Below are 110285 nucleotides of genomic sequence, written 5' to 3'. Positions count from 1 at the left end.
AAGACCATGACCGGATCTTCCGGGGCCAAAACGCGGATGATCTCGGCGGGGTTGTTCCAGACGGTCTTGGGGCCACGGCCCTCGGTCAGTCCCATCGGCAGATCCTTCCTTTGCGTTCGGGAACGGGGGGTGCCCTCAAGTCTGCGCCTGATTGTTTCCGGTTGATGCAACGAAAAGGGTGGAATTGCGCGCCGGATCGGTTAAATCGACCAAAATGGCGTCAATATGTCAGGTGTTGAATTTGGACGAGCTGGATCGGGGCATTCTGGCCCATCTTGCGCAGGATGCGCGGCAATCGGTGGCGGTACTGGCGCGGCGGCTGAAAGTCGCGCGTTCGACCGTGCAGGCGCGGCTGGAGCGGCTGGAAACCTCGGGGGCGATTGCCGGTTATACGCTGCGGTTGGGGGATGCGGCGCGGGAAAACCGCATCCGTGCCACCTGCCTGCTGACGATCGAGCCGCGCTCGCAGGCGGGTATCCTGACCCGTTTGCGCAGCCTGCCCGAGGTCGAACGCATCCACACGACCAGCGGAAGGGTGGATCTTTTGCTGCAGCTGGCGGCCACATCGACCAGCCAGCTTGACGATGTGCTGGATCAGATCGGCAGTCTGACCGGGGTCAGGTCCAGCGAAAGCCTGATCCACCTGTCGACCAAGCTGGATCGGGCGACCTAAGCCGTCTCGGGGCGCAGCAGGGTGATGACCGTATCGCCATATTTGCGCTGATCGATCCGCTCCAGCCCCGTCACGGCGGGCGGGGCGGAAGATTCCTCCCAGACGATCATCGCGCCGGGGGCGATCCAGCCATTGGCCATGGCCGAGGCGATGGCCTGTTCGCCCAGACCCTTGCCATAGGGCGGGTCCAGAAAGATCAGGTCGAAACCCGGTCCGCGGTTTTCGCCCAGCTTGGTCGCGTCGCGCCGCCAGACATCGGTGACACCCATGGCGCGGGCCTTTTCGATATTCTGGCGCAGCAGTGCGCGGGCTGCGACCCCGTCATCGACAAAGGCCACGCGGCCCGCGCCGCGCGACAGCGCTTCAAGCCCCAGCGCACCGGTGCCCGCGAACAGGTCCAGCACCCGCGCGCCGGGGATCGGATTGCCATGCGTGCCATTGACCAGCAGGTTAAAGATCGACTCGCGCACCCGGTCGGTGGTCGGGCGCAGATGGGCCGCAGTGTCGCCCGCGCCCACATCCGCCAGTTTCAGCCCGCGCAGATTGCCGCCGATGATCCGCATTACATCAGCGCCTTCAGGTCGGTGGCCTCAGCCACGGCCTCGGGCGAAGGCGATTTGCCGCCCTCGATCAACCGCTTGCCGATCATATAGGCGCGGGCGTCGTTCAGCGCATCGACGGCGATCAGGCGGCCGTCACGGTAATACCAGACCGAGCCGCCATGCGTGCCCGCGCCCGGCCGGGTCACGACCTGATCGTAACCGGCATTCAACCCGGCGATCTGCAGTTTCGCGTCAAACTGATCCGACCAGAACCACGGCTTTGGCAGGTAGTCCGCGCCAGCGCCCAGCATGTTCGCGGCAACCGCCTCGGCCATGTCGATGGCATTGCCGACGCTTTCCAGCCGCATCCGCCCATCCGAAGCGGGAAAGCTGGCGCAATCGCCCGCCGCCCAGATCGCCGGGTCCGAACTGCGCCCCTGCGCATCCGTGGCGATGCCGTTATCGACCGCCAGTCCGGCGGCCTCGGCCAGGGCGGTTTCGGGGGCAACGCCGATGCCGCAGATGACCAGATCGGCGGGCAGGTGACGGCCATCCGACAGGGTCACGCCGTCGGCGGCTTCCGTTCCGGTGATACGCTCGATCCCCACGCCTTCGATGATGTCCACGCCATGCGCGCGGTGGAGTGCGCGGATCATGTCGGCGGTCTGGGCCGCGGCGACCCGACCAAGGATACGCGGCGCGGCCTCGACCAGCGTCACATGCAGGCCCAGCTTGCGGGCGACGGCGGCGGCTTCAAGTCCGATATAGCCGCCACCGATCACCACCAGACGGCGGCCCGCCACCAGCGCGGGTTTCGCCGCCGCGATATCGGCCAGATTGCGCACCACATGCACGCCGGGCAGATGGCCACCCATCGTCTGCGGCAGGCGGCGGGGGCTTGCGCCCAGCGTCAGGGCCAGCGCGTCATAGGGATGCTCACCCTTGTCGGTCAGGACGACCCGGCGCGCGCGGTCGATGCCGGTCGCGCGCTCGGCCAGATGCAGGATGATCCCCTGTTCCGTCCACCATTCCGCGCCGCGCAGGGTCAGCCGGTCCAGCCCCATTTCGCCCAGCAGATAGGCTTTCGACAAAGGCGGGCGCTGATAGGGCGGCTCGGCCTCGTCTCCGATCAAGGTGATCGGCCCCTGATGCCCCAGCGCCCGCAATTTCGCCGCCATCGAGGCCGCTGCCTGCCCCGCACCAAGGATCACGATATTCATTCTTTGCCCTTACTGGTCTGCCCAAGGCGCGCAGCCTATAGTCCGCCCCGCATTGATGCAATTCATGGAGAACGCGCATGTCCATTTCGAAAGGCGACAAGCTGCCCGCAGGCAAGCTGTTCAAACTGGGCGAGAATGGCCCCGCCGAGGTCGACACCGCCGAGCTGTCGCAGGGCCGCGTGGCGATTTTCGCCGTGCCCGGCGCCTTCACCCCCACCTGCTCGAACAGCCACATGCCGAGCTTTGTGAAGAATGCCGACAAGTTCCGCGAAAAAGGCGTCTCGCGCGTCGTCTGCGTGACCGTCAACGACCCCTTCGTCGCGGGCGCATGGTCGAAAGCCACCGGCGCGGGTGATGCCGGGATCGAGGTTTTGGCCGATGCCGATGGCAGCTACACCAAGGCGCTTGGCCTGAACATCGAGGGCGCTGGCTGGGTCAATGGCCGCTCCAAGCGCTATGCGATGCTGGTCGACAACGGCACCGTGACCGAAATTCAGGTCGAGGAAGCCGCCGGGGCCTGCACGATTTCCTCGGGCGAGTCGCTGCTGGATCTGGTCTGAGGCGTCACGCTGAAGAAGCTGGTGAACTCCTGCGCGGCGACCGGATCGCCGTGCAGGGCAATGCGCCCCGCTGCCGCCAGGGCGGTGGGCGGGGGGCCATAGACGGCAGCAGCCAAGGCATTGCCGCTGCCCTCAAGCACGAAATCCGCATCCGGCGCGCGCACGGCGCGGACCTGCGGCAGGCCATTCGCGGACAAAACCACCTCGAACCCTTCGGTTCCTGACAGGAAGCCCGCGCGCAGTGGCGATCCCGCCGCCCGCGCCCGATCCACCGTTGCCGAAATGGAAATCATCAGCGCCGAGATGCTGATGAACTTGCGCGGATCATGGCCCGGCAGCAGCAAGGCCCAGCGGCACAACTCGGTCAGCAGCGGGTGCAGCGCCCTGCCCAGATCGGTCAGTGTGTAAATTCCCAGCACCGGATCATGCGCGATGATCGCGGTCTGGGTCAGTTGCCCCAGTCTTTGCGTCAGCACGCTGGCGGTGATCCCGGGCATGCCCGCCCGGATCATCTGGAAACGCTTGGGCGCGAACATCAGTTCACGCACGACCAGCAGCGCCCAGCGGTCGCCGATGAAATTCAGGGCGTGGGCGCCAAGGCAGCCCTCGTCATAGCGGGTTCGCGGGGTTTGGCCGATCTCATTCATGTTTTCATATTAACAGTTGCTTTTTACTACTGCAACTGAGACCCTTCGACTCACCGGCGTTTCTTTCGCCGTCTGAGGAGGACGACAGATGACTTACTATTCCGGTTTTCTTCTGGCTGTACCGACCGAGAACAAGCAGAAATACATCGACCACGCCCGCATGGCCTGGCCCTATTTCAAGAAATGGGGCGCACAGCGCATGGTCGAGAACTGGGGCGTCGATGTGCCCCACGGCAAGGTCACTGATTTCTATATGGCGACCAAGGCCAAGGAGGATGAGACGATCCTGTTTTCCTGGATCGAATGGTCCGACAAGGACACGGCCGATGCCGCCTATGCCAAGATGATGTCCGATCCCGACATGGCCAAGATGGGCGACATGCCCTTTGACGGGATGCGGATGATGTGGGGCGGGTTCGAACCCGTCGTGGACGAAAGCTGAGGGTGGGGCGATGTATCACGGAAAACCATGCTGGTTCGAGCTGTCCACCGCCAAGGGCGCGCTGGACGATGCCGGGGCCTTCTATGACAAGGTCTTTGGCTGGAAGATCAGCGACGCCGGAATGCCCGGCTTTACCTATCATCTGGCGCATTACGATGGCGGCCCGGTTGCCGGGCTGATGGAGCGGCCCGAGGATTGCGCCGATGTCCCGCCCTTCTGGATGATCTATTTCGACGTGGACGATGCCGACGGTGCCGCGGCCAAGGTCAAGGCGCTGGGTGGCAAGGTCTTTCGCGAACCCGCCGACATTCCCGAAACCGGCCGTTTCGCCGTTCTGTCCGATCCGCAAGGCGTCGGTTTCGGCATCCTGCAACCGCTGGGCATGGACCCGAAACCGCCCGCCGATGCCGGGCCGTGGAACCAGCAGAAGGAAAGCCACGGCAACTGGATCGAACTGATGTCGACCGATCCCGGCGCGGCCTTCGATTTCTACGCCGAGCTGTTCGGCTGGACCAAGTCGACGCCGGTCGACATGGGGCCGATGGGGACCTACCAGCTGTTTTCGTGGAACGGCGCGGATATCGGCGGGATGATGGGCTTGGGCAATTCGCCCGTGCCGAACTGGCTGCCCTATTTCGGCGTGAACGGAGTCGATGCCGCGATCGAGCGCATCACCTCGGGCGGGGGCACGCTGCTGCATGGCCCGGTCGAGGTACCCGGCGGTGCCTTCATCGCCTTCTTCCGCGATCCGCAGGGGGCGCATTTCTCGGTCGTCGGACCGAAAGAGAACGCTTCATGATCCGCGCGGCGCTGATTGCGCTGGTTCTCTGCGCCGCCCCCGCGGCGGCGCAGGATTACAAACCCTCGGACGTGCCGCATGGACAGAAAAACTATCACGCGGCGGGTCCGGGCAGCTATGCGCTGGACCCCTATCACAGCGCGGTCATCGCCCGCGTGCTGCATCTTGGCTTTTCCTACAGCGTGTTTCGCTTCGACAAGGTCAGTGGCACGCTGGACTGGAAGCCCGACGATCCGGCAGCCAGCAAGCTGGAGGTCGAGGTCGATGTGACCTCGATTTCCTCCCCGGTCGAGGGCTTTGCCGAGGTCCTGCGGGGCAAGGACTATCTGGATACGGCCGCCAACCCGACCGCCCGCTTCGTGTCCGAAGGCTTTGTCGCCGAAAGCGAGACCAAGGGCAGCGTCAACGGTCAGCTGACCCTGATGGGCAAGACCCATCCCGCGATTTTCGGGGTCGAGCTGATCGGCGCGGGTAAGGGCTTCACCGGCGACGAAAATGGCAATCCGGTCATCCGCGACCTGATCGGGCTGCATGCGCAGACCCAGATCGACCCTCAAGCCTACGGCCTCAACGCATTCTTCACCGAGCCGATCCTGATCTCGATCGACGCGGAGTTCGCTCGAAAGGAATGACCCATGACACTCGTGATCACGACATTTGACTGGGTTCCCGACATCTCCAAGGGCTATGTGCGCGACATCCGTGTCCGCTGGGCCTGCGAGGAAGCAGGCCTGCCCTATCACGTCGAGACGACCAGCGTGCGGGAAAAGACCCTGCCTTACATGCTGCGCCAGCCCTTCGGGCAGGTGCCGATGGTTGATGACGGGGATATCTCGCTGTTCGAAAGCGGCGCGATCCTGCTGTATCTGGGCGACCGGCACGAGGCGCTGATCCCCCGCGATCCTCGCCAGCGGGCCGAGACGCAGCAATGGATGATCGCTGGGTTGAACACGCTGGAGCCGGTGATCATGGCCTATTTCATGGCCAAGATCTCGGACCAAAACGAGACGGCGACCGGCCTGCTGCAACCCCGCCTGCAAGAACGCCTGCGCCAGCTGACCCCGGTTCTGGCCAAGCGCGAATTCATCGCCTCGGGCTGCTTTACCGCCGCCGACATCCTGATCTGCGAGGCGCTGCGGCTGGTCGCCCATATGGATGAGCTGGACCCCCATCCGGTGCTGACGGACTATGTGCAGCGAATGACCGCGCGCCCGGCCTTTCAGCAGGCGCTTGCCGCCCAGCTTGATCATTTTACCGAGGCCGCGTGATGCTGACCATCTATGGGCATCCGCTGTCATCCTATACCCAGAAGGTGCTGGTCGCGCTGTATGAAACCGGCGCGCCCTTCACCTTCCGCCAAATCGATCTGGGCGATCCCGAGGACCGCGCGCTGATGAAGCGGATCGAACCGATGGGCCGCATGCCCGGCCTGCGGGATGAGGCGCGCGGGGTGATCCTGTCGCAATCCTCGGTGATGATCGACTATGTCCAGCTGCACTATCCGGCGACGCGCAAGCTTCTGCCCGCCGACCTCGATGCGGCGTTTCTGGCGCGGCAATGGGACCGGTTCTTTGATTTTCAGGTCAATGGCATCGCCCAGCAGATCGTCGATGCGCGGCTGTTCATGGGCGAGGGGGCCGAGGCCCCGGTCAGCGCCTTTGCGCGCGACAAGCTGGATCTGGCCTATGATGCGCTGGACCACCATCTTCAGAACCGGGAATGGGCGGCTGGCGATTACGGCTTGGCCGATTGCGCAGCCTCTCCGGCGCTGTTCTATGCGGGTATCCTGCAGCCGTTCGGCGACCGTCCGGTGCTGTCGGCCTATTTCGAACGGCTGCTGGCGCGGCCTTCGTTCCACCGCGCCCGGACCGAGGCACTGCCCTGCCTGAAGCTTTTCCCCTTCCCCGAGCTTATTCCGGCAAGGTTCCTGACCTAGCGCCTCTTGGCCTTTTGTCTGTGTTTCGCTATCCCCTTCGCGATCAAAGGGGTGACCAGATGGCCATGGAAAAGAACTTCGACGCGAATACCGCCGAGGCGCGGATCGCGGGTGAATGGGCGGCGAGCGATGCTTTTGCCGCGGGTGCCAACGCGAAACCGGGCGCCGAGAGCTTTTCGGTGGTGATCCCACCCCCGAACGTGACCGGCAGCCTGCATATCGGCCACGCGCTGAACAACACGCTGCAGGACATTCTGGTGCGCTGGCACCGGATGCGCGGCTTTGACACCTTGTGGCAGCCGGGTCAGGACCATGCCGGCATTGCGACCCAGATGGTGGTCGAGCGCCAGATGGCCCAGCGTCAGGAACCCAACCGCCGTGAGATCGGGCGCGAGGCATTCTTGCAGAAGGTCTGGGCGTGGAAACAGGAATCCGGCGACACCATCATCGAGCAGTTGAAGCGCCTTGGCGCCTCCTGCGACTGGTCGCGCAATGCCTTCACCATGTCGGGCGCTCCGGGTGCCCCTGCCGGTGAGGAAGGGAACTTCCACGACGCCGTGATCAAGGTCTTTGTCGAGATGCATGACAAGGGCCTGATCTATCGCGGCAAGCGGCTGGTCAACTGGGACCCCCATTTCGAGACCGCGATCTCGGACCTTGAGGTCGAGAACCGCGAGGTTCCCGGCCATATGTGGCATTTCAAATACCCGCTGGCCGGTGGCGCGACCTATGAATATGTCGAGCGCGACGAGGATGGCAACGTCACCTTGCGCGAGACCCGCGACTATATCAGCATCGCGACGACCCGGCCTGAAACCATGCTGGGCGACGGTGCGGTTGCAGTTCATCCGGACGATGCCCGCTATGCCCCGATTGTCGGCCAGTTGTGCGAGATCCCGGTCGGGCCGAAGCAACATCGCCGTCTGATCCCGATCATCACCGACGAATATCCGGACCCGGATTTCGGCTCGGGCGCGGTCAAGATCACCGGCGCGCATGACTTCAACGACTACGGCGTCGCCATGCGCAACAACATCCCGCTTTACGCGCTGATGGATGGCAAGGGCGCGATGCGTCAGGACGGCCTGTCCTATGAGGAAAGCGCCGAGATCGCGACCCGCGCCGCCAATGGCGAGGATGTCGGCGATGTCTCGAACGTGAACCTCGTCCCCGAGGAGTTGCGCGGACTGGACCGGTTCGAGGCCCGCAAGCTGGTCATCGAGCAGATCAGCGCCGAGGGTCTGGCCGTTACCTATCTGCACAAGGAAATTGAGAAAGAGACCGGCGCCGAGCATCTGGAACGCCGCGCGCTGGTCGAGTCGAAGCCGATCATGCAGCCCTTTGGCGACCGTTCGGGCGTCGTCATCGAGCCGATGCTGACCGACCAATGGTTCGTCGATACCGCCAAGATCGTCGGTCCGGCGCTGGACGCCGTGCGCTCGGGCCAGACCAAGATCCTGCCCGAGCAGCATGAGAAGGTCTATTTCCACTGGCTGGAAAATATCGAGCCTTGGACGATCAGCCGCCAGCTGTGGTGGGGCCACCAGATCCCGGTCTGGTACGGTCTGAACCTGTCGCTGGAAGGTCAGGTCGATGACGACCATGATGGCGCGCTGGACGATGTGGAGATCTTTGCCCTGCTCGAAGAAGGTCTGGTCCATCGCGACGAGATCCACCACGCCGCCTCGGGCTTTGCGGATGTGGCCGAGAAATTCCGCGACAGCATCGCCGGTCTGCCGCAGCCGCTGGAAATCGCCCGCGTGATCGAGGTCGCCAACCGCGAAGCGGCGGTGGATGCCTTTGCCCAGGGGCTGGCCGATTACAACCTGACGCAAGACCCGACCAAGCTGGTCTACCCGGTCTGGCGCGATCCCGACGTGCTGGACACGTGGTTCAGCTCGGGCCTGTGGCCGATCGGGACGCTGGGTTGGCCGGAACAGACCCCGGAGCTGGCGCGCTATTTCCCGACCAGCACGCTGATCACCGGCTTTGACATCATCTTCTTCTGGGTTGCCCGGATGATGATGATGCAGCTGGCCGTCGTCGGCGACGTGCCCTTCCGCACGGTCTATGTCCACGGGCTGGTGCGCGACGAAAAAGGCGCGAAGATGTCGAAGTCGAAAGGCAATGTCATCGACCCGCTGACCCTGATCGATCAGTTCGGAGCCGACGCGCTGCGCTTCACCCTGACCTCGATGGCGGCGATGGGCCGCGATCCGAAACTGGGGCCGAAGCATGTCGAGGCGAACCGCAACTTCGTCACCAAGATCTGGAACGCGACCCGCTTTGCCGAGATGAACGGCGTGCGTGGCGGCGTCGCCCGTCCGGAACCCAAGCATGTGGTGAACCGCTGGATCATCGCCGAACTGGCCCGCATCCGCATGGCAACCGATGAGGCGCTGGAAAGCTACCGCTTCAACGATGCCGCGACCGGGCTTTACGCCTTTGTCTGGGGCAAGGTCTGCGACTGGTATGTCGAATTCTCGAAGCCGCTGTTCGATGGCGAGCATCGCGAGGAAACGCAGGCCACCATGGGCTGGGTGCTGGACCAGTGCTACACCATGCTGCACCCGATCATGCCCTTCGTCACCGAAGAACTATGGGCGCTGACCGGCGATCGGCCCAAGATGCTGGTCCATGGCGACTGGCCGGAGTTTGGCGCGGAACTGATCGACGCCGAGGCCGACCGCCAGATGAACTGGGTGATCGCGCTGATCGAGAACATCCGCTCGGCCCGCGCCCAGATCGGCGTTCCGGCTGGCGCGCGTCCCGACCTGATCGTGACCGAGGCCGATGAGGCCGCCCGCGCGGCGCTGGCCGCGAATGGTCCGCTGATCGAGCGTCTGGCCCGGGTGAACCCGCCCGCTGACGGCGCGATGGGACCGGGGATGATCTCGGTCGCGGCACTTGGCGCGAGCTTTGCCCTGCCGGTTGGCGAGATGATTGACGTGAAGGCGGAATCGGCGCGGCTGGAGAAATCGGTCGCCAAGACCGAGAAGGACGCGCAGGGCCTGCGCGGGCGCTTGTCGAACCCGAAATTCGTCGAGAATGCCGAGGCCGAGGTGATCGAGGAAACCCGCGAGAAGCTGGCCGCGCTGGAGGATGACGTGTCGCGCATCCGTGCCGCGCTGGCGCAGTTGCAGGCGATGTGACCCACGGGCCGCGCCGCTTTTGTGGCGCGGTTGCTGTTTGGGTATTTTAAAAACGGAGAAACCGAGGGGCCGCGCTTTACAGTGCGGCCCTGATCGTTTCGGCGATCATGGCGGGAACCTTGGCGGCCATGCCGACCGGAGGCAGGGTGATGCCGCGAAAACCTGCCTGCGCGAGGGCCTCTGGCAGGTCGTCGGTGACATGCTCGGCCCGCGTCGCGAAAAGCGGCAGGCAGATCGTGTGATCAGGTAGGCCCTTGGCGGCATCGGCGAGGAAGGGGGCCTCCTCGACATAGCCACAGGTTACGCGGAGTGGGAGAAGATCTTGGGCCATTTTCTGCGCGGCCTCGAAAGGCGCGCGTGAGCGGCCGGAGCCATGCGCGGCAAGCAGGATATGGGTGGTTTCCATTGGCCAACCCTGCGCCGCAGTCGCTTGTTCGATGAGGTCGCGGCACAAGGCGGGCAGACCCGGATCGCTGCCGAAAGGGGGCAGGATCCGGGCATTTGGCGCGCCGGACAGGCCAAGGCGGCGGGGCAGTTCGCTGCGGGTGAACCAGCCCTCGGCCATGAACATCGGATAGATCAGCGTGTCGCTATCTGCGACATCAAGCGCGCCGGGCATGGCCAGCGTCGCGCCCCGGACCTGATGGCCCGGCAAAAGCGCAGCGACGCTGGCGGCCAGTGTCTCGACCGCCTGTTGCTGCGGGCCGGGGTCACCGGGCTGACCGTGGGCGACGATCAGGGCCTTAGGCACGGAAGGCGGCTGCGAAGGGCTCGGGGATGGCGAATTCCGTCAGCGCGCGGGCGCGGGCGGTTTCCGACATCTTGCGGGCGGTCTTTTCGACGATGCGTTGCAGTTCGTCTGCATCGCGGCCTTCGGCGAAGGGGCCAAGATACCAGCGGATGAAGGTGAAGCAGGCCGCATCTTCCAGCGCCTGCACGTCGCCGTCGCGCTTGATGCCCTGTTTGGTCAGCATCTTCTCGGCGTGCTGGATGTCGTCATCGGCATATCCCGCCTCGCGCATGATCCCGGCAATACGGGCGGCGTGGCGGCGGCCCTGCTCGGTCCGCCATGCGAGGTAGCCGGGGCGGTCCATGGGGAAATCCTTGCGCGGCAGCAGCCAGCGCTCGACATGCTGGCCGCGGCAGGCGATGCGCAGCGGGTCCGAGGCCTCGGGGTAAAGCGCCTCTTGCTCGGCGCTCATGCGCTGGCCGTAAAGCAGGGCCTCGGGCTGGCCGTCTGTCAGGGTCGGGTCGGCGGAATTGGCCTTGTCGATGGCATCGAAAGCGGTCTGAAGGCGGGTCATGGGCGTCCTCTTTTTTGCCTATCATGGCGCGACCGGGTGCGGCGTCAACGCGGATTGCCGCACGAGAGGGGCGCGGCTAGGGTTTCGGTCATGGAATGGGCAGAATTTTCATTGGCCTTGGCGGCGTTTCTGGTCTCGCATGTGATCCCGGTGCGGTTCCGGGGGGCGCTGATCGCGCGCTTTGGGCGACGGACCTATCTGGTCGGCTACAGCCTGCTGTCGCTGGCGTTGCTATACTGGCTGATCGTGGCCTCGGGGCGGGCGCCCTTTGTCGAGATCTGGCCGCAGGCGGGCTGGATGCGATGGCTGGTGAATATTGCCATGCCGGTCGCGGTGCTGGCGGCCTGTCTGGGAGGCATGGTCGGGTTGATGGCGGGGGTCAGCCTGTGGGCGGGGGCGCATCTGCTGGCCAATGGCGATCTGGCGCATGTGGTGCTGTTCGGGCTGCTTCTGGCCTATGCGCTGTTCGGCTTGGGGATGGGGCTGCGCCGTGGCACCACCGTCAGGCTGGGCTGGAGGCGCATCGTCGCGGGTCTGCTGATCTGGGCCGCGCTGTTCCATCTGCATCCGCTGGTCGTGGGGGTCAGTCCGCTGCCATAGGCGGGCGGAAGCCTTCGGGGATACGGTCGCGGCCCTCAAGGATCAGATCGGCCAGCATTCCGGCGGCGGCCGGGGCCATGGCAAGGCCGATCTTGAAGCCACCATTCGCGACGTAATGGCCGGGCCGTCCCGGCCAAGCGCCGACGATGGGCGCGCGAGACTTGGCGCGGGGGCGGATACCTGCCCAGCGATCCACCACCGGAGCATCGGCGAGAGCTGGGCAATAAAGCCGCGCCTTGGCGACCAATTCGTCCAACTGATGATCCGTCCCAGTATCCGTCGCATCTCGTTCCGAGGTCGAGCCGATCGCCACCGTCCCATCGGAATGCGGCACGATATGCAGCCCATCGGCAAAGACCTGCGGCTGATCGCCCGCGTCGAATGCCAACAGTGCCGACTGGCCCTTGACCCCATTCCCGCCGAACGGCGCAAGGCCTGCGACGCCCGTGGCCCAGATCGCGGGGGCGTCGGGGGCGGGTGTGCCCTCGATGATCTCACCGCCCTTGGCGCGGATGGCAGCGGCCAGCGCTGCCCCGGCGCGTCGCGGGCTGATCCGGGCGGTCAGGCGGTCGATCAGCCACAGGCCCGAGGGCGAGAGCGGCACCAAACCGGCCTGCGGGCTGTCAGTCAGCTCCATCCCCGCCCAATCCGGCCAGTTCACCTTTGAGGCTGCGATCCGTTCGCGCATGCGATCCTCGGCCCCTTCCGCGACCGGCTGAATGCGACCGGTGCGGGCATAGCCGGGATCTGTGCCGCCGACGCGAGCCACCTCGGCCCACCAGTCATGGGCACCGATCAGGGCATCCAGCTGGATCTGCTTTTTCGGATTCCAGTTCTCGGGCGCATGCGGGGCCAGCGCGCCGACATGGCCACCGGATGATCCCGCGCCGATCCGTGCTGCCTCAAAGACCTGCACCGGCTGGCCGCGCCGCAGCAGTTCCCATGCGCAGGCAAGGCCGAACACGCCCGCGCCCGCCACGTTGAGTTTTGCACTTGCCATCCCGCCACCCCATATCGCATCTGCCGTGAAAAAGGAGTTAGCGCTTATGGGCGAACACGACCAGAGCAGCGCCGATCTGGACTGGCGCGACGGGCAGATTCCGGTCTCGCGCCGTTTCGACGACCCTTATTTCAGCCTGAATGGCGGGCTGGAGGAAACGCGGCATGTGTTCCTGTCCGGCAATGACCTGCCACAGCGGTTGCAATCGGGCTTTCACGTCGCAGAACTGGGCTTTGGCACCGGGCTGAACCTGCTGGCATTGGCGCGGATCGCCACTCAGCCCATCCACTTCACCAGTTTCGAGGCCTTTCCGATGAGCCTTGAGGAACTGGCCCGCGCCCATGCCGCCTTTCCCGAGCTGGCCGATCTTTCCGCCCAGCTGCGCGAGGGCTGGCCCAGCCGCCGCTTCGCCGTGGGCATGGTTCAGGCCGAGATCATCGAGGCCGATGCGCGCGACGCGCTACCCGACTGGCAGGGGCGGGCCGATGCGTGGTTTCTGGACGGGTTTTCCCCGGCCAAGAACCCGGAACTTTGGGGCGAGGATCTGATGACGCAGGTTGCCCGCCACACTGCGCCGGGCGGCACATTCGCGACCTATACCGCTGCCGGGCATGTGCGCCGCGCCTTGGCTGCGGCAGGGTTCAGCGTGGAACGTGCCCCCGGTTTCGCAGGCAAGCGGCACATGAGCCGGGGCGTGCTAGCGGCGGACCTCGGGGATGCGTGAGGGCGTATAGACCAGGGGCAGATGCGGCGGACGGCCCTGCGTTATCCGCCAGAAATCCCTGCCACCCAGTCGCAGAAAGACGGGAACGGCAAAGATGATGCCCGCGACGAAGCCCGCCGCATGGGCGATATGGGCCACCCCGTCATCCTGCGCCAGCGCGGTCGAGAACAGTTGCAGCCCGAACCAGGCCAGCAGCAGCACCCAGGCGGGAATGATGAAGCGCTTGATGATGATGATGATGATGGCGATGACCTCGACCCGCGCCTTCGGAAACAGCAGCAGATAGCCGCCCATCACCCCGGCAATGGCGCCGGATGCCCCGACCATCGGGATCGTGCTTTGCGGATCGCCCGCAATCTGGCCGATGGCGGCAGCGACCCCGCAGGCCAGATAGAACAGCAGGAAACCGGCATGGCCCATCTGGTCCTCAAGGTTGTCGCCAAAGACCCACAGGAACAGCATGTTGCCCGCGATATGCAGCAGGCCCGCATGCAGGAACATGTGGGTGACGATCCCCCAGGGCCACTCGCCATGCATGACCGCCGCCGGATACAGCGCCAGCCGGTCCCAGATCCCGGTCATGCCCCCCAGCAGCGGATCGGTCAGCAGGTAAAGCAGCACGTTCAGAAAGATCAGCCCGTTGCGGACATAGGGCGTGCGCTCGGAGGGGTTATGGTCTCGGATCGGGAACATCGTCGCGCCTTTGCTGGTCAGGCCCAAGGTGACGCATGGCGCAGGGCCACGCAAGCGGGCCTATTCGCGGCGCTTTGGCGCATATAGCATCAGGCCCGAATCCATGAGGAGGAGGGACCATGAGCAGCCTGACCGATCGCAAGAATGCCGCCATCTCGCGCGGAGTCGGCATGACGACGCAGATCTATGCCGAGCGCGCCGAGAATGCCGAGATCTGGGACAAGGACGGCAACCGCTATATCGATTTCGCCGCCGGGATCGCGGTGGTGAATACCGGCCACCGCCATCCCCGCGTGATCGAGGCGGTCAAGGCCCAGCTGGACCGCTTTACCCATACCTGCCATCAGGTCGTGCCTTATGAAAACTATGTCGCTCTGGCCGAGCGTCTGAACGATGCGGTGCCGGGCGACGGGCCGAAAAAGACCGCCTTCTACACCACCGGGGCCGAGGCGGTGGAAAATGCCATCAAGATCGCCCGACACTACACGGGCCGCGCGGGGATCGTGGCCTTTGCCGGGGGCTTTCATGGCCGTACCTTCATGGGCATGTCGCTGACCGGCAAGGTCCAGCCCTATAAGGCCGGTTTCGGGCCGATGATGAACGACGTCTGGCACCTGCCTTTCCCGAACCCGCTGCATGGCGTGAGCCCCGAGGATGCGCTGGCGGCGCTGGACCGGCTGTTCAAGGCCGATATCGACCCCGCCCGCGTCGCCGCGATCATTATCGAGCCGGTGCAGGGTGAGGGCGGCTTCTATGAAGTCCCCACCGCCTTCGTGAAACGCCTGCGCGAGATCTGCGACCAGTATTCGATCCTGCTGATCGCCGATGAGGTCCAGACCGGCTTTGCCCGCACCGGCAAGCTGTTCGCGATGGAGCATCACGGCGTCGCAGCCGACCTGACCACTATGGCCAAGGGTCTGGGCGGTGGGTTGCCGATCAGCGCCGTCACTGGCCGGGCCGAGGTCATGGACAGCCCCGCGCCGGGCGGTCTTGGCGGCACCTATGCGGGCAACCCGCTGGCCGTCGCTGCGGCCCATGCCGTGCTGGACGTGATCGCGGATGAGGGTCTGTGCGACCGCGCCACCCGTCTTGGCCAGCGCCTGAAGCAGCGTCTGGCCAGCCTGCGCGACGACGTGCCCGAGATCGTGGATATTCGCGGCCCCGGCTTCATGAACGCGGTCGAGTTCAATATGCCCGGCAGCGACAGCCCCAACCCGGAACTGGCGAACCGCGTCCGCGAACAGGCGCTGTCGCGCAACCTGATCCTGCTGACCTGCGGGGTTTACGGCAATGTCATACGCTTCCTTGCGCCGCTGACCATCCCGGATGCGGTCTTCGACGAGGCGCTGGATATCCTTGAGGAATCGATCCGCGCCGCGCGCTAAAGCTTTTCGCCGGGCAGTTTGCTGGCTTGGGTCACCCAGTCGGCAAACTGCGCCTCATCCAGAGGCTCGGCTTCCGAGACATGCAGATAGCGCACCTTGGGCTGTTTCGAGCCGATCGGGGGCGGCGGCAGCAATTCGGCCCCGTCAAAGAAGCCGATCTTGACGTATTTCGCCATGCAATGCAGGCCAAGGAACCAGCGGCCTTCCTCGACCCCGTAAAGCGGTGAGTTCCATTTCACCGCCTTGCGGATCTCGGGCAGGGTATGCGTGATGACCCTGTCGATCTGCCACCCCACCGCCTGTTTCCAGTCCGGCATGGCACGAATGTAATCCTGAACGGGGGCGTCGCCGTAACCCTTGGCGATCTGGGGATTGCCGCCTGACAGCAGAACTGGCGCGGCTTTCTTGTCGGGCATCGGGAACCTCCGGCTGCGTCATGCCAGGATGACACAGCCGGGGGCGTGGCCCAAGCGGTAGCTCAGGCCAGCGCCTTGGAGCCCATGTTCAGGAATTTCTGGCGGCGATCCTTGATGATCTCGGCAGGTTTCTTGCCCTCGAACTCGGCCAGCATCTCGGCGATGGCATTGCCAACGGCGGTGATCGCCTCGGAGGGCGCACGCTGCGCGCCGCCGACCGGCTCGGGGATGATGCGGTCGATCACGTCCAGCTTCTTCAGGTCCTGCGCGGTCAGCTTCAGCGCATGCGCCGCTTCTCGCATCTTCTCGGCATCCTTCCACAGGATCGAGGCGCAGCCTTCGGGCGAGATCACCGAATAGATCGAATGTTCGAGCATGGCGATGCGGTTGGCGGTGGCAAAGGCCACAGCGCCGCCCGAACCGCCTTCGCCGATGACCACCGACACCAGCGGCACGCCGATTTGCAGGCATTTCTCGGTCGAGCGCGCGATGGCCTCGGATTGGCCGCGTTCCTCGGCCCCTTTGCCCGGATAGGCGCCGGGGGTGTCGACCAGCGAAATCACCGGCAGGCGGAAACGGTCGGCCAGATCCATCAGGCGGATCGCCTTGCGATAGCCCTCGGGGCGGGCCATGCCGAAATTATGGGTCAGGCGCGACTTGGTGTCATTGCCCTTTTCATGGCCGATGACCACGCAGGGCGCATCGCGGAAACGGGCCAGACCGCCCATGACGGCATGGTCTTCCCCAAAGGCACGGTCACCGGCGAGGGGGGTGTATTCCTCGAACAGCTGGGCGATGTAATCGCGGCAATGCGGTCGCTCGGGGTGGCGGGCCACCTGCGTCTTGCGCCAGGGGTCGAGCTGCTTGTACAGGTCGCGCAGCATCTCCTCGGCCTTCTTGTCGAGCGCGGCGGCCTCTTTTTCAAGGTCCACGCCTTCGCCCTTGCGCGCAAGAACGCGCAGTTCCTCGGCCTTGCCTTCCAGATCGGCAAGAGGCTTTTCGAACTCGAGATAGGTCATTCAGGGCTCCGCGTCGTCATCCGGTCGGGTTCGCGCTCTATATGATGGGCAAGTTGCGGGATTGCAACTTGCGCCTTACCAGCGGGACAGGGCGTCTTCGTCCGACTGGATCGCCTCGACCCATTCGCCGGGGCCGTCGGGGGTGATTTCGCGCTTCCAGAAGGGGGCGCGGGACTTCAGCCAGTCCATCAGATATTCCGCACCTTCAAAGGCGGCGGCGCGATGGCGCGAGGCGGTCGCGACCATCATGATCTGTTCGCCGGGCTCAAGGCGGCCATGGCGGTGAATGATCTTCCAGTCACTCAGCCCGAAGCGTTCGGCGGCCTTGTCACCAAAAGCCTGCAGCGCCTTTTCGGTCATGCCGGGGTAATGCTCGATTTCCAGCGCGACCAGCCGGCCATCCTCATCGCGGACCAGCCCGGTAAAGGTCACGACCGCGCCTGCGCCCGTGCCGAAACCGGAAAGCTCGGTTCCAAGGTCAAAGGGGTCAAGCTGGACGCGGGCGGGCATGATCAGCCCCCGGTCATCGGCGGAAAGAAGGCGATTTCGCGTGCGCCAGCAATGGGCGCATCCAGATCGGCCAGTTCCTGATCGACGGCCACGCGCACCGCCGACAGGTCGGAAAGGGCGCTCGCATGCCAGTCATCCATTGCCGAAAGCTGGGCGACAAGTTCGCGCACGGTTGCGGCTTCGGTTTCGACTTTTTCGCGCGGCTGGCCGATGCGTTCTCGCAGCCAGGCGAAGTAAAGCACGTCAACGACCATCGGGATCCCTCAGGAATGGGCGGGCCTTGTCGAAATAGTCCCAGCCGGTGATGGCGGTCAGGATGGCGGCGACCCAGATCAGCAGCAGCCCGAATTGCGTCGCCAGATCCGACCAGTTGTCCGACCAGGGCAGGCGGGTTTCGCCGACCAGAGGCGGATGGCCGACCTCATAATAGTTCAGCCCGGTGCCCAGAAACAGCACCGAGATGGCGGTCATCTGGGCGGTGGTTTTCCATTTGGCCAGCTTGGTGACCTGAAGCAGCTTGGCCTTGTCGCCAAGGAATTCGCGCAGCCCCGAGACGAAGACCTCGCGGAACAGGATCACGGTCGAAGGCAGGATCAGCCAGGGGTTCATCCCCGAATAGCCGGTGATGATCACGACGGCGATGATGACCATGGCCTTGTCGGCGATCGGGTCCATCGCGGCACCGAATCGGCTTTCCTGCCCCCAGAGCCGGGCCAGATAGCCGTCGAACCAGTCGGTGATCGCGGCCACCAGAAACAGCACCAGCGCCGCGAAATCCGCAAAGGGCCGGCTGAGGAACAGAAACATCAGCGGAACCAGCGGGGCGGCCGCCAGACGCAGAACAGTCAGTAGGTTGGGCAAGGTCCAGCGCATGGGCCGCAATCTAGGCACTTGTTGTGGCGGGGGGAAGGGGGCGCAGCTTCGTGGGCGACAATGATCCTGCAGGACTTGTCCGCGGGTCGGTCTTTGGGTAAATCGTGATTCGTGACGTAATAACATTACATTTAATGAAGGGCGAAACATGCGGGACAGGATGAGCAGGCAGCTTGGCGCGGCGATCATGGGGGCATTCATGCTGGGCGGCCTGGCGCAGGTCGCTTATGCCGAGACGACGACGGCGGCGCATTCCCATGACCACGCACATGACCACGATCATGCGCATGAAGCTGACTCGGCCATCGCCAAGGGGCATTTCGCCGATGAGCAGATTCGGCCCCGCGCGCTTTCCGATTGGCAGGGCGACTGGCAATCGGTCTATCCCCATCTGCAGGCTGGCACGCTGGACCCGGTGATGGCGCATAAGGCCGAACATGGCGACAAGACCGCCGCCGAATACCGCGCCTATTACGAAACCGGCTACAAGACCGATATCGGGCGCATCACCATCAACGGCGACGAAGTCACCTTTCATGGCGCGGGCGGTGCGGTCGCGGGCCACTATGCTAGCGACGGGTTCGAGATCCTGACCTACAAGGCTGGAAATCGCGGGGTTCGCTATGTCTTTGAAAAGACTTCGGGTGATCCGTCCGCGCCAAAATTCATCCAGTTCAGCGATCACGCGATCGCTCCGGTCAAGGCGGGGCATTACCACCTGTATTGGGGCGATGATCGCGCCGCGCTGCTGGCCGAGGTGACGAACTGGCCGACCTATTACCCGGCCGCGCTGGACGGTGCGGGCATTCGTGCCGAGATGATGGCGCATTGAACGCAAGGGGGCGGCGAGGGGCCGCCCCTAACCGTTGTGAAAGTGGTCGATGATCTTCTGGGCCAGAGCCTCGCTGATCCCTTCGACCGCGACCAGATCGGCCAGACCGGCGCGGCTGACCGCCTTGGCGCTGCCGAAATGCTGAAGCAGGGCGCGCTTGCGGGCGGCACCGACGCCGGTGATTTCGTCCAGCGGATTGGCCATGGTGGCCTTGGCGCGTTTGGCACGGTGGGTGCCGATGGCCCAGCGATGCGCTTCGTCGCGCAGGCGCTGGATGAAATACAGCACCGGATCGTTCATCCGCAGGGCAAAGGGGCGTGCGCCGGGGCGGTGGAATTCCTCTTTGCCGTGGTCGCGGTCCTCGCCCTTGGCGACGCCGATCATCGGGATGTCCTCGACCCCCATTTCGGCCATGATCCCCTGCACCGCCGAGACCTGCCCTGCACCGCCGTCGATCAGCAGCAGGTCGGGCCAGATATCGGTCTGGCGGTCGGGGTCTTCCTTCAGCAGGCGGGCGAATCGGCGGGTCAGGACCTCTTTCATCATGCCGAAATCGTCGCCCGGCGTGATCTCGGTGCCCTTGATGTTGAACTTGCGATACTGGCTTTTGATCCAGCCCTCGGGGCCGGACACGACCATGCCGCCCACCGCATTCGTGCCCTGAATGTGGCTGTTGTCATAGATCTCGATGCGCTGCGGCGGTCCGGGCAGGTCAAAGGCATCGGCCAGCCCCTCCAGCAGACGCTGCTGGGCCGCGCTTTCCGACATGCGGCGGGCAAGGCTTTCGCGGGCATTGCGCAGGGCGTTTTCGACCAGCTCGGCCTTTTCGCCGCGCTGGGGCACGCCCAAGGTCACCTTGCGCCCGGCTTTTTCCGACAGTGCCTCGGTCATCAGGTCAGGGTCCTCGATGCCATGAGACAGCAGGATCATCCGAGGCGGGATCTTGCCGTCATAGAATTGCACCAGGAACGCCTGCATCACCTCATCGGCCGATTCGACCCCGTTGAGCTTGGGATAGAAGTCGCGATTGCCCCAGCTTTGGTTGCCGCGAATGAAGAAGACCTGCACGCAGGCCTGTCCGCCCTCGATATGCAGGGCGATCACATCCGCCTCGGGGACGCCACGCGGGTTGATCGCCTGCACCGATTGCACGGCGGTCAGCGCCTTGATGCGGTCGCGAAGCGCGGCGGCGCGCTCATATTCCATCGCCTCGGCAGCCTCGGCCATCTCGCGGGCGAGGTCGGCCTGAATCCGCGTGGATTTCCCGCGCAGGAACAGTTCGGCATCGGCGACCAGCTCGTTGTAATCGTCCTGACCGATCCGCCCGGTGCAGGGGGCCGAGCAGCGCTTGATCTGGAACAGCAGGCAGGGCCGCGTCCGGCTGGAAAAGGTCGCGTCAGTGCAGGATCGCAGCAGGAACACCCGCTGCAGCTGGTTCAGCGTCCGGTTCACCGCACCCGCGCTGGCAAAGGGGCCGTAATAGTCGCCCTTTTCCGACTTCGCGCCGCGGTGCTTCTTGATCTGGGCAAAGGGGTGGGACTTGGCGACAAGGATATTGGGGAAGCTTTTGTCATCGCGCAGTAGCACGTTGTAGCGCGGCTTGAGCTGCTTGATCAGGTTCTGTTCAAGCAGAAGCGCCTCGGTCTCGGTGCGCGTGGTCAGGAACATCATCGAGCAGGTTTCGCGGATCATCCGCGCGATGCGGCCCGAATGGCCGGTGCCGCGCGCATAGTTCGAAACCCGCGCTTTCAGATTGCGCGCCTTGCCGACGTAAAGCACCGCGCCTTGCGCATCCAGCATCCGATAGACGCCAGGCGAGCCGTCAAGCGTGCGCAGATAGTCCTGGATCAGGGCCTGCCCGGTCCTGCCGGGCGCGTCGGGAATCGAAGAATCGGTCATGGCCTGTCAAATGAAATGATTCCCCGCCCCCGCTGCAAGTTCACGACGCGAAGATCAAGCTGAATCCTGTCCACGGAATCTGGGGATAAGTCTGTGAGTCTCCTTGGGAGCAATGGGTCATCCATGAGCGTTTGCTGGGGATTCATTGAGTTGCGCAAAAAATACGCAGTTTACTACAGCATTGATTTTCAATGGAATTTTTTATCAACGCAACAATCCCATGAAAACACACGCAGAATCGTCAACATCTTGCGGTCGATCCCGTCAAGGTGGACAACTTGTCGCGCCAAGGCTGAGGTGCGGCGCTATTCGTCAACCAGCGCATCCGGTGTCTGCCAGGCCAGATGCTGCCCGCCGTCCACACAGATCATCTGACCGGTCACTGATCTGGCGTCCAGCAGGTAGCTGAGCGCGGCACAGATATCCGTGGGACTCGCGCCGCGTTGCAGCACGGTAGCGGCGCGTTGCTGGGCGAACGCCTCGGGGTCTTGGCGGCTGCCCTGCAAGGTCGGACCGGGGCCGATGGCATTCACCCGGATCGCCGGAGCCAGCGCCTGTGCCGTGGTCTGTGTCAGCCACCACAGCCCGGCCTTGGCCAGCGAATAGGTGATGAAATCGGGCCGTGGCCTCTGCACGCGCTGGTCGATCATGTTGACGATCAGGGACTGTGCGAGGGGCTCGCCCTCGCTGATCTGCGCAGGGGCGGCCTGTGCGGCGAATTGCTGGGTCAGCATGAAGGGCGCGCGCAGGTTCGAGGTCATGTGCCGGTCCCAGCTACCGCGGCTGGCATCATGGATGCTGTCTTGTTCAAAGACCGAGGCATTGTTGACCAGCAGGCGCAGCGGACCCATCGTTGCGGTAACACGGGGAATCAGCGCCTCGATCTGGTCCAGATCCAGCAGGTCGGCGGCAAAGACCTCGGCCCGGACGCCAAAGGCGCGGGCCTCGGTCGCGGTCCGTTCTGCCTCATCGGTCGAGGCATGGCAGTGGATCGCGACATCATGCCCGCGACGGGCCAGATGCAACACGATCTCGCGCCCGATCCTTTTCGCCCCGCCTGTGACCAGCGCGGTCATTTCAGTCCGTGGCGCGTCGGTCATTTATAGGGAATTCCCAGAATGCGGGCGATGATCCGGCGCACCCCCGGTCCGGCGGCCAGCGCCAGTGCGATGATGATCAGCAGGCACAGCAGGACGGTCTTGATCATCAGCCCCTCGCATCGAAGCGGGCGAAAGCCGCGCGTTCCTCAAGCGTTTCCATCACATCCCCGGCCGACAGGCCGAAGCGCCGCAGCAGAGGCACGCGCTGACCATAGGTCAGGAAACGCACATCCTTGCCGTAAAGCTCGCGCATCTTGGGGACAAGATGCGCGATGCCATCGGCAAGGCCAAGCTGGACGGCCTCGGACCCGACCCAGATATCGCCGGTGAACAGGTCGCGATCCGCAGGCAGCTTGGACCCGCGACGGGACCTGATCTGGGCCTTGAAGGCCTCGTGAATGGGCAGCAGCAGGCTGTTGAGCCGCTCGATATCCTCGGGTTTCTCGGGGCGGAACGGGTCCAGCAGCGATTTCGACTGGCCGGCGGTATGAACGCGCCGCTCGATTCCGTGGCGGGCGATCAGTTCGGAAAAGCCGAAACCGGCCGAGATCACCCCGATCGAACCCAGAACCGAGCTTTCATCCGCCCAGATGAAATCCGCGCTGGAGGCCAGCCAATAGCCGCCCGAGGCTGCGACATCCTCGACAAAGGCATGGACGGGGACGCGGTGTTCCTCGGACAGGCGGCGGATGCGCGCGCCGATCAGGCTGGATTGCACCGGTGAGCCGCCGGGCGAGTTGACGACCAGTGCGACGGCCTTGGGCTTGCGGCGTTTGAAGGCGCGTTCCAGCAGCAGCGCAAGGCCTGCATCGGACAGGCCGTTGCCACGGGTCGACGCACCGATCACGCCCTGCAGACGGATGACGGCGACCGAGGCGGGGCGGTTCAGGAAGGGGATTTTCATGCGTTACCAGATAGGAACGAGGACGGGGTTCGGCAAGGTTCAGTCCCGGCTGCCCAGAAAGGCGATGACCTCGGCACGGTCGGGCATGGCGTCGCCCGCGCCGTGGCGTGTGACCTGAACGGCGGCGGCCGCGGCGGCGTGACGCAACGCAGTCGGGATGTCCTCGCCACGGGCAAGACCCGCCGCAAACCAGCCGGTGAAGCAGTCTCCGGCCCCGGTCGTGTCCAGTGCCTCGACCGGATAGGCGGGCTGGCGGAAGGTCTCGCCGGTCGAAAGGTCGCGGTACTCGGCCCCCGCCGCGCCGCGCGTGACCAGCAGGCCCTGCACCGGCAGATCCTCGCCAAAGGCGGCAAAGGCCTCGGCAGCCTCGACCTCGTTCACCGACAGGATCGAGATATGGGGCAGGACGACGCGCAGCGCCTCTATTTCGAAGGGGGCTGCGGAATAGATCACGGTTGCGCCCGCCGCGCGTGCCTGTGCGGCGGCCTCGGGTTGAAGGTTGGTTTCATTCTGCATCAGCAGGATGTCGCCCGGCCCGATGCCGGTCAGGTGACGGACCAAGGTTTCATCGGGCAGCGACTGGTTCGCGCCGCCATGCAGGATGATCGAGTTCTCGCCGCCGGTCTCGACAAGGATGATCGCATGGCCGGTGACCTGATGGGGCAGACGTGCGATGTGGTCGGTTTCGACCCCGGCTTGGGCCAGGCGGTCCAGAACCCAATCGTCGGCCGTGCCCATCGCGCCCAGATGCACGACCCTTGCCCCCGCGCGCGCTGCGGCGACCGACTGGTTCGCGCCCTTGCCGCCCAGCCCATGCGACAGGTCGCGGGAATGGATGGTCTCGCCCGAGCGGGGCAGGCTCGCCAGCCGATAGACGTGATCGATATTGATCGAGCCGAGGTTATAGATCGTCATCACCGCATCCTTGAGCCGCTGGGTCGGTATCTGAACGGCGATACCCGGATTTGTCCAGCGCCCGGAATGAAGAACGCGCCCCGAAGGGCGCGTTCCGGTGTCACGATGAAGCTTCGATCACTCGGGCTTGCGGCCGTTCTTGATCGGTGCCCACAGCTTCTTGTTGGTCAGATACAGCAGCGAGGCCAGCAGGATCAGGAACAGCACCGAGACCATGCCGACCTGCTTGCGGTCCATCATCTTCGGCTCGGCCGTCCACATCAGGAAGGCCGCGACGTCGCGGGCCATCTGGTCCACGCTTGCCTCGGTCCCGTCCTCATAGGTGACCTGACCTTCGGTCAGCGGCTGCGGCATCTTGATCCAACGGGTCGAGAAAGCCGCGTTGTGATAGAAGGTGCTGCCCGCCTCTTCCTTGGTTTCACCGTCATAGCCGGTCAGGATGGCGTGGATGTATTCCGGCCCGCCGATGCCCCGGAACAGTTGCGAGATGCCGGTGCCGTAAGGGCCATGGAAGCCCGCACGGGCCTTGGCCATCAGCGACAGGTCCGGACCCATGCCTTCGCCCGAAACGGTCGGGAAATGGTCGGTGGGCGTACGGGGGCGATCCTCGCCGGTTTCGGCGTCGGTGATGTCCAGATTGGCCGCATAGGCGCGGACCTGATCTTCGGGCAGGCCGGGGCCGCCACTGTCGCCCAGCGTACGCAGGGGGACATAACGCAGCCCGTGGCAGGCCGAGCAGACCTCGGTATAGACCTGCAAGCCACGCTGCAATTGATGCTGGTCGAAGCTGCCGAAGGGCCCCTCGAAGCTGAACGAGATATCCTCGATATGCGGGGCGGCGTGGGTGTCCTCGGCGGCCTCGGCATGACCGCCCTCGGCGGCGGCATGTTCCGCAGCAGGTGCCTCGGTCGCGGCGGCGGCGGGTGCTTCGGCAGCCGCAGGGGCGGCCTCGGGTTCCGCAGCCGGAGCGTCAGTTGCGGGCTGTTCTGCTGCTGCCGGTGCCTCGGTCGGCGTCGCTGCAGCCGGAACAACCGGTGCCTCGGCCGGAGCGGTTGGCTCGGCGGTAGCCGCAGCATCAGCTGCAGGCTCGGCCGGGGCCGCAGCTTCTGCCGTTGCCTCCGCCGGAGCCGCAGCGGGTGCGGCTTCGGGGGTTGCTGCCGGAGCCGGGGCCGGTTCGGCCGCGGGCGCTTCGACCGGAGCCGGAGTTGCCGCAACTGCGGGTGCCTCGGTCGCGGCAGGTGCCGTAGCCGGGGCGGGGGTGGTTGTGCCGCTGTGATAGCTGGAACCTGCCGGGGCCGTCGTGCCGGGCGCTGTCGAGGCGTCCTGCGCGACCGCAGCCCCGGTCAGGGCAACGGTCAGCGCCGCAACGGCCGTGAGCGTCGTATTTCTCAGGGTCATTGGTGCCTCTCCTTACTCGGCAGGATGGGTTTTGGCGCCGTAATGGGCGTCGAAGTCTTCCTCGATGGTCGAGGGCATCGGGTCAGGCTTCTCGATGATGCCGAGCAGCGGAAGGATCACGAGGAAATAGGCGAACCAATAGGCCGCACCCGCCAGCGCGATATAGGGATAGATCCCCTCGGCCGGCATGGCGCCCACCCACATCAGCACGACGAAATCGACGGCGAGGATCCAGAACCACCATTTGAACAGCGGGCGGAACCGGCCCGAGCGCACACGAGAGGTGTCCAGCCACGGCACCAGCGCCATGACCAGGATCGCGCCGAACATCGCCAGAACACCGAAGAACTTGGCGTCGATGATGCCGAAGGACAGCCAGTTCACCAGCATCACCACCCAGACATCGGCGGTGAAGGCGCGCAGGATCGCGTAGAAGGGCAGGAAATACCATTCCGGCACGATATGGGCGGGCGTGGCCAGCGGGTTCGCCTCGGTATAGTTGTCGGGGTGGCCTAGGTAGTTCGGCATGAAGCCGACCACCGCAAAGAAGATCACCAGCACGATCGCCAGGCCGACGAAATCCTTGATCACGAAATAGGGCCAGAAGGGCAGGGTGTCCTTCTTGGCTTCTTCCTTCGAGGTCCGGCGCACTTCAACGCCCGAGGGGTTGTTGTTGCCGGTGGTGTGGAAGGCCCAGATATGGACCACGACCAGCGCCGCGATCACGAAGGGCAGCAGATAATGCAGCGAGAAGAAGCGGTTGAGCGTGGCGTTATCGACCGCAGGTCCGCCCAGCAGCCAGGTCTGGATCGACTGGCCAATGCCCGGAATCGCGCCGAACAGACCGGTGATCACGGTCGCGCCCCAGAAGGACATCTGACCCCAGGGCAGCACATAGCCCATGAAGGCGGTGCCCATCATCATCAGATAGATCAGCATGCCGACGATCCAGGTCACCTCGCGCGGGGCCTTGTACGAGCCGTAGTAAAGACCGCGGAAGATGTGGATATATACGGCAAAGAAGAACAGCGACGCGCCGTTTGCATGCAGATAGCGCAGCATATGGCCGCCGTTCACGTCGCGCATGATGTGTTCGACCGAGGCGAAGGCCATGTCGACATGCGGCGTGTAATGCATCACCAGCACCACGCCGGTCGCGATCTGCATCACAAGGCAGAAGGCCAGCACGATGCCCCAGATCCACCACCAGTTCAGGTTCTTGGGGGTGGGGATCATGATCGTGTCGTAAAGCAGGCCGATCACGGGAAGGCGGCGGTGAAGCCAGCGCTCGGGTTCCGATTTCGGCTCGTAATGGTCGTGGGGAATTCCGGCCATATGCGCCTCCTCAGCCCAACTGGATGGTGGTTTCGTTGACGAAGGCAGAGACCGGGATATGCAGGTTCTGCGGTGCCGGGCCTTTGCGGATTCGTCCCGCCGTATCGTAATGCGAGCCGTGGCAGGGGCAGAACCACCCGCCGAAATCGCCCGCGCCATCGCCGATCGGGACGCAGCCCAGATGGGTGCAGACCCCCAGCATGACCAGCCATTCGCCCGCCTCGTCGAGGGTGCGGTTCTGGTCAAGCGCGGGTTCGTCCGGCTTGTTGGCGTTCTCGGCGCTTTGGTCGATCAGCTGGTTCAGCTCGACCTCGCGGCCCTTCTGTATCTCGTCCTCGGTCCGGCGGCGGATGAACACGGGCTTGCCCAGCCATTTGACGGTCAGCTGGGTGCCGGTCTCGACGCCGCTGACATCGACCTGGATCGAGGCGAGCGCCTGAACGTCGGCCGAAGGGTTCATCTGGTTGACAAGGGTCCAGGCGGCAGCGCCGGCCGCGACGGCGCCGGCACCGGCGGTCGCGAAATAGAGGAAATCCCTCCGGGTGGCACCGCTGTCTCCTGCGTGGTCGTCTGCGTGGGACACGGGTCTGATCTCCATTCTTGCCCCGGTGAGGGGCCGATACGACAGAGTGGGGCCGTGATGTGCACTTCCCCCTCCCTGGCGAATGTGTAGCGGTCAAATTTCTGTCAGTCTAGCGCGGGGGGTAGGGCAGCAGGTCGCAACCCCGCGCAGGTGTGGGATTTTGGTTTCGGGTTCCACGCGGTGCGATCACTGCGGATGGGTCACAGCAGCCCTTCGGCACGAAAGCTGAGTTCGCGCGACTTGCCGATGATCAGGTGGTCATGGACGGTAATGCCCATGACCTCGGCCGCGGCGCAGATGCGGGTGGTCATGGTGATGTCGGCCTGCGAGGGCGTCGGATCGCCGGAAGGGTGGTTGTGGACCAGGATCAAGGCGCTGGCGGTCAGTTCCAATGCCCGGCGCATGATCTCTCGCGGGTAGACGGGGACATGGTCAACGGTGCCGCGGGCCTGTTCCTCATCGGCGATCAGCACGTTCTTGCGATCAAGGTAAAGCACGCGGAATTGCTCGATCTCGCCATGCGCCATGGCGGTGTGGCAGTAATCCAGCAACGCGTCCCAACTGGTCAGCACCGGGCGGTGCATGACGCGCGAGCGCGCCAGACGCTGGGCCGCCGCCTCGACGATCTTCAGTTCCTGAATGACGGAATCACCGACCCCGGGAATGGCCTTGAGCCGGGGCACCGAGGCTGAAAGCACCCGGTTGAAGTCCCCGAAGGTGTCGATCAGTTGCCGAGCGAGGGGTTTCACATCCTGACGCGGAATCGCCCGGAACAGCACCAGTTCCAGTAACTCGTAATCGGGCATGGCCTCGGCCCCGCCCTGCATGAAACGGTCGCGCAGACGCTTGCGATGGTCGGAGATGTAGCTGGGTAGTCGCCCGGATAGCAGCGCCGCCTGCGTCACTTCGTCGCTGGCGGGTGCTGGACCGGCCGCGGGGGAGGCGACCGGTGCGAAAAGCGGCAATGGGGCTTCGTTGAATGAGCGATTCGGGTCCATGCCCGAATGCTGCCACAGGCGTGGTAAACGGGCCGTTAATCCGGCCCGTTTGGGGCGTCAGCCCTTCATCTCGTCCCAGAAGCCCTTGATCTTGTGAAAGAAGCCTTGGGTTTGGGGACTGTTGTCGGCCTGGATCGCCTCGAATTCGCGCAGCAGGTCACGCTGGCGCGCGGTCAGGTTCACCGGGGTTTCGACCGACAGCTCGATCAGCATGTCGCCCGCTTCGCCATTCATGCCGGGGCCGTGGCGCAGCGGAGGCATGCCCTTGCCGCGCAGGCGCAGCTGCTTGCCTGATTGCGTTCCCGGCGGAATCTTCACCCGCGAGCGCCCACCGTCGATGGTCGGAACCTCGATCTCACCGCCAAGCGCGGCCGAGATCATGCTGACCGGTACCTGACAGGCCAGCATCCGGCCGTCGCGGATGAAGATCGGATGCTCCTGTACCTCGATGAAGATATAAAGATCGCCCGAGGGGCCGCCGCGCATCCCGGCCTCGCCCTCGCTGGCAAGACGGATGCGGGTTCCGGTCTCGACCCCGGCGGGGATGTTGACGGAAAGCTGGCGTTCCTTCTCGATCCGTCCGGCACCCTGACATTGCTTGCAGGGATTCTTGACGATCTGGCCCTGACCGTTGCAGGTCGGGCAGGTGCGCTCGACGGTAAAGAAGCCCTGACTGGCGCGGACCTTGCCCATGCCCGAGCAGGTCGGGCAGGTCGCGGGTTCGACCGAGCCTTCGGCGCCGGTACCGTTGCAGCCGCCGCAGGCGACCGAACCGGGGACCGAGATCGCCTTTTGCGTGCCGGTGAAGGCCTCCTCCAGAGAGACGCGCAGGTTGTAGCGCAGGTCCTGACCTCGGCTGGCACGCGAACGGCCATTGCCGCCACCGCCGCGCCGACCCATCATGTCGCCGAACAGGTCTTCGAAGACATCGGCAAAGGCCGAGCCGAAATCACCATGTCCATTGCCGCCACGGCCAAAGCCGCCGCCGCCATTTTCAAAGGCTGCATGGCCAAAGCGGTCATAGGCCGCTTTCTTCTGGTCGTCCTTCAGGCACTCATAGGCCTCGTTCGCTTCCTTGAACGCGGCTTCAGAGACCTTGCAGTCCTTGTTTCGGTCGGGGTGCAGTTCTTTGGCCTTGGTGCGATAGGCCTTTTTGATCTCGTCGGCAGAGGCGCCCCGAGTCACACCCAGCACTTCGTAATAGTCACGTTTCGCCATGTCGATCGCGTCCGGGGTCCTTCAAGAGAAAGCCGGCCCGCGCCTTGAATGCTGCGGGCCGGCCGGTTCGTTTACATGCGCTTACTTACGTTTGTCGTTGCCGAGATCTTCGAAATCGGCGTCGACAATGTCATCTTCGTCACGTCCGCGCGGGCCGTCTTCGGGCTCACCGGCGTCAGCGCCTTCGGACTGGCTGGCCTTGTAGATGGCTTCGCCCAGCTTCATCGAAGCGTCCATCAGGTTCTGGATGCCGCCCTTGATCTTGCCGGCGTCATCGGTTTTCAGCGCATCTTCCAGCGCACCGATGGCCAGTTCAATCACTTCGACGGTCGAGCCATCGACCTTGTCGCCATGCTCTTCCAGCGATTTCTTGGTCGAGTGGATCAGGCTTTCGGCCTGGTTGCGGGCCTCGACCAGTTCCTTGCGCTTCTTGTCGGCTTCGGCATTGGCCTCGGCGTCCTTCACCATCTGTTCGATATCCTCGTCGGACAGACCGCCCGAGGCTTGGATGGTGATGTTCTGCTGCTTGCCGGTGCCCTTGTCCTTGGCCGAAACCGAGACGATGCCGTTCGCGTCGATGTCGAAAGTGACTTCGATCTGCGGCATGCCGCGCGGTGCCGGCGGGATGTCTTCAAGGTTGAACTGGCCCAGCATCTTGTTGTCCGCAGCCATTTCGCGCTCACCCTGGAAGACCCGGATGGTGACGGCGTTCTGGTTGTCCTCGGCGGTCGAGAAGATCTGCGACTTCTTGGTCGGGATCGTGGTGTTGCGGTCGATCAGACGGGTGAAAACACCACCCAGCGTCTCGATGCCCAGCGACAGCGGCGTCACGTCCAGCAGGACCACGTCCTTGACGTCGCCTTGCAGAACGCCGGCCTGAATGGCAGCGCCAAGCGCCACGACTTCATCCGGGTTAACGCCCTTGTGGGGCTCTTTGCCGAAATATTCGCTGACGGTCTCGATCACCTTGGGCATGCGGGTCATGCCGCCGACCAGAACGATCTCGTCAATGTCGCCTTTCGACAGGCCGGCATCCTTCAGCGCATCCTGAACCGGCTTGATCGTGCGTTTGATCAGGTCGGCAACCAGGCTCTCCAACTTGGCACGGGTCAGTTTCATGACCATGTGCAGCGGCGTGCCGGTATTCTTGTCCATCGAGATGAACGGCTGGTTGATCTCGGTCTGGCTGGCCGAGGACAGTTCGATCTTGGCCTTTTCAGCCGCCTCTTTCAGGCGCTGCAGGGCCATCTTGTCCTTGGTCAGGTCGACGCCATGTTCCTTTTTGAACTCGTCGGCCAGATAGTTGACGATGCGCATGTCGAAGTCTTCGCCGCCAAGGAACGTGTCCCCGTTGGTCGATTTCACTTCGAACAACCCGTCGTCGATTTCCAGAATGGTGATGTCGAAGGTGCCACCGCCAAGGTCATAGACCGCGATGGTTTTCGATTCTTTCTTGTCCAGACCATAGGCCAACGCAGCCGCGGTCGGCTCGTTGATGATGCGCAGGACTTCAAGACCCGCGATCTTGCCGGCATCCTTGGTCGCCTGACGCTGGGCGTCGTTGAAATAGGCGGGAACCGTGATGACGGCCTGCGTCACCGGCTCACCCAGATAGGATTCGGCGGTTTCCTTCATCTTCTGCAGAATGAAGGCGGAAACCTGGCTGGGCGAATATTTCTCGCCCCGGACTTCGACCCATGCGTCGCCATTGCCGCCGTCGACGATGTTGTAGGGGACAAGCTTCTTGTCCTTCTCGACTTCGGCGTCGGTGGTCCGGCGGCCGATCAGGCGCTTGACGGCGAAGACGGTGTTCGACGGGTTGGTGACCGCCTGGCGCTTGGCCGGCTGGCCGACAAGGCGTTCGCTATCGGTGAAACCGACGATCGAAGGCGTCGTGCGCGCGCCTTCCGAATTCTCGATGACCTTGGGCTGGCTGCCGTCCATGATGGCGACGCAGCTGTTCGTGGTCCCGAGGTCGATGCCGATGACTTTAGACATGCAATAACCTTTCTTACGGCGATATTCTGGGCTTTGGGTCCTGAAAAGGCCCCCACGGCCCGATCCCTGGATTGACCGGAGGGGAAGCCCTCCAAACTCTTGGGGCTATATAGGAAGGGCTGAAACCGCCTGCAAGCTAAGTGGGCGCGAGAATCTGGCCCTGAGGCGGGCCGCCCTAGCGTCCCGCCATCGTACTGACCGAAACCGATTTACGAGTGACGAATTCGGCCATCAGCCCGATCATCAGCAGCGCGATCACGCAGTAGATCGGGTAGCTCAGCGACGAGTTGCGCGGCGAATAGTTGATGAAGGCAAAGCCGCGCGTCTGGTCGATGATGTGAAACAGTGGATTCCAAGTGAAGGAATGCAACAGAAACGTCGGCATGGTGTTCGCAACGAACATCTTGCCGGAGAAGACCATGTTGATCCGCTGGTAAAACCCGGTCATCACAGTTGCCCCCTGCGGCCACCACGGGCGCAGAGACAGGAAAATCAGCCCGATACAGCAGCCCGATAACCATGCCAGCAGCAGCATCGCGTAACAGGCAAGCGGTTGTTCGATATGCACCGGCTGCATCATGTAGTGATAGGCCGACAGGATAACTATGGCCGAGATCGTCTGCTGATAAAGCACCGCCAGCGCCGCGGCGGAAATCAGCACCGCCGTGCTCATTGGACCGTGCTTCATCATCTGGTTCGTGGGATTGCCCGCCCCCGATACCGCGCCAATGGACCTGGTATGGGTGATGAACATGAAGATCCCGGTCATGATGTAGACGATGAAGTCTCCTCGGATCGGAGAGCTCCTTACCCCGACCACCGCAAAGATCAGGTAGAATCCGACGATCATCAGCAGTGACTGGACGATGGTCATGACCAGCCCGACCATGGCGTTGCGCTGCGTCTTGCGCAGATTGTTGACCGTCACATGATAGATTAGCGCCAGCGTCGTGAACGCGGCTTCGAACATGTTGCGGCTGCGGCGCTGGACGAACATCAGGCCCGGTTCCTTTACTGGCGCGAGCGGGCGCTTGCCCTGCGCATTCGGTGGCATCATAAGAAACCGAACAGCTGCATTCAATCGCCCCTGCCCGATGGGTGGTTGCGACGAAAGGGAAAGTCCATGCAATTCGATGTAATGATTTCCGAAATGCGCCGTCTGGCCATCAAGGCCGGCGAAGAGATCATGCGGATCTACAATGCCGAGGACTTCGAAGTCCGCGCGAAATCCGACTCGTCTCCGGTGACTGAAGCGGACGAGGCGGCGGATGCGTTGATCTCGGCGGGGCTGCGCGCCGCCTTCCCGGATATCCCGCTGGTGACCGAGGAGCAGGCCGACACGCATGGCCAGACTCTGTCGACGTTCCTGATCGTCGACCCGCTGGATGGAACCAAGGAATTTATCCAGCGCCGCGGTGATTTCACCGTCAACATCGCCTATGTCGAGAATGGCAAGCCGCGCTTCGGCGTGGTCTATGCCCCGGCCAAGGAACGGCTGTTCTACACCGTCGCCAGCGGCGGTTCGGTCGAGGAAAAGGGGCCTTTCGGCGACACCCCCGGAGAAGTCGCCCCGATCGGTGTCAATTCGATGCCCGACAACCGCCGTCTGATGGTTGTCGCCTCGAAATCGCATCGGGACGCGGCGACCGATGACTATATTTCGCGCTACAGCGTGCGCGACATGACCTCGGCAGGCTCGTCCCTGAAATTCTGTCTGGTCGCCACCGGAGAGGCCGATCTCTATCCGCGTCTTGGCCGGACCATGGAATGGGACACGGCGGCGGGCGATGCGGTCCTGCGCGGTGCAGGCGGCGAGGTCGTGCGCTTTGACGATCACAGCGCGCTGGCTTATGGCAAGCCGGGCTTCGAAAATCCCTTCTTCATCGCCTTTGCCCCGGGCGTGCTACTGGTCAAAGGCTGATCAATGTCTGTCGTCATCGTTATTCCTGCCCGCCACGCCTCGACGCGCTATCCGGGCAAGCCCCTTGTCGAATTGCGCGGTGCCACCGGCGAAGGTCTGTCCCTGATCCGTCGCAGCTGGGAGGCCGCCTGCGCCGTCGAAGGCGTCGACCGCGTGATCGTCGCCACCGATGACAGCCGCATCCGTGACCATGCCGCAGGTTTCGGAGCCGAGGTCGCGATGACCTCGCCCGAGGCGCGCAACGGGACCGAGCGCTGCGCCGAGGCCGTCGCCAATCTGGGCCTGACCCATGACATCGTCGTGAACCTGCAAGGCGATGCGCCGCTGACGCCTTCGTGGTTCGTCGAGGAACTGGTCCGCGGCTTGCGCGAAGACCCCGGTGCCGATGTTGCGACCCCGGTGCTGCGCTGCTCGGGCGCGATGCGTTCGGAGCTGATTGCGGATCGCGTGGCGGGTCGCGTTGGCGGGACCACGGCGGTTTTCGGCCATGACCGGCGCGGGCTCTATTTCTCGAAGGAAGTGATTCCCTTTGCCGCGGCTGAATTCGGGCCGAACGATCCGACGCCGGTGTTTCACCATGTCGGCGTCTATGCCTATCGCCCCGAGGCGCTGGCCGAATACCCGACATGGGACGAGGGCCGACTGGAGGCGCTGGAAGGGCTGGAGCAGCTGCGTTTCCTTGAGCGCGGTCGCAAGATCCTCTGCGTCGAGGTCGAAGCACGGGGGCGTGAATTCTGGGAACTGAACAACCCCTCGGACGTGGAAAAGCTGGAAGCGATGATGCAGCGCATGGGCATCGCCTGAGCACTGTGCCCGGCGGGTCGTCGCCGATTCCTGCCTCGGTCATCGTGGTCTCGCGCGGGCGTCCGCGCGAGCTGCAGGCCTGCCTTGCGGCACTCAGTCGCCAGACTCATCCGCTGTTCGAACTGATCCTGGTCGCCGACTCGCCATCGCTGGGGTTGCGGCCGGATCTGGCCATCAAGCGGGTGAGGTTCGACGAACCCAATATTTCCGTCGCGCGCAATGCCGGGATTGCCCAGGCTGCGGGCGATATCGTGCTGTTTATCGATGACGATGCACTGGCCGCACCGCGCTGGATCGAGCGGCTGACCCAGCCCTTTGAGGATGCCCGTGTCATTGCTGCGACCGGCTTCACGCGCGGACCCGACGGGCTAAGCTGGCAGGTCCGGGCCGAGCGCATCAATGCCTCGGGGCAGGGACGCGCGATCCCGGTCACATCGCCCACATTGCTTGGCCCGGAAAACGGCACGGCGATCAGCACGGTCGGCACGAATTGTGCGTTTCGCCGCAGCGCCCTGACCGCGATCGGCGGCTTCGATCCGTCCTTTGCCTATTTTCTTGATGAAAGCGATGTGAACCTGCGGCTGGCGGCACGGTTTCCCGAGGGGCTGACAGCCGTCATCCCCGAGGCCGAGGTCATTCACGGACTTGCGCCGGGTGTGGCCCGTGCGGCGGCGGGCGTGCCGTCGGACCTGCAGGCCATCGGACGTTCGGCTGCAATCTTTGCCACTCGCCACGGTGGCGACGTTTCCTGGCTGCGCCATGCGCAGCGGGTCCGATTGCTGCGACATATGGTGGCAGGCAGGTTGGACCCCTTGGCTGTGGGGTCGGTGTTGCGCACGCTGGATATGGGTCTGGCCGAAGGTGTCGGCGTCAACGCCGCTCCGTCCAAGTGGGCGGCCGAGTCTCCCCCGGATTTCTTGCATTTTCAGGCTGCTCCTGCCGCGCCGCTTTTCCTGTCGGGTTGGTACTGGCAGCGCCGCGTGCTGCGAAAACAGGCAGCTGCTGCCGTGGCCAAAGGGGCCGCGCCATTGATCCTGCTTTTGACGCCATCCTTCATTCCGCACCGGAAAATGCTGCATTCCGGCGGGTGGTGGGAACAAAGCGGCGGGGCATGGGGTCCATCGCAACCGGGTGATTCAACAGTAATAACCATGCGACCTTCCGCCCGGATTCTACGCGAGCGTGCCTTTTTTGCCGCGACGCAGCATTAAATGGGCAGAATTCTGCCATCTTGTGCACGAGCGCTTAACTTTTCTTAATTCGACTGAACTATTACACTGCCTTCGCAATTATTGTGCATTAACCGGCGAAGCGTCATAATCTTCGCTGCCTCGGCACTGACACAGGAGACCCGTTCCATGAGCCGCAAAGTTACCAAAGCTATCTTCCCGGTTGCAGGCCTTGGGACGCGTTTTTTACCGGCGACGAAAAGCGTTCCTAAGGAAATCATGACGCTGGTCGACCGTCCGCTGATCCAATACGCGATCGACGAAGCCCGCGCCGCAGGGATCGAGGAATTCATTTTCGTTACCTCGCGCGGCAAAGGCGCTCTGGAAGATTATTTCGATCACTCGCATGAGCTTGAATCGAGCCTGAAAAAAGCGGGCAAGAACGACCTTCTGGAAATTCTGCGCTCGACCAACATGGATAGCGGCGCCATCGCCTATATCCGCCAGCACAAGGCCTTGGGTCTGGGCCATGCCGTGTGGTGCGCCCGCCGTCTGGTCGGCGACGAGGCCGTGGCCGTCATCCTGACCGATGACGTGATCATGGGTGAGCCGCCCTGCCTGCAGCAGATGATCGAGGCCTATCAGGAAACCGGTGGCACCATGGTCGCCACGATGGAAGTTCCGGCCGAAAAAACCAAATCCTACGGCGTTCTGGACGTGGCCGAGGATATGGGCGCGATCGTCCGCGCCAAGGGCATGGTCGAGAAGCCCAAGGAAAACCCGCCGTCGAACCTTGCCGTGATCGGCCGCTACATCCTTGCGCCGACGGTGATGGAGAACCTCAACAAGCTCAAGCAGGGTGCGGGCGGCGAGATCCAGCTGACCGACGCCATTGCCGATGAGATCGAGGAAGGCCGCGACGTGTTCGGCCTGCGTTTCCGTGGTCAGCGCTTCGACTGCGGCTCGAAAGCTGGCTTCCTGCAGGCGACCGTGGCCTTTGGCCTTGCTCGCGATGAGCTGAAAGACGAGTTCAGCGAATATCTGGCCGATGTCATGGCGATGCGCCGGGCCGCCGAATAAGATGTCGCAGAAGGTTCTGGTAACGGGCGGTGCGGGCTATATCGGCTCGCATGCCTGCAAGGCGTTGCGTGATGCGGGCTTCACCCCCGTCACTTATGACAATCTCTGCACCGGTTGGCAGGATGCGGTGAAATTCGGTCCCTTCGAGCAGGGCGACCTGATGGACCGCGCCCGGCTGGATGAGGTCTTTGCCACCCATAAGCCGATCGCAGTGATGCATTTCGCGGCGCTGAGCCAGGTCGGCGAAGCCATGCGCGAGCCGGGCAAGTACTGGCGCGGCAATGTCTCGGCCTCGCTTAGCCTGATCGAGGCGACGCTGGCCGCAGGTGTGCGGAGCTTCGTTTTCTCCTCGACCTGCGCGACTTATGGCGATCATGATGGCGTGGTGCTGGACGAAAACACCGCGCAGCTGCCCCTGAACGCCTATGGCGCCAGCAAGCGCGCGATCGAGGACATGCTGAAGGATTTCGGTGCGTCTGACGGGCTGAAGTCGGTCATCTTCCGCTACTTCAACGTGGCAGGTGCCGATCCGGATGGCGAGGTGGGTGAATTCCACCAGCCCGAAACCCACCTGATCCCGCTGATCCTTGACGCCATCGACGGCAAGCGCGACGCGCTGACCATCCACGGCACGGATTATCCGACGCAGGACGGAACCTGCATCCGCGACTATGTCCATGTCATGGATCTGGTCGATGCGCATGTTCTGGGCCTGAAGCACCTGCTGGACGGCAAGGTCGCTGCGGGCGCGCATGATGTCTTTTGCCTGGGAACCGGCAACGGCTTTTCCGTGCGCGAGGTGATCGACCATTCCCGCCATGTCACCAACCGCCCGGTCCCGCTGAATGAGGGGCCGCGTCGCGGCGGTGACGCAGTGAAACTGGTCTCGGGCAGCGAAAAGGCCGTGGCGGTGTTGGGGTGGAATCCCGAACGCTCGACCCTGCCGCAGATGATCAGCGATGCGTGGCGCTGGCACCAGAACGGCGGATATGAGCGCTGATCCGGCGATCCTGCTGGATGTCTCAAGACTGATCTCGCGCCTTGGCAAGGGGCCGGCGACAGGCATCGACCGTGTCGAGGCCGAGTGGCTGGCCCATCTGCATGATGCGGAAATTCCGCATCTGCTGCTGGCCCGCGTGCCGCGTGCCCAGCTTGTCCTGCCGCCCGAGGCAGGGCGCGCGATCGTGAAATGGCTGGCCGGGGCGCTGGGGGACCTGCCGCCTCCCCGGCTGATCGACCGCCTGCGCGGCAGGCGCGGGGCCACGGTGCGGGCGAGCGTCGCCCTGCGCAAGATGGCGCTGCTGACCGCGCGCTCGACAGGGCGCGGCATTGCGGGCTTCGTGACCGAAAAGCTGGGGCCGCAGGTGGCCTATCTGAATGTCGGTCACAGCAATCTGACCCGCCCGCTTCTTCATCATCTGGCGCCGCTGCTGCGGACCATCCTGATCCATGACACCATTCCGCTGGATCATCCCGAGTTTACCCGTAAGGGAACGACGGCGCTCTTTCGCAAGCGACTGGTGGCGGCGCTGGGGCAGGCCGATCTGGTCATGACCATTTCGGAATCCAGCCAGTCCGACGTGCTGCGCTGGCGCAAGACGCTGGGGGTGAAGTCCACCGCGCCGGTCGTCGTCGCGCGGATTGGCACCCGGCTTCAGGCCGCATCCGGGGCAGGTCTGCCTGCGGGGCTGGACCTGTCACGCCCCTTCTTCATCACCTTGGGCACGATCGAGCCGCGCAAGAACCACGCGCTGCTTCTTGATGCCTGGGACGAACTGGCCCGGCGCATGCCTGCGGCCCGCTTGCCGCGCCTATACATCATTGGCCGCCGCGGCTGGGAAAACCGCGAGGTCTTTGCCCGGCTGGACCGTCTCCCCCCCGATGGTGCGGTGCGCGAGTTTTCCGCGCTCAATGATGGTGCGGTCGCAGAACTGCTGGAGCGTACACACGGACTTTTGATGCCCAGCCGGGCCGAGGGTTTTGGCCTGCCGCTGACCGAGGCCGCCGCCCGTGGCGTGCCGGTCATCTGCAGCCCGATCCCACCCGCGCGCGAGCTGCTGGGCGATTACGCGCATTATCTTTCCCCCGACGATCACCGGGCATGGGCGGGGGCGGTCTCGCTGCTGGCCGGTGCGCTGCCCTTGCGGATGACGCCGCTGCCTGTGCCGCAATGGCCAGCACATTTCGCGCAAGTTTGCTCAGCAATGCGCGAACGATTGCACCTCAGGGTGGCGAAGGTTATTCCCAGCTAAAATTAGCGAAGAGTGCCCGTGCTGCGCCTTTTCAAAAAACTTAGGCGAAATTTACGACTCCGCGGCCGGCGGCAAATGCTGCTGGTCCGCGCGATCCGTCGTCGGCGTCGCCTGCGTCCGGTGGCGGATCGCACCAAGCGTATTCGTCGCAGCGACATTCTGCTGTTCATGACGATCCGCAATGAGAAAATCCGGCTGCCTTATTTTCTGGAATATTACCGGCGAATGGGCATCCAGCATTTTCTGGTCGTGGATAACGGCTCGGATGATGGCGGGCTGGAATATCTGGCCGAAGAACCCGATGTCTCGGTCTGGTCGACGCATGACAGCTACAAGGCATCGCGATTTGGCATCGACTGGATCAACTGGCTTTTGTACCGCTATGGCGCGGGCCATTGGTGCCTGACCGTTGATCCCGACGAATTCCTGATCTATCCGCATCACGATTCCCGCCCGATCAAGGCGCTGACCGACTGGCTGGATGCCTCGACGGTGAAATCCTTCTCGGCGATGCTGCTGGACATGTATCCCAAGGGCCAGATCGCCGCGCAGCCCTATCTTGAGGGCGGCGACCCGTTCCAGATCGCCAGCTGGTTTGACCCGGCGAATTACACGATCCGCAAGAATGGCGAATACTGGAACCTGTGGATTCAGGGCGGTCCGCGCTGCCGGGCGTTTTTCCGCGACAATCCCGAACAGGGACCGGCGCTGAACAAGATCCCGCTGGTGCGCTGGGAACGATCCTATGTCTATGTCAGTTCGACCCACATGCTGCTGCCCCGCTCATTGAATGTGGTCTATGACGAAGATGGCGGAGAGAAGGCCTCGGGCTGCCTTCTTCATGCCAAGTTCCTGTCGACCTTTGAAACCAAATCCGCCGAGGAGCTCGAGCGGCGACAGCATTATTCCGACAGCCAGGAATATATGGCCTATCACTCGGGCCTGCAGGAAAGTCAGGATTTCTGGTGCGACGAGTCGCGCCGCTTCGAGGATTGGCGGCAGCTTGAAAATCTGGGCCTGATCTCGAAGGGGAACTGGGCGTGAACGCGATGTCCGATCCGTCGCAGCCCTCATCGGCGGCGCATGTCCGGCTGGGCATTGTCATGCTGTGCCACAATGAGCTGCCGCGTGCGGCCAAGCTGGCACAGGTCTGGGCGGCGGGTGGGGCTGTGGTTGCGATCCATATCGACGCCAATGCCCCCGCCGATGAGGTGGCGACCCTGCGCGCCGATCTGGCCGGGCATGAGGACATCGTCTATTCGCGCCGCCACCGCTGCGAATGGGGCGCCTTCAGTCTGGTGCGGGCGACGCAGGATGCGGCTGCCCTGCTGCTGGACCGGTTCGAGGACATCACCCATGTCATGGTCGTCTCGGGGTCCTGCCTGCCGCTGCGCCCGGTCGCGGATCTGCGCGCTTTCCTTGCCCGACATCCGACGCGGGATTTCATCGAAAGCGTGACGGCGGCGGATGTCGGCTGGACCGTCGGCGGGCTGAACGAAGAGCGCTTCACCATGCGCTTCCCCTTTGCCTATCGCCGCCACCGGAAACTGTTCGATCGTTATGTCGCGTTGCAGCGGCGCTGGAAGTTCCGCCGCCATATCCCCGAGGGGCTGGTGCCGCATCTGGGTTCGCAATGGTGGTGCCTGACCCGCCCGACCCTGCACGCCATTCTGGCGGACCGCAGGCGGCCCGAATTCGACCGCTATTTCAGCCGGGTCTGGATTCCCGATGAAAGCTATTTCCAGACTCTGGCGCGGCGGCATTCGACCCAGATCGAAAGCCGGTCGCTGACGCTGGCCAAGTTCGACGGGCAGGGCAAACCCTATATCTTCTACAACGACCACCGGCAGTTGCTTGAGGAATCGGGCTGCTTTGTCGCGCGCAAGATCTGGCCGAATGCCACCGGGCTTTTCGCGCATTTCCCGCGCCCGCTAATTGGCGAGGCCTCGGCGGCCGAGCCACAGCCGGAGCGGGTCGACCGGATGATCGGGCAGGCGGTGGCGCGGCGCAAGCTGGGGCGGCCGGGGCTGTATATGCAAAGCCGCTTCCCCCGCAAGGACGCGGAAAACGGCAAGACCTCGGGGTCCTATGCGGTGATGCAGGGGTTTAGCGACCTGTTCCCCGATTTCGAGGAATGGCTGGCCGACCGCATCGATGCCGATGTGCATGGCCATGTGATGTCAAAGCATGGCGTCGAATTTGCCGGGCGCATGCCGATCGGGCCGGGGGGGTTGTCGGACAGCGCCGCGCTGCGCGATCTGGACCAGCGCGGCTTTGTCGCGAACCTGATCCGCATCTCGCAGCGCGAACAGATCGTCCAATACAGCCCGCGCGACAGTCAGGACCTGAACTGGTTCATGGCCACCGACCCCAATGCGCAGATCTTTGTCATCACCGGGGCATGGGCGGTGCCCTTGCTGCATTCGGGGATGCCTTTCGACGATATCCGCCGGGTTGCGGCCAAGCTGCAGCGCATTGAGCTGGCGCAGATCGACATCCTGAATTCGGTCTGGCTCAAGGCGCGGACGCGGGTCTGGGATCTGGGTGATTTCTGCTCGCGGCCCTCGGGGGTCATGCGCAATATCCTGCGCGACCTTGGCGGAGAGCCCGCAGCAGCCGCGAACCTGCCGCAGATGCGAGAGATCGCCGGCATGGGCCGCTTCCTGCAACGGCTGCGCAATGCCGGCCTGCGCCCGCAATTGATGGGTGAATTTCCCGTCGCCGATACCATGCCCAAGAAGGAAAACATCTGACAATGACCCAGGCATTTCAGCGCTTTGTGATTTTCGCCGAGATGCGGACGGGCTCAAACCTGCTTGAGGGGACGCTGAACGCGATCAAGCGCGTTACCTGTCATGGTGAGGCCTTCAACCCCTATATGATGGGCTGGCCCGACAAGGCCGAGATGAAGGGCATCACCATGGCCGAGCGGGATGAAAACCCGCATCGCCTGTTGGCCGCGATCTTTGACAAGCCGAACCATCTGCCGGGTTTTCGCTATTTCCACGACCACGACCCGCGCGTCTTTGACGCGATCATGGATGACCGCGCCTGCGCCAAGATCGTGCTGACCCGAAACCCGGTCGAAAGCTTCATCTCGACCGGGCTGGCGCGTGCCACCAACCAATGGAAGCTGAACGAGACCGAGAAACCGATCCAGACCACCGTCCGTTTCGACACCGGCGAATTCACACAGGCTGTCTCCGAGGTCGAGGAATTCCAGCTGAAAGTGCAGCACCGGCTGCAGACCTCGGGCCAGTCGGCCTTCTGGCTGGGCTATGAGGATCTGCGCGACGCCGAAGTGATGACCGGCCTGCTGCACTGGCTGGGCCGCACCGATCTGAAAAAGGTCGATCCGGCCAGCGATCTGGTGCCGCAAAACCCGCGCGAACTGGCCGAGAAGGTCTCGAATTTCGACGAGATGCAGGCGGCTTTGGCGAAGTTCGATCCGTTCATGCTGCGTAAGATCCCGAATTTCGAACCCAGACGCGGGGCCGCAGTCCCGTCCTTTGTCGCCTCGGATGCGGGCAAGGGGCTGATCTTCATGCCGATCAAGGGCGGTCCCTCGGATGTGGTGACCGGGTGGCTTGAGGGGCTGGGCGCGGTCACCGGCGATTTCAACCAGAACAGCCTGCGGCACTGGAAGCGCGACCATGTCGGGCATCGCAGCTTTACCGTGCTGCGCCATCCGCTGCGCCGGGCATGGGCCGCGTTTTCGGCGCTGATCTCGGGCGGGAATGCCGAGCTGCGCGAGCTGATGCGCCAGACCCATCGCGTGGCCCTGCCCGCGGACGGGGAACTGGCCACGCTGGACGAGGGCCGCAAGGCCGAGCTGTTCGAGGCGTTTCTGGACTTCCTGCGCCGCAATCTGAACGGCCAGACCTCACTGCAGACCTATCCGCAATGGGCGAGCCAGTCCGAGATTCTGGCCGGTTTCGCGCGTTTTGGCGCGCCCGACATGGTCCTGCGCGAAGCCGATCTGGATCGCGATCTGGGCTTTCTGGCGCACAGCGTCGGTGCGTCCGCGCCTGACGGGCTGAAGGACGAGAAATTCCCGGCCTTCCTCAAGGACCAGCCCCTGCGCGCAGCGGCGAAGAAAGCCTATCTGCGCGACTACATCGCCTTTGGCTTTGCGGGTCAGCCCTGATCAGCCCTGCGGCGTCATCGCCTTGCGCTGGCGGTTGCGCTCCAGCCCCAGTTGGTGCTCGCGCCAGATGATCAGGATACCGGCGCTGATCACCAGCGCCGCGCCGATCAGCATGACGACGGTGGGGGCCTCGTCAAAGACGAACCAGCCGATCAGCAGCGCCAGCAGCATCGAGGCATACTCAAAAGGCGCGACCAGCGAGGCATCGGCAAAGCGATAGGCCGAGGTCAGCAGGATCTGCCCCAGCCCGCCCAGCAATCCGATGGTGATCAGCAGGGCCAGAGTGCCGGGGCTGGGCATGACCCAGCCGAAAGGCAGCGTCAGCAGGCTGAGCAGCGTCGAGGTGACCGAGAACCAGAAGACGATGGCCGAGGTGCGTTCCTCTTGCACCAGCTTGCGCACAAAGATCATTGCCATCGCCGTGCAGGCCGCGCCGGTCAGGGTAACCACCGCGCCAAGGCTTTGACGCAGCTCCATTTCGGCGGTGTCGGTGAAGCGTGGCGACAACACGATGACCACGCCCAGCAGGCCCATGACCACCATGCTCATGCGAAACAGCCGCACCTCCTCGCCCAGAAACATCGCGGCAAAGATCACGGTCAGCAGGGGTGCGGCATAGCCGAGGGCCGTGACTTCGGGGAAGGGCAGCAGGGAAAGCGCCCAGAAGCCCAATCCCATCGCCATGGTGCCGACCAGCCCACGATAGAAATGCCCCATCGGACGGAAGGTTTTCAGCCCGACATGCAGCTCTCGCCGCCAGACCAGCCAGATCAGGATGACCGGAATCGCGAAAAGCGATCGGAAGAAGACCTGCTGCCCCGGTGGGACGCCCAAGCCACCCACCGAAGTCGCCTTGATCAGCGAGGCCATGATGGTGAACACCACCACGCTGATGCATTTCAAAAGTATTCCGCGCAAAGGACTTTGAGGCGTATGAATCGTGTGGATCATGGCAATCTTTGGCAGGCCCATCGCGCCGCATCGGCGACGGCTGGATCGGGATCATCCGCCAAGGCTTCGGCCAGCGGGCGCAGATGTGCAAGCCCCGAATTGCCGATTGCGTAAAGCACGTTCCTGACCATCCGGTCGCGCCCGATCCGCTTGATCGGACTGCCCGAGAAGCGCTCGCGGAAGGCGGCATCGTCCAGCACCACCAGCTCGGCCAGCGCCGGACCGCCATGCGGGCCGTGATAGCGCAGCTCGGTCGCGGCTTGGGCGAACTTGTTCCATGGGCAGGCGGCAAGGCAATCGTCGCAGCCATAGATGCGATTGCCCAGCATGGGCCGCAATTCGGGATCGACCGGGCCTTTATGTTCGATGGTCAGGTAGGAAATGCAGCGCCGCGCATCCAGCTGATAGGGCGCGGGGAAGGCCCCGGTCGGGCAGGCATCAAGGCAGGACCGGCAAGACCCGCAGCGTTCCCGTTCAGGCGCGTCCTTGGGCAGGTCCAGCGTGGTGAAGATCGCGCCCAGAAAGAACCAGCTGCCCAGATCGCGCGACAACAGGTTCGTGTGCTTGCCCTGCCAACCCAGCCCTGCCGCCTGCGCCAAGGGTTTTTCCATCACCGGGGCGGTGTCGACAAAGACCTTGATCTGACAACCGGTCTTCTGGACGAGCCAGCCGCCAAGGCGCTTCAGGCGCTTCTTGACCAGATCGTGGTAATCCTTGCCCTGCGCATAGACGCTGACCGCACCACGGTCGGGATGCTGGATGATCTCGGACGGGTCATGTTCGGGCGTGTAAAGCTCGGCCAGCATGATGACCGAACGCGCCTCGGGCCACAGAACGTCGGGGGCGGCGCGCCAATGGGTGCGCTCGGCCATCCATTCCATCTGGCCGTGGCGTTCCTTGGCCAGAAACTCGGCCAGCCTTTCGGGCAGATGCGGGTTGGCGTCAGGCGCGCAAATGCCAAGGGCCGAGAAACCCTCGGCCCGTGACTGTTCCTCAAGCGCGGAACGAATTTCGACGGGATCAGAAATCCAGGAGCGCATAATGCGGCGCCGGGTGAACCCCCGGCAGGTGATCGGCCAGAAGGCTGCGGAAAGCCGGGCGCGATTTGATCTTGGCGTACCATTCCTGCACTTCCGAGGAATGGGTCCAGTCCACGTCCGAGATGTAATCCAGACAGGACAGATGCGCGGCGGCGGCGAAATCGGCCAGCGTCATCACGTCGCCCGCCAGCCAGCGGCGATGCTCCAGCAGGGATTTCATGTAATCCATGTGGTAGCGGATCGAGGACAGCCCCGCCTTGACCGTGCGCGAATCCGGGTAGCCCAGGCGCATGACCTTTTTCCACACGCGTTCGTTCATGACCGGTCGGGTGCATTCATTGGCGAACTTGTCGTCGAACCACGAGCACAGGCGGCGCACCTCGTAGCGGTCGATGGCCGAGGCGGGCATCAGGGCCGGGCTGGGATAGCGCTCATCCAGATATTCGCAAATGGCCTGACTTTCGGCCAGCAGGCGACCGTCCATGCGCAGCACCGGCAGCTTGCCCGCCGGGTTGCGGCGCAGGATCTCGGAGCCGGGTTCCCAGAAGCGGTCCTCGACCAGTTCGACCTCGATGCGTTTTTCGGCCAGGACCAGACGCACCTTGCGGCAATAGGGCGACAGGGCGATGTGATACAGCCTGATCGTGGAGTTGGGCGAGGAAGTATTCATAGAGGGAAAACACCGGAGGTCGTTCGCGGACTATCTTCCTGATACGCTTCGCCTATCGAGGTTTCAACCGCGATGGGGTCAGCGATCAAGCAGCAGGCAGGAATCGCGCCCATCCGCGCGGATGGTGGCGGCGCCATCGGCAATTGCCCGCGCGCGGGCCGTGCCGCCCTGCGGCTTGCGCGATTTCGGAGCAGGCAGGATCGATGCCAGACCCGCCGCCTGCCGTCCCGTCAGCTTGTCGGGCGTGGTCTTGAAGTAATGCGCGGCGGCGGCATGGACGCCGAAGACGCCGGGACCAAATTCGGCAAGGTTCAGATAAACCTCGACGATGCGGCGCTTGGACCACAGCACCTCGATCATCGGGGTATACAGCGTTTCCAGCACCTTGCGGGGCCAGCTGCGGCCCTGCCACAGAAAGACGTTCTTGGCCGTCTGCTGCGAGATGGTCGAGGCCCCGCGACTGGAACCCGAAGCAACGACCTTGCGGATCTCGCTCATGTCGAAGCCCCAGTGGGTGCAGAAATTGGCATCTTCGGCCGCGACCACCGCGCGCACCATCGCGGGCGAGATATCGTCCAGCGCCGTCCATTCATGCGGCGTGCCCGTATGTTCGCGCATGCCCGCAATGATCGTCCAGCTGGTCGGCGGGTTGATGAACGAAAAGATGAAGACCAGCACGAACATCAGCGCCAGCAGCCGCAGTCCCAACCAGCGCGCCCAGCCCCAAGTCCACAACGCCGCGCGGCGCATCGGCTGCCAGCGCCGACCCGTTCGGGGCGGTAGCGGCGAGGCGATAGCCTCGGATTCCATGGGGCTGTTCTTGCGGGGCATTGGCGCGTCCTGTCACGCCAATGCCGTTTGCGTCAAGCTTTTGCGAATGTCGCGCAGGGCCGGGTTAGCTTTCGGGTGCTGCCGTGGTGTCGGCGGGGACTTTCGGGACTGCCGGCGGATCGGCCTCGGGGGCGCCCAAGGCGCTGCCCAGCTTGCCACCGGCAAAGGCCTCGCGCAGCTTCTCCTCGGTCTCTTCCGAGAGCGAGGTCTGCATGACCCGGCCACGCTTGTTGAAGGCCTCAAGCCGCGCCAGCACCTTGTCCGCGGTCATCTTGCGCACAAGGATGAACACCGCCGAGCCGCCCGGCGGAATCGACTTGCCCAGATCGCGCATGAAGTCGTCATTGATGCCGATATCGGTGAATTTCCCCGCGATTGCGCCCGAGGCCGCGCCGACCGCCGCCCCGATCAGCGGGTTCAGCAGGATCAGCCCGACCAGCGTGCCCCAGAACCCGCCGCCAAGCGCGCCCGCGGCGGTCAGGTTCACGGCCTGATGCAGTTGCACGTTATCGGCGGTGGGCCGGGTCACGACCACGGCATCCTCAAGCTGGATCAGGTATTCCTTTTGCATCTTCACCAGTTCGCTGCGCAGATCGAAGCCGGTGGTTTCATCGTCGAAGGCAATGACAAGCAGGTCGGACATGCGGGAAATCCTTTCGATTTGGAGGGCGCGTCCCAGCCCAGAACGTCCCATCCCGGCACCGCGTTCCCGACGCATCGCATGAAAGATCGACTTGGCTGTAAATCGGGGTTGTCACCCGCCACCCGCTTGATGCCAAATGCAAAGCAGTAAGACAGTCAACAGCGCGGCGGGGTACCCGGATGCTTGTCCAGCTTGTCCATATCCAAGTCCTTCCGGGGAAAAGGCAGGCCTTTCTGGATGCGTTCCGGCTGAACTGGGAAGGGTCGCTGCGCGAACCCGGCAATATCCGTTTCGACGTGCTCTGCGATCCCGAGGATGAGAACAGCTTTTCCATCTACGAAGTCTTTCAGGACGAGGCCGCGCTGGAAGCCCACCGCGCCACCGAACATTACCGCAGGTGCGTCGAACTGATCGCGCCGCTTTCCGACGGGCCGCGCAGCAAGCGCTTCTACCAGCCCGTCATGGTCGAACGGCCCGTGCGCGAAAGCGTCTGAGCCGCGCAGGACGGGACAAAGCGACAGGCCGATGCCGAACCCTCTTCGCCCCTACAACGCCCGGTTCCGCAGGCTGCTTGGCCGACCCGAGCCGGACTTCATGGCCGGTGCGGTGGAAAGCTGGACCGAGGCTCCCTCGGATATCCGTCGCGTGCGCCCGGCGCTGCATCTGCCCGGCCAGCTTGAGCGGGTGCGCGCCAGCGTTTTCGCCAATCTGGCCGAGACGGTCAGTGCCCTGACCCGCGACGGTGAGATGCGCGAGGGCGCGACCACGGGCTGGCGTTTCCGCAATGTCGATCTGATCGACGGCGTGCTTTACGGCGACGGGGCCGAGCTGCATCTGCGCAATCGCCAGCGTCGCTACGGGTTGGCCCTGCGCCCGCAACAGGCGGTCAGCGGCGCGCTTTATGAGACATGGACCACGAATCGCTGGTTCGGAAGCTGGCTGATGGAGGGTCCGGCGGCCTGGCTTCTGGCCTCGCGCCGGCACATGGCGATGACCACGGCGGCTCAGCCCAAGCCGGGCAGTCATGCCGCGCGCTATGAGCAGATCATGGGAATCGCGCCTCAGCGGATTGCGGGCGACGTGCATTTCGATGAGCTGATCCTGTTCGGTGACATGTCGAACAATGCCGACAAGCGCCGCAGGCAGCAGCAGATGCGCGAAAAGCTGCTGGCTGGGCGCGATCCCAAACCAGTGCCGGGCGTGTTCCTGCTGCGCGGGACGGCGGGTGATCTGCGGTTGCTGCGCAATGAACGCGAACTGGCCGAAAGGCTGGCGGCCGAGCGTGGCTTTCTGGTGATCGACCCGCTTGCCGCAACGGCGGATGAGCTGATCGAGGCCTGCAGCGCGGCGCGTGCCATTGTCGGGGTCGAGGGCAGCCAACTGGTCCATGGCATCATCGCCGCCCCCCAAAACGCCGCGATTCTGCCGATCCAGCCGCCTGATCGGGTGGCGGCGACGCTGAAGGGCTTGACCGATCGGCTTGATCAGCGTTTCGGCCTGCTGGTGGCCGAGGGGAATGACACGGTCTTCACGCTGAACTGGCGCGACCTTGCGGCGACGCTGGACCTGTTTGACTGACATGTCTGGAAAGTATGTGCGTGGTTGCGACCACTCTTTCCGGTATCTGGCGATATTCTGGAAAAAGTGGTGAGCCCGACAGGATTCGAACCTGTGACCCACTGATTAAAAGTCAGTTGCTCTACCAACTGAGCTACGGGCCCACTGCACTTGGCGGCTAACTAGGGGTGGTGGCGGACGGGGTCAACCCACGAAATGCCCGGATGAACAGGAAAAATGCGAATGGCCGCAAATTGTTCAAAATGCCCGGTGGAACGGAAAATATAAGTTGGAATTGTGCGAGATGTCGCGTGGGGCAAATTCTCGCCACGCTGTCCATTGATTTGATTTCAAGGGAAAAAGTGGTGAGCCCGACAGGATTCGAACCTGTGACCCACTGATTAAAAGTCAGTTGCTCTACCAACTGAGCTACGGGCCCACTGCACAGGGCGGCTAACTAGGGGCGGCGACTGTTGTGGTCAAGCGGAAAATCACGACCTCTGGAAAAAACATTCGGGCCAGCGTATGTGAGCGATCATGGAACAGCAGCAAAACCTGGACAGGCACGCGCCCTGGCCCTTCATGAAGATGCATGGGCTTGGCAATGATTTCGTGGTCATCGACGGTCGCAAGACCGGCGGTGGGCCGGGCAGTGCCGTGATCGCGGCCATGGCCGACCGGCATTTCGGCGTCGGATTCGACCAATTGGCCGTCATCCTGCCCTCGGATCAGGTCGATGCGCGGCTGGTCTTCTATAATGCTGATGGCTCGATTTCGGCCGCCTGCGGCAATGCCACGCGCTGCATCGCGCGTCATTTGCTGAACGAATCAGGCGCGAAAACGCTGCGTCTGGCCACCGATCATGCGGTCCTGATGGCCGAGGATGCCGGAAACGGCCTGACCCGGGTGAACATGGGGCCGCCGGTGCTGGACTGGGACCGCATCCCCTTGGCGCAGGATATCGACACGCTGCATCTGCCGATCGACGGCGATCCGGTCGCGACCGGCATGGGCAACCCGCACATGACCTTCTTTGTCCCCGACGTCTCCGCCATCCATCTGGAGCATTTCGGCCCCATCCACGAGAATCACCCGCTTTATCCGCAGCGCACCAATGTGGAAATCGTGCAGGTCGTCTCGAAGGATGAGATCATCCTGCGCATCTGGGAACGCGGGACCGGGATCACCTGGGCCTCGGGGTCGTGTTCCTGCGCGGCAGTTGTCGCCGCGGCACGGCGCGGGCTGACGGGTCGCCGGGTCAAGGTGAACGTGCCCGGCGGCGTGCTGGAAATCGACTGGCGCGAGGACGGGGTCTGGATGACCGGCCCGACCGCGCATGTCTTTGACGGGGTGTGGCGCGGATGAAGGATCAGGCGAACACTCCGGTCTTTGCGACACTTGGCTGTCGGCTGAACGCCTATGAGACCGAGGCCATGCGCGAAATGGCCGATGCGGCGGGGCTGAAAGGCGCGGTGATCGTGAACACCTGCGCCGTCACCGCCGAGGCCGTCCGCAAGGCCCGGCAGGAAATCCGCCGCCTGTCGCGCGAAAATCCCGGCGCGCCGGTGATTGTCACCGGCTGCGCTGCCCAGACCGAGCCCGAGACCTTTGCGGCCATGCCCGAAGTCTCGCGCGTGATCGGCAACCATGAAAAGATGCAGCCCGCGACTTGGGCGGGCATTCAGGCCCCCGACCTGATCGGCCAGACCGAAAAGGTGCAGGTCGATGACATCATGTCGATCAAGGAAACCGCGGGCCATCTGATCGACGGTTTCGGCCGCCATCGGGCCTATGTGCAGGTCCAGAACGGCTGCGACCATCGCTGTACCTTCTGCATCATCCCTTACGGCCGCGGCAATTCGCGCTCGGTTCCGGCGGGCGTCGTCGTCGATCAGATCAAGCGCCTGCGCGATCGCGGCTTCAACGAAGTCGTGCTGACCGGGGTCGACCTGACCTCATGGGGTGCCGACCTGCCGGGCCAGCCGAAACTGGGCGATCTGGTCATGCGCATTCTGCGGCTGGTTCCCGATCTGCCGCGCCTGCGCATCAGCTCGATCGATTCGATCGAGGCCGATGAAAACCTGATGCTGGCCATCGCTAGCGAACCCCGCTTGATGCCGCATCTGCATCTGTCCTTGCAGGCGGGCGATGACATGATCCTGAAGCGGATGAAGCGCCGCCACCTGCGCGACGACGCCATCCGCTTCTGCGAGGATGCGCGCAAGCTGCGTCCCGGCATCGTCTTTGGTGCTGATATCATTGCCGGTTTCCCGACCGAAACCGAGGACATGTTCGAAAACAGCCTGAGGCTGGTCGATGATTGCGGCCTGACCTTCCTGCATGTCTTTCCCTATTCCGCGCGCAAGGGCACGCCCGCCGCGCGGATGCCGCGTGTCGCCGGTCCCGCGATCAAGGATCGTGCGGCCCGTCTGCGCGCCAAGGGTGATGCGGCATTGTCCAGCCACTTGCAGGCGCAGATCGGACAGACCCGTCTGGTCCTGACCGAAGGCCCGCGTCTGGCCCGGACCGAGCATTTCACCGAAGTCTCTTTTGACCGCGACATGCCCGAAGGCTCGCTGATCGAAGTCGCGATCATCGGCCATGACGGGCAACGGCTGATCGCCTGAATCCTGCTGCCGGGGCGCATGTCCCCGGCCGCGAATGGCCGATATGCCACGCGAAATTGCGCCACACCCATCCATTTCGACAGGTAGGTGAACAATTTCTTGCTGCATGGCAGCATGGCCAATAATTCTTTGCGGATGACGCTTCTTTACACACATCCGTCGGGATTTCGGCATGTTACGCCACCCAGCCACCCCGAACAGGTGGCAAGACTTGACGCCGTGGAAAAAGCCTTGGCCGATCTGGAGCTTGACCGTCGCGATACCCCCGATGCCACGGATGACGACATCCTGCGCTGTCATCCGCTGGCCTATCTGTCGATGGTGCGACGCAAGGTCCCGTCCGAAGGCTGGACCATGCTTGACGCCGATACCTACCTGTCGCCGGGCAGCCTGATCGCTGCGCGCCATGCGGTTGGTGGCGTCTGCGCGGCGGTGGATGCGGTGCTGGCAGGGCAGGGGCGCAATGCCTTTGTCGCCATGCGCCCGCCGGGGCATCATACCGAACGCGCCCGTCCCATGGGGTTCTGCATCTTCAACTCGATCGCCATCGGCGCGATGCGGGCGCTGGATCACCACGGTCTGGACCGGGTGGCAGTGCTGGATTTCGACGTCCATCACGGCAATGGTACGCAGGATCTGCTGTGGAATGAACCGCGTGCCTTTTTCGCCTCGACCCATCAGTATCCGCTGTATCCCGGGACCGGCGCGGCCAGCGAGCGCGGCGCGCATGACCAGATCATGAATGTCCCCCTGCATTCTGGCACCGATGGCGGCCCGGCCCGTGACGCTTGGGCGGCGATCTGCGCGCGTGTCGTCGACTGGCAGCCGCAACTGGTTCTGGTCTCGGCCGGGTTCGATGCGCATGTCGATGATCCGCTGGCATCGCTGGCTTGGGACGAGGGCGATTTCGGCGCAATTACGCGGATGATCTGCGACGCGGCGGCTGCATGTTCGGCCCCGGTGGTATCGGTCCTCGAAGGCGGTTATGATCTGGCCGCTTTGGGCCGCTCGGCGCGCGTCCATGTCCAAGTTCTGAGGGAGACGGCCGCATGACCGGGATCGAAAACATGTCCTTCGAGGAAGCCATGCGCGAGCTTGAGGCGACCGTCGGCAAGCTTGAGCATGGTGAGGCCACGCTTGAGGAATCGATCGCGCTTTACGAACGCGGTGCGGCGCTGCGCGCCCATTGCGACAAGGTCCTGCGCGCTGCCGAGGAACGGGTCGAGAAAATCACCCTTGCCGCGAATGGCCAGCCGACCGGCACGGTCCCCGTCGAGGGGCTGTGATGCAAACCCGCCTTGAGGATGTGAAGGCGCAGGTCCAGACCGCGCTTGATGAGGCCATGGCGCATCTGCCGCCGGGCGAGCTTTCCGACGCGATGCGCTACGCCTGTATCGGCGGCAAGCGGCTGCGCGCCTTTCTGGTCATGGAATCGGCGCGGCTTTTCGGCCTGTCCGACCGCGAATCCCTGCCCGTTGCCGCCGCTGTCGAGGCGCTGCATGCCTATAGCCTTGTCCATGACGATCTGCCGTCGATGGATGACGACGACCTGCGCCGCGGCCTGCCGACCTGCCATATCCAATGGTCCGAAGCGACCGCCATTCTGGCCGGCGACGCGCTGCAGACGCTGGCCTTCGGTCTGCTGACCGAAGCCCAGATCGGTGGCCCGGAAACCCGCCTGTCGCTGATCCGCACCTTTGCCGAGGCTGTTGGTGCGCGCGGCATGGTCTGGGGTCAGGCGCTGGACATCGCCGCCGAAACCGCGATCCAGCCGCTGGACATCATCGCCATCAAGCGGCTGCAAGGCGCCAAGACCGGCGCGCTGATCGTGTTCTCGGCCACCGCAGGCGCGATCATGGCGGGTGAGGACACCGCTGCCCTGACCGAATATGCCCGCAATATCGGCCTGGCCTTCCAGATTCAGGACGACATTCTGGACGTGACCGGCAATGAGGCCGAGACCGGAAAACGCCTGAACAAGGACGATGCCGCGGGCAAGGCGACCTTTGTTTCGCTGCTGGGCCTTGACGGCGCGCAGGATAAGGCGCGCAAACTGGTCCGTGCCGCCGAGGCCGCACTTGAACCCTATGGCGACGATGCCGGAAACCTGCGCCAGCTTGCGCGGTTTATCATCGAACGCGACGCCTGAAATTCCAGACGAAAGGGTCAGCCATGAGCCAGACCGACCAACCCGACCGCCCCGCGACGCCGGTGCTTGACCGTGTCAGCCTGCCCTCGGACATGAAGGCGCTGACCGACCGAGAGCTGATCCAGCTGGCCGACGAACTGCGCGCCGAAACGATCAGCGCCGTGTCCTGCACGGGCGGCCATCTGGGCGCGGGGCTGGGCGTCGTGGAACTGACCGTGGCGCTGCATGCCGTGTTCGAGACGCCCCGCGACAAGATCATCTGGGACGTGGGCCATCAATGCTACCCGCACAAGATCCTGACCGGGCGCCGCGACCGCATCCGCACCCTGCGCACCGAAGGCGGGCTGTCGGGCTTCACCAAGCGTTCCGAAAGCCCCTATGACCCGTTCGGGGCCGGGCATAGCTCGACCTCGATCAGCGCGGCGCTGGGTTTTGCGATGGCGCGCGAATTGGGCGGCGATCCGGGCGATGCGATCGCGGTGATCGGCGATGGCGCGATGACCGCCGGCATGGCCTTTGAGGCGATGAACAATGCGGGCGATCTGGGCAAGCGCCTGTTCGTGGTGCTGAACGACAATGAAATGTCGATTGCGCCGCCGACCGGGGCGCTGTCGCGCTATCTGACCCGGCTTTATGCCGAACGCCCGCTGCAGGATCTCAAGGCCATGGCCAAGGGCGCGGTGGGTTTCCTGCCGCCGACCCTTCAGGAAGGCGCGCGCCGCGCCAAGGAAATGCTCAAGGGCATGACCATCGGCGGCACCCTGTTCGAGGAACTGGGCTTTTCCTATGTCGGCCCGGTCGACGGCCATGACCTGACCCAGTTGCTGCCGCTGCTGCGCACCCTGCGCGAGCGCGCGACCGGCCCGGTGCTGATCCATGCGGTGACGAAAAAGGGCAAGGGCTATGCCCCCGCCGAACGCGCCGCCGACAAGGGCCACGCGACCGCGAAATTCGACGTGGCGACCGGCACGCAGGCCAAGGCGAAATCCAATGCGCCCAGCTATACCTCGGTCTTTGCCCGGGCGCTGGTCGATCAGGCAAGCCGCGACGACAAGATCGTGGCCGTGACCGCCGCCATGCCGGACGGGACCGGGCTGAACCTGTTCGCGGAACGCTTCCCACGCCGCTGCTTCGATGTGGGCATCGCGGAACAGCATGCCGTGACCTATGCGGCGGGGCTGGCTGCGGGGGGGATGAAGCCCTTCTGCGCGCTTTACTCGACCTTCCTGCAGCGCGGCTATGATCAGGTCGTGCATGACGTGGCGATCCAGCGCCTGCCGGTGCGCTTTGCGATCGACCGCGCCGGGCTGGTTGGTGCCGACGGTGCGACCCATGCCGGGGCCTATGATATCGCCTTCATGGCGAACCTGCCCGGCATGGTGGTCATGGCCGCCGCGGATGAGGCCGAGCTGGCCCATATGGTTGCCACCGCCGCTGCCCATAATGACGGCCCCATTGCCTTCCGCTATCCGCGTGGCGAGGGCATGGGCGTCGAGATGCCGGAACGCGGCACGCCGCTGGAAATCGGCAAGGGCCGCGTCATCTGCGAAGGCAAGCGCGTCGCCATCCTGTCCTTCGGCACCCGTCTGGCCGAGGTCATGCGCGCCCGCGAGGAACTGGTGGCGCTTGGCATCCAGCCGACTGTGGTCGATGCCCGCTTTGCCAAACCCCTCGACCGCGAATTGATCCTGCGCCTTGCGGCCACGCATGAGGCGCTGATCACCATCGAGGAAGGCTCGGTCGGCGGCTTCGGCAGTCTGGTCGCGCAGCTTCTGTCCGACGAGGGCGTCTTTGATGATGGGCTGCGCTTCCGCCAGATGGTCCTGCCAGACACCTTCATCGACCATGCCAGCCCCGAAGCCATGTACCGCGAGGCGCGCATGTCCGCCCCCGACATCAAGGCCAAGGTGCTGGAAGTGCTGGGCATCGCCCAGATCGCCGAACGGCGGGCGTGACCCGGTCCGGCTGAAACATATTCTCTAACCGTGGCGAAAGCGCACGGACCGACTGACAGGAAAGATCCCTCGATGCTGCGTATCCTTATGACCGGACTTGCGCTGACCCTGCCGCTGGCGCTCAACGCGCAGGAGGCCCCCGCCGCTGCCGCGCCGAAATCGGCCCCGGCAGCTGCACCCGCCCCGGCAGCCGAGGCTGCCAAGCCGGCCGCGCCCGCTCCGGCAGCGGCTCCTGCTGCACCGGCCCCGGCTCCGGCACAGGCCGCGCAGGCCAGGCCGCCGGAATATCTGCCCAATCTCTACGACGTCACTGTGGTCGAGACATGGGACACGCTGAACGTGCGCGAAACGCCGGACGGGCAGGGCAAGGTCATCGCGACGCTGCCCGCCACCGCCAAGGGGATCGAACTGCTGGCCCGCGACCGCGAGGGCAAATGGGGCAAGGTCAATGTCGGCGAACAGACCGGCTGGGTTGCCCTGCGCTTCCTGAAACTGGAACCCGGCATCTGGCAGCCCGCTTCGCTGCCACAAAGCCTGCACTGCAGCGGGACCGAACCGTTCTGGTCACTGAAAGCCGTGAAATCCGGGCTGGTCTTTTCCGAGCCCGATCAACCCGAGCGCCAGCTGGAACTGCGCAAGGTCATGGATCGCGGCATCGAGGGCGAACCGACCCGCGGCCTGATCGCCGGCGACGGCAAGGGCCGGGTCACCGCCTTCATGCGCCCGGCGCAATGCAGCGACGGGATGTCGGATCGCGACTTTGCACTGGCGGTGTCGGTCATCCTTGACGGTCAGGACATGCCGTCGCGGATGCTGACCGGCTGCTGCTCGATCGCGCGCTGACCGTCAGTCGTCAGGGGCGGCCAGCAGCAGCGCCGCCAATCCGCTGCGGTAATCGGGGTGGATCAGGGCAATGCCCAGCTCCTCCTTGATGCGGCGGTTCGAGACGCGCTTGCTTTCGGCATAGAAAGACCGGGCCATCGGCGTCATTTCGGCGGTGGCGAAATCCTCGGCCGGTGGCAGGGGAAGGCCCAGCAGGGTGGCGGCATGGGCGATGACTTCCTCGGGTGGGGCAGGGTCATCGTCGCACAGGTTATAGATCCCGCCCGCGCGCGGGGCCTTGATCGAGGCCAGCAGCACCTGCGCGATATCCTCGGCGTGGATGCGGGAAAACACCTGTCCGGGCTTTACGATGCGCCGCGCCGTGCCCGCCCGGACCTTGGCGAAGGGGCCACGCCCCGGCCCATAGATCCCGGCAAGGCGAAAGATATGCAGCGGCAGGCCGTTGGCCGCAGCCAGTTCCTGCCAGCCCTGCTCGGCTGCCACCCGCTCGACCCCGCGACGGGTCGAAGGGGTCAGGGGCGTCGTCTCATCGACCCAGCCGCCAGCGTGATCCCCGTAAACCCCAGTCGTCGACAGATAACCCAGCCAGCGCGGCTGGGCGCGCGCGATATCGTCGGCGAACTCGGTCAGGGCAGGGTCGCTGCCCGCTTCCGGTCCGGCCGAGATCAGGATGGCATCGGCCTGTGCGATGCGCTCGCGGATCGCGGGCACATCGCCCGGCCATAGCAGCGGCTCGGCCCCGGTTGCGGCGACGCGTTTGGGGGCGCTGCGGGTCGTGCCGGTCACCTCCCAGCCTTCGGCCCGCAAGAGCGACGTCAGGAAGCCAGCGGAATAGCCATGGCCAAGGACCAGCATCCTCATGCCCGGCCCCGCAGGATCTCGGCGGCCATTTCAAACGAGCGATGGCGAGCCTGCTGGTCGTAGATATTGCCGACTAGGATCAGCTCATCCGGGCGGTAACGGGCGATCAAACCGTCCAACTGCGCGGTGACGGTCGCGGGTGCACCGACAGCGCTGACCGACAGCGCCTGCTGAACCGAGGGCAGAACCGCCGCCGGAACTTCCTGCGAGATGTCATCGACCGGCGGCGGCAGCAGCCCCGGAGTGCCCAGCCGCAACCGGGCAAAGCTGATCATCTGGCTGGTGCGCAACCGCTGCGCCTGCGCGTCGGTATCAGCGACGATCACGTTCACCGCCAGCATGAAGCGCGGACGCTCGCCAAAGGGCGTCTGCTCGAAGCGTTCGCGGTAAAGTTGCACGGCCTGATCCAGATCGCCGGGCGCGAAATGGCTGGCAAAGGCATAGGGCAGACCCAACGCCGCAGCCAGACTGGCACCATAAAGCGACGAGCCCAGAATCCACACCGGAACATTCGTGCCCTGACCGGGATGGGCGGCAACGCGGGCCTGCGGCTGCTCGGGGCCCAGATAGCGCAGCAGCTCGACCACGTCGTTCGGGAAGTCCTCGTTGCGCGACATGCTGCGGCGAAGCGCATGCATCACCGCGCCATCGCCGCCCGGCGCGCGGCCAAGCCCCAGATCGATGCGGTCGCCATGGATGGTGGCCAGCGTCCCGAACTGTTCGGCAATGGCCAGAGGCGCGTGATTGGGCAGCATGACGCCACCCGCGCCGACCCGGATTGTCCGGGTCTGACCGGCGACATGGTTGATCAGCACCGAGGTCGCCGCGCTGGCGATGCCGGGCATATTGTGATGCTCGGCCAGCCAGAAGCGGTGATAGCCCCAGTCCTCGGCGGCCTGTGCCAGCGCCACGGAATTGGCGATGGCCTGACGGGCATCCGAGCCCTCGGCCACGACGGCCAGATCAAGAATGGAAAATTGCATCGGGATCACTCCTTTGCATGTCAGATAGGCGCGCCTCAGCCCGCTTGCCAGTGCCGATGGCGGCTGGCACAGTTCCGGAAAAAGGAGCAGCGCGCATGATGACCGACCATCGGCAATTGCCGGTCGAGACCCCCGAAGTGGCAGGAATGGTCTATTTCGACGACCCCGATGCCGCCGTTGCCCATCTGATCAAGCTTTATGAGCGTGCCTCGCATTTCCTGCTGGACCGTTTCATGGCCACGCTTGAGGGCACGCAGCCGCAGGCCCGCTACCGCGCCTTTTATCCGGAATTGCGGATGATCGTGTCGAGCCATGCCAAGACCGACTCGCGCCTGTCCTTCGGCCATGTCGCGCTGCCGGGCAGCTATTCGACCACGGTGACGCGGCCCGACCTGTTCCGCGGCTACCTGACCGAACAGATCGCCCTGCTGATGAAGAATCACGGCGTCGCGGTTGCAGTGGGCGACAGCGACACGCCGATGCCGGTGCATTTCGCGGTGGCGACGCAAAGCACGCTGAATGTGCCGCAGGAGGGCGTTCTGTCCTTCCCGCTGCGCGATGTTTTCGACGTGCCCGACCTGAACACGATGAACGACGACATCGTGAACGGCACCGCCGGGCCGAACCCGGATGGCAGCCATCCGCTGGCGCCCTTTACCGCGCAGCGCGTGGATTATTCGCTGGCGCGGCTGTCGCATTACACCGCGACCCTGCCCGAGCATTTCCAGAATTTCGTGCTGTTCACCAACTACCAGTTCTACGTCGATGAATTCGAGGCCTTCGCCCGTCGCGCCCTTGGCGATCCGGATTCGGGCTATACCGAATTCGTCGCACCCGGAAACCAGATCCTTGAACGCCCCGAGGATCTGCTGGTCACCGGTGCCAAGACGCCGCAGATGCCCGCCTATCACCTGAAGCGCCCGGATGGTGATGGAATCACGCTGGTGAACATCGGGGTGGGGCCCTCGAACGCCAAGACGGCCACCGACCATATCGCGGTGCTGCGGCCCCATGCCTGGCTGATGGTCGGCCATTGCGCCGGGCTGCGCAACAGCCAGTCCCTGGGTGATTTTGTGCTGGCCCATGCCTATCTGCGCGAGGATCACGTGCTGGATGACGACCTGCCGGTCTGGGTGCCGATCCCGGCCTTGGCCGAGGTGCAGGTGGCGTTGCAGGACGCCGTGGCCGAGGTCACGCAGCTGGAAGGCTATGAGCTGAAGGGCATCATGCGGACCGGCACCGTCGCCACCATCGACAACCGCAACTGGGAATTGCGCGACCAGTCCGGCCCGGTGCAGCGCCTGTCGCAATCGCGGGCGGTGGCGCTGGACATGGAAAGCGCGACCATCGCCGCGAATGGTTTCCGCTTCCGCGTGCCCTACGGCACCTTGCTGTGCGTTTCCGACAAGCCCCTGCACGGAGAGCTGAAGCTGCCCGGCATGGCCACGGATTTCTATCGCACGCAAGTTGCCAATCATTTGATGATCGGAATTCGTGCAATGGAGAAGCTGCGCGCGACTCCGCTTGATCGGATACATTCGCGCAAGTTGCGCTCATTCAACGAGACGGCGTTCCTGTAACGGGCCTGCATGGCGGCTTGTTTCGCAGCGTTTGCTGGGGATAATCCGCCAAAAATGGCTTGCACCCTTCTCAAAAAGCTTGTGTAGCGACGCGCATGCCGCCAAGGTGGCGTCCGAAAATTTCCCGAATGGGAAACAACGAGGAGACAGACTAATGGCTCAGGCCGCTTCCAAACCGATGACCAAGACCCAGCTGGTCGCCACGCTGGCCGAAGAAATGGGCAGCGACAAGAAGACCGCTACCGCTGCGCTGGACGCGCTTTCGGCCGTTGTCGCCAAGACCGTCGCCGATGGCGGCGCTCTGACCCTGCCGGGCATCGGCAAAGTCGCCTGCCGCGCCCGCCCCGAGCGTCAGGTCCGCAATCCGCAGACCCAGGAAATGATGACCAAGCCCGCCGACAAGGTGGTCAAGATCACCATCGCGAAAGCGCTGAAAGACAGCGTCAACGCCTGATCCTTGGCGGATCACAGATTCGGGGCCGTGCAGATCTGCGCGGCCCCTTTTTCATGCGCATGCATGCGGGGTTCCGCCGGTCTGCGGCTTTTGCCTTGCGCGCGCTTCCTCGTATGGTAGCCCAGCTGTGACGGATTGACGCGAGGGCGGCAGGACATGGATTTGCGGGCAATTGCGATGGGGGTCGGGTTCGCACTGTTCTGGGCCTCGGCATTCACCACGACGCGGATCATTGTCACCGCCGCGCCGCCCCTGACCGCGCTGGTCATCCGTTTTGCGCTGTCAGCGGTCATCGCTATGCCGCTGGCGCTGGCGATGGGGCAAAGCCTGCGCCTTAGCCGGGCCGAATGGCGCACCGTCATCATCTTTGGCATCTGCCAGAATGCGCTGTATCTGGGGCTGAACTGGATCGCGATGCAGCATGTCGAGGCCTCGGCTGCCGCCATCATCGCCTCGATGATGCCGCTGGTCGTGGCGTTCCTTGGCTGGCTGCTTTACCGCGAGAAACTGCGGCCGATGGCGGTGGCCGGGCTGGTGCTGGGCGTCATCGGGGTCTGTGTGATCATGGGCGTGCGGCTGAAGCACGGGCTGGACGTGCCGGGCATGATCCTGTGCCTGATCGCGGTGGTGGCGCTGGCGGTGGCAACGCTGGCCGCGCGCGGTGTCGGCGGCAGTCCCAACATGATGACCATCGTTGCCATGCAGATGGCGGTTGGCGCGGTCACGCTGGCCATTCCCGCCGCGATCATGGAATGGGGCCGCCCCGTCGAATGGAGCGGCCGCCTGCTGTGGTCCTTCCTTTACACGGTGCTGGCACCGGGAATCGGCGCGACATGGATCTGGTTTCTGCTGGTCGGCCGCGTCGGCGCGGTCCGGGCCGCGACCTTTCACTTCCTGTCGCCGATCTTCGGCGTGGCCATTGCCGCAGCACTGCTGGGCGAACGGTTCGGCGCCTCGGACGTGATCGGCGCGGGCGTGGTGGCGGCAGGCATCCTGATGGTGCAACTGGCCCGGCTGCCCGCCGCCGCGCCGCCTCAGCCGTCCAGTTCCGCGGTCCGCGCCATCGACGGGCGCGACTGAACCCGGCCTGCCCATTCCGCGACGGCGGGGGTGCTTTTCATCACGTCGCCGAAATAGATGAACGGTCCCGCCACCAGCAGGTCGGCAGCTGAAAAACTGTCGCCCAGCAGCCAAGGCTGGCGGGTCAGCACCTCATCCAGCCGCGCCAGCATGGTGTCGTAATCGCGGAAAGTGGCCTGCAGCGCCGGGTGTTTCAGCCCGGTGAACTCCAGAACCGCGACCGGTTCGACCACGCCCTGATACCAGAACAGCCAGCTCAGATATTCGCCGCGCTTCGGATCGCCGGGCAGAGGGCCCATGCGCCCCTCGGGGAACAGGTCAGTCAGATACAGCATGATCGCGCCGCGTTCGCGGATATGGTCATGGCCGTTCACCAGATAGGGCACCTTGCCCTCGGGGTGGGGGTTGGCGGGATCGCGCCCGCCCGAGCCGTCCTGACGCGGAATGGTGACATGACGGATCTCGACCTCATCAAGCGCATCGAGTTCGAGCAGCAGGGAAAGGATGCTGGTCGAGCGGCTTTTCGGCGAATGGAATAGGGTCAGCATGCTGGCCTCCTGTTGTGGATGCGGGCAGGATGCGCCATCCCTGCTGACAGAAGGTGACAGTATGTCCCGTACCGACCGGCTGATGCGACTGATGGATGCGTTGCGCCGCCTGCCTGCGCCGGTCACCGCCGCGCGTCTGGCGGACGAAACCGGGGTGTCGCCCCGCCAGCTTTACCGCGACATCGCCACCTTGCGCGCCGGGGGCGCCCTCATCGATGGCGAGGCGGGTCTGGGCTATTCCCTGACCGAGGACCCGGCGCTTCCGCCGCAAAGCTTCTCGCGGCTGGAAATCGAGGCGCTGCTGCTGGCCGTTTCCGGCCTACGGGCTTTGGCCGATGACGCGCTGGCCCGCGCCGGAGAGGACGCGCTGGCCCGGATCATTGCCACTCTGCCGGAATCGCAGGGCCGTCACGCCATGCATGCGACCATGCGGCTGTTCCGGCCAGCGGCTACCCGTCCCGCGCCGTCGGTCGACATGGACCTGCTGCGTCAGTCGCTATGGGAGGAACGCAGTCTGCTGATCGATTATCTGGACCTGAACGACCAGCCCAGCCAGCGCGAGATCTGGCCTCTGGGCCTGAGCTACAGCGACAACAGCATGATGCTGCTGGCCCATTGCCGTCTGCGCGAGGATTTCCGCGTGTTTCACGTTCCCCGCATCACACGGATGGAGCGCGGCCCGACCAGCTTTCGCCCGCGTCGGGTCGCGCTGTTGCGTGACTATGTCGGCAGCAGGGCTACTCGGCCGCCAGCGGGGTAAAGATCGCCGTCGAGCGGTCGCAGCGGTAATGCCGCAGATATTCCGGTGCGTGATCGGCAAGGTTGCAGACCGCGTCCAGGATCGCGTCCACCTCGGCGCGGGGTGCGGCCCAGCACAGGTTCAGGCGGACAAAGCCCGGCTTCTCGATCTCCTCGCCCGCAAGGATCGCGGCGCGCATCCGGTCGGATTCGGCGCGCGAAAGGCCCAGCAGGTGATGGACATAAGGCCCGGCGCAGGCACAACCGCCACGCGCCTGCACGCCGTGCAGGTCCGACAGCATCCGCGTCGCCAGCTGCTGATGGACGAAACCGCCTTGCCCGTCGCGGATGCGGAAGCTGAAGAAAGGCAGGCGCGGCGCGTCCAGATTACCCAGCAACTGGATGCGCGGATGCGACCCCAGCCGTTTTAGCCCCAGAGCCAGCCATTCAGCATTGCGGGTGTCGATGGCATCCTGCCCGACCGCCGCCTTGGTCAGGAAAACCAGCGCCGCGCGGATGTCGCCGACGACATTGGGCGTCCCGCCTTCCTCACGCGCCTCAAGCGAGGTCGAATAATCATGCCCCTCGGGCGAGACGAAACGCACCGTGCCCCCGCCGGGCAGGGTCGGGCGACTGGCCGTCACTGCATCGCGGCGCACCACCAGCACGCCCGAGGCCCCCGGTCCGCCGATGAACTTGTGCGGCGAGGCGACCACAGCATCCATTTCCAGACCCATGTCGATCGGCAGATACGGCGCACCGCCCGCATAATCCCAGACCACCCGCGCGCCCGCAGCCTTCAGCAGCGCCGTGACCTGCGCGACATCGGTCAGCGTGCCGGTGACATTCGAGGCCGCCGAGAACGCGCCGATGACCGGGCCTTCCGCTGCTGCCAATGCGGCGCGCAGGGCGTCCAGATCGGGGCCGCCCGTCACGGCTTCGGGGATGTCCACGACCCGCGCCCCGCTTTCGCGCCAGGGCAGGATGTTCGAGTGATGCTCATAGGGGCCGATCAGCACCGTGGTGCCGGGGCCAGCACCCAACAGATGCACCAGCCGGTTGATGCCCTGTGTCGCCCCCGAGCCGGTGAAGATCACCGCGTGTTCGGGTCCCGCGCCGATGCATTCCGCAATTGCCGCGCGGCCCGCGCGCCGCAGGCGCGTCATGGTGCCGCCGCAATGGCTGGCCTCGGTATGGCTGTTGGCATACCAAGGCAGTACGTTTTCCATCACCCATTGTTCTATCGCGCGCAGTGCCCGCCCCGAGGCAATGTAATCGGCATAGATCAGCGGACGGGGGCCGAAAGGCCCGTCGATCACCGCATCGCGGCCGATCAACCCGTCATGGATCGTGTGCAGGGGGGTATCGCCCAACTGGGCAAAATAACTGTCAAAGGGGGGCATGGTCTTCCTCGTACTCCTGACCCATCTTGACCCGGACCGCTTAGATAATCATTTTCGTTTTTTGCATCGATCAGGGAATATGGTTGTCAAATGGGCGCGCAGGGGCACGATTTCGATGAAATTGACAACAGGCTTCTGGTGCTGCTGCAGCGCGATGCCAGCCTGTCACAGCGCGAACTGGCCGAGCGCGTCGGTTTGTCGCAGAACGCCTGCTGGCGGCGGCTGAACCGTTTGACCGAAATGGGCGTGCTGAAAGGCAGCCGCGCCATGATCGATCCCGCTGCCCTTGGGTTGCAACTGACCATCTTCATCATGATCCGCACCCGCCATCACGACGACGCCTGGGCCCGCCGTTTCCGCGCCCGGATCGAGGCTCAACCCGAGATCATCGAGTTCCACCGCATCGGCGGCGAATGGGATTATATGGCCAAGGCGGTCACCAGCGGCATGGCTGGCTATGACGCGCTGTACAAGCGTCTGATTACGGATATGGATCTGGAACGCGTGACCGGCGTTTTCTCGATGGAAACCATGTTCGAGGGGCGGCCTCTGGTTCCGACGGGTTGATTTTCACGAAATGTTCTTCACCTTGGGGTCATGCAAGCCGACAGGATCCTTCATCCGACCGAGGCCGGCCTTTACTGTCCCGAGGGCGGTTTCCACATTGACCCGCTGCGCCCGGTTGAACGCGCGCTGATCACCCATGGTCATTCCGACCATGCCCGCGCGGGGCACGGCGCGGTTCTGGCCACGGCGCAGACGCTGGACATCATGCGCCTGCGCATGGGGCCGGATTTTGCAGGGACGACCCAGATTGCCGACGGCCCATTGCGGATCGGCGGCGTCACCGTCGATTTCCGCCCGGCGGGACATGTGCTGGGGTCCAGCCAGATTTCGGTGACCTCGGGGGATTGTCGGATCGTCGTTTCGGGCGACTATTCCCGTGCACCGAACCCGACCTGCGCCCCGTTCGAACCTGTCGCCTGCGATGTCTTCGTGACCGAGGCGACCTTTGGCCTGCCGGTCTTCCGCTTTCCGGGTCCGGCGACGCAGGTGGCGAAGCTGATCGCCAGCATGGCCGAATTTCCCGACCGCCCACATCTGATCGGCGCCTATGCCTTGGGCAAGGCGCAGCATGTGATCGCGCTGATGCGCGAGGCGGGCTATGACGCGCCGATCGCCATCCACGGCGCGCTGCAGGCGATGTGCGATTACTACCGCACGCAGGGCGTTGATCTGGGTGTGCTGGTCCCCGCGACCGCCGATCAGGTCACGGCGCAGCTGGTGATAGCCCCGCCCTCGGCCTTTGCCAGCCCATGGGTGCAGCGTTTCCGCGATCCGGTGATCGGCTTTGCCTCGGGCTGGATGGCGGTCCGGGCGCGGGCGCGGCAGCGTGGGGTCGAACTGCCGCTGGTCATCAGCGATCATGTCGACTGGCCCGCGCTGACCGCGACCCTGACAGAGCTGTCCCCGTCCGAGGTCTGGGTCACCCATGGTGCCGAGGAGGGCGTGATCCGCTGGTGCGAACTTGCGCAGATCCCCGCCCGCCCGCTGCGGCTGGTGGGATATGAGGACGAGGCCGAATGAAAGCCTTTGCCGCCCTGCTGGAACGACTGGCCTTTACGCCCTCGCGCAATGCCAAGCTGCAATTGCTGCAGCATTATCTGGAACGCATCCCCGATCCGGACCGGGGTTGGGCGCTGGCCGCGCTGACCGGGGATCTGCAATTGCGCACCGTCACGCCCAGCCTGCTGCGCGGCTTGGCGGCGGAACGGGTGGACGATCAGCTTCTGTCGCTCAGCTACGATTTCGTTGGCGATCTGGCTGAAACCATCGCGCTGATCTGGCCTGATGGCGCGCAGAACGATCCGCCGCTGTCGCAGGCTGTGGCGTTGTTGCAGGGGACTGGCAAGGCTGCCTTGCCCGCGGCGATTGCGGCGATGCTGGACCGGCTTGGCCCGTCCGAGCGGCTGGCTTTTCTGAAGCTGGCGACGGGGAACCTGCGCATTGGCGTCTCGGCCCGGATGGCGCGGCTGGCGCTGGCGGGAATGGGTGCGCCGACCGTCCCCGAGCTTGAGGAAATCTGGCACGGCCTGACCCCGCCCTATGCGCCGCTGTTTGGCTGGATCGCGGGCGGGGTGAAGCCGGAAAGCGCCGCCTTGGCCCCGTTCCGCCCGGTGATGCTATCCACGCCCACCGATCTGGCCGAACTCAGCGCCTTGGAGCCGACGGATTTCCATGCCGAGTGGAAATGGGACGGCATCCGCGTGCAGGCGGTCAGCGACGGCGGCGTGCGGCGACTGTATTCGCGGACCGGAGAGGATATTTCCACAGCCTTTCCTGATGTGATCGCCGCGATGGAGTTTGACGGCACGGTGGATGGCGAATTGCTGGTTCGCCGCGATGCCGAGGTCGCCCCTTTCGGCGATCTGCAAAAGCGGCTGAACCGTAAATCCGTGGGCAAGGGCCTGCTCACCAGTCACCCGGCCGGGCTGCGGCTATACGATCTGCTGATCTGGCAGGGTCGCGACCTGCGTGGCCTGCCGCTTGAGGAACGCCGCGCCATTCTGGACAGCGCGGATTTCGGGCCGCGCATCGATGTGTCACCGCTGCTGGACTTTGCCAACTGGGATGATCTGGCGGCATTGCGCGCCGATCCTCCGGCTGCGGTGATCGAGGGGGTGATGATCAAGCGCCGCGACAGCCCCTACATTGCCGGGCGTCCGCGCGGGCCGTGGTTCAAGTGGAAGCGCGACCCGATGGTGGTCGATGCGGTGCTGCTTTACGCACAGCGCGGGCATGGCAAGCGCTCGGGGTTTCATTCGGATTTCACCTTTGGCCTGTGGGACGGGGCTGATTTGGTCCCCGTCGGCAAGGCCTATTTCGGCTTCACCGATGCGGAATTGCGCGAGCTGGACCGCTTTGTCCGCGCCAATACCGTTGAGCGTTTCGGCCCCGTTCGCCAGCTTGCGCCGAAGCTGGTGGTCGAAGTGGCGTTCGAGGGACTGAACCGCTCGACCCGGCACAAGTCTGGTGTCGCCATGCGCTTTCCCCGCATCAGCCGCATCCGCTGGGACAAGCCCGCCGCTGAGGCCGATCACCTGTCCACGCTTGAGGCCATGCTGTGATCCTGCCGCCCGAATTTCAGGACTGGTTCGCAAGGCAGGGCTGGCAGCCCCATCCGCATCAGCTTGCCCTGCTGGAGGCATCGGGCGACAGCCTGCTGATCGCCCCGACAGGTGGCGGCAAGACGCTGGCGGGCTTCCTGCCCTCACTGATCGAATTGCGGGACGGGGTGCGCAAGGGCTCGGTCCATACGCTTTATGTCTCGCCGCTGAAGGCACTGACGGCGGATATCGGGCGCAATCTGGCCCGTCCGGTCGCGGATCTTGGCCTGTCCATCCGCATCGAGGACCGTACCGGCGATACCGGCCAGACCCAGCGCCGCCGCCAGCGCGTCGACCCGCCCGAGGTGCTGCTGACCACGCCAGAGAGCCTTGCCCTGATGCTGTCCTATCCCGAGGCCCCGGCAATCTTTGGCGGGTTGCGGCGGGTGGTGCTGGATGAGTTGCACGCGCTGGCAGAAAGCAAGCGCGGCGATCAGCTGATGCTGGGGCTGGCGCGGCTGCGCGCACTTGCGCCGGGGTTAAGGGTCACCGGCCTGTCGGCCACGGTCGAGGACCCACATGCTCTGGCGGATTTCATGGCGGGCCGCGCGCCCGTCGCGGTCATTCAAGCCGATCCCGGCCCCGATCCCGATATTGCCATGCTGCCCACCGCCCGCCCCGCGCCTTGGGCCGGGGGCGGCGGCCATTACGCCATCCCCGAGGTGCTGGACGCGGTCAGGCAGGCCCGCACCACCATCATCTTCATCAATACCCGCGCGCAGGCCGAACTGTTCTTTCAGGCGCTGTGGGCGGCGAATGACGAAAACCTGCCGATCGGGCTGCATCACGGCAGCCTGTCGCGCGAATCCCGTGCGCGGGTCGAGGCGGCGATGGCGGCGGGCGAATTGCGCGCCGTGGTGGCGACGGGCAGCCTTGATCTGGGCATCGACTGGGGCGCGGTCGATCTGGTCATCCAGATTGGCGCGCCCAAGAACGTCAAGCGGTTGGTGCAGCGCATCGGGCGGGCGAACCATCGCTACAATGCGCCCTCCAAGGCGCGCATCGTACCCGCGAACCGTTTCGAGCAGATCGAATGCGTGGCCGCGCTGCAAGCGGTCCGCGAGGGTGATCTGGACGGCGATCCGCGTGAGCCGGGGCCGTTGGACGTGCTGTGCCAGCATATCCTGCTGACGGCCTGTGCCGCACCCTTCGCGGCGGATGCGCTGTTTGCCGAGATCACGACCGCCGGTCCCTATCGCCGCCTGACCCGTGCTGATTTCGTCGCCTGTCTGGATTTCGCGGCAACCGGCGGCTATGCGCTGCGCGCCTATGACCGCTGGCAACGGCTGATGCTGCGGGACGGGCTGTGGCGCTTGCGCGATCCGCGTTCAACGCAGCTTTTGCGCATGAATATCGGCACGATCGTCGAAGCCGAAATGGTTCGCGTGCGCATGCGCGGCCGCGGCGGCGCGCCCTTGGGCGAGGTCGAGGAAGCCTTTGCCGCCAGCCTCTCGCCCGGAGATACCTTTCTGATCGGCGGGCGGGTGGTAAGGATGGATGCCATGCGCGAGATGGTGATCGAGGTTTCGCCTGATCCCGGCCGCCAGCCCAAGATCGCGGTGTTTTCCGGGGTCAAGCTGGCCATGTCCACTCAGCTTGCCCATCGCGTGCAGGCGCTGATCGGTGATCCATCGCACCATACCAGCCTGCCGCCCGACACGCGGGACTGGTTGGCCCTGCAAGCGCAGGTCAGCCGCCTGCCCGAACCGGGGCTGCTGCTGTCGGAAACATTCCCCCATGCGGGCCTGTGGCATTTCGCGCTTTACGGCTTTGCTGGCCGCAATGCCCTGCAGACGCTGGGTCTGCTGCTAACGCGTGAGATGGAGGAGGAGGGGCTGGGCCCCTTGGGGTTCCTGTCGACCGATTACGCGCTGCTGATCTGGTCGCTGGACCCCGTCCGCAATCCTGCACCACTGCTCGACCCGGCAAGGTTGCGGGCGGGTCTGGGCGACTGGCTGGGCGGCAATGCCGTAATGAAGCGGACCTTCCGCAATGTCGCGACCGTGGCCGGGCTGATCCAGCGCAATATGCCGGGGTTGCGGAAAACCGGACGGCAGGCGACGTTTTCCAGCGACATCCTGTACGACACCTTGCGCAAATACGACCCCGACCATCTGATGCTGCGGGTGACGGCGGATGAAGCGGGCAGGGGGCTGGTCGATTTCGGCCGGATCGAGGAGATGCTTTCCCATTCCCCCCGGTGCGAACATCGCATGTTGGAGCGTGTCTCTCCGCTGGCCGCGCCGCTGTTGCTTGAGGTCGGCAAGGTCCCGATCCGCGGCGAAGGACGCGAGCGCCTTGCCGGGATCGAGGCCGAGGCGCTGATGCGTGAAGCCGGACTGGAGTTCAGCGCATGAGCAGCCATGCCTTTACCTTCCACGGATTGCGGTTTGAGGCGCGGGCCTCGGGCGCGCTGTGGTGGCCCGACGGGCGCTGGCTGGTGGTCGCCGACCTGCATTTTGGCAAGTCCGAACGGCTGGCCCGGCGTGGCGGCCCGCTGCTGCCGCCTTATGAGGGGCTCGCGACGCTGGAACGGCTGGGGTCCGAGATCGCGACGCTTCGCCCGGAAGCCGTGGTCAGCCTTGGCGATGGGTTCGATGATATGGCCACGATTCAGGCGCTGGACCCGGCGGTTCTGGCCGAATTGCAGCGGATGGCGACGATGCGGGACTGGTTCTGGATCAGCGGCAATCACGATCCTTTGGGAGATGCCAAGCTGCCGGGGCGGATGCTGGTCGAATTGCCACTAGCTTCGGTCATCCTGCGGCATCAGGCCGATCCGCAGGCGGGGCCGGATATATCGGGACATTTCCACCCCGTCGTGCGGCTGGCGGGCGAACGCCGTCGGGCGTTTCTGCTGGGCAAAGACCACCTGATTCTGCCCGCTTTCGGCGCCTATACCGGTGGGCTGTCCTGCGAGGATGCCAGTCTGCGTCGTCTGATTCCCAAGGGCATTGCCATTGCCTGCGGGCGGCGTGCGGTGGCGCTGCCCATCGGTGTCGCGCCAGCCAAGGGCCGCTGAAATGGGAAAGGGGCGCCAGAGGCGCCCCTTCACGATCCGGCATTCCGCTGGATCAGAAGCGGTAGTTCACACCGATTTTCAGGTTGTGATACTTGGTGGTCGCCTCGGTCGTGTAACCGGCGGCTTCCAGCGATTCCTTGCCGAAGTTGGCATATTCGTATTCGCCGGTCACCGAGACCTTGTCGTTGATCATCTTTTCAACGCCCAGACCCAGGATGTAGCCGTCGGCGTCATAGCTGACGTCTTCGCCGGCCAGCTCATAGTCGATATCGGCGCGGCCCCAGCCGGCGATACCATAGACCATGGTGTCGGGCTGGACGATGTAACCGGTCTTGAAGCGCAGGGCGAGGACGTTCTTGACCTTCGCGTCGGCCTCGACTTCGGTGCCGTTGATGATCCCGCTGGTATCGTCGCGGATATCGGTCATTTCCCAGCCGAGTTCCGGGCCGAAGACCCAGTTGTCGCGCTGCCAGCGATAGCCGCCGCGGATACCGATATTGGCACCGCTGACTTCGACATCGCCGATATCGCCCAGAAGCGAGCCGCCCTGGCTGACGCCAACGCGGTCGTCACCGCCGAAGCCATAGCCCAGCGTGCCGCCGACATAGCCGCCGGCCCAGTTTGCGACGGGCTCATCGACGACGATCGGTGCGATGACCGGTTCGGCGACCGGGGGGGTGTAGCCGCCTGCGTAGGCAGCAACACTCGCCCCGAGCGTGAGGGAGGTGGCCAAAATCGTGATATTCTTCATGCTCATTACGCTCTCCAGAGGCAAATGCACCGAACCTCGCGGGTCGGGCGCTACAGAACACCTACGCGGCAATTCGCGCCAGCTGCGTTGCAGAAAACAACTCATGCGTCCTGAATCCAAGTGTTAATGCTCGTTCAGGTGAATTAATCTTTTGTCAATATGGTAAACTTGTCGAGAGCAGAATCCGCAAAAACGCGGATTCATTTGCTCAGATATCAAGGTTTTCCACGTTGAGGGCATTCTGCTGAATAAAGTCGCGGCGGGGCTCTACCACGTCGCCCATGAGCTTGGTGAAGATGTCGTCGGCCTCACTCAGATCTTCAATTCGCACTTGCAGCATTGTGCGTGCAGCAGGATCCAGCGTGGTTTCCCACAGCTGTTCGGGGTTCATTTCGCCCAGACCCTTGTAGCGTTGCAGCGACAGACCCTTTTCCCCCTCAAGGAAGATCGCCTGCAGCAGACCCAGCGGGCCGTGGATCGGGATGTCGCGATCCTTGCGGATCAGATGCGCGGTCTGGCCATAGACTTCCTGCAGGCTGGCGGTCATCGCGCCCAGGCGGCGGCTTTCGCCACTGCGCAGCATCGGGCCATCCAGCGTCCGCGATTCCTCGACCCCGCGCAGCTGGCGGGTCAGGCGAATACCGGCATCCTGCGTCGGACGACCGGACCAGCCGCGTTCATATTCCTCGGCGATCATGTCCAGCCGCTGGGCCACGGCCTGCGCCACGCCCTGCGCATCGGCATCGACGCGGCCCTGCACCAGCGCTCCGGCAATGGCAGCCTGTTCGGTGATATGGGCGGGGTAATGGGTCGGATAGGCGCGCAGCACGCGGCGTGCGATGCGGGCCTCATCCACAACACGGGCCAGATCGGCGCCCGAGATGCTTTCGCCGCTGCCCAGACGCAGGCTGGCACCGTCGATGCCCTGCTCGATCAGGTAATCTTCAAGCGCGGCCTCGTCCTTGAGGTAGACCTCGGAACGGCCGCGGCTGACTTTGTACAGGGGCGGTTGCGCGATGTACAAATGCCCGGCCTCGATCAGTTCCGGCATTTGGCGGAAGAAGAAGGTCAGCAGCAGGGTGCGGATATGCGCGCCGTCCACGTCGGCATCGGTCATGATGACGATCTTGTGGTAGCGCAGCTTTTTCAGGGTGAATTCGTCGCGCCCAATCCCGGTGCCAAGCGCGGTGATCAGCGTGCCGACCTGATCGCTGCTGAGCATCCGGTCGAAGCGGGCGCGTTCCACGTTCAGGATCTTGCCGCGCAACGGCAGCACGGCTTGGTTCTGCCGCGAGCGGCCCTGCTTGGCGGAACCACCTGCCGAGTCACCCTCGACGATGAACAGCTCGGACAGCGCCGGGTCCTTTTCCTGACAATCGGCCAGCTTGCCGGGCAGGCTGGCCACGTCCATCGCGGTCTTGCGGCGGGTCAGTTCGCGGGCCTTGCGGGCGGCTTCGCGGGCCAAGGCGGCCTCGACGATCTTGCCGACGATCTGCTTGGCTTCCGAGGGGTTTTCCTCGAACCATTCGGCCAGCTTCTCGCTGACCAGCCCTTCGACGGCGGGGCGCACCTCGGACGAGACCAGCTTGTCCTTGGTTTGGCTTGAGAATTTCGGGTCGGGCACTTTCACCGAAAGCACGCAGGTCAGGCCCTCGCGCGCGTCATCGCCGGTGAAATCGACCTTTTCGCGCTTGGCCACGCCGCTGGTCTGGGCATAACTGTTGATGACGCGGGTCAGCGCGCCACGGAAGCCCGCCATATGCGTGCCGCCATCGCGCTGCGGGATGTTGTTGGTAAAGGGCAGCACAGTTTCGTGGTAGCTGTCGTTCCACCACATCGCGACTTCGATACCGATGCCGTTCTTTTCGCCCTGAATGAAGATCGGGTCGGCCATGACCGGGCTTTTCGAGCGGTCGAGGAATTTCACGAATTCCCGCACGCCGCCGTCATAGTAAAGCTCGGTACGCAGAGGCTCGGCGGGGCGCTCGTCCTCAAGGATGATGCGCACGCCCGAGTTCAGGAAGGCCAGTTCCCGCAGTCGGTTTTCCAGCGTCTTGTAGACGTAATCGAGGTTCGAGAAGGTGCCTTCGCCCCCGTCCAGCTTGGACGAGGCAAGGAAGCGCACCTCGGTGCCCTTTTCATTCGGGGCATCGCCCACGACGCGCAGATGCTCGACCGTGTCGCCATGCTCGAAGCGGGCGTAATGTTCCTTGCCATTGCGCCAGACGCGCAGTTCCAGCCAATCCGACAGCGCGTTCACGACCGAGACGCCGACGCCGTGCAAACCGCCCGAGACCTTGTAGCTGTTCTGGTCGAATTTCCCGCCCGCATGCAGCTGGGTCATGATGACCTCGGCCGCCGAAACGCCCTCAGTCGGGTGCATGTCGACGGGGATGCCGCGACCGTTGTCGCGGACCGAAACCGAGCTGTCGGCATGGATCTTGACGCGGACAAAATCGGCATGACCGGCCAGTGCCTCGTCGATGCCGTTATCCACGACCTCATAGACCATGTGATGCAGGCCCGAGCCATCGTCGGTGTCGCCGATATACATGCCGGGACGCTTGCGCACCGCTTCCAGGCCCTTGAGAACCTTGATGGAATCGGCACCGTATTCGGAAGGCTGGGGGGCGGGTTCGGTCATTGTCATCTTATCCTGCCTTGGGCTCCCATCTTATAGTGGGCCACATGCGGAATGTCACGGGAAAGCCACAAGATTTGGTGGTTTTCCGGGGATTCAGACCAGTCCGGGCTGATCCAGCAACGTGACCCCGCCGCGGCTCTCGATCTCGATCACCCACAGGTCGGGATCGCGGGCGGAATGGCGCGTGATCGCGGCGTCGATTTCGGGTTCGGGGGCCTCGGCCAGCCGCACCCAGGGGCGCTGGTCGGTTTCAAAATCCCACTCCCGCACCCACAGGCTGGCGCGGCCATCCAGCGTGGCGCATTTGACCATGACCGCCCCCGCCGTGTCATCGCCGCGGCGCAGGATATAGGCGGGGATATCGGCCAGCTGCAGGCGCTTGAGATAGGCCGAGACCCAGATCCCCGCAGCCAGCCTTGCGTCAGTCATGCTCAGGCGTCGCCGTCGCGGAAGTCGAGGCCCATTTCGTTGTAGCGCTCGGCCTCATCCTGCCAGTTCTCGCGGACCTTGACCTGCAGGAACAGGTGGATCGGGCGGCCCATGAACTCCATCATCTCGGCGCGGGCGGCCTGGCCCACGGCCTTGATGGTCTCACCGCCCTTGCCCAGCACGATGCCCTTGTGGCCAGCGCGGGTGACATAGACGATCTGGTCGACGCGGGCCGAGCCGTCCTTCTTTTCCTCCCATTTCTCGGTTTCCACCGTGAGCTGGTAGGGGATTTCCTCGTGCAGGCGCAGGGTCAGCTTTTCGCGGGTGATTTCCGCGGCGATCATGCGCATCGGCAGATCGGCCACCTGATCCTCGGGGTAGAGCCACGGCCCTTCGGGAACCTCGGCGGCCAGCCAGTCGATCAGGGCGTTGCAGCCATAGCCCTTTTCCGCCGAGATCATGAAGGTCTGGGCGAATTCGAAGGTCTCGTTGATCTCTTGCGACAGGGCCAGCAGCACCTCGGCCTTGACGCGGTCGATCTTGTTGATGATCAGCGCCACCGGGGTCTTGCCGGCATATTCGCGCAGGTTCTCGATGATGGCCTTGGCGCCGTCAGTCAGGCCGCGATGGGCCTCGATCAGGAACAGGATGACATCGGCATCCGCAGCGCCGCCCCATGCCGCTTTGACCATCGACCGGTCCAGCCGGCGACGCGGGCGAAAGATGCCGGGCGTGTCGACAAAGACGATCTGCGATTTCTCGTGCATGGCGATACCGCGGATGCGCGAACGGGTCGTCTGCACCTTATGCGTGACGATCGAGACCTTGGCCCCGACCATCTGGTTCAGAAGCGTGGATTTCCCGGCATTGGGTTCGCCGATCAGGGCTGCGAAGCCCGCGCGCGTTTCGGTCATGTGGAACCTTCGATCTGCTCAAGCAGGGCCTGTGCGGCCGCTTGCTCGATGCTGCGTTTCGTGCCCTTGCCGCTGGCGCTGGCCTGACGGCCATCATCCAGCTGGACGGTGATTTCAAATTCGGGGGCGTGGTCGGGCCCCGAGCGCCGGGTCTGGACGTAAGACGGCGGCGTCATGCCCTGAGCCTGCGCCCATTCCTGCAGCGCGGTCTTGGCATCGCGCGCGTCGTCATCGACATTCTTGAGCCGATTGGCCCAAAGTTCCAGCACGACCTTGCGTGCCGCATCAAAGCCCGCATCCAGATAGATCGCGGCCAGAACCGCCTCCATCGCGTCGGCCAGCAGCGCTTCCTTGCGCCGGCCGCCGGTCTTCATCTCGGATCGGCCCAGCTTCAGCACATCGCCCAGACCGATTTCGCGCGCGATGGCGGCGCAGGTCTCGCCCTTGACCAGCGCGTTGTAGCGGGGGGCAAGCTGGCCCTCGGTCGCGGTGCGGTCGGCGGCAAACAGCGCCTCGGCCAGGGTCAGGCCAAGCACCCGGTCGCCCAGAAATTCAAGCCGCTGGTTGTCGGGGCGCGTCGCGGTCGAGATCGAGCCGTGGGTCAGGGCGCGTTGCAGCAGTTCAGGCCGGGCGAATTGATGGCCCAGCCTGTCCGAGAAGGCTTGCAGTTCGGCAGAAATCTTCATGTCCCGATCCTGCCACGGCCCCCCTTCCGCGGCAATTCTTCCTTAATCCACAGCCTTGAAGAAGCGGTCCGCGCGCCACGTCCAGAAATACAGCAGCGACTTGCCCGCCGACGAGAACATGATCCGATCGGCGCGACCGATCAGGTATTCCGCGGGCACCATGCCGACGCCGCCCATCGAGGCCGGCCAGCGCGAGTCGCCGGAGTTGTCGCGGTTGTCGCCAAGGAAGAAGTAATTGCCCTCGGGGACGGTGAATTCCGGGGTGTTGTCGCCGGGACCGTTGTCGGCAAGGTTCAGCACGTCGTGGCTGACGCCGTTCGGCAGCGTCTCGGTCAGGCGGTCGGCGGTGCATTGGCCATCGGTCGCGGCGCGGATCTGACCGGGGCAGGGCAGGCTGCCTTGCGGGCCTTGCGGGGCCTGCGCCTCGGTGAAGGTGCCGTTCGGGACCTGCGGGGCTGCTTCGCCGTTGATGTACAGCACGCCGCCGCGCATTTGCACGCGGTCGCCGGGCAGCCCGACAAGGCGTTTGATGAAGTCATCGCCGCGCGTCGGGTGGCGGAAGACCACGACATCGCCGCGCTCGGGTTCGGAGCCCAGGATGCGACCGGTGATCGGGCAAAGCGACATCGGGCAGGAATGGCTGGAATAGCCATAGGCCATCTTGTTCACGAACAGGAAATCGCCGATCAGCAGCGTGTCCTTCATCGAGCCCGAGGGAATCCAGAAGGGCTGGAAGAACAGCGTGCGGAAGACGCCCGCGATCAGCAGCGCCCAGAAGATGGTCTTGACGGTTTCCCAGATGCCGCCATCCTTGCGGGCTTCGCTTTTGGCCATTGCCGGTCCCCTCATGCGGAAGTCGCGCGTTCATGGGCCGCGGGACATGGCAAAGTCAAGCGGTAGCGCCGGGAATAGGCGGGTCGCTCACGTCGTCGGGAAGGGCCTCGATGATGACGAAGGCCTGCGCCCAGGGGTGGTCGTCGGTCAGGGTGACATGGATGCGGGGGCGGTGGCCGGGGGGAAGCATGCTGGCAAGGCGTTCCGCCGCCCAGCCGGTCAGTTCCATCGTCGGCTGGCCCGAGCGCAGGTTGCGGACCGCCATGTCCTTCCAGCTGATCCCCATCGCCAATCCGGTGCCAAGCGCCTTGGAGCAGGCCTCCTTGGCGGCCCAGCGTTTCGCCAGCGTCGCGGCCTCATGCCGACGGCGGGCGGCCAGCGCCAGTTCCGTCGGCGTGAAGACGCGGTTGCGGAAGCGGTCGCCATGACGTTCCAGCACGCCCGCGATGCGGTCGATATTGGCGAGGTCGGAGCCGATGCCAAGGATCATGCGCCCAGTTGGTCCTGTCGTGACATGGGTATTTGGAAAACGAAGAAACTCATGCGTTCCGCGCCAGATCCATCCGGCGGCGCATTTCGCGGATCGCGCCGTCAAGACCGGTAAAGACCGATTCCGCGATCAGGAAATGGCCGATGTTGAGTTCCATGATCTGCGGGATCTGGGCGATGGGACCGACCGTGTCGAAGGTCAGGCCGTGACCGGCATGGACCTCAAGCCCAAGGCTGTGGGCCAGTGCTGCGGCCTCGCGCAAGGCCGCGAGTTCGGCATCGCGTTCGGCATGGCGGCCTTCGGTGTCGAGGTCGCAATAGGCGCCGGTATGCAGTTCGACGACCGCCGCGCCGATCCGGGCCGAGGCTTCGATCTGCGCCGGCTCGTGGCCGATGAACAGCGAGACCCGGCAGCCGGCATCGCGCAGCGGCGCGATGAACTCGGCCAGATAGGCTTCGTTTCCGACGACATCCAGACCGCCTTCGGTCGTGCGTTCCTCGCGCTTTTCGGGGACGATGCAGACGGCATGAGGGCGATGGCGCAGTGCGATCGCCTGCATTTCGGCGGTGGCGGCCATCTCGAAATTGAGGGGCAGGCGCAGGGCGGCCATCAGATTGTCGATGTCGCTGTCCGAAATGTGGCGGCGATCCTCGCGCAGATGGGCGGTGATGCCATCGGCACCCGCCTCCTCGGCCAGTTTCGCGGCGCGCACGGGGTCGGGCCAGGGCGTCCCCCTGGCATTGCGGATGGTGGCGACATGGTCGATGTTCACGCCGAGGCGAAGCATGGAATTTTCCTCACGAATCTGGGGCAGATTAAGGCGTTGCGGGGGCGGGGGCGAGTCCGGATGCAGTCACCCACCAGCCGGGATGGGCCTGCGCGATGCGCTCGCGGGCCTGCCGGGCCAGTTCGGCACTTGCGAATAGCCCGAAACAGGTCGCACCGGACCCCGACATCCGCGACAGATCGGCACCCGCATCGTCAAGCGCGGCAAGGCAGTCGGCGATTTCCGGCATGAGCGCGATCGCCGGGGCCTGCAGGTCATTGCGGCAGGCGCGCAGGAAATCGGTCAGCTGGGCGGCATCTGCGAAATCGGGCAGGCTGTCCGGCATTGGCGGGTTGTTGCGGTTCGTCAGTGCCCGAAAGACCGCCGGAGTCGAGACAGCCTTGAGCGGATTGACCAGCACCAGATGCAAGGGTGGCAGTTGGGGCAGGGGCACCACGATCTCGCCGGTGGACTGCATCCGGCTGGGTCGGCTGGCAAGGCAGACCGGCACATCCGCGCCCAGTATTTCGGGGCGGTCGGGCTGGCAGCCAATCGCGCGCAGCACCGCCGCCGCATCGGCTGAACCGCCGCCGATGCCGGATGCGACGGGCAGGTTCTTTTCCAGCGTGATCGCGGCCTGCGCCCCGGCAAGGCGTGCGGCGCGCAGGCACAGGTTGTCGGGATCATCCGCCAACCCGGCTGCAAAGGGCCCGGTCAGCGACAGCGACAAGGGGCCGTCCTGCAGCGTCACCACATCCCCCACATCCAGAAAGACCACGAGGGAATCGAGCAGGTGATAGCCATCGGCGCGCTGGCCGGTGACATGCAGCGTCAGGTTCAGTTTCGCAGGCGCGAATTCGCGCCGTGGCAAGGTCATGGTCAGTTCTTCGGCGTCTCGGGCAGCTTGGTGCCCCCAGGTTTTTCGCCCGCCAGCACCTCGTCCAGTCCGCGATCCAGCTTGGCACGGATACGCGCGGCGTCGGTTTCGGACTCGGGCTTCAGGGAGAGTGCCCGCTGCCACTGGATCTGCGCCTCGCGTTTGCGCCCGACCATCCAGTAAATGTCACCCATGTGGTCATTGACCAGCGAGTCGCTGGCCATGGCGGCGACGGCACGTTCCATCGGGGACACGGCCTCGTCGTAGCGGCCCAACCGGTAATAGGCCCAGGCCAGCGAATCGAGGATGTAGCCGTCATCGGGACGCAACTCGACCGCCTTCTGGATCAGCTTCAGCGCCTCATCCAGCTTCTCGTTGCGGTCGACAAGGCTGTAGCCCAGATAGTTCAGCACCTGCGCGGAATCGGGGCGCAGCTTCAGCGCGGTGCGGAAGTCCTGCTCGGCCTTGGGGAATTGTCCCGCGCGTTCCAATGCGATGCCGCGGGCGTAAAGCGGGAACCAGCGCGCCTCGCCGGCCTTGTCGCCGATGATGTCCAGCGCCTTGTCATAGGCCGGGATGGCCTGTGCAAACTTGTCCTGCTGACGCAGCAGGTCGCCAAGCGCGATCCAGCCCTGCGCCAGTTCGGGATGGGCGGCGGTCAAGGCCAGCGCGGCCTTTTCGGCATCGTCAGGACGCTCGGCCCGCGCCAGCGCATCGATGCGCGAGAGTTCGGCGATCGGGCGCATGTCGCCACGCTCGCGCAGCTTTTCGAACTCGCGCTCGGCCAGATCGAACTGACCGAAGCCTTGCAGCATCTGTGCCGAAAGCAGGTTCGCCTCGCCCAGTTCGGGCGACAGGTATGAGGCCAGCCGGGCATGAATCAGCGCCAGCGGGTCGGGTTCCTCGGTGGTGGCAAGGACGCTGGCGAAGGTCAGAAACACCTGAGCGATCCCGTCGGCTGGATTGCGGATGGAGTCAAAAGGCAGGGTCTCGTCCTTTTTCATCCGGTCGCGCAATGCGATCAGGGTCGGTTCCTCGGTAAAGCCGGGCGTGGCTTCCAGCATGGCGATGGCGTCGTCATTGCGTTCCAGCTGCGACAGGATCTGCGCGCGGGCGACGACACCAAGGATATGCGCGCCATTCGCCGGATCGGCCAGCAATTGCTCGGCCCCTTCGTAATCACCGACGGCGGCCTTGGCCAAGGCGAGGTGATAGTTCACCATCGGGCGCGCGCCGCGGATCTTGCCCAGTTCCTCGAACGACGACAGTGCCTGACGGGCATTGCCTGCGCCCAGAAGCGCCCATGCCCGCATCATCTTGTCCAGAAGCTGGCTGCCGCCCGGCGCGGTCTGGGCCACGTCTTCGCCCGGCGCGGGCGGCGGGGCCTTGTCGATCTGGTCGACGAGTTCCTGCCAGCGCTGGGTCCGCGCCAGTTCGGAACGCTGCATCAGTCGGGCCAGTTCGGTCGCGCGGCCCTGATCGGACATGGTGACGGCAAGGGCACCGGCGCGCTCCATCTCTCCGGACGAGATCAGCGCGACCAGCGCGGAATCCTGCAGGAAGGGGTCGGTGTCGTCCTGTGCCAGCGCTTGCAGGTAGTAATTCGCGGCGCTGGTATAGTCATTTTCCATCGCGGCCTGACGTGCGGCCAGATAGGGGCCGGAAAGGCCGCGGATCGCCGGGGCGGGCGTGACCGCTGCGGCAGGCTTGGCCGGTTCGGCCTTGGCCGCGGGTGCCTCTGGCGCGGTATTCTGGGCGACAGCCGGCGCGGCAAAAGCCGGTGCAGAGATCAGCGGCGCGGAGGTCAGCGCGATCAGCGCCAGCGGGATCAATCTTTTGGTCACGGCTTTGGCCCAGTCCTTGGCAATACGCGTTGTGACCCTAGCCGTCCCGGCGGGAATGGGCAACGCCGGGGGTGAACCGGCATTGCCACGCAAAGATCACATATTCGGGTAGTTCGGGCCGTCGCCGCCCTGCGGCGTGGTCCAGTTAATGTTCTGCGACGGGTCCTTGATGTCGCAGGTCTTGCAATGGACGCAGTTCTGGAAGTTGATCTGGAAGCGAGGGCCATCCTCGCCCTCCAGCACCTCATAGACGCCTGCCGGGCAGTAGCGCTGCGCGGGTTCGGCATATTCGGGCAGGTTCACAAGGATCGGGACCGAGGCATCCTTCAGCCGCAGGTGACAGGGCTGCGATTCCTCGTGGTTGGTGAAGCTGAAGGCGACGTTGGTCAGCCGGTCGAAGCTCAGCTTGCCATCCGGGCGCGGATAGTCGATCGGCTTGAAATCCTTGGCCTTGCCGGTGGCGGCGGCATCCGTCTTGCCATGTTTCCACGTCCCCAGCGGGTTCCAGCCGGTCAGGTTCGCCATCCACATGTCGAAGCCACCAAGGGCAAGGCTGGGCCACAGGCCAAGCTTGGACCAGATCGGCTTGACGTTGCGCACCGGCTTCAGGTCCTTGGCGATGGCACCGCCGCGAACCTCGGTTTCATAGGCCGCCAGTTCGTCGCCCTCGCGGCCCGCGGCAATCGCTGCCGCCGCCGCTTCGGCTGCGGCGATGCCCGACAGCATGGCGTTATGGTTGCCCTTGATGCGCGGGACGTTGACCAGACCGGCCGAGCAGCCCAGCAGCGCCGCGCCCGGCACGGTCAGTTTCGGGATCGACTGCCAGCCGCCTTCGCTGATTGCCCGCGCGCCGTAAGCCACGCGTTTGCCGCCCTCCAGCAGTTCCGCGACCATCGGGTGGTGCTTGAAGCGCTGGAACTCCATGTAGGGATACAGATAGGGGTTGGCATAATTCAGGTGGACGACGAAGCCGACCAGCACCTGATTGCCGCCAAGGTGATAGATGAAGGAACCGCCGCCCGCGTTCTTGCCCAAGGGCCAGCCCATCGTATGGGTGACGGTGCCGGGCTTGGCCTTGGAGGGCTCGATCTCCCAGATTTCCTTCATGCCAAGGCCGAATTTCTGCGGATCGTGACCGGCAGAGAGGTCGTATTTCCCGATCAGCTCTTTGGCGAGGCTGCCGCGCACGCCCTCGGCGATCAGGACATATTTGCCGCGCAGCTCCATGCCGGGCTCATATTGCGGGCCGGGGGTGCCGTCGGCTTCCAGACCCATCTCGCCCGCGACGACGCCCACGACGCGGTCGCCCTCATAGACCAGTTGCGAACAGGCCATGCCGGGGAAAATCTCGACTTCCAGCGCCTCGGCCTGCTCGGCCAGCCAGCGGCAGACATTGCCCATGCTGACGATGTATTTGCCGTGGTTCGACATCAAAGGCGGCATCGGCCAGTTCGGGACGCGGACCTGACCGGCCTCGCCCAGAATGTAGAAGTTGTCTTCCTTGACCTCGGTCTCGATGGGGGCGCCGCGTTCCTCCCAGTCGGGGATCAGTCGGTCCAGACCCGCCGTGTCCAGCACCGCGCCCGACAGGATATGCGCGCCGATCTCGCTGCCCTTTTCCAGCAGCACGACCGAAAGCTCGGGGTTGACTTGCTTCAGCCGGATCGCTGCCGACAGGCCCGCAGGTCCCCCGCCCACGATCACGACGTCATATTCCATGGACTCGCGAATGGTCTCGGTCATGGCTCGGCCCCCTTGCTCCCTGGCTCAATCTCTGCGCGACACAGGTAGCGTGTCACCTTGTCGCGGGCAATCCTGACGCAACGAAGGAGCGGCGGTTAACCTTGGGGCAAGATTGTCGGCAGAGGCATGGGCAAATGATCGCGGATGGCGTGGGGCGGGGCTTGAAACGCTTGGACAATCGCGCCACGATGCCCGAAATCGCTGGACGCCCTCGGTCTGAAAGGCCGGGGGCGTTCCAACACCTTGTTTCTCGTGATTATGCAGGCCGCCATCGGGCGACCGGAAGGACCGGAATGGAAAAGATACCGATGACCCGTGCGGGCTTTGATCTGCTGGACGAGGAGCTGCGCGAGCTGCGTTCGGTTGACCGTCCGGCTGTCATCCGCGCCATCGCCGAGGCGCGAGAGCATGGCGACCTGTCCGAAAACGCGGAATATCACGCCGCACGCGAGAAGCAGAGCTTTGTCGAAGGCCGCATCAAGGAGCTGGAGGGCATCATCTCGCGCGCCGAGGTCATCGACCCGTCGAAATTCTCGGGCAGCGTCAAGTTTGGCGCAACAGTGACCCTTCTGGACGAGGATACCGAGGAGGAGCGCACGTATCAGATCGTCGGCGAGGCCGAGGCCGATCTGGAACGCGGGCTTCTGAACATGCGCTCGCCGCTGGCGCGTGCGCTAATCGGCAAAGAGGAAGGCGACAGCGTCGAGGTCGTCACTCCCGGTGGCGGAAAATCCTATGAGATCATTTCGATCCGTTTCATCTGAATGGGGGGCGAGCGCATGAGTGCGCTCGAATCCCTGCGCCGGGTCGCGGCCGAACAATCCCGCGACCGGCTGCCCCTCATCGGCGCCGTGGCCAGCGTGGTCTGGCTGGCGCTGGTGGCGCTGTTTGCCTGGCTGGGCAGTGGACCCAAGGCGGAGCCGAGTTCATGGCTGGTCTGGCTGATGGGCGTGGCGCTGCCGCTGGGGCTGATCTGGTTCGGCATCTGGTCGGCCCGCAGTCTGGCGCTGCTGCGCCAAGAGGCCGACGACCTGCGTGCCAGCCTGCACCAGATGCGCCTGCAGCCCGACGACCCCGCCGAGCCGCGCCTGCATCCGCGCCGCCCGCCCGTGCCGCAGCCGCGCCCTGCGCCTGAGCGGCGCGCCGCTGCCCCAGCCCCCGACAATGCGCAGTCGCGGCTGGATATTGATCCCGCACCCATCCCCGAACTGACCCCGACCGAGCTGTTCCTTGCGCTGAATTTCCCCGACGGCCCCGATGATCATGAGGCGATCCGCTGCCTGCATCTGGCGCTTGGCGATCCTGCGCTGGCACGGCTGATCCGCGCCGCGCAGGACGTGGTGACTTTGCTGGCGGGGCAGGGGGTCTATATGGATGATCTGGAACTGCCGGAAACCGACCCCGCCTTATGGCGCAGCCTTGCTGGCGGCGCGCGGGGGGCGGAAGTCGCCGGGCTGGCGGTCATTGAGGACGAGGCTGCGCTGAACGCCGCCACCGGGCTGATGCGCAAGGACGAGGTGTTTCGCGATGTCGCGCATCATTTCCTGCGCCATTTCGACCGGTTGCTGTCGCGCCGGGCCGAAACCGATGATGCGGTGGTGCTGTCGGTCCTGGGCGAATCGCGCTCGGGGCGGGCTTTCCTGCTGCTGGCACAGGCCAGCGGCATGCTGACCCGCGCGGACAGCTAGACCGGCAGGCGCATGACATGGGCGCGGCCGCGCCAGGGCCAGCCCAGCCGCTGTCGTCCCGAAAGCTGGAAGTCCAGCGCTTGCCACGCGGCCAAGGCGTCGCCGTTCCGGGCCTCGACCTCGACCATCAGGGCGGGATGGCCCAGATCGCGGGCACACAAGGCTGCCGCCTGAACCAGAGCGCGGGCAATGCCGCAGCCGCGCCATTGCGGGCGCACCGCCACCCCGTCAAGGATCAGGTCCGCGGTTTCCGCACCGCTCAGATGCAGCAGGCTGGAGAGGTGCCGCAAACGACCCCGGACCGGTCCGAATACGCGCCGAAAATCCGCCCCGGAAAGCGACAGGAACCCGCCATCCGGTCCGCGCAGCCCGGCGATGCCCACCAGCGCCCCCGATGGCGTCAGGGCGACCAGCGCGCGATCGGGATGCATGGCGCGCGCCACCAGCGCGATTCCCTCGCGCGCGGGGGTGGGCAAGGGCACCAGCCCCGGCCCAAAGCCCCGCCAATACAGCCGCGCCGCCGCGCCGCGCAGATGCGGCGGGACGCCATGGCGGATCAGGACGCGCTGTTGCTTGATTGCGGTCAAATCCCGGTCACCCTTGCGCCTGCCCTGTGCTTTGGCCAATCTGTGCCCCATCCCTAGCGCATGCAAAGCCGTTTCCGCCATGACATATCCTGACAGCCCTCCGGCGATCTCGCCCGAGGTCGAACCCGTGCTGACCCCTGACCAGCGCCGCGCACTGGCGCGTAGCCCTGCGCAATGCCTGCGCCACGGCTTTGTGCAATCGCTGCCCTTCATCCTTGTGCTGGTGCCCTTTGGCCTGCTGTTCGGGGTGCTTTCGGCCGAGGCCGGGCTGGATCTGGCGCAGGTCATGGGCTTTTCGGTCCTTGTGCTGGCGGGGGCGTCGCAGTTTACCGCCGTGCAATTGCTGACCGACCATGCGCCGACGGTCATCATCCTGCTGTCGGCCCTGGCGGTGAACCTGCGCATGGCGATGTATTCGGCCTCGCTGGTGCCGTGGCTGGGGGATGCGACGCCAAGGCAAAGGGGGCTGGTCGCCTATCTGCTGATCGATCAGACCTATGCCCTGTCGATCCAGCATTTTGAGAACAATCCCCGCCTGCGCATGGATCAGAGGCTGGCCTATTTCGCCGGAACCGCGATCTGCGCCTGCGTGCCGTGGCTGATCGCCAGCGCGCTGGGCTTCCAGCTGGGCCGGGCCATCCCCGAAAGCTGGGCGCTGGATTTCGCGCTGCCGATCACCTTCCTTGCCATGGTCGCACCGATGCTGCGCAGTCCCGCGCATATCGCAGCGGCGGGGGTCTCGATCATTGCCGCGCTGGTGTTTACCGTCCTGCCTTCTGGGCTGGGCATCCTGTTGGCCGCGCCTTTGGCCATGGCCACGGGTGCGATTGTCGAGAAACGCATGGAACGGCTGAAGGGAGAACTGAAATGAGCGGGTTCGATCTGAAGATCTGGTTCGTGATTCTTGTTCTGGGAATCGGAACCTACCTGATCCGCTGGTCCTTTCTGGGTGCGATCGGCAACCGGGCGATCCCCGAATGGGCGGCCCGCGCGCTGCGCTACACGCCTGTCGCGGTGCTGCCGGCGATTGCCGCGCCGCTGGTCGTCTGGCCCGCCGCGACCGAGGGCCAGACCGATCCGGTGCGCCTGACCGCTGCGGCGGTTACGCTGGGGGTCGGGCTTTTGACCCGCAACACGCTGCTGGCGATTGTCGCGGGTCTGATCACCCTGTTCGGGATGCTTTACCTCAGCGCGTGAAGCTGGCCGTCGTTGCCGTAGCCGGTGACGACGCCGTTCTTCTGGCGCAGCAGCACGTCATGGTTGTTGGCCGGGTCGCCATCCATGTGCTTTTTCGAGGTGACGCCGGGCTGGGTCAGGAACCAGCGCCGCAGCTTCAGCGGCGAGAAGCCGGTCGGCGCGCCCTCGAATCCGGGGACGCGACGCAGCACCTGACCGGTCGAGACGCCACAGAAGGTCTTGTTCGCGGGGCCCTGCATTTCGGCAGAGCGGATCGCAGCCTCGGCCACGGCCAGCGGCACCTGAATGGTGTCCTCGGCCACCCAATAGGTCGAGCGGGCGTGGTAATCGATGTAGAAATTCTTGAAATTCGGCGTGATGCCATACAGCACGTCATGCCGTTCCGGGATCGCCGGATGATTCCAGCTGCCCGCCGGGTCATAGATCACCCGCTGCGTGCCATTGATCATCAGCGCGGAATGTCCGCCCTCGCCCTTGGGAATGCCGATGACGGTCAGAAGCGTGATCGAGGGCGGCTCACCCGACACGTAGCGCGCCTTGCGCACGGCCTCGTCGCTGGCCCAGATATTGTCAGCACCGCAGGCCGCAAGCGTGGCCGGCAGCGCCAGCGCGAGGAAGGCACGCCTTTGCATTGTCAATCTCCGAAGGTGGGGTCAGGCGTTGCTGAGCGCCATGAAGGTCAGGACGCCGATCGCAAGGACGCAGGTCCAGACCGAGAACTTGATGAAGCCCGCAAAGGTCTTCTCGTGATGGCTGATGTCCATCTCGCCATGCTTGTGTTCGGTGATCTCGTGATGCGAGGCCATGTGTCCCCCTGTTCGCAACGCGGCTTGGGCCAAGGGATAGCCGATGCCCAAGCCCCTGTCACGCCCCCCAGAGGGTTGCGCCGTCGCCGGTCTTGCCGATGGGCCACACCCGTCCGGTGGCGCGCAGGTGGTTGATATGGCCCGCCGCCTCGGCCAGGGCGAGGGCGAATTCCGGTTTGCCGATCATCCGGCGATACAGCAGGTCGAAGCAGCCAATGGTGGTGCGCGGCTGGTCGCGCAGGCCCGCCAGCAGGCGTTCGATGGCGGAATTCTGGTTGTCGATCAACTGCCGCAGCCGGGTCGGCAGGCCGCGATAGGGCAGCTTGTGGCCGGGCAGGATCAGCTGATCGGGCCGGGCATGGGGCATCAGCCGCTGGCAGGACGCGATCCACGCGCCGACGGTATCGGCCCCCGGCTCATTGGGATAGACCCCCAGATTGGGCGAGATCGAGCCCAGCAACTGGTCGCCCCCGATCACCAGATCGTCGTCCAAGGACCACAGCGTGACATGTTCGGGGGCGTGACCCTCGCCCATGCGCACGGTCCAGCGGCGATTGCCGAAGCTGACCACATCGCCTTCGGACAGGCGGTGATAGCCGGGCGGCAGCGGGCTTGAGGCGTCGGACATGTTGAAGGGGCGCTCGGCCGCGCGTTCCAGAATCGCGTCGGGCTCCATCCCGGCCTCGCGCCAGAAGGCGATAGCCTGCGGGGTCGGGCGTTCCTGCACGTCAAGGATGCTCATCCGCGCCATCAGCCATGCCGTGCGCGAGGTCCACAGCTCGGCCCCCATCGCCTGGAACCAACCGGCAAGGCCGATATGGTCCAGATGGTGATGGGTGGCGATCAGCCGGTGGACCGGCGCATCGGACAGCGGGCCCGCCAGCAATTGCTGCCAGATCTCGCGCCCATGGCGGGAATCGATGCCGGTGTCGACCACGGTCCAGCCATCATCGTCGCGAAAGGCATAGACATTGACCGTGGTCGGCTTGAACGGCAGGGGCATCTGCATCCACAGAACCCCTGGCGCGATTTCATACGCTTCGCCCGCGGCGGGCGCTATGTCGGTCAGGTTCTGGATCACACCGTCATCTGACCAAGGAACAGGTCGTCGTCAAGCGCTTCCAGATCGGCGACACCCGCCTTGGCTGCGGCCAGATCGCCGGCGAATTGCGGCAGAACGCGGGTGATATGGACGCGCGCCAGCGTGACGCTGCCACCCTGCATCGCCGAGATCAGGTGGTAGTGTGCGCCCAGAACCCGTGCAAAGGCCGACAGATAGGGCACCGCGCCCGCGAAACGGTCGGGCAGGGCGCTGTCCAGCAGCTCCAGCGTGGTTTCGCGCAGGGTCTCCGCCGCCTGCCAGACGTGATTGGCAAGCTCGGGGAACGCGGCCTGCGCGGCTTTCGCGCTGTCGAGGATCTCATCGAGCAGGGCGGTCGCGGCGGCACCGCCATCGGCGAATTTGCGGCCGACCAGATCCATCGCCTGAATGCCGTTCGTGCCCTCATAAATCGAGGTGATGCGAACATCGCGCAGATACTGGGCGATGCCGGTTTCCTCAATGTAACCCATACCGCCATGCACCTGCACGGCGGTATCGGCGACACGGGTGCCGACATCGGTGCCATAGGCCTTGGCGATCGGGGTCAGGAAGGCGGCGCGGGCAGCCCATTCGGCCTCGCCAGTCGCACGGGCCATGTCGATGGCGACGGCGCAGGCGAAACAGATCGAGCGGGCGGCAAAGACCTCGGCACGCGAGGTGGCCAGCATCCGGCGCACATCGGGATGGCGGATGATCGGGCCAAACTGGTTGCGCTCGGTGGCATAGAGGGTGGCCTGCTGCAGCGCGGCCTCGCCCTGCGCGACGCCCTGCACCCCGACGCCAAGGCGGGCGCAGTTCATCATCGTGAACATCGCGGCCATGCCCTTGTGTTCCTGACCGACCAGCCAGCCCTTGGCGCCCTCGAAGCTCATGACGCAGGTGGGCGAGCCATGGATGCCCAGCTTGTGTTCAAGGCTGACCACACGCAGGTCATTGGCGACGCCGGGATTGCCGTCGGCATCGGGGATGAATTTCGGGACCATGAACAGGCTGATGCCCTTGGTCCCCGCGCCGCCATCGGGCAGGCGTGCCAGCACCAGATGGCAGACATTGCTGGTGACGTCGCTGTCGCCCCAGGTGATGAAGATCTTTTGCCCGGTGACGCGGTAGGTGCCGTCCTCGACGCATTCGGCCTTGGTGGTCAGCGCGCCCACGTCCGAGCCCGCGCCCGGCTCGGTCAGGTTCATCGTGCCCGACCATTCGCCCGAGTTCAGCTTGGGCAGGTACAGCGCCTTCAACTCTTCGCTGCCGTGATGCTCCAGCGCCTCGATCTGGCCTTGGGTCAGCATCGGGTTCAGCTGCAGCGCCAGACAGGCCGAGGCGACCATTTCATTCACGGCCATGTTCAGCGCCTGCGGCAGGCCCATGCCGCCATATTCGGGATTGGCCGCCAGCCCGATCCAGCCACCTTCGGCCAGCGCGGTAAACGCCTCGGCGAAACCGGGGCTGGAGCGCAGCGCGCCGTTTTCCAGCCGGGCCGGGGTCAGGTCGCCGGCGCGGTTCACCGGGGCAATGATCTCGGTGGCGATGCGGCCGGCTTCGGTCAGGATGGATTTGACCGTTTCGGCGGTTGCTTCGGCAAAGATGTCGGTGCGCGACACTTCGGGAAGGCCGACGACCTCGTTCAGGATGAACTCGATCTGTTCGACGGGCGCGTTATATGGCATGGTCCTCTTCCCTTCGCGCCTTGGCAAATCTCATCCGGGCGCATAACTGATCCTCTTGTCGGCCGATCATATGAGCGGCGCGAAAGCCATCAACCACAACCCCACGTAACAAATGCACACGCGCCTTCTTTCCCCGGATGATCAAGGCCTTGCCATCGCTTGCGACTGGCTCTCGCAGGGTGACCTTGTCGCCATGCCGACCGAGACGGTTTACGGCCTTGCGGGCGATGCACGAAACGCCACCGCCGTTGCCCGCATCTATGAGGCCAAGGGCCGGCCCAGCTTCAACCCGCTGATCGTGCATCTGCCCGATCGGCTGGCGGCCGAAAAGATTGCGCATTTCGACGAATCGGCGCGGGCGCTGGCGCAGGCCTTCTGGCCGGGGGCGCTGACCATGGTGCTGCCCCTGCGCGAGAATGCGGGCATCGCGTCCTTGGTGACGGCGGGGCTGGATACGGTGGCGCTGCGGGTTCCGGCGCATCCGGCGGCGCATGCGCTGCTGCAGCGTTTCGGTGGGCCGCTGGCCGCGCCCTCGGCCAATCCTTCGGGGCGGATCAGCCCGACCACGGCGGCGCATGTCGCCGATCCCGATTCGGGTCTGGGCGGACGGATTCCAGCGGTTCTGGATGCGGGATCGTGCCCGGTCGGCGTCGAGTCGACGATCATCGGCTGGGTCGATGGTCAGCCCGCGCTGCTGCGACCGGGCGGAATTGCCGCCGAGGCGATCGAGGAGGTGCTGGGTCAGTCCCTGATCCGCCCCGCGATCAATCCCGATGCGCCGAATGCGCCGGGACAGCTGACCAGCCACTACGCGCCGCGCGCCAGCCTGCGGCTGAACGCGGAAACGGCCGGGCCGGACGAGGTGATGATCGGTTTCGGCAAGGTCGGCGGAGAATTGACGCTGAGCGCCTCGGGCGATCTGACCGAGGCGGCGGCGCGGCTGTTCGATCTGCTGCGGCAGGCCGATGCAATGGGTCGCCCGATTGCGGTGGCTGCCGTTCCCGAAACCGGTCTGGGCGCGGCGATCAACGACCGCCTGCGCCGCGCGGCAGCGCCCCGCTAGGCGCGGCCCGCGCTGGGGGACAGCACCAGCGGGTCGATCCCCAGACCCTTCAGCGCCGCACGCCACTTGCCGGAATTGTCCGCGCCAAAGATCAGCTCATCCAGCCGTTCGCTGGTCAGCCAGCCATTGTCCAGAATCTCGCTGTCCAACTGGCCCGGACCCCATCCGGCATAGCCAAGCGCCAGCATGGCGGGCTGAGGGCCGCGGCCATGGGCGAAATCCTCAAGAATGTCGCGGGTGGTGGACATGGCCAGATCGTCGGCAATGCGCATCCGGGTCTCGTCCAGTTCATCGCCCTTGGGGATGCGGTGCAGCACAAAGCCACGCCCGGGTTCGACCGGGCCGCCGAAGCGGACGGGGATGTCCAGCGTATCGGCCCCGGTATCTATGCCCAGTTGCGCCAGCAGATCCGAGAAGCCCACCTCGGGCATGGGCCGGTTCACCACCAGCCCCATCGCGCCATCCTCGGAATGCGCGCAGATCAGAATGACGGAATGCTCGAATCTGGGGTCGCGCATGCCGGGCATCGCGATCAGCATCTTGCCGGTCAGATCGGCCGAACTGTCCAAAGCCTGCTCCTTCTTCTTTCCCCAAAGATCGGCCCTGACGCGATGTTTCGCAAGAGTGTGCTGCCCTTTGTCGTGAATGTGACTTCACCAGATGCGCCTGTGCCACCTATGAATGCAGGCATGAAATGGTGTGCTTTCCTTTTGGTTTCAGTGGCTCCGGCATTTGCGCAAGGCGGGGTCGGACAGGTTGACGCGGCGGGGGTCGAACACCCGCCGGGGCTGGTCTCGGCCGAGTTGCTGCCCGGTTGGGTCACGCCCAAGGGCAATCGCATGACTGCCTTGGCGCTGCGGCTGGAACCGGGCTGGAAAACCTATTGGCGCAGCCCCGGCGATGCCGGCGTGCCGCCGCATTTCGACTGGCAGGGTTCAAGCAATCTGGGTCAGGTGACGATGCACTGGCCCCGTCCCGAGACCATCGAATCGGGTGGTGAGCGTACGCTGGGCTATCACGACATGCTGGTCCTGCCGATCGAGATCGCGCCTGCGGATGCAGGTGGTGCTGTCGATCTGGCGACCACGGTGGATTTCGGTCTGTGCGATGACATCTGCGTTCCGGTGCAGGTGCGGCTGACCGCGCCGCCCGCCGGTTCCGCCCCCGATCCCGCCATTCAGGCCGCACTGGCACAGGTTCCCGAAACCTCGACCGAACGCCCGCAATGCCGCGTCGAGGAAATCGAGGACGGCATGCGCGTCACCGCCAGTTTCGACCATCAGGATGCGCCGGAAGTGGCGATGGAACTGCAAGCCGATAAGGTCTGGGTCTCGCAGCCAGAACTGGGGCGGCAGGGCGACCGGCTGACCGCCAGCGCCGATTTCGTGGCCGAGTCGGGCAAGCCCTTTGCGCTGGACACGAATGCGCTGCGCCTGACGCTGATCGGCCCGGACCGGGCGACCGAGTATCTGGGCTGCGATACGGTGACGGATTAAAGCCCCAGATTAAAGCCCCAACCGGGCCGAGACGGACAGAAGGTCGGCCCATGCCTCGCGCTTGGCCAAGGGCGTGCGCAGCAGATAGGCCGGGTGGGTCATCGGCAGGGCGGGCAGTCCAAAGGCCTCGGTCCAGTCGCCGCGCAGCCGCAGGATGCCCTGCTGGTTCAGCGCCGCGATGCAGGGCGTGTTGCCCATCAGAATCAGTATTTCCGGCTGCGCCAATTCGACATGGCGGCGCAGGAAAGGCAGCATCAGGGCGATTTCAGCAGGCTCGGGGCGGCGATTGCCCGGCGGACGCCAGGGCAGGACATTGGTGATGTACAGCGCCCGTTCGGCATCGACCGCATCGCGCGCCAGACCGATCGCGGCAAACATCCGGTCCAGAAGCTGCCCGGCGCGACCGACAAAGGGGCGGCCTTGCAGGTCCTCTTCCTCGCCCGGAGCCTCGCCGATCACCATGACCCGCGCGCCGGGGCGACCGTCGGCAAAGCAGAAATTGCGCGCGCCCTTGCGCAGGTCGATGGCCTCGAATGCCTCTTGCGCCTCGGCCAGGGCGGCCAGTGTCGTGGCCCCTGCGGCCATGCCCTCGGCCAGTGTGACCAGATCGCGGCCCTCATCGCGAGGGGCAGGGGGCGGGGCCACTGCAGCCGCCGGGGCGGGCGTTACGCGATCGGGCAGGTCATATCGGTCCAGCGGATCGTCAAGGCATGGCTCATCCGCGCCCAGCTCGGCCTGCCATTGCAGAAGAGCCAGCGCGGTCTGCGCATCCAGCGCGAATCCCCGATAGGTCGGATCAGCCGTCATGCCCGCCAAGCTAAGGCCCGCAGGCCGCACGGGCAAGCCATGGCCTGCCCGTCTGCGGTCAGGTCACTGCGACTGGGTCAGCGGCGTGGTGCCGCCGCCCATCCCGATCAACCGCTGGATCAGCGGCTTGGCGGTCGGGCCGATGCGGTCACAGGCCTCCGGATCGTCCAGCAGCTTGAAGGCGGGGCCGTAATAGCTGCGGTCATAGGTGGTCGCATCCAGCCCCAGTTTGTCGGCCAGCTTGTCCCCGGTGCCGGTGATCAGCGTCCATTCGCCATCGGTGACCTCGTATCCCGGACAGTTCGAGGTGATGACATTCACATTGGCCAGCTCTGCGATCAGCGCCTTGGCCTGATCGGCGCTCAACCCCGAGACATCGGGCAACTGGACCGTGACGCCCCCGTCGGCCAGCGCCATTCCGGCCAGTGTCATGCCAGCCGAGAGGGCCAGCGCTCCGGCCACTGCCGTGAGTGCATGCATGGGTTTTCCCTTTATTCCGATTGCCCGGCCATCCGGCCCGATGGGCCTGTCACACGCAACCCAATTCGCCGTGAACTTGACGGGGCGGACCCACCCCGCTACGCGGATTTCCAAACGTCGAGTTGCACGAGAGGATGCCTTGCGATGACCACCCATTCCCTGCTGATCCTGCCCGGTGACGGCATCGGTCCCGAAGTGATGACCGAGGTGCGCAAGGTCATTGACTGGTTCCAGACGAACAAGGGCATCCAGTTCGATGTCAGCGAGGATCTGGTCGGCGGCGCCGCCTATGACAAGCATGGCGTGCCGCTGGCCGATGAGACCATGCAGAAGGCGCAGGAAGTCGATGCCGTGTTGCTGGGCGCGGTCGGCGGCCCGGCCTATGACAATCTGGATTTCTCGGTGAAGCCCGAGCGTGGGCTGCTGCGCCTGCGCAAGGAAATGGACCTGTTCGCGAACCTGCGCCCGGCGCAATGCTTCGACGCGCTGGCCGATTTCTCGTCGCTTAAACGTGAGATCGTGGCCGGTCTGGATATCCTGATCGTGCGCGAACTGACCTCGGGCGTGTACTTCGGCGAACCGCGCGGCATCCATTCCGACGACAACAACCCGCAAAATGAGGGTGGCCGCGTCGGCATCAACACCCAGCGCTACACCTCGGGCGAAATTCGCCGTGTCGCGCGTGCGGCCTTTGAGTTGGCCAAGAAGCGCGGCAATCGCGTCTGCTCGATGGAAAAAGCCAACGTCATGGAATCGGGCATCCTGTGGCGCGAGGAAGTGCAATGGGTCCACGACAACGAATACCCGGAAGTCGAACTGTCGCACATGTATGCCGATAACGGTGCCATGCAGCTGGTTCGCCGTCCCAACCAGTTCGACGTGATCGTGACCGACAACCTGTTCGGCGATATTCTGTCTGATGCTGCCGCGATGCTGACCGGTTCGCTGGGCATGCTGCCCTCGGCCAGCCTTGGCGCGCCGATGGCGAATGGCCGTCCGAAAGCCATGTACGAGCCCGTCCACGGCTCGGCCCCCGACATCACCGGTCAGGGCAAGGCCAACCCGATCGCCTGTATCCTCAGCTTCGCCATGGCGCTGCGCTACAGCTACGATCTGGGGGCCGAGGCCGACCTGCTGGAAAAGGCGATCGAGAAGGTTCTGGCGGATGGCGTGCGCACCGCCGATCTGATGGGCCCGGATGGCGGCACGCCAGTCTCGACCTCGCAGATGGGGGACAAGATCGTCGAGGCCCTGTCCGCGCTCTGATCCACTGCCGCGCCCGCCCTTACCGGCGGGCGCAGTTATTTTTGGGGCAGCGGAGGGGGCATGCCGGGGAATCTCAAGGGCGCGCTTCTGGCGCTGCTGTCGATGGGCATCTATTCGACCCATGACGTGATCATCAAGTTTCTGGGCGCGGGCTATCCCGCGTTGCAGATCCTGTTCTTCTCGGCCCTGCTGTCTTTCCCGCCCATCGCGATCCTGCTGCTGCGCGATCCGACCCACGGGACATTGCTGCCGCGTTCGCCCTTCTGGGTCACGCTGCGGTCAGTCTGTATCGTCAATTCCGGCATCTGCGGCTTTTACGCCTTTTCGGTGCTGCCCCTGGCGCAGGTCTATTCGATCCTGTTCGCCTCTCCGCTGATCATCACCATCCTGTCGGTGCCTTTGCTGGGCGAGCGCGTCGGGCTGGCGCGCGGGGCGGCGGTGGCGGTGGGCCTGATGGGCGTGCTGGTGGTGCTGCGACCGGGCTATGTGGAACTGAGCCTGGGCCATTTCGCGGCAATGCTCGCGGCCTGCACCAGTGCCTTGGCGGCAGTCTCGGTGCGCAGGCTGGGCCGGTCGGAACGAACGGTCATCCTGATCCTGTGGCCGATCATCGGCAACTTCATCCTGACCGGCCTGTCGCTGGGGCTGGCCTATCGCCCGATGGCCGGGATGGACCTGGCGCTGACCGGGCTGATCGCACTTCTGGGCCTGCTGGCGGGCTTCCTGCTTATCCAGGCCTATCAGGCCGGTGAGGCAGCCAATGTCGCGCCGATGCAATATTCCCAGATGCTATGGGCGATCGGCTATGGCTGGCTGCTATTCGACGAACATCCCGATTCGGCGACACTGACCGGGGCGGCGCTGATCATCGGCTCGGGTCTGTTCATCCTGATGCGGGAACGCAGCGGCGCATCGCGCCTGCGCCCGGTGACCGAGGCCCGGCTGCGATCCGAAACCGTGACCGCGCCGCGTCCCAATCTTTTGCGGCGATTGCTGCGTCGGGAGTGAATTGGGGCAGAAAACCGCACGACCCCCCTTGCATTCCCTTTGGCGACGGGCTACCTGCCGCCTCACGGTCGGAGCGTAGCGCAGCCTGGTAGCGCACCTGCTTCGGGAGCAGGGGGTCGGAGGTTCGAATCCTCTCGCTCCGACCATATTTTCCCGAAATTCACCCAAGTGAAAATCAGCCGCAGACCCGATACCGGGTCCGCTGGCCGTTTCAGTAGATCCCCAGATCGCGCATGATCGGCGTCCAGTCCTTGATGCGCTGGCGCGACTTCTGTGGCTGCTTTCCTGCCACTGCATGCGTGATGATATTCATCATCGTGGTCATCGGGCCGGTGGTTTCCAGAAACGCATCGACCTTGGTTCCGACATGGAAGACATAGGGCGTATGGCCCCCGGCCCATGTGTTCACCTCATCGGTGACGACGACGGCATCCATGCCCAGCTGGCGCGCAAGGCGCAGGATCGGCAGCGCCTCGCGGGCATAGGGGGCCATCTCGACCATGATCAGGCAGTGCCGTTCCTGACCACGCCGCTGCGACGGGATCAGCGCCACCAGCCCGTCATCATTGGGTGACAGGAACCGGACCGAACCGCGCACGATCGACAGGCGGCGGGTGAAATCCTCGGCCACGCCCCGGATGGTCTGGAAGCCGACGACAAAGACCTCATCCGCCTCGGCAATGGCGGTGATTGCACCGTCCCATGCCGGTTTCTCGATCTCGGCAGCCAAAGCCAGCACCGCATCGGCATCGCGCTTGAGGATTGTCCCCAGCTCTCCGTTCAGCAGGCGCGTATAACGCTCTGAGGGCGACAGGTGGATGTTCACCAGCGCGCCCTGCAATTCCTCTTTCAGCCCCGCCAGCCCCCTGAAGCCGGCGCGCTTGAGGAATCGGCTGACGGTGATCTCGCTGACGCCGGTCTTGGTCGCGACCGAGGCCCCGGTTTCCAACCCCAGCGTCGCCTCGTTCATGACCAGCCATTGCGCGATCATCGCCTCGGATTTCGTCAACTCACCGGGAATGCTGCGCAATCTGGTGGCAAGCGGGGACTCGTCGGGGTTTTCTGCTGATGAATGCATGACAGAATTTACAGCACGATTTTCCAATGTTAGCGTTCTGTCAAAGAATAACATGCCTGAGTCGGATGGAGGAAACTAATTCGGCTCATAACAAGGCGATAACTGGGAGAATCACGATGAAGGCACAGGGAATCGCCCTGGCCTTGGCCCTTGCGGCCGGGTCAGCGCATGCCGAGGGAAATCTCGCGCTTTATAACTGGGGCGATTACATCAACCCCGATATCCTCACCAAATTCACCCAGGAAACCGGGATCAAGGTGACGCTCGACACCTATTCCTCGAACGAGGAAATGCTGGCCAAGATCCAGGCCGGGGCCGCGGATTACGACGTGGTCTTCCCCTCGGTCCACATGAACGACATCATGTTGAAACTGGGGCTGCTGGAAAAAACCGGCATCAATGAAAGCGCGACTTTCAAGAATATCGACCCCGCCAACCTGCGTTCGAAAGAAGACCCGAAATCCGAATATTGTCTGCCTTATGCATGGGGCACGGTCGGCATTTTCTATAATGAAAAAGTCACCGGCCCGATCAATGGCTGGCAGGATTTCTTTGCCATTCCGGAAAAGACCGGCGGCAAGATCACGCTTTTGGACGATATGCGCGAGGTTCTTGCGGTCGGCCTGATGATGAGCGGCAAATCGGTCAATGCGACCGATCCGGCCGAGGTCAAGCTGGCCACCGATTACATCCTGACCCAGAAGCCCAAGGTCACGGCTTTCACCTATGACATCGCGACGCTGCTGACCTCGGGCGACATCGCCGCCGCGCAGTATTTCGTCGGCATGAACATGATCACCAAGCCCATCGAGGGGATGAAATACGTCATCCCGGCAGAAGGCGCGACCATGTATCAGGAAAACATGTGCGTTCTCGCCTCGGCCCCGCACAAGGACGAAGCGAAGAAGTTCATGGAGTTCTTCCTGCGTCCCGAGATCGCCGCGATGAATGCCGCGACCGAGTTCAACGGCTCGGCCAATATCCCGGCCCGCGACCTGATCCCCGAGGATCTGCGCAAGGACCCGAATATCAACGTCCCGGCCGAGACCATGGCCCGGCTGCAGATCTTCGAGGATACAGGCAAGGCGCTCAAGCTTTACGACCGGGCCTGGAACACCATCCGCACGACCCAATAACGTCTGTTCCGGCGGCCTCGGAGGAGGGGCCGCCCCCTAGATGGAAAGATTTCATGGCTTCCCTGGAAATCCGCGCCGCTAGGCGCCATTTCGTCACGCCTGAAGGTGGCCGCGTCGCGGCTTTGGACGGCATTGACCTGACCGTCGGCGCGAATGAATTCGTGACGCTTCTGGGCCCCTCGGGCTGCGGCAAGACCACGCTTCTGCGCGCCATTTCCGGCTTCGAGGCACTGGATTCCGGCTCGATCCGGCTGGACGGGACGGATCTGGCAGCGCTGCCGCCGTTCAAGCGGCCGGTGAACACGGTCTTCCAAAGCTATGCCTTGTTCAGCCATATGAGCGTCGCGCGCAACGTCGGCTATGCGCTGGAAGTGCGCGGCGTCGATCGCAAAGCGCGCGAGGCGGCGGTTGAAAGCGCGCTTGCCAAGGTCGGGCTGACCGGCATGGGTGGGCGCCGTCCGAACCAGCTGTCGGGTGGCCAGCGGCAGCGCGTCGCCCTTGCCCGCAGCATCGTGGCCGAGCCGCGCCTGCTGCTGCTGGACGAACCGCTTTCGGCCTTGGACCGCAACCTGCGCCAGCAGATGCAGATCGAGTTGAAGACCCTGCAATCCCGGCTGGGCATCGCCTTTGTCTTCGTGACCCATGATCAGGAAGAAGCCCTGACCATGTCCGACCGCATCGTCGTCATGCGCGCCGGCCGGATCGAGCAGATCGGCACCCCGCGAGAGATCTATCGCCATCCGCGCACCCGCTTCGTCGCCGAATTCATTGGCGAAACCAACCTGTTCCACGCCACCGTCGACCGCATCGAGGGCGCTCAGGCACTTGCCCGCACCGCCCAAGGTGTCGAGATGCTCCTGCCCGCCACGGGTCTGCGACGCGGCCAAGCCGTGACCGCCGTGCTGCGCCCCGCAGATTTCAGCCTTGCCGATCAGGGCATTGCGGGCCGGGTGACGCGCGCCGTCTATCTGGGTTCCGACCTGCAGCTTTACGTCCAGCCCGATGCTGGCGGCGAAGAAATCCGCGTCACCGCCCGTGACGGCGCGAACGCGCCCGCGACCGGCGCGGCGGTGCATCTGTCCTACGCGCCCGAGGCTGCCCATGTGCTGGAGGCTGCGTAAGCTCATGACCCGTCAGAACCTTGTCCTGACGACCCTGCTGGCACCGGTGACGCTGTTTCTGGGCGTCTTCTTCCTGCTGCCGCTGGTGATCATCGGGCTATTCTCGATCCTCAGCCCCGGCCTTTACGGCGGGGTCGAGTGGAGCTTCTACCACTGGAACTATGGCCGCATCTTCGGCTGGGCCGATGGCATCGACGAGATCTTCGAGCCGATCTATCTGCAGATCCTGCTGCGCTCGCTGGGCTTTGCTGCGATGACGGTCGTGCTGTCCTTGCTGCTGTGCTATCCTGTCGCCTTCTGGGTCAGCCGCTTGTCGCCCAAGACCCGGCTGTTCTTCCTGTTTCTGGTGACGCTGCCCTTCTTTTCCAGCCTTGTCGTGCGGCTTTATGCGTGGCTTCTGATCCTGAAACCCTCGGGGCTGCTCAATAGTGCGCTGATGGGGATCGGCGTCATCTCGCAGCCGCTGGAAATCCTGTACACCCCGGCGGCGGTGGTGCTGGGCATGGTCTATATCATGGTGCCCTTCATGTTCCTGCCGCTTTACTCGGCGGTGGACAACCTTGACCGCGCGCTGATCGAGGCCTCGATGGATCTGGGTGCGAACCGCATCCAGACATTCTTCAAGGTCATCCTGCCCCAGACCCTGCCGGGCATCATGGGCGGCGCGGTCATCGTCTTCATCCCCTCGGTCGGCAACTTCATCGTGCCGGACCTGCTGGGGGGCGCGCGCGGGCTGATGATCGGCAACCTTGTCGAGCAGCAATTCCTGTCGGCACGCAACTGGCCCTTTGGTGCCGCGCTGTCGATGATCATCATGAGCGTGGTTCTGCTGGTCCTGCTCAGCTCGCTGGGCCGGGCGAAAAAGGCGGGGGTGTAAGATGCGCAATCCCATCGGTTGGGCCAGCCTGACGCTGTTTTCGCTGGGCTTCTTTGCCTTCATCTACGCGCCGCTTTTCGTCATCATCGGTTACTCGTTCAACTCGAACCCGGTGAACATGATGGTCTGGGACCATTTCACGCTGGACTGGTATCGCGGCCTCTTCGGCCTTGCGCGCGAGCAGCTTAGCGGCTCGGTCATGCCCGCCTCGGGCTATGTCGAAAGCACCGGCCACATGCTGGCGGCTTTGCGCAATTCGCTGATGGTCGCGTCAATCACCACGGTCATCTCGACGGTGATCGGCACGGCCACGGCCATCGCGCTGTCGCGTTTTCGCTTCCGGCTGAAGGGCTTCTATAGCGGCTTCCTGATGCTGCCGATGATGATGCCCGATATCGTGCTGGGCATCGGCCTGCTGATCTTCTTCGTGACGATCGGGATGCAGCTTTCCATGCTGACCATCATCATCGGTCACTGCACCTTCCTCAGCAGCTACGTCTTCATCATCGTGCAGGCCCGCATGGCCGGGCTTGATCCCGCGCTGGAGGAAGCCTCGGCGGATCTCGGTGCCTCGGAATGGCTGACCCTGCGCAAGGTGCTGCTGCCTCAACTGGCCCCGGGCATCCTTGGTGGGGCGCTTCTGGCCTTCGTCATCTCGATGGATGATCTGGTCATCACCTATTTCGTGGCCGGCACCGACAACACGACGCTGCCCGTCTATATCTTCGGCATGATCCGTCGCGGCGTGAAGCCCGAGATCAACGCCATCGCCACCCTCATCATCCTTGCCTCGGTCGTGATCGCGGCCGCAGGGCTGTGGCTTCGCGCCAGAAAGACCGACTGACATGAGCAAACCTCGCGCCCGCGACCTTGGCCTGCCCTTTCCCGGCACGCCCGGCCCCCTGAACGCGATCACCGACGTGCCGGGGCTGGCGGTGGGTTTCTGTACCCTGACCGACCCCGAAAAAAAGATGCGCACCGGCGTCACCGCCATTCTGCCGCGCCCCGGCAAGCAGCCGAAACCCGTATGGGCTGGGCAATATTCGCTGAACGGCAATGGCGAGATGACCGGCACGCATTGGGTCAATGACGCGGGCTATTTCGTGGGCCCGGTGATGATCACCAACACTCATGGCGTCGGCGCGGTCCATCACGGCACCACCAAATGGATGATCCAGAACTATTCGGATTATTTCACCACCGAGCACGCATGGGCCATGCCCGTCGTCGCCGAGACCTATGACGGCGTGTTGAACGACATCAACGCCATGCATGTCGAGCCCGACCACGCCATCGCCGCGCTGGATGCGGCCACGACCGGCCCCGTCGAGGAAGGCTCGACCGGCGGCGGCAATGGCATGATCTGCTATGAGTTCAAAGGCGGCACCGGCACCTCGTCGCGCCGGATCACGCTGGGTGGGCAGGAATATACCGTTGCCGCGCTGGTGCAGGCCAATCACGGCATCCGCCCGTGGCTGAACGTGCTGGGCCGTCCGGTCGGGCAGTTGATGCCCGAGGGCGCGCTGCATTCGCGCGAGATGGGCTCGATCATCGTCATCATCGCGACCGACGCGCCGCTTTCGGGCCTGTCGCTGCGCCAAGTGGCCAAGCGCGCAGCCATCGGCATCGGTCGCGGCGGCACGCCGGGCGGCAACAATTCGGGCGATATCTTCTTGGCGCTCTCGACCGCCAATGACGGCCCGATGCCCCAGCAGGCCGAGGCGCTGCTGACCAAGCAGGAACTGAACAACGAGCTTCTGGACAATTTCTACATGGCCGCCGTCGAGGCGGTCGAGGAATCGGTCGTGAACGCCATGGTCGCGGGCGTCGATGTCCCGACCGTCAAACCAGAGGGCAAGACCTGCCACGCCATCGACACCGTGCGGCTGCAGGCGCTGTTCGCCGCTGAGGCGGACCAGCCGAAAGCAAAGCTCGCACGGGCCTGAAAAGCAGACGGGCCCCAAACGGGGCCCGCGCATAGGATACGCCCGCCTGTCAAAAGGCGGGCGTTGTCGTTTCAGTCCATGCTGACATTGGCGGCTTTCACCACAGGCTCCCATTTCGCCATTTCGGCGGCGACGTGCTTGCCCAGATCTTCAGGGGACGAGGCCACAATGGTGGCCGAGAACTCGCCCATGCGTTTGGCAACCTCAGGATCGGCCATGGCTTCCAGCGCCGCCTTGTTCAGCGCGGCAATCGCCTCGGGCGGGGTGCCAGTGGGGGCGAACAGCGCGTTCCAGCTATAGGTCTCATAGCCGGGCAGGGTCTCGGCAATCGCCGGGACATCGGGGAAGGACGGCGCGCGTTCCTTGGTCGTGACCCCCAGCGCCTTCAGCTTGCCGCTGGTGATATGGCTTGAGGCCGAGGGCAGGTTGTCAAAGATGATCGGCACCTGATTGCCCAGCACATCGGTCAGTGCCGGTCCCGAACCCTTATAGGGGATATGCGCGATCTCGGTCCCTGCCATCGAGTTGAACAGCGCGCCCGACAAATGCAGCGGCGTGCCGTTGCCCGATGAGGCAAAGGACAGATCCTCTTTCTTCGCCAGATCGATCAGCTCCTGCACCGAGTTCACCGGCAGTTCCGGGTTCACCGCCAGCACGTTCGGGACCAGCACCAGCAAGGACACCGGCGCGAAATCCGCCACCGGGTCATAGGGTTTCTGCTTCAGGATCAGCGGGTTCAGCGCATGGGTTGCGACCGTGCCCATCAGGATCGTGTAGCCGTCGGGATCAGCCTTGGCGACCTGCTGCGCGCCCAGACTGCCACCCGCGCCGCCCACGTTCTGCACGACGATCTGCTGGCCCAAGGATTGGCTCATCCGTTCGGCGACGATGCGGCCCACCACATCGGTCGAGCCTCCGGCGGCGAAGGGGATGACCAGCGTGATCTGGCGGTCGGGGAATTCGGCGCTGGCGGCGCCTGCCAGCCCCATCGCCATCGCGGCGCCCAGAGCCAAGCGGCGGGTCAGTTTTATGGTCATGTTCTTCCTCCCTTTTGGTTTTTCATGCGTCGCTCTCGCTGAAGACCTCGTCCCGGCGCTTGCGGATCTGCGGCAGGAAGACCAGCACCAGCACCGCAGCGGTCATCAGCAGTAGCGTGGCGCTGATCGGGCGGGTGATGAAGGTCGTGGGATCTCCGCGCGACAGGATCATGGCGCGTCGCAGGTTTTCTTCCAGCAGCGGGCCAAGGACGAAGCCCAGCAGCAAGGGCGCAGGTTCGCAGCGCAGCTTGGACATCAGGTAGCCAAGCAGCCCGAAGAAGGCGACGGCATACAGGTCATAGGTGTTCGAGGCGACCGAATAGACCCCGATCGAGCACATCGCCATGATGATCGGGAACAGGATGTAATAGGGCACCGACAGCAGCTTCACCCACAGCCCGATTAGCGGCAGGTTCAGGACCACCAGCATCAGGTTGCCGATCCACATGCTGGCGATGATGCCCCAGAAGAGCGCCGGTTGCTCGCTGACCACGTTCGGCCCCGGCACGATGCCTTGGATGATCATCGCGCCAATCATCAGTGCCATCACCGGGTTCGCGGGGATGCCCAGCGTCAACAAGGGAATGAAGCTCGTCTGTGCGCCGGCGTTATTGGCGCTTTCGGGACCGGCCACGCCTGCCAGCGCGCCCTTGCCGAATTCCTCGGGGTGTTTCGACAGCTTCTTTTCGACGGTATAGCTGGCGAAGCTGGCAAGGATCGCGCCGCCGCCCGGCAGGATGCCAAGGAGCGATCCGACCGCCGTGCCGCGCAGGATCGGGCCGAACATCTGGCGAAACTCCTCGCGGGTGGGGAACAGGCGGCTGATGTTCCTGGTCATCACCTCGCGGTCATGCTCATCCTCGAGGTTGCGCAGGATCTCGGCGATGCCGAAGACACCGACGGCAAGGGCCACGAAGTTCAGCCCATCGGCATATTGCGTGATGCCAAGGGTGAAACGCGGCGCGCCGGTATAGATGTCGGTGCCGACCAGCCCCAGCAGCAGCCCCAGAACGACCATGGCCAAGGCCTTCAGGACCGAGCCATGCGCCAAGGCCACCGACATCACCAGACCCATGACCATCAGGCTGAAATACTCGGCCGCGCCGAATTTCAGCGCGATGGTGGTCAAGGGCGGCGCAAAGATCGCGACAAGGAAGGTGGCGACGGTTCCGGCAAAGAACGACCCGATCGCGGCGGTGGCAAGCGCGGTTCCCGCGCGGCCCTTCCGCGCCATCTGGTAGCCGTCGATGGCGGTGACGGCAGACGAGCTTTCGCCCGGCATGTTGATCAGGATCGCCGTGGTCGAGCCGCCATATTGCGCGCCGTAATAGATCCCGGCCAGCATGATCAGCGAGGAAACCGGCTCAAGCTGGAAGGTGATCGGCAGCAACATGGCAATGGTCGCCGTGGCCCCGATGCCGGGCAGCACGCCGATCAGCGTGCCAAGGATGACGCCGATCAGGCAGAAGGCGAGGTTTGCCAGCGACGAGGCGACAGAAAAACCCAGCGCGAGATTGCTTAAAAGATCCATCTTCGCCCCCTCAGAATGGCAGCCAGGGGCCGAAGCGGCGGAAGGGCAGGCCAAGGCCGTAGCTGAAGATCAGCGTCGAGGCGATGGTGACCACCACCGCAAGCACCAGCCCATGCAGCGGCTTCAACCGGTGCGAGGCCTGTGCCGCAATCAGCGCGGCCAGAAACAGCGCCGGGACAAAACCCAAGCCCCGCACCGTCAGCCCGAAGAAGACCGGCGCGGGCAGGATAAAGGCCATGCCGCGCCACGCGACCTTGCCGAAAGGCTCACCCTCGCGGCCAAAGGCCTTCAGGAACACCAGCAGTCCCAGCACGAACAGCAACGCAGACAGGACCATCGGGAAATATCCCGGCCCCATGCGCAGCGACGTGCCGATATCCAGCCCGGTGGTCTGCCAGCCGAAAAACAGGGCCGCCGCCATCAGCAGCAGCCCCGTCGCAATGTCGGTTCCGTCCTTGGGTTTCGTGGACATGTTCTTCCCCCCTGTCAGATGAAGTCCCGCCACGGCTGGCGCGGCGGGACCGGAAGGATCAGTCGGCATAGACGCCGGCGGCGTCGATGACCGGCTTCCAGCGGGTGATCTCGGATTCGAGCTTGGCCTTCAGCGCGGCGGGCGTGGCATCCGCGGCGGGCGAGGGCGCGGTGCCCAGCTCGGCCATGGCCTTGATCACGCCGTCATCGGCAAGTGCTGCTTGCAGGGCTTTGGACAGGCGTTCATTCACCTCGGCGGGCGTGCCCTTGGGGGTATAGATGCCGTGCCAGATGGCGAATTCCAGACTGTCCAGACCCGACTCCTTGGCGGTCGGCAGGTCGGGGAACAGCGGCAGGCGCTCGGGCGTCGTGACGGCATAGGCCTTGATCGTGCCGCCTTGGATCTGCTGCGTGGTGTTGGTGGTCTGGTCGCACATGATATCGACCTGGCCCCCCAGAAGGTCGGTCATCGCGGGGCCGGTGCCCTTATAGGGGACGGTGACCAGCGGCGTGCCCAGCGACTGCATCAGAAGCATCCCGCACAGATGCGAGGCAGCGCCAATCCCGGCATTGGCCAAGGTCAGCTTGTCGCCATTGGCCTTGACGTATTCCATGAAGCCCTTGAAATCCGCGGGCTCGAAATCCTTGCGGGCGACGACGACCATCGGAACTTCGGTGACAAGGCCCACATATTCAAAGGCGTTCAGCGTATCATAGGCCAGATTGCGGTACAGCGTGGCCGAGGTCGCCATGCCGATGTGATGCAGCAGCACGGTGTAGCCATCGGGATCGGCCTTGGCGACCTGACCCGCGCCCAAGGTGCCGCCCGCACCGCCGACGTTTTCCACGACAATCTGCTGGCCCAGATCGGTCGACATCTTTTCCGCGACCAGACGCGCCACGGTATCGGTCGGGCCCCCCGCCGAGAACGGCACCACCATCGAGATCTGACGCTCGGGATAGCCCTGTGCGAATGCCGGTGCGGTCAGCATGGTCGCGCCGATCAGCGCGCCGAAAAGCTTCTTGAAAGCCATTTTCCCCTCCCAAGGAATGATCGGCGGTCTCCCCATTGCCGCCGCTTGGCTCAGACTGCGCCGCGCCGTGCCATTGCACCAAATGCAAATCCGCGCAGATCGGGTCTGTTCGTGCGGCTTGCAGCGGGAATGGGTGGAAAGGGTAACATCAGCCATCCGCGATGGGTGGATTTCCACCCATCAGCCGCCTTCATCCCCGGCATCGATGATCAGACGGCGGTCCAGCGCGTATTTCTGCATCTTTTCATAGAGCGTCTTGCGCGAGATCCCGAGCGTCTCATAGACGGGCCGCAAGCGCCCGCCATGCGCGGCAATGGCCCCGGCGATCAAGCCGCGCTCGAACTCGGCCACCCGGTCGGAAAGCTTCGCGCCGGGGGCAGGGGCGGGTTCCGCGCCCTCAAGGCCCAGCACGAAACGCTCGGCCAGATTGCGCAATTCGCGGACATTGCCGGGCCAGTCCCGTGCGGCAAGTCCCGACAGCAGCGCCGCCGGAATCTCGCGTTCGGGGATATTGTGGCGCGCGGCGGATTCGCGGACCAGCTGCAGAAACAGCAAAGGAATATCCTCGCGCCGCGCGGCCAGGGGCGGCACATGCAGCACCGCGACATTCAGCCGCCAGAACAGGTCCTCGCGGAACGCGCCCTGCGCAACCAGTGCCGCCAGATCGACCTTGCTGATGGCAATGAAGCGCACATCCAGCGGCACCGGATCGTTCGAGCCAAGCCGTGTGATCACCCGTTCCTGCAAGACCCGCAGCAGCTTGGCCTGCAATTCCAGCGGCATCGAGCCGATTTCGTCCAGCAGCACCGTGCCGCCGCGCGCATGTTCGAACTTGCCGTAGCGTGGCCGCAGCGCGCCGGGAAAGGCCCCGGCCTCATGCCCGAACAGTTCCGATTCGATCAGCGATTCCGGCAGGGCGGCGCAGTTGATGGCGATGAAGGGACGCCCGGCACGCGCGGAAATATCATGCAGCGCGCGGGCCACGACCTCTTTGCCCGCGCCGGTCGGGCCGATGATCAGCGCATCCGCGTCCGAGGCCCCGATGGCCCGCAGCCGGTAGCGCAGATCGACCATGACCTGCGTGCGACCGGGCAGCCGCGCCTCGACATCGTCGCGTTTGCCCGCGACGGCGCGCAGGCGGCGGTTTTCAAGGACCAACCCGCGATGGTCCAGCGCCCGGCGAATGACGGTCGCCAATTCCTGCACGACAAAGGGTTTCTCGATGAAGTCATAGGCCCCGCCGCGGATCGCCTCGACGGCCAAGGGCACCTCGGCATGGCCGGTGACAAGAATGACCGGAATCTCGGGATCGACCTCGTGCGAACGCCCCAGCAGGGTCATCCCGTCCATGCCGGGCATCCGGATATCACTGACAACGACACCCGCGAATCCGGGTCCGGCCAAGGCCAGCGCCTCATCCCCGGTGGCCAGCGGTTCGACCGCGAATCCCGCCAGTTCCAGCGCCTGCGCGGTTGATGAGCGCATCTGTTCGTCATCATCGACCAGCAGCACGCGCCCGGTCATGCCGCCACCCCGGCAGGTTCGGCCACGGGCAGGCGGATGCAGAACTCGGCCCCCGGTGCGGCATTGCGGCAGGTGATCTCTCCGCCGAGGTCGCGGATGATATTGGCGCTGATCGACAGGCCTAACCCCAGCCCCGCGCCCATGCCCTTGGTGGTGAAGAACGGGTCGAAAATCCGCGCCGCGATCGCCTCGGGCACGCCGGGGCCGCGGTCACGGACGCGGATCACCACCTGTCCGTTTTCCGCATGGGCGGTCAGGGTGATGCGGCGGTCAGGCTGGCCCTCGACCGCATCGGCGGCATTGGTGATCAGGTTCACCAGCACCTGTTGCAGCCGGGTCGGACCGGCGCGCAGGCTGGGCAGGTCGTTGGGCAGATCGCAGTCCAGCGTCGCGCTGCTGCTGGTCAGCCGCGCCTCGACGATGGTGCGGGTTTCCTCCAGCAACGGGGGCAGGGCGACCGCGCCCAGCACGTCATCGGGTTTCCTCGCCGCCTGCCGCAGATGCTTGCCGATGGCCGCCATGCGATCGACCAGCGCCAGAATCTGGCCGATATTTTCGCGCGCACGGGTGTAATCGCCGCGCTCGATCAGGATGGCGGCGCTGTCGGCATAGTTGCGTGCCGCCGCCAAGGGCTGGTTGATTTCGTGGGACAGCGAGGCCGACATCTGCCCCAGCGCGGCCAGCTTTCCCACCTGCACAAGGCTTGCCTGCGCCGCGCGCAGCTCGGATTCAGTGGCGCGGCGCTCGGTGATTTCCTGTTCCAGCTGGCTGTTGGCGCGGGCGAGGGCCGCCGTGCGCTCGACCACGCGGCGTTCAAGTTCGGCATGCGCAAAGCGCTCCAGCGCCAGCCGTTCCGCCGCCTGCGCCCGTCGCTGTCGCCACATCATCGCGCAGATCCCCGCCGCTGCCAGCAGCAGAACAAGCCCCGCCACCGCCAGTTGCGCCTCGGCGCGCAGATCGGCGCTGTCCAGCAGCACATGCACCGTCCAGCCCGCATCGGGCATGTCGCCCGAGGCGATGATATACGCCGCATCGGCCAGACGCAGGATCGGCACGCCATGCGAGGCCGTGCGGCTTACGGGAAATTCGGTCAGCGGCGTTTCGGCATAGCGGCGCGAGGCCGCGCTGCGGGCCAGCCGCTCGGGGGTCAGCGGCAGCAGGCTGTGATACAGCCAGCCCGGTTCGGATGACAGGAACACCGTCCCGTCGGGGTCACTCACCAGCACCCGGTATTCGCCGCCGCGCCATGATTGCTCGATCCGGTCGACGCCGATCTTGACCGCGACGACGGCGGTGATCCGCCCCAGATCGTCCCTGACCGGGGCCGAGAAATAATAGCCCCTGACCCCCGAGGTCGTCCCGACACCGTAAAACCGCGCCGTCCTCCCCGCCATCGCGTCGATGAAATAGGGGCGATAGCTGAAATTCTGGCCGATGAAGCTTTGCGGCCCCTCGGGCGTGGAATGGGCGATGGTCTGGCCGTCGGGCAGGATCAGGTAGATGTCCGAGGCCTGCACCGCGAGGTTCTGCTCGGCCAGCCACTGGTTCGTCTGCGACCGCAACACAGGGTTGCCCGGATCGGCGGCAAGCTGATGGATCAGGTCCAGATCGCCGACCAGTTGCGGCACGACCTCGAACCGCGCCAGATCGGCCTGAAGCGCGTTCACCGTCAGCCGCAGGGCCGTGGCGGCCCGGCTCTGTCCGGCGCTCAGGTAATGCTGAAAGGCCAGTTGCGCGCCAGCCCAAAGGATCAGCGCCAAGGCCGCCCCGCCCCAAGCCGCGCGCCAGATCAGCCGCATGTCACACTCTCCTCATCCTCGGAAGGGAATGTGACAGGCGGGCCGATGCCGCGCAATGATGCCGTCAGATCACCAGCACGCCGGAATGCTTGGCCTTGTGTTCGGGTTCCACGTGGATGGTGATCAGCGCGCCGGGCAAATGGCCTTTCAGCGCCCGCTCGACCCGGTCGCAGATGTCATGCGCCTGATCGACGGTGGTCTGGCCGTCGACGACCAGATGAAAATCGATGAATGTCTTGGGCCCGGCATGGCGGGTGCGCAGGTCATGCGCCTCGATCGCGCCGGTCGCCTCATCCGAGATGGTGCTGCGGATCTTCTCCATCATGTCTTCGGACACGGCCTCGTCCATCAGCCCGGAGAGCGAGGATTTCATCACCCGCCATCCCGACCACAGGATATTCACCGCAACCAGCGCCGCCAGTGCCGGGTCCAGCACCGACCAGCCGGTGATGACCGCCAGCGCCACCCCAATGACGACGCCGCCCGAGGAAATCACGTCCGAAAGCAGGTGATGCCCATCCGCGACCAATGCTGGCGATCTGAGCCGCCTGCCGCCACGGATCAGCACCCAGCACCACCAGCCATTGATCACGCTGGCGGCGATGTTGATCAGCAGACCCTCCAACGGAGCATCCAGCACGCGCGGATTGAAAAATCCATGCACTGCCTCGCGCATGATCAGCAAGGCGGCGACAATGATCATCACCCCCTCCAGCACGGCGCTGAAGAACTCGGCCTTGTGATGGCCGTAAGGATGCTCGCGGTCGGCCGGGCGCGCGGCCACGCGGATGGCGATCAATGCGGCGACGGCAGTCGCGACATTCACTGTGCTTTCCAGCGCATCCGACAGCAACGCGATCGAGCCGGTCAGCCACCAGGACAAAGCCTTGAGGGCCAGGACGACCAGTCCGACGAAGATGCTGCCAGTTGCGATTCTTACGGTCGCGGACATGCGCGATTCCCTAGCTCGAATCCATGGAAGCGGCGTTTTAACGGCTTGCGCGCGTCGGGCCAACCGCCTGCCGCGATTTCTTGGGGCGATGGCGCTTTTTTCACGCTCAGTGCCGCCTTCGGCGGTTTGGGTATTTGAGAAACGGTGAATTCTTCAGTGCTGAGAGCGCTTTCTTCGTTTTTCAAATACCCCAGCAAGCTTGGTCGCCGGTCAAATGCGCGCCGCGGTGAGCGAGAAAAAGAAACGGGGACCGCTTGGCCCCCGTTTCCTCCCTGATATCGCTTACTCTGCCGGGACCGCCGCCAGATCCTCGACATCCGCGATGGGATGCTTCAGGTGCGGCAGCATTTCCTTGGGGCAGACCTGCAGGAAATTGGCCTTTTCCTCGGCCCAGTTCTGCAGGATCTCGCCCGCCCGGCGCGAGTTGGTTTCCTTGAAGTGGCGCTCGATCAGCCCCTTCAACTCGTCCTCCCAATGCGATTGG

113 protein-coding genes and 3 tRNA genes (2 of these 116 cut by a window edge) are annotated in these 110285 nt (G+C 64.6%); 53 read left to right on the top strand and 63 right to left on the bottom strand.

Annotated elements, in window-relative coordinates:
- A protein-coding gene (locus GL300_RS05080) for a type III PLP-dependent enzyme (RefSeq protein ID WP_155038447.1) crosses the window boundary here: on the bottom strand, window positions 1-95 show its 5' portion. Its footprint begins 1063 nt before the window's first position; the window shows 95 of its 1158 coding nt (coding positions 1-95); it begins with the start codon at window positions 93-95; the stop codon falls past the left edge of the window.
- A gap of 146 nt (window positions 96-241) precedes the next feature.
- Here GL300_RS05080 and GL300_RS05075 point away from each other — a divergent pair, with 146 nt between their 5' ends.
- On the top strand, window positions 242-673 hold the full coding sequence (locus GL300_RS05075; protein ID WP_155038446.1) for an Lrp/AsnC family transcriptional regulator: 432 nt from the start codon (window positions 242-244) through the stop codon (window positions 671-673).
- Here the strand turns inward: GL300_RS05075 and rsmD are convergent.
- Window positions 670-1236: a 16S rRNA (guanine(966)-N(2))-methyltransferase RsmD gene (gene rsmD, locus GL300_RS05070; RefSeq protein WP_155038445.1), complete on the bottom strand. Its 567-nt coding sequence runs from the start codon at window positions 1234-1236 to the stop codon at window positions 670-672. The genes GL300_RS05075 and rsmD overlap by 4 nt on opposite strands.
- Entirely contained in the window at window positions 1236-2435 is a 1200-nt protein-coding gene (locus tag GL300_RS05065) for an NAD(P)/FAD-dependent oxidoreductase (RefSeq protein ID WP_155038444.1), read from the bottom strand. Before GL300_RS05065 ends, rsmD begins: the two co-directional genes overlap by 1 nt.
- A gap of 77 nt (window positions 2436-2512) precedes the next feature.
- Between GL300_RS05065 and GL300_RS05060 the strand changes: the two genes are divergently transcribed.
- Window positions 2513-2995, top strand: a complete 483-nt coding sequence (locus GL300_RS05060; RefSeq protein ID WP_155038443.1) for a peroxiredoxin — start codon at window positions 2513-2515, stop codon at window positions 2993-2995.
- On the opposite strand, the gene GL300_RS05055 is transcribed toward GL300_RS05060, so the two are convergent.
- A complete protein-coding gene (locus GL300_RS05055) occupies window positions 2929-3642 on the bottom strand; it encodes a winged helix-turn-helix transcriptional regulator (RefSeq protein ID WP_155038442.1) in 714 nt (237 codons plus the stop codon). The two genes, GL300_RS05060 and GL300_RS05055, sit on opposite strands and share 67 nt — an antisense overlap.
- Before the next feature lie 88 nt (window positions 3643-3730).
- On the opposite strand from GL300_RS05055, the gene GL300_RS05050 reads away from it, so the two are divergent.
- The 6 genes from GL300_RS05050 to GL300_RS05025 are packed head-to-tail and all read left to right on the top strand — an operon-like array spanning window position 3731 to window position 9971.
- Window positions 3731-4084: a DUF1428 domain-containing protein gene (locus GL300_RS05050; RefSeq protein WP_155038441.1), complete on the top strand. Its 354-nt coding sequence runs from the start codon at window positions 3731-3733 to the stop codon at window positions 4082-4084.
- Between the two features lie 10 nt (window positions 4085-4094).
- A complete protein-coding gene (locus GL300_RS05045) occupies window positions 4095-4883 on the top strand; it encodes a VOC family protein (protein WP_155038440.1) in 789 nt (262 codons plus the stop codon).
- Window positions 4880-5515: a YceI family protein gene (locus GL300_RS05040; RefSeq protein WP_155038439.1), complete on the top strand. Its 636-nt coding sequence runs from the start codon at window positions 4880-4882 to the stop codon at window positions 5513-5515. Before GL300_RS05045 ends, GL300_RS05040 begins: the two co-directional genes overlap by 4 nt.
- Window positions 5516-5518: 3 nt before the next feature.
- Window positions 5519-6151: a glutathione S-transferase family protein gene (locus tag GL300_RS05035; RefSeq protein ID WP_155038438.1), complete on the top strand. Its 633-nt coding sequence runs from the start codon at window positions 5519-5521 to the stop codon at window positions 6149-6151.
- Window positions 6151-6819, top strand: coding sequence for a glutathione S-transferase family protein (locus GL300_RS05030; protein ID WP_155038437.1), 669 nt, complete (start codon window positions 6151-6153; stop codon window positions 6817-6819). The genes GL300_RS05035 and GL300_RS05030 overlap by 1 nt, the downstream gene beginning before the upstream one ends.
- 59 nt (window positions 6820-6878) lie before the next feature.
- On the top strand, window positions 6879-9971 hold the full coding sequence (locus GL300_RS05025; RefSeq protein ID WP_155038436.1) for a valine--tRNA ligase: 3093 nt from the start codon (window positions 6879-6881) through the stop codon (window positions 9969-9971).
- Between the two features lie 76 nt (window positions 9972-10047).
- On the opposite strand, the gene GL300_RS05020 is transcribed toward GL300_RS05025, so the two are convergent.
- Together GL300_RS05020 and GL300_RS05015 are read right to left on the bottom strand one after the other, a co-directional pair.
- Window positions 10048-10722 (bottom strand): cobalamin biosynthesis protein CbiX, encoded by a 675-nt coding sequence (locus GL300_RS05020; RefSeq protein WP_343042895.1) that lies wholly within the window; start codon window positions 10720-10722, stop codon window positions 10048-10050.
- Window positions 10715-11275, bottom strand: a complete 561-nt coding sequence (locus tag GL300_RS05015; RefSeq protein WP_155038435.1) for a DUF4202 domain-containing protein — start codon at window positions 11273-11275, stop codon at window positions 10715-10717. Before GL300_RS05015 ends, GL300_RS05020 begins: the two co-directional genes overlap by 8 nt.
- 90 nt (window positions 11276-11365) lie before the next feature.
- Here GL300_RS05015 and GL300_RS05010 point away from each other — a divergent pair, with 90 nt between their 5' ends.
- Window positions 11366-11875, top strand: coding sequence for an NnrU family protein (locus GL300_RS05010; protein WP_155038434.1), 510 nt, complete (start codon window positions 11366-11368; stop codon window positions 11873-11875).
- On the opposite strand, the gene GL300_RS05005 is transcribed toward GL300_RS05010, so the two are convergent.
- The gene (locus GL300_RS05005; protein ID WP_155038433.1) at window positions 11859-12875 is read right to left on the bottom strand and encodes an NAD(P)/FAD-dependent oxidoreductase; all 1017 of its coding nucleotides are present in this window, start codon (window positions 12873-12875) and stop codon (window positions 11859-11861) included. The two genes, GL300_RS05010 and GL300_RS05005, sit on opposite strands and share 17 nt — an antisense overlap.
- 46 nt (window positions 12876-12921) lie before the next feature.
- Between GL300_RS05005 and mnmC2 the strand changes: the two genes are divergently transcribed.
- Window positions 12922-13599: a tRNA (5-methylaminomethyl-2-thiouridine)(34)-methyltransferase MnmC2 gene (gene mnmC2, locus GL300_RS05000; protein ID WP_155038432.1), complete on the top strand. Its 678-nt coding sequence runs from the start codon at window positions 12922-12924 to the stop codon at window positions 13597-13599.
- Here the strand turns inward: mnmC2 and GL300_RS04995 are convergent.
- Window positions 13573-14292, bottom strand: coding sequence for a rhomboid family intramembrane serine protease (locus GL300_RS04995; RefSeq protein ID WP_155038431.1), 720 nt, complete (start codon window positions 14290-14292; stop codon window positions 13573-13575). The genes mnmC2 and GL300_RS04995 overlap by 27 nt on opposite strands.
- Window positions 14293-14411: 119 nt before the next feature.
- Here GL300_RS04995 and GL300_RS04990 point away from each other — a divergent pair, with 119 nt between their 5' ends.
- Entirely contained in the window at window positions 14412-15677 is a 1266-nt protein-coding gene (locus GL300_RS04990; RefSeq protein ID WP_155038430.1) for a 4-aminobutyrate--2-oxoglutarate transaminase, read from the top strand.
- On the opposite strand, the gene GL300_RS04985 is transcribed toward GL300_RS04990, so the two are convergent.
- The 5 genes from GL300_RS04985 to pgsA all read right to left on the bottom strand — a co-directional run bounded on the left by GL300_RS04985 (window position 15674) and on the right by pgsA (window position 18495).
- Window positions 15674-16093 (bottom strand): DUF1801 domain-containing protein, encoded by a 420-nt coding sequence (locus tag GL300_RS04985; RefSeq protein ID WP_155038429.1) that lies wholly within the window; start codon window positions 16091-16093, stop codon window positions 15674-15676. The two genes, GL300_RS04990 and GL300_RS04985, sit on opposite strands and share 4 nt — an antisense overlap.
- A gap of 62 nt (window positions 16094-16155) precedes the next feature.
- On the bottom strand, window positions 16156-17112 hold the full coding sequence (locus GL300_RS04980; protein WP_155038428.1) for an acetyl-CoA carboxylase carboxyltransferase subunit alpha: 957 nt from the start codon (window positions 17110-17112) through the stop codon (window positions 16156-16158).
- 75 nt (window positions 17113-17187) lie between these two features.
- Complete coding sequence (locus GL300_RS04975; protein ID WP_155038427.1) at window positions 17188-17622, bottom strand: molybdenum cofactor biosynthesis protein MoaE; 435 nt, start codon at window positions 17620-17622, stop codon at window positions 17188-17190.
- A gap of 2 nt (window positions 17623-17624) precedes the next feature.
- Window positions 17625-17876: a molybdopterin converting factor subunit 1 gene (gene moaD / locus GL300_RS04970; RefSeq protein ID WP_155038426.1), complete on the bottom strand. Its 252-nt coding sequence runs from the start codon at window positions 17874-17876 to the stop codon at window positions 17625-17627.
- Entirely contained in the window at window positions 17866-18495 is a 630-nt protein-coding gene (pgsA, locus tag GL300_RS04965) for a CDP-diacylglycerol--glycerol-3-phosphate 3-phosphatidyltransferase (RefSeq protein ID WP_155038425.1), read from the bottom strand. Before pgsA ends, moaD begins: the two co-directional genes overlap by 11 nt.
- 160 nt (window positions 18496-18655) lie before the next feature.
- Here pgsA and GL300_RS04960 point away from each other — a divergent pair, with 160 nt between their 5' ends.
- Window positions 18656-19327 carry a ZinT family metal-binding protein gene (locus tag GL300_RS04960; RefSeq protein WP_394206415.1) on the top strand — a complete coding sequence of 224 codons (672 nt, stop codon included), beginning with the start codon at window positions 18656-18658 and terminating at the stop codon, window positions 19325-19327.
- 27 nt (window positions 19328-19354) lie between these two features.
- On the opposite strand, the gene uvrC is transcribed toward GL300_RS04960, so the two are convergent.
- The 11 genes from uvrC to GL300_RS04905 all read right to left on the bottom strand — a co-directional run bounded on the left by uvrC (window position 19355) and on the right by GL300_RS04905 (window position 32672).
- Complete coding sequence (gene uvrC / locus GL300_RS04955) at window positions 19355-21226, bottom strand: excinuclease ABC subunit UvrC (protein WP_155038423.1); 1872 nt, start codon at window positions 21224-21226, stop codon at window positions 19355-19357.
- A gap of 305 nt (window positions 21227-21531) precedes the next feature.
- The gene (locus tag GL300_RS04950; protein WP_155038422.1) at window positions 21532-22302 is read right to left on the bottom strand and encodes an SDR family oxidoreductase; all 771 of its coding nucleotides are present in this window, start codon (window positions 22300-22302) and stop codon (window positions 21532-21534) included.
- A 130-nt stretch (window positions 22303-22432) separates the two neighbouring features.
- Window positions 22433-23230: a S49 family peptidase gene (locus tag GL300_RS04945; RefSeq protein ID WP_155038421.1), complete on the bottom strand. Its 798-nt coding sequence runs from the start codon at window positions 23228-23230 to the stop codon at window positions 22433-22435.
- A 39-nt stretch (window positions 23231-23269) separates the two neighbouring features.
- Window positions 23270-24145: a PfkB family carbohydrate kinase gene (locus GL300_RS04940; protein ID WP_155038420.1), complete on the bottom strand. Its 876-nt coding sequence runs from the start codon at window positions 24143-24145 to the stop codon at window positions 23270-23272.
- Window positions 24146-24262: 117 nt separating this feature from the next.
- Complete coding sequence (locus GL300_RS27040; RefSeq protein WP_155038419.1) at window positions 24263-25543, bottom strand: cytochrome c1; 1281 nt, start codon at window positions 25541-25543, stop codon at window positions 24263-24265.
- A 12-nt stretch (window positions 25544-25555) separates the two neighbouring features.
- Window positions 25556-26878 carry a cytochrome b gene (gene petB, locus GL300_RS04930; protein WP_155038418.1) on the bottom strand — a complete coding sequence of 441 codons (1323 nt, stop codon included), beginning with the start codon at window positions 26876-26878 and terminating at the stop codon, window positions 25556-25558.
- A 10-nt stretch (window positions 26879-26888) separates the two neighbouring features.
- Window positions 26889-27461 (bottom strand): ubiquinol-cytochrome c reductase iron-sulfur subunit, encoded by a 573-nt coding sequence (gene petA / locus GL300_RS04925; RefSeq protein WP_343042894.1) that lies wholly within the window; start codon window positions 27459-27461, stop codon window positions 26889-26891.
- Window positions 27462-27661: 200 nt separating this feature from the next.
- Complete coding sequence (gene radC, locus GL300_RS04920) at window positions 27662-28459, bottom strand: RadC family protein (protein WP_155038416.1); 798 nt, start codon at window positions 28457-28459, stop codon at window positions 27662-27664.
- Between the two features lie 57 nt (window positions 28460-28516).
- Window positions 28517-29677, bottom strand: a complete 1161-nt coding sequence (gene dnaJ / locus GL300_RS04915) for a molecular chaperone DnaJ (RefSeq protein WP_155038415.1) — start codon at window positions 29675-29677, stop codon at window positions 28517-28519.
- 81 nt (window positions 29678-29758) lie between these two features.
- Window positions 29759-31675 carry a molecular chaperone DnaK gene (gene dnaK / locus GL300_RS04910; RefSeq protein ID WP_155038414.1) on the bottom strand — a complete coding sequence of 639 codons (1917 nt, stop codon included), beginning with the start codon at window positions 31673-31675 and terminating at the stop codon, window positions 29759-29761.
- A gap of 175 nt (window positions 31676-31850) precedes the next feature.
- Window positions 31851-32672: an ABC transporter permease gene (locus GL300_RS04905; protein ID WP_155038413.1), complete on the bottom strand. Its 822-nt coding sequence runs from the start codon at window positions 32670-32672 to the stop codon at window positions 31851-31853.
- A gap of 126 nt (window positions 32673-32798) precedes the next feature.
- On the opposite strand from GL300_RS04905, the gene cysQ reads away from it, so the two are divergent.
- The 9 genes from cysQ to GL300_RS04860 all read left to right on the top strand — a co-directional run bounded on the left by cysQ (window position 32799) and on the right by GL300_RS04860 (window position 43048).
- The gene (cysQ, locus tag GL300_RS04900; RefSeq protein ID WP_155038412.1) at window positions 32799-33596 is read left to right on the top strand and encodes a 3'(2'),5'-bisphosphate nucleotidase CysQ; all 798 of its coding nucleotides are present in this window, start codon (window positions 32799-32801) and stop codon (window positions 33594-33596) included.
- A gap of 3 nt (window positions 33597-33599) precedes the next feature.
- Window positions 33600-34400, top strand: a complete 801-nt coding sequence (locus tag GL300_RS04895) for a 3-deoxy-manno-octulosonate cytidylyltransferase (RefSeq protein WP_155038411.1) — start codon at window positions 33600-33602, stop codon at window positions 34398-34400.
- A gap of 5 nt (window positions 34401-34405) precedes the next feature.
- Window positions 34406-35611 carry a glycosyltransferase family 2 protein gene (locus GL300_RS04890; RefSeq protein WP_343042893.1) on the top strand — a complete coding sequence of 402 codons (1206 nt, stop codon included), beginning with the start codon at window positions 34406-34408 and terminating at the stop codon, window positions 35609-35611.
- Window positions 35612-35758: 147 nt separating this feature from the next.
- Window positions 35759-36649 (top strand): UTP--glucose-1-phosphate uridylyltransferase, encoded by an 891-nt coding sequence (locus GL300_RS04885; protein ID WP_155038409.1) that lies wholly within the window; start codon window positions 35759-35761, stop codon window positions 36647-36649.
- Between the two features lies 1 nt (window position 36650).
- Window positions 36651-37649, top strand: a complete 999-nt coding sequence (galE, locus tag GL300_RS04880) for a UDP-glucose 4-epimerase GalE (RefSeq protein WP_155038408.1) — start codon at window positions 36651-36653, stop codon at window positions 37647-37649.
- The gene (locus GL300_RS04875; protein WP_155038407.1) at window positions 37639-38901 is read left to right on the top strand and encodes a glycosyltransferase family 4 protein; all 1263 of its coding nucleotides are present in this window, start codon (window positions 37639-37641) and stop codon (window positions 38899-38901) included. The genes galE and GL300_RS04875 overlap by 11 nt, the downstream gene beginning before the upstream one ends.
- 75 nt (window positions 38902-38976) lie before the next feature.
- The gene (locus GL300_RS04870; protein ID WP_155038406.1) at window positions 38977-39945 is read left to right on the top strand and encodes a glycosyltransferase family 2 protein; all 969 of its coding nucleotides are present in this window, start codon (window positions 38977-38979) and stop codon (window positions 39943-39945) included.
- Window positions 39946-39950: 5 nt separating this feature from the next.
- Complete coding sequence (locus GL300_RS04865; RefSeq protein WP_225612069.1) at window positions 39951-41654, top strand: DUF5927 domain-containing protein; 1704 nt, start codon at window positions 39951-39953, stop codon at window positions 41652-41654.
- A gap of 2 nt (window positions 41655-41656) precedes the next feature.
- Window positions 41657-43048, top strand: coding sequence for a hypothetical protein (locus GL300_RS04860; RefSeq protein ID WP_155038405.1), 1392 nt, complete (start codon window positions 41657-41659; stop codon window positions 43046-43048).
- On the opposite strand, the gene GL300_RS04855 is transcribed toward GL300_RS04860, so the two are convergent.
- The 5 genes from GL300_RS04855 to GL300_RS04835 all read right to left on the bottom strand — a co-directional run bounded on the left by GL300_RS04855 (window position 43049) and on the right by GL300_RS04835 (window position 47183).
- Complete coding sequence (locus GL300_RS04855) at window positions 43049-43999, bottom strand: DMT family transporter (RefSeq protein ID WP_155038404.1); 951 nt, start codon at window positions 43997-43999, stop codon at window positions 43049-43051.
- Window positions 43996-45039, bottom strand: a complete 1044-nt coding sequence (gene queG / locus GL300_RS04850; protein WP_155038403.1) for a tRNA epoxyqueuosine(34) reductase QueG — start codon at window positions 45037-45039, stop codon at window positions 43996-43998. Before queG ends, GL300_RS04855 begins: the two co-directional genes overlap by 4 nt.
- Window positions 45020-45709, bottom strand: a complete 690-nt coding sequence (gene fzlA / locus GL300_RS04845; RefSeq protein WP_155038402.1) for an FtsZ-binding protein FzlA — start codon at window positions 45707-45709, stop codon at window positions 45020-45022. The genes queG and fzlA overlap by 20 nt, the downstream gene beginning before the upstream one ends.
- Window positions 45710-45787: 78 nt before the next feature.
- Entirely contained in the window at window positions 45788-46540 is a 753-nt protein-coding gene (gene mtgA, locus GL300_RS04840; RefSeq protein WP_246195074.1) for a monofunctional biosynthetic peptidoglycan transglycosylase, read from the bottom strand.
- A gap of 64 nt (window positions 46541-46604) precedes the next feature.
- Window positions 46605-47183 (bottom strand): DUF1269 domain-containing protein, encoded by a 579-nt coding sequence (locus GL300_RS04835; RefSeq protein ID WP_155038401.1) that lies wholly within the window; start codon window positions 47181-47183, stop codon window positions 46605-46607.
- A gap of 179 nt (window positions 47184-47362) precedes the next feature.
- Here GL300_RS04835 and GL300_RS04830 point away from each other — a divergent pair, with 179 nt between their 5' ends.
- The gene (locus tag GL300_RS04830) at window positions 47363-47677 is read left to right on the top strand and encodes an antibiotic biosynthesis monooxygenase (RefSeq protein ID WP_155038400.1); all 315 of its coding nucleotides are present in this window, start codon (window positions 47363-47365) and stop codon (window positions 47675-47677) included.
- Between the two features lie 31 nt (window positions 47678-47708).
- Complete coding sequence (locus tag GL300_RS04825) at window positions 47709-48761, top strand: glycosyltransferase family 61 protein (RefSeq protein WP_155038399.1); 1053 nt, start codon at window positions 47709-47711, stop codon at window positions 48759-48761.
- A 67-nt stretch (window positions 48762-48828) separates the two neighbouring features.
- Here GL300_RS04825 and GL300_RS04820 read toward each other — a convergent pair.
- Window positions 48829-48904, bottom strand: a tRNA-Lys gene (locus GL300_RS04820).
- A gap of 199 nt (window positions 48905-49103) precedes the next feature.
- A tRNA-Lys gene (locus GL300_RS04815) sits at window positions 49104-49179 on the bottom strand.
- 98 nt (window positions 49180-49277) lie between these two features.
- Here GL300_RS04815 and dapF point away from each other — a divergent pair.
- The 7 genes from dapF to GL300_RS04780 all read left to right on the top strand — a co-directional run bounded on the left by dapF (window position 49278) and on the right by GL300_RS04780 (window position 56314).
- Window positions 49278-50105: a diaminopimelate epimerase gene (gene dapF / locus GL300_RS04810; RefSeq protein WP_155038398.1), complete on the top strand. Its 828-nt coding sequence runs from the start codon at window positions 49278-49280 to the stop codon at window positions 50103-50105.
- Window positions 50102-51367 (top strand): tRNA (N(6)-L-threonylcarbamoyladenosine(37)-C(2))-methylthiotransferase MtaB, encoded by a 1266-nt coding sequence (gene mtaB / locus GL300_RS04805; protein ID WP_155038397.1) that lies wholly within the window; start codon window positions 50102-50104, stop codon window positions 51365-51367. The genes dapF and mtaB overlap by 4 nt, the downstream gene beginning before the upstream one ends.
- A 135-nt stretch (window positions 51368-51502) precedes the next feature.
- A complete protein-coding gene (locus GL300_RS04800; protein ID WP_155038573.1) occupies window positions 51503-52420 on the top strand; it encodes a histone deacetylase family protein in 918 nt (305 codons plus the stop codon).
- A complete protein-coding gene (locus GL300_RS04795; RefSeq protein WP_155038396.1) occupies window positions 52417-52653 on the top strand; it encodes an exodeoxyribonuclease VII small subunit in 237 nt (78 codons plus the stop codon). Before GL300_RS04800 ends, GL300_RS04795 begins: the two co-directional genes overlap by 4 nt.
- Window positions 52653-53516: a polyprenyl synthetase family protein gene (locus tag GL300_RS04790; protein WP_155038395.1), complete on the top strand. Its 864-nt coding sequence runs from the start codon at window positions 52653-52655 to the stop codon at window positions 53514-53516. Before GL300_RS04795 ends, GL300_RS04790 begins: the two co-directional genes overlap by 1 nt.
- A 23-nt stretch (window positions 53517-53539) precedes the next feature.
- Window positions 53540-55471 carry a 1-deoxy-D-xylulose-5-phosphate synthase gene (gene dxs / locus GL300_RS04785; protein ID WP_155038394.1) on the top strand — a complete coding sequence of 644 codons (1932 nt, stop codon included), beginning with the start codon at window positions 53540-53542 and terminating at the stop codon, window positions 55469-55471.
- A 72-nt stretch (window positions 55472-55543) separates the two neighbouring features.
- Window positions 55544-56314 (top strand): COG3650 family protein, encoded by a 771-nt coding sequence (locus GL300_RS04780; RefSeq protein ID WP_246195073.1) that lies wholly within the window; start codon window positions 55544-55546, stop codon window positions 56312-56314.
- Between the two features lie 3 nt (window positions 56315-56317).
- Here GL300_RS04780 and GL300_RS04775 read toward each other — a convergent pair whose 3' ends face one another.
- A complete protein-coding gene (locus GL300_RS04775; RefSeq protein ID WP_155038393.1) occupies window positions 56318-57175 on the bottom strand; it encodes an SDR family oxidoreductase in 858 nt (285 codons plus the stop codon).
- Entirely contained in the window at window positions 57172-58158 is a 987-nt protein-coding gene (locus tag GL300_RS04770; protein ID WP_155038392.1) for an LLM class flavin-dependent oxidoreductase, read from the bottom strand. Before GL300_RS04770 ends, GL300_RS04775 begins: the two co-directional genes overlap by 4 nt.
- Before the next feature lie 95 nt (window positions 58159-58253).
- On the opposite strand from GL300_RS04770, the gene GL300_RS04765 reads away from it, so the two are divergent.
- From GL300_RS04765 to GL300_RS04755, 3 genes are all read left to right on the top strand, one after another.
- A complete protein-coding gene (locus GL300_RS04765) occupies window positions 58254-59738 on the top strand; it encodes an AMP nucleosidase (RefSeq protein WP_370576823.1) in 1485 nt (494 codons plus the stop codon).
- Window positions 59739-59892: 154 nt separating this feature from the next.
- Window positions 59893-60192 (top strand): HU family DNA-binding protein, encoded by a 300-nt coding sequence (locus tag GL300_RS04760; RefSeq protein ID WP_155038391.1) that lies wholly within the window; start codon window positions 59893-59895, stop codon window positions 60190-60192.
- 156 nt (window positions 60193-60348) lie between these two features.
- Window positions 60349-61272, top strand: coding sequence for a DMT family transporter (locus tag GL300_RS04755; protein WP_155038390.1), 924 nt, complete (start codon window positions 60349-60351; stop codon window positions 61270-61272).
- Here the strand turns inward: GL300_RS04755 and GL300_RS04750 are convergent.
- A complete protein-coding gene (locus GL300_RS04750) occupies window positions 61227-61820 on the bottom strand; it encodes a glutathione S-transferase family protein (protein WP_155038389.1) in 594 nt (197 codons plus the stop codon). The genes GL300_RS04755 and GL300_RS04750 overlap by 46 nt on opposite strands.
- Before the next feature lie 61 nt (window positions 61821-61881).
- Here GL300_RS04750 and GL300_RS04745 point away from each other — a divergent pair, with 61 nt between their 5' ends.
- A complete protein-coding gene (locus tag GL300_RS04745) occupies window positions 61882-62580 on the top strand; it encodes a helix-turn-helix transcriptional regulator (protein ID WP_155038388.1) in 699 nt (232 codons plus the stop codon).
- Here the strand turns inward: GL300_RS04745 and GL300_RS04740 are convergent.
- Window positions 62558-63961, bottom strand: a complete 1404-nt coding sequence (locus GL300_RS04740; protein WP_155038387.1) for an aminotransferase class V-fold PLP-dependent enzyme — start codon at window positions 63959-63961, stop codon at window positions 62558-62560. The two genes, GL300_RS04745 and GL300_RS04740, sit on opposite strands and share 23 nt — an antisense overlap.
- Before the next feature lie 90 nt (window positions 63962-64051).
- On the opposite strand from GL300_RS04740, the gene GL300_RS04735 reads away from it, so the two are divergent.
- Genes GL300_RS04735 through pdeM form a run of 5 tightly spaced genes read left to right on the top strand, consistent with a single transcriptional unit; the run spans window position 64052 to window position 70150 of the window.
- Window positions 64052-64528, top strand: a complete 477-nt coding sequence (locus GL300_RS04735; protein ID WP_155038386.1) for an Lrp/AsnC family transcriptional regulator — start codon at window positions 64052-64054, stop codon at window positions 64526-64528.
- Window positions 64529-64558: 30 nt separating this feature from the next.
- Complete coding sequence (locus GL300_RS04730) at window positions 64559-65548, top strand: ligase-associated DNA damage response exonuclease (RefSeq protein ID WP_155038385.1); 990 nt, start codon at window positions 64559-64561, stop codon at window positions 65546-65548.
- Window positions 65545-67089, top strand: coding sequence for a cisplatin damage response ATP-dependent DNA ligase (locus GL300_RS04725; RefSeq protein ID WP_155038384.1), 1545 nt, complete (start codon window positions 65545-65547; stop codon window positions 67087-67089). Before GL300_RS04730 ends, GL300_RS04725 begins: the two co-directional genes overlap by 4 nt.
- Window positions 67086-69485, top strand: a complete 2400-nt coding sequence (locus GL300_RS04720) for a ligase-associated DNA damage response DEXH box helicase (RefSeq protein WP_343042892.1) — start codon at window positions 67086-67088, stop codon at window positions 69483-69485. The genes GL300_RS04725 and GL300_RS04720 overlap by 4 nt, the downstream gene beginning before the upstream one ends.
- Complete coding sequence (gene pdeM / locus GL300_RS04715) at window positions 69482-70150, top strand: ligase-associated DNA damage response endonuclease PdeM (RefSeq protein ID WP_155038383.1); 669 nt, start codon at window positions 69482-69484, stop codon at window positions 70148-70150. The genes GL300_RS04720 and pdeM overlap by 4 nt, the downstream gene beginning before the upstream one ends.
- Before the next feature lie 52 nt (window positions 70151-70202).
- On the opposite strand, the gene GL300_RS04710 is transcribed toward pdeM, so the two are convergent.
- The 11 genes from GL300_RS04710 to GL300_RS04660 all read right to left on the bottom strand — a co-directional run bounded on the left by GL300_RS04710 (window position 70203) and on the right by GL300_RS04660 (window position 82128).
- Complete coding sequence (locus GL300_RS04710; protein ID WP_155038382.1) at window positions 70203-70907, bottom strand: outer membrane protein; 705 nt, start codon at window positions 70905-70907, stop codon at window positions 70203-70205.
- Between the two features lie 202 nt (window positions 70908-71109).
- Window positions 71110-73545, bottom strand: coding sequence for a DNA topoisomerase (ATP-hydrolyzing) subunit B (gene gyrB, locus GL300_RS04705; RefSeq protein WP_155038570.1), 2436 nt, complete (start codon window positions 73543-73545; stop codon window positions 71110-71112).
- Between the two features lie 93 nt (window positions 73546-73638).
- Window positions 73639-73974, bottom strand: a complete 336-nt coding sequence (locus GL300_RS04700; RefSeq protein WP_155038381.1) for a DUF1491 family protein — start codon at window positions 73972-73974, stop codon at window positions 73639-73641.
- A 2-nt stretch (window positions 73975-73976) separates the two neighbouring features.
- Window positions 73977-74888: a GTPase Era gene (gene era / locus GL300_RS04695; RefSeq protein WP_155038380.1), complete on the bottom strand. Its 912-nt coding sequence runs from the start codon at window positions 74886-74888 to the stop codon at window positions 73977-73979.
- Window positions 74885-75574, bottom strand: a complete 690-nt coding sequence (gene rnc, locus GL300_RS04690) for a ribonuclease III (RefSeq protein ID WP_155038379.1) — start codon at window positions 75572-75574, stop codon at window positions 74885-74887. The genes era and rnc overlap by 4 nt, the downstream gene beginning before the upstream one ends.
- Window positions 75575-75616: 42 nt before the next feature.
- The gene (lepB, locus tag GL300_RS04685) at window positions 75617-76408 is read right to left on the bottom strand and encodes a signal peptidase I (protein WP_155038378.1); all 792 of its coding nucleotides are present in this window, start codon (window positions 76406-76408) and stop codon (window positions 75617-75619) included.
- 55 nt (window positions 76409-76463) lie between these two features.
- On the bottom strand, window positions 76464-76898 hold the full coding sequence (gene acpS, locus GL300_RS04680) for a holo-ACP synthase (protein WP_155038377.1): 435 nt from the start codon (window positions 76896-76898) through the stop codon (window positions 76464-76466).
- Window positions 76899-76947: 49 nt separating this feature from the next.
- Window positions 76948-77685, bottom strand: coding sequence for a pyridoxine 5'-phosphate synthase (locus tag GL300_RS04675; protein ID WP_155038376.1), 738 nt, complete (start codon window positions 77683-77685; stop codon window positions 76948-76950).
- Between the two features lie 28 nt (window positions 77686-77713).
- Entirely contained in the window at window positions 77714-78541 is an 828-nt protein-coding gene (locus GL300_RS04670) for a 4-(cytidine 5'-diphospho)-2-C-methyl-D-erythritol kinase (RefSeq protein ID WP_155038375.1), read from the bottom strand.
- Window positions 78542-78543: 2 nt separating this feature from the next.
- The gene (locus tag GL300_RS04665) at window positions 78544-80385 is read right to left on the bottom strand and encodes a tetratricopeptide repeat protein (RefSeq protein ID WP_343042891.1); all 1842 of its coding nucleotides are present in this window, start codon (window positions 80383-80385) and stop codon (window positions 78544-78546) included.
- Window positions 80386-80481: 96 nt separating this feature from the next.
- Window positions 80482-82128, bottom strand: a complete 1647-nt coding sequence (locus tag GL300_RS04660; protein ID WP_155038374.1) for an electron transfer flavoprotein-ubiquinone oxidoreductase — start codon at window positions 82126-82128, stop codon at window positions 80482-80484.
- Between the two features lie 293 nt (window positions 82129-82421).
- Between GL300_RS04660 and greA the strand changes: the two genes are divergently transcribed.
- Window positions 82422-82892, top strand: a complete 471-nt coding sequence (greA, locus tag GL300_RS04655; protein ID WP_170297599.1) for a transcription elongation factor GreA — start codon at window positions 82422-82424, stop codon at window positions 82890-82892.
- Between the two features lie 15 nt (window positions 82893-82907).
- A complete protein-coding gene (locus GL300_RS04650; RefSeq protein ID WP_155038373.1) occupies window positions 82908-83816 on the top strand; it encodes a hypothetical protein in 909 nt (302 codons plus the stop codon).
- Here GL300_RS04650 and GL300_RS04645 read toward each other — a convergent pair.
- The gene (locus GL300_RS04645; protein ID WP_246195072.1) at window positions 83813-84403 is read right to left on the bottom strand and encodes a GNAT family N-acetyltransferase; all 591 of its coding nucleotides are present in this window, start codon (window positions 84401-84403) and stop codon (window positions 83813-83815) included. The genes GL300_RS04650 and GL300_RS04645 overlap by 4 nt on opposite strands.
- A 79-nt stretch (window positions 84404-84482) precedes the next feature.
- On the opposite strand from GL300_RS04645, the gene GL300_RS04640 reads away from it, so the two are divergent.
- Window positions 84483-85274 (top strand): AzlC family ABC transporter permease, encoded by a 792-nt coding sequence (locus GL300_RS04640; RefSeq protein WP_155038371.1) that lies wholly within the window; start codon window positions 84483-84485, stop codon window positions 85272-85274.
- A complete protein-coding gene (locus tag GL300_RS04635) occupies window positions 85271-85600 on the top strand; it encodes an AzlD domain-containing protein (protein WP_155038370.1) in 330 nt (109 codons plus the stop codon). Before GL300_RS04640 ends, GL300_RS04635 begins: the two co-directional genes overlap by 4 nt.
- Here GL300_RS04635 and GL300_RS04630 read toward each other — a convergent pair.
- The 4 genes from GL300_RS04630 to GL300_RS04615 form a co-directional block, all read right to left on the bottom strand.
- Window positions 85585-86232: a hypothetical protein gene (locus GL300_RS04630; RefSeq protein WP_155038369.1), complete on the bottom strand. Its 648-nt coding sequence runs from the start codon at window positions 86230-86232 to the stop codon at window positions 85585-85587. The genes GL300_RS04635 and GL300_RS04630 overlap by 16 nt on opposite strands.
- Before the next feature lie 21 nt (window positions 86233-86253).
- Window positions 86254-86406: an aa3-type cytochrome c oxidase subunit IV gene (locus GL300_RS04625; RefSeq protein ID WP_155038368.1), complete on the bottom strand. Its 153-nt coding sequence runs from the start codon at window positions 86404-86406 to the stop codon at window positions 86254-86256.
- Window positions 86407-86464: 58 nt separating this feature from the next.
- On the bottom strand, window positions 86465-87415 hold the full coding sequence (locus GL300_RS04620) for an MBL fold metallo-hydrolase (RefSeq protein ID WP_155038367.1): 951 nt from the start codon (window positions 87413-87415) through the stop codon (window positions 86465-86467).
- 68 nt (window positions 87416-87483) lie between these two features.
- Window positions 87484-89175 carry an acyl-CoA dehydrogenase gene (locus tag GL300_RS04615; RefSeq protein WP_155038366.1) on the bottom strand — a complete coding sequence of 564 codons (1692 nt, stop codon included), beginning with the start codon at window positions 89173-89175 and terminating at the stop codon, window positions 87484-87486.
- A gap of 112 nt (window positions 89176-89287) precedes the next feature.
- On the opposite strand from GL300_RS04615, the gene GL300_RS04610 reads away from it, so the two are divergent.
- Complete coding sequence (locus GL300_RS04610; RefSeq protein WP_155038365.1) at window positions 89288-90238, top strand: L-threonylcarbamoyladenylate synthase; 951 nt, start codon at window positions 89288-89290, stop codon at window positions 90236-90238.
- Here GL300_RS04610 and GL300_RS04605 read toward each other — a convergent pair.
- Window positions 90235-90807, bottom strand: a complete 573-nt coding sequence (locus tag GL300_RS04605) for a YqgE/AlgH family protein (protein WP_155038364.1) — start codon at window positions 90805-90807, stop codon at window positions 90235-90237. The genes GL300_RS04610 and GL300_RS04605 overlap by 4 nt on opposite strands.
- Before the next feature lie 120 nt (window positions 90808-90927).
- On the opposite strand from GL300_RS04605, the gene GL300_RS04600 reads away from it, so the two are divergent.
- Entirely contained in the window at window positions 90928-91734 is an 807-nt protein-coding gene (locus GL300_RS04600) for a protein-disulfide reductase DsbD domain-containing protein (RefSeq protein WP_155038363.1), read from the top strand.
- Window positions 91735-91743: 9 nt separating this feature from the next.
- Here GL300_RS04600 and GL300_RS04595 read toward each other — a convergent pair whose 3' ends face one another.
- Together GL300_RS04595 and GL300_RS04590 are read right to left on the bottom strand one after the other, a co-directional pair.
- Window positions 91744-92541, bottom strand: coding sequence for a uracil-DNA glycosylase (locus tag GL300_RS04595; protein WP_155038362.1), 798 nt, complete (start codon window positions 92539-92541; stop codon window positions 91744-91746).
- Between the two features lie 63 nt (window positions 92542-92604).
- Window positions 92605-93021: a hypothetical protein gene (locus GL300_RS04590; RefSeq protein ID WP_155038361.1), complete on the bottom strand. Its 417-nt coding sequence runs from the start codon at window positions 93019-93021 to the stop codon at window positions 92605-92607.
- A gap of 144 nt (window positions 93022-93165) precedes the next feature.
- Here GL300_RS04590 and leuB point away from each other — a divergent pair, with 144 nt between their 5' ends.
- From leuB to GL300_RS04575, 3 genes are all read left to right on the top strand, one after another.
- Complete coding sequence (gene leuB / locus GL300_RS04585) at window positions 93166-94287, top strand: 3-isopropylmalate dehydrogenase (protein ID WP_155038360.1); 1122 nt, start codon at window positions 93166-93168, stop codon at window positions 94285-94287.
- Between the two features lie 60 nt (window positions 94288-94347).
- Window positions 94348-95295 carry a DMT family transporter gene (locus GL300_RS04580; RefSeq protein ID WP_155038359.1) on the top strand — a complete coding sequence of 316 codons (948 nt, stop codon included), beginning with the start codon at window positions 94348-94350 and terminating at the stop codon, window positions 95293-95295.
- A 69-nt stretch (window positions 95296-95364) separates the two neighbouring features.
- Window positions 95365-95441: transfer RNA gene (locus GL300_RS04575), tRNA-Pro, on the top strand.
- Between the two features lie 65 nt (window positions 95442-95506).
- Here GL300_RS04575 and GL300_RS04570 read toward each other — a convergent pair.
- Window positions 95507-96373: a MurR/RpiR family transcriptional regulator gene (locus GL300_RS04570; RefSeq protein ID WP_170297598.1), complete on the bottom strand. Its 867-nt coding sequence runs from the start codon at window positions 96371-96373 to the stop codon at window positions 95507-95509.
- A gap of 116 nt (window positions 96374-96489) precedes the next feature.
- Here GL300_RS04570 and GL300_RS04565 point away from each other — a divergent pair, with 116 nt between their 5' ends.
- The 5 genes from GL300_RS04565 to GL300_RS04545 are packed head-to-tail and all read left to right on the top strand — an operon-like array spanning window position 96490 to window position 101453.
- Window positions 96490-97509 (top strand): polyamine ABC transporter substrate-binding protein, encoded by a 1020-nt coding sequence (locus GL300_RS04565; RefSeq protein WP_211594944.1) that lies wholly within the window; start codon window positions 96490-96492, stop codon window positions 97507-97509.
- Between the two features lie 53 nt (window positions 97510-97562).
- The gene (locus GL300_RS04560; protein ID WP_155038356.1) at window positions 97563-98630 is read left to right on the top strand and encodes an ABC transporter ATP-binding protein; all 1068 of its coding nucleotides are present in this window, start codon (window positions 97563-97565) and stop codon (window positions 98628-98630) included.
- Window positions 98631-98634: 4 nt separating this feature from the next.
- Window positions 98635-99507 (top strand): ABC transporter permease, encoded by an 873-nt coding sequence (locus tag GL300_RS04555; RefSeq protein WP_155038355.1) that lies wholly within the window; start codon window positions 98635-98637, stop codon window positions 99505-99507.
- Between the two features lies 1 nt (window position 99508).
- Window positions 99509-100351, top strand: a complete 843-nt coding sequence (locus tag GL300_RS04550) for an ABC transporter permease (protein WP_155038354.1) — start codon at window positions 99509-99511, stop codon at window positions 100349-100351.
- A gap of 1 nt (window position 100352) precedes the next feature.
- On the top strand, window positions 100353-101453 hold the full coding sequence (locus GL300_RS04545; RefSeq protein ID WP_155038353.1) for a DmpA family aminopeptidase: 1101 nt from the start codon (window positions 100353-100355) through the stop codon (window positions 101451-101453).
- A 71-nt stretch (window positions 101454-101524) separates the two neighbouring features.
- Here GL300_RS04545 and GL300_RS04540 read toward each other — a convergent pair whose 3' ends face one another.
- The 8 genes from GL300_RS04540 to gltB all read right to left on the bottom strand — a co-directional run.
- Window positions 101525-102490, bottom strand: coding sequence for a Bug family tripartite tricarboxylate transporter substrate binding protein (locus GL300_RS04540; protein ID WP_155038352.1), 966 nt, complete (start codon window positions 102488-102490; stop codon window positions 101525-101527).
- 22 nt (window positions 102491-102512) lie between these two features.
- Complete coding sequence (locus tag GL300_RS04535) at window positions 102513-104021, bottom strand: tripartite tricarboxylate transporter permease (RefSeq protein WP_155038351.1); 1509 nt, start codon at window positions 104019-104021, stop codon at window positions 102513-102515.
- 10 nt (window positions 104022-104031) lie between these two features.
- A complete protein-coding gene (locus GL300_RS04530; protein ID WP_155038350.1) occupies window positions 104032-104493 on the bottom strand; it encodes a tripartite tricarboxylate transporter TctB family protein in 462 nt (153 codons plus the stop codon).
- 58 nt (window positions 104494-104551) lie between these two features.
- Window positions 104552-105526 (bottom strand): tripartite tricarboxylate transporter substrate-binding protein, encoded by a 975-nt coding sequence (locus tag GL300_RS04525; RefSeq protein ID WP_155038349.1) that lies wholly within the window; start codon window positions 105524-105526, stop codon window positions 104552-104554.
- A 180-nt stretch (window positions 105527-105706) separates the two neighbouring features.
- Window positions 105707-107050, bottom strand: coding sequence for a sigma-54-dependent transcriptional regulator (locus GL300_RS04520; protein ID WP_155038348.1), 1344 nt, complete (start codon window positions 107048-107050; stop codon window positions 105707-105709).
- On the bottom strand, window positions 107047-108849 hold the full coding sequence (locus GL300_RS04515; RefSeq protein WP_155038347.1) for a sensor histidine kinase: 1803 nt from the start codon (window positions 108847-108849) through the stop codon (window positions 107047-107049). The genes GL300_RS04520 and GL300_RS04515 overlap by 4 nt, the downstream gene beginning before the upstream one ends.
- Before the next feature lie 64 nt (window positions 108850-108913).
- Entirely contained in the window at window positions 108914-109801 is an 888-nt protein-coding gene (locus GL300_RS04510; protein ID WP_155038346.1) for a cation diffusion facilitator family transporter, read from the bottom strand.
- Between the two features lie 282 nt (window positions 109802-110083).
- Window positions 110084-110285: the 3' portion of a glutamate synthase large subunit gene (gene gltB, locus GL300_RS04505; RefSeq protein ID WP_155038345.1), read on the bottom strand. The gene runs 4331 nt beyond the window's last position; the window shows 202 of its 4533 coding nt (coding positions 4332-4533); its start codon lies beyond the right edge, outside the window — the gene reads right to left on this strand; its stop codon occupies window positions 110084-110086.

The organism is Paracoccus litorisediminis (genome assembly GCF_009711205.1).
GTDB classification, from domain to species: Bacteria; Pseudomonadota; Alphaproteobacteria; order Rhodobacterales; family Rhodobacteraceae; genus Paracoccus; species Paracoccus litorisediminis.
Note: the sequence above shows the minus strand (reverse complement) of the source record. Positions and strands in the feature narration are given on the sequence as shown.

Excerpts from the sequence above, each read along its gene's own strand:
- GL300_RS04975 (WP_155038427.1), bottom strand. The coding sequence starts at position 17,622 with ATGCCCGCCCGCGTCCAGCTTGACCCCTTTGACCTTGGAACCGAGCTT.
- GL300_RS04525 (WP_155038349.1), bottom strand. The coding sequence starts at position 105,526 with ATGGCTTTCAAGAAGCTTTTCGGCGCGCTGATCGGCGCGACCATGCTG.
- GL300_RS04780 (WP_246195073.1), top strand. The coding sequence starts at position 55,544 with ATGCTGCGTATCCTTATGACCGGACTTGCGCTGACCCTGCCGCTGGCG.
- GL300_RS04995 (WP_155038431.1), bottom strand. The coding sequence starts at position 14,292 with ATGTTCCCGATCCGAGACCATAACCCCTCCGAGCGCACGCCCTATGTC.
- GL300_RS04540 (WP_155038352.1), bottom strand. The coding sequence starts at position 102,490 with ATGACCATAAAACTGACCCGCCGCTTGGCTCTGGGCGCCGCGATGGCG.
- GL300_RS05035 (WP_155038438.1), top strand. The coding sequence starts at position 5,519 with ATGACACTCGTGATCACGACATTTGACTGGGTTCCCGACATCTCCAAG.
- GL300_RS04625 (WP_155038368.1), bottom strand. The coding sequence starts at position 86,406 with ATGGCCTCGCATCACGAGATCACCGAACACAAGCATGGCGAGATGGAC.
- petB (WP_155038418.1), bottom strand. The coding sequence starts at position 26,878 with ATGGCCGGAATTCCCCACGACCATTACGAGCCGAAATCGGAACCCGAG.
- GL300_RS04595 (WP_155038362.1), bottom strand. The coding sequence starts at position 92,541 with ATGACGGCTGATCCGACCTATCGGGGATTCGCGCTGGATGCGCAGACC.
- pgsA (WP_155038425.1), bottom strand. The coding sequence starts at position 18,495 with ATGCGCTGGACCTTGCCCAACCTACTGACTGTTCTGCGTCTGGCGGCC.
- pdeM (WP_155038383.1), top strand. The coding sequence starts at position 69,482 with ATGAGCAGCCATGCCTTTACCTTCCACGGATTGCGGTTTGAGGCGCGG.
- dxs (WP_155038394.1), top strand. The coding sequence starts at position 53,540 with ATGAGCCAGACCGACCAACCCGACCGCCCCGCGACGCCGGTGCTTGAC.
- fzlA (WP_155038402.1), bottom strand. The coding sequence starts at position 45,709 with ATGAATACTTCCTCGCCCAACTCCACGATCAGGCTGTATCACATCGCC.
- GL300_RS04740 (WP_155038387.1), bottom strand. The coding sequence starts at position 63,961 with ATGCCCCCCTTTGACAGTTATTTTGCCCAGTTGGGCGATACCCCCCTG.
- moaD (WP_155038426.1), bottom strand. The coding sequence starts at position 17,876 with ATGGTCGTTGACGTGCTTTACTTCGCCTGGCTGCGAGAACGCATCGGC.
- GL300_RS04765 (WP_370576823.1), top strand. The coding sequence starts at position 58,254 with ATGATGACCGACCATCGGCAATTGCCGGTCGAGACCCCCGAAGTGGCA.
- gyrB (WP_155038570.1), bottom strand. The coding sequence starts at position 73,545 with ATGACCGAACCCGCCCCCCAGCCTTCCGAATACGGTGCCGATTCCATC.
- GL300_RS05060 (WP_155038443.1), top strand. The coding sequence starts at position 2,513 with ATGTCCATTTCGAAAGGCGACAAGCTGCCCGCAGGCAAGCTGTTCAAA.
- GL300_RS04760 (WP_155038391.1), top strand. The coding sequence starts at position 59,893 with ATGGCTCAGGCCGCTTCCAAACCGATGACCAAGACCCAGCTGGTCGCC.
- mtaB (WP_155038397.1), top strand. The coding sequence starts at position 50,102 with ATGAAGGATCAGGCGAACACTCCGGTCTTTGCGACACTTGGCTGTCGG.
- GL300_RS05010 (WP_155038434.1), top strand. The coding sequence starts at position 11,366 with ATGGAATGGGCAGAATTTTCATTGGCCTTGGCGGCGTTTCTGGTCTCG.
- GL300_RS04735 (WP_155038386.1), top strand. The coding sequence starts at position 64,052 with ATGGGCGCGCAGGGGCACGATTTCGATGAAATTGACAACAGGCTTCTG.
- GL300_RS04855 (WP_155038404.1), bottom strand. The coding sequence starts at position 43,999 with ATGATCCACACGATTCATACGCCTCAAAGTCCTTTGCGCGGAATACTT.
- cysQ (WP_155038412.1), top strand. The coding sequence starts at position 32,799 with ATGCAATTCGATGTAATGATTTCCGAAATGCGCCGTCTGGCCATCAAG.
- GL300_RS04770 (WP_155038392.1), bottom strand. The coding sequence starts at position 58,158 with ATGCAATTTTCCATTCTTGATCTGGCCGTCGTGGCCGAGGGCTCGGAT.
- mnmC2 (WP_155038432.1), top strand. The coding sequence starts at position 12,922 with ATGGGCGAACACGACCAGAGCAGCGCCGATCTGGACTGGCGCGACGGG.
- GL300_RS04630 (WP_155038369.1), bottom strand. The coding sequence starts at position 86,232 with ATGCAAAGGCGTGCCTTCCTCGCGCTGGCGCTGCCGGCCACGCTTGCG.
- lepB (WP_155038378.1), bottom strand. The coding sequence starts at position 76,408 with ATGGCCAAAAGCGAAGCCCGCAAGGATGGCGGCATCTGGGAAACCGTC.
- GL300_RS04755 (WP_155038390.1), top strand. The coding sequence starts at position 60,349 with ATGGATTTGCGGGCAATTGCGATGGGGGTCGGGTTCGCACTGTTCTGG.
- mtgA (WP_246195074.1), bottom strand. The coding sequence starts at position 46,540 with ATGCCCCGCAAGAACAGCCCCATGGAATCCGAGGCTATCGCCTCGCCG.
- GL300_RS04750 (WP_155038389.1), bottom strand. The coding sequence starts at position 61,820 with ATGCTGACCCTATTCCATTCGCCGAAAAGCCGCTCGACCAGCATCCTT.
- GL300_RS05005 (WP_155038433.1), bottom strand. The coding sequence starts at position 12,875 with ATGGCAAGTGCAAAACTCAACGTGGCGGGCGCGGGCGTGTTCGGCCTT.
- GL300_RS04515 (WP_155038347.1), bottom strand. The coding sequence starts at position 108,849 with ATGCGGCTGATCTGGCGCGCGGCTTGGGGCGGGGCGGCCTTGGCGCTG.
- GL300_RS04800 (WP_155038573.1), top strand. The coding sequence starts at position 51,503 with ATGACGCTTCTTTACACACATCCGTCGGGATTTCGGCATGTTACGCCA.
- GL300_RS04990 (WP_155038430.1), top strand. The coding sequence starts at position 14,412 with ATGAGCAGCCTGACCGATCGCAAGAATGCCGCCATCTCGCGCGGAGTC.
- dapF (WP_155038398.1), top strand. The coding sequence starts at position 49,278 with ATGGAACAGCAGCAAAACCTGGACAGGCACGCGCCCTGGCCCTTCATG.
- rnc (WP_155038379.1), bottom strand. The coding sequence starts at position 75,574 with ATGAAGATTTCTGCCGAACTGCAAGCCTTCTCGGACAGGCTGGGCCAT.
- acpS (WP_155038377.1), bottom strand. The coding sequence starts at position 76,898 with ATGATCCTTGGCATCGGCTCCGACCTCGCCAATATCGACCGCATCGCG.
- GL300_RS04985 (WP_155038429.1), bottom strand. The coding sequence starts at position 16,093 with ATGCCCGACAAGAAAGCCGCGCCAGTTCTGCTGTCAGGCGGCAATCCC.
- GL300_RS04570 (WP_170297598.1), bottom strand. The coding sequence starts at position 96,373 with ATGCATTCATCAGCAGAAAACCCCGACGAGTCCCCGCTTGCCACCAGA.
- GL300_RS04600 (WP_155038363.1), top strand. The coding sequence starts at position 90,928 with ATGAAATGGTGTGCTTTCCTTTTGGTTTCAGTGGCTCCGGCATTTGCG.
- GL300_RS04960 (WP_394206415.1), top strand. The coding sequence starts at position 18,656 with ATGAGCAGGCAGCTTGGCGCGGCGATCATGGGGGCATTCATGCTGGGC.
- GL300_RS27040 (WP_155038419.1), bottom strand. The coding sequence starts at position 25,543 with ATGACCCTGAGAAATACGACGCTCACGGCCGTTGCGGCGCTGACCGTT.
- GL300_RS04635 (WP_155038370.1), top strand. The coding sequence starts at position 85,271 with ATGAGCGGGTTCGATCTGAAGATCTGGTTCGTGATTCTTGTTCTGGGA.
- GL300_RS04980 (WP_155038428.1), bottom strand. The coding sequence starts at position 17,112 with ATGACCTATCTCGAGTTCGAAAAGCCTCTTGCCGATCTGGAAGGCAAG.
- GL300_RS05050 (WP_155038441.1), top strand. The coding sequence starts at position 3,731 with ATGACTTACTATTCCGGTTTTCTTCTGGCTGTACCGACCGAGAACAAG.
- GL300_RS05025 (WP_155038436.1), top strand. The coding sequence starts at position 6,879 with ATGGCCATGGAAAAGAACTTCGACGCGAATACCGCCGAGGCGCGGATC.
- galE (WP_155038408.1), top strand. The coding sequence starts at position 36,651 with ATGTCGCAGAAGGTTCTGGTAACGGGCGGTGCGGGCTATATCGGCTCG.
- GL300_RS05055 (WP_155038442.1), bottom strand. The coding sequence starts at position 3,642 with ATGAATGAGATCGGCCAAACCCCGCGAACCCGCTATGACGAGGGCTGC.
- GL300_RS04545 (WP_155038353.1), top strand. The coding sequence starts at position 100,353 with ATGAGCAAACCTCGCGCCCGCGACCTTGGCCTGCCCTTTCCCGGCACG.
- GL300_RS04590 (WP_155038361.1), bottom strand. The coding sequence starts at position 93,021 with ATGCATGCACTCACGGCAGTGGCCGGAGCGCTGGCCCTCTCGGCTGGC.
- GL300_RS04670 (WP_155038375.1), bottom strand. The coding sequence starts at position 78,541 with ATGACCTTGCCACGGCGCGAATTCGCGCCTGCGAAACTGAACCTGACG.
- GL300_RS05030 (WP_155038437.1), top strand. The coding sequence starts at position 6,151 with ATGCTGACCATCTATGGGCATCCGCTGTCATCCTATACCCAGAAGGTG.
- GL300_RS04795 (WP_155038396.1), top strand. The coding sequence starts at position 52,417 with ATGACCGGGATCGAAAACATGTCCTTCGAGGAAGCCATGCGCGAGCTT.
- dnaK (WP_155038414.1), bottom strand. The coding sequence starts at position 31,675 with ATGTCTAAAGTCATCGGCATCGACCTCGGGACCACGAACAGCTGCGTC.
- GL300_RS04790 (WP_155038395.1), top strand. The coding sequence starts at position 52,653 with ATGCAAACCCGCCTTGAGGATGTGAAGGCGCAGGTCCAGACCGCGCTT.
- GL300_RS04745 (WP_155038388.1), top strand. The coding sequence starts at position 61,882 with ATGTCCCGTACCGACCGGCTGATGCGACTGATGGATGCGTTGCGCCGC.
- GL300_RS04610 (WP_155038365.1), top strand. The coding sequence starts at position 89,288 with ATGCACACGCGCCTTCTTTCCCCGGATGATCAAGGCCTTGCCATCGCT.
- GL300_RS04885 (WP_155038409.1), top strand. The coding sequence starts at position 35,759 with ATGAGCCGCAAAGTTACCAAAGCTATCTTCCCGGTTGCAGGCCTTGGG.
- GL300_RS04700 (WP_155038381.1), bottom strand. The coding sequence starts at position 73,974 with ATGACTGACGCAAGGCTGGCTGCGGGGATCTGGGTCTCGGCCTATCTC.
- GL300_RS04865 (WP_225612069.1), top strand. The coding sequence starts at position 39,951 with ATGTCCGATCCGTCGCAGCCCTCATCGGCGGCGCATGTCCGGCTGGGC.
- GL300_RS04530 (WP_155038350.1), bottom strand. The coding sequence starts at position 104,493 with ATGTCCACGAAACCCAAGGACGGAACCGACATTGCGACGGGGCTGCTG.
- GL300_RS04550 (WP_155038354.1), top strand. The coding sequence starts at position 99,509 with ATGCGCAATCCCATCGGTTGGGCCAGCCTGACGCTGTTTTCGCTGGGC.
- GL300_RS04940 (WP_155038420.1), bottom strand. The coding sequence starts at position 24,145 with ATGACGATCTATAACCTCGGCTCGATCAATATCGATCACGTCTATCGG.
- GL300_RS04555 (WP_155038355.1), top strand. The coding sequence starts at position 98,635 with ATGACCCGTCAGAACCTTGTCCTGACGACCCTGCTGGCACCGGTGACG.
- GL300_RS04950 (WP_155038422.1), bottom strand. The coding sequence starts at position 22,302 with ATGACCGCGCTGGTCACAGGCGGGGCGAAAAGGATCGGGCGCGAGATC.
- GL300_RS04510 (WP_155038346.1), bottom strand. The coding sequence starts at position 109,801 with ATGTCCGCGACCGTAAGAATCGCAACTGGCAGCATCTTCGTCGGACTG.
- GL300_RS05040 (WP_155038439.1), top strand. The coding sequence starts at position 4,880 with ATGATCCGCGCGGCGCTGATTGCGCTGGTTCTCTGCGCCGCCCCCGCG.
- greA (WP_170297599.1), top strand. The coding sequence starts at position 82,422 with ATGGAAAAGATACCGATGACCCGTGCGGGCTTTGATCTGCTGGACGAG.
- GL300_RS04560 (WP_155038356.1), top strand. The coding sequence starts at position 97,563 with ATGGCTTCCCTGGAAATCCGCGCCGCTAGGCGCCATTTCGTCACGCCT.
- GL300_RS04650 (WP_155038373.1), top strand. The coding sequence starts at position 82,908 with ATGAGTGCGCTCGAATCCCTGCGCCGGGTCGCGGCCGAACAATCCCGC.
- GL300_RS04675 (WP_155038376.1), bottom strand. The coding sequence starts at position 77,685 with ATGCTTCGCCTCGGCGTGAACATCGACCATGTCGCCACCATCCGCAAT.
- GL300_RS04710 (WP_155038382.1), bottom strand. The coding sequence starts at position 70,907 with ATGAGCATGAAGAATATCACGATTTTGGCCACCTCCCTCACGCTCGGG.
- GL300_RS04945 (WP_155038421.1), bottom strand. The coding sequence starts at position 23,230 with ATGAAAATCCCCTTCCTGAACCGCCCCGCCTCGGTCGCCGTCATCCGT.
- GL300_RS04830 (WP_155038400.1), top strand. The coding sequence starts at position 47,363 with ATGCTTGTCCAGCTTGTCCATATCCAAGTCCTTCCGGGGAAAAGGCAG.
- GL300_RS04825 (WP_155038399.1), top strand. The coding sequence starts at position 47,709 with ATGCCGAACCCTCTTCGCCCCTACAACGCCCGGTTCCGCAGGCTGCTT.
- GL300_RS04730 (WP_155038385.1), top strand. The coding sequence starts at position 64,559 with ATGCAAGCCGACAGGATCCTTCATCCGACCGAGGCCGGCCTTTACTGT.
- GL300_RS04860 (WP_155038405.1), top strand. The coding sequence starts at position 41,657 with ATGACCCAGGCATTTCAGCGCTTTGTGATTTTCGCCGAGATGCGGACG.
- GL300_RS05045 (WP_155038440.1), top strand. The coding sequence starts at position 4,095 with ATGTATCACGGAAAACCATGCTGGTTCGAGCTGTCCACCGCCAAGGGC.
- GL300_RS04905 (WP_155038413.1), bottom strand. The coding sequence starts at position 32,672 with ATGTTCGTCCAGCGCCGCAGCCGCAACATGTTCGAAGCCGCGTTCACG.
- leuB (WP_155038360.1), top strand. The coding sequence starts at position 93,166 with ATGACCACCCATTCCCTGCTGATCCTGCCCGGTGACGGCATCGGTCCC.
- era (WP_155038380.1), bottom strand. The coding sequence starts at position 74,888 with ATGACCGAAACGCGCGCGGGCTTCGCAGCCCTGATCGGCGAACCCAAT.
- GL300_RS04725 (WP_155038384.1), top strand. The coding sequence starts at position 65,545 with ATGAAAGCCTTTGCCGCCCTGCTGGAACGACTGGCCTTTACGCCCTCG.
- GL300_RS04870 (WP_155038406.1), top strand. The coding sequence starts at position 38,977 with ATGCTGCTGGTCCGCGCGATCCGTCGTCGGCGTCGCCTGCGTCCGGTG.
- GL300_RS04535 (WP_155038351.1), bottom strand. The coding sequence starts at position 104,021 with ATGGATCTTTTAAGCAATCTCGCGCTGGGTTTTTCTGTCGCCTCGTCG.
- GL300_RS05065 (WP_155038444.1), bottom strand. The coding sequence starts at position 2,435 with ATGAATATCGTGATCCTTGGTGCGGGGCAGGCAGCGGCCTCGATGGCG.
- uvrC (WP_155038423.1), bottom strand. The coding sequence starts at position 21,226 with ATGACCGATTCTTCGATTCCCGACGCGCCCGGCAGGACCGGGCAGGCC.
- rsmD (WP_155038445.1), bottom strand. The coding sequence starts at position 1,236 with ATGCGGATCATCGGCGGCAATCTGCGCGGGCTGAAACTGGCGGATGTG.
- queG (WP_155038403.1), bottom strand. The coding sequence starts at position 45,039 with ATGCGCTCCTGGATTTCTGATCCCGTCGAAATTCGTTCCGCGCTTGAG.
- GL300_RS04660 (WP_155038374.1), bottom strand. The coding sequence starts at position 82,128 with ATGACCGAGACCATTCGCGAGTCCATGGAATATGACGTCGTGATCGTG.
- GL300_RS04565 (WP_211594944.1), top strand. The coding sequence starts at position 96,490 with ATGAAGGCACAGGGAATCGCCCTGGCCTTGGCCCTTGCGGCCGGGTCA.
- GL300_RS04620 (WP_155038367.1), bottom strand. The coding sequence starts at position 87,415 with ATGCAGATGCCCCTGCCGTTCAAGCCGACCACGGTCAATGTCTATGCC.
- GL300_RS04640 (WP_155038371.1), top strand. The coding sequence starts at position 84,483 with ATGACATATCCTGACAGCCCTCCGGCGATCTCGCCCGAGGTCGAACCC.
- radC (WP_155038416.1), bottom strand. The coding sequence starts at position 28,459 with ATGGACCCGAATCGCTCATTCAACGAAGCCCCATTGCCGCTTTTCGCA.
- GL300_RS04580 (WP_155038359.1), top strand. The coding sequence starts at position 94,348 with ATGCCGGGGAATCTCAAGGGCGCGCTTCTGGCGCTGCTGTCGATGGGC.
- GL300_RS04895 (WP_155038411.1), top strand. The coding sequence starts at position 33,600 with ATGTCTGTCGTCATCGTTATTCCTGCCCGCCACGCCTCGACGCGCTAT.
- dnaJ (WP_155038415.1), bottom strand. The coding sequence starts at position 29,677 with ATGGCGAAACGTGACTATTACGAAGTGCTGGGTGTGACTCGGGGCGCC.
- GL300_RS04775 (WP_155038393.1), bottom strand. The coding sequence starts at position 57,175 with ATGAGGATGCTGGTCCTTGGCCATGGCTATTCCGCTGGCTTCCTGACG.
- GL300_RS05015 (WP_155038435.1), bottom strand. The coding sequence starts at position 11,275 with ATGACCCGCCTTCAGACCGCTTTCGATGCCATCGACAAGGCCAATTCC.
- GL300_RS04835 (WP_155038401.1), bottom strand. The coding sequence starts at position 47,183 with ATGTCCGACCTGCTTGTCATTGCCTTCGACGATGAAACCACCGGCTTC.
- GL300_RS04615 (WP_155038366.1), bottom strand. The coding sequence starts at position 89,175 with ATGCCATATAACGCGCCCGTCGAACAGATCGAGTTCATCCTGAACGAG.
- GL300_RS04875 (WP_155038407.1), top strand. The coding sequence starts at position 37,639 with ATGAGCGCTGATCCGGCGATCCTGCTGGATGTCTCAAGACTGATCTCG.
- GL300_RS04520 (WP_155038348.1), bottom strand. The coding sequence starts at position 107,050 with ATGACCGGGCGCGTGCTGCTGGTCGATGATGACGAACAGATGCGCTCA.